Below are 115,343 nucleotides of genomic sequence, written 5' to 3'. Positions count from 1 at the left end.
CCAGTTGATATTTTTTCGCTTTTATGCAGAAAAGAGGTACTTTTTTACTTTAGACAATGGTAATATACGGTTAGAGATCATAGCTAGAAAGGAAAGAGATGCGTGGAAACAGCAAAAATATTGATTGCAGATGACGAAGAAGCAATTGTCAAAATGGTTGAACGCGTATTAAAAAAAGAAGGTTTCAAGCATATATATAAAGCCTACCATGCAGATGAAGCATTAGATGTTGTCAAAAACGAGGACATCCACCTCTTACTTCTAGATGTGATGATGCCCGGTAAGTCTGGTTTTGATGTTCTTCCTGAAATGAGAAAATATACGAAAGCACCCATTTTCTATTTAACTGCAAGAACGTCTGATGTAGATAAACTGACCGGTTTTGCTCAAGGGGCAGATGATTACATCACAAAGCCATTTAATCCGCTAGAGCTTGTGGCTAGAATTAAGGCTCACTTAAACCGAACATATATCTCTTTAAAGGAAGAGCAAGAAGAGGCTCAAAGTCAATATGAATATGCTCATTTCTCTTATCATCCTCATTCAGCTGAATTGAAAGTAAGAGGAAAGGTGACTGCATGCTCTGCTCAGCTTCTTTCTTTGCTGAAGTACTTTTGTGATCATCCGAATGTGGTTCTTTCAAAAGATCAAATCTATGAGAAAGTATGGGGCGTTCCATCATATGGTGATAACAACACCGTCATGGTTCATATTCGAAAGCTGAGAGAAAAGATCGAGTTAGATCCGAGTCAGCCCGAATATATTGTGACGATCCGTGGAATGGGATATAAATTTATACCACACCCAGTAAAGGTTCATCATTAATTCATGAATTTACGAGCAAAACTTTTCTTTCACTTTGTCGGACAAATGTTTATTGTGATTGCCATTTTGTTAATCGGAAATACGTTCTCTGATAATTTATATTTAAAAAAATACTACGAGAACATGGCTGAAACCGGTTTAACAAAAGCTGATGGAGATACACTCATGAGCTGGCTTTATTTTAACGAGGATGGAGAAATGGAAGCCGATGATCAGCTCAAGCAAGCAGTGAGAAAACGAGACGGCTGGCTGCAAGTGATTGATTCAAAAAAACATAACGTCTATAGCTATCACCGCCCTAAGTCCATTCCAACATCCTATCAAAAGGATGAAATGATCAGGATCTTTGAAAAAAGGCAATATAAAGATTATAAGATGTACTTCTGGCCAATTGAGATTGATCAAAAAAGCTTTATCGTGTTGTATGGGTTTAAAACAAACAGCACAAAGGTAGCCAATTATTTGAAGCAGAACGAGAAAAATTTGGCTGCACTCTCTCAATATTCGGTTGAAACGAAAGAATTCTTGAAGAGAATGAATGGGTCGGTGCACCTGTTCAATGATGAAGGGAAATATTTAAAAGGCATTCGAGCCAATACCAATTTGAAACATGATGTAACAGATGTTGAACTGCTCAAGTATCAATCAAAGCCTTGGGAGTTTAGAAGTGATCTGTCTTATATTAGAGTGAATAAAAATCTGTATATCATTATTTCTGTACCAAATAAAGTATACAGCCCAGATGGATTATACGATAAAGAAACAGACGCTTTAAATCAATATACAACCATTTTAATTGCAGGTCTTGTGATTACGGTTATTATCGTCATGACATTATGGTACTCGTATCGCTATGGTCTGCCGATCTATCACATTATCCGCTGGCTGATTTTCTTATCTAGAAATAAATTACAGGAACCAACAAATAGAAAAGGGATTCCAATCAGTAAAAATAAAAAAGGTCGTATTAAGCGGGAATACCGATTATTTGAGGATATCCTAAAAACAATGGATCAGCTCACGCTTACATTAAAAGAGAATGAAGCAAACCGAAGAAAAATTCAAACCACAAGAGAAGAATGGATTGCAGGATTGTCTCATGATTTGAAAACACCTCTTAGTACCATTTACGGCTACGGGCTCATGCTTGAATCTGATCAATATCAATGGTCCAAGGAAGAAGTCATGGAAATGGGACAGGTGATTCGTGAGAAATCAGAATACATGTCGACCTTGATTGAAGATTTAAATCTCACGTATCGATTGAAAAATGGTGCCTTGCCTATTAATCGAAAGCCGGTCGAGCTGGATGAGTTTTTAGGCTCTATAATGGACGAGTTTTCAAGAAGCTCTTTTTCTGAGGATTTTTCAACCTCTTTTGAAAATCAAACAAACGGTGTCATCTTTGAGATCGACAAAGCTTGGTTCAGACGAGTGATTGAGAACCTGCTGGCGAATGCAGTCAAGCATAACCCAAAGGGCACGCATATTACAGCTGTTTTGTCTGAAACAGATGAAGAAGTTCGAATCGAAATGAAAGACAACGGATGCGGAATGGCACAAGAAACGGTCGATCACTTATTTAACCGCTACTATAGAGGGACAAATACAAATGACCCAACGAATGGAACAGGACTTGGTCTGGCAATAGCAAAAGAGCTTGTCTTACTGCATGACGGTGATATTCAAGTGGAAAGTGAACCTGGTGCTGGAACAACTATTGCGATTATCCTAAAAAAATCACCCCCTGTAAAATAGCCAAAAAACGATTTTCCTTTCTGAAGGAGATCGTTTTTTCCTATTTTAGGATTGAAATCAACTTTGTAAACGATTACAATTAAATTGTTAACGTGAACAAATCATTTTCATACGATAAGAGGGATGGGGGAATTTGATGAAAGCCTTTTTAGATGAGCAGTTTTTACTAAACAGTCCAACGGCGGAAAAGTTATACCATGAGTTTGCAAAGGATCTTCCAATCATAGATTACCATTGCCATTTAAGTCCTAAAGACATCTATGAAAATAAAACCTTCCGAAATATCACTGAGGCATGGCTTTATGGAGATCATTACAAATGGCGGGCCATGAGAGCAAATGGCATTCCTGAAACGCACGTCACGGGTGATGCATCTGATGATGATAAATTTTTGGCGTGGGCGAAGACCGTCCCTATGACCATAGGAAATCCGCTCTATCACTGGACCCATCTAGAGCTGAGAAGGTATTTCGAAGTCGAAGACCTATTAAATGAAAAAAATGCAGATATCATTTGGCAGAAAGTCAATGAAAAGCTGCAAGGAGAGGGATTTGGGGCGAGAGACTTCATCATGAAATCAAACGTTGAAACCGTTGTGACAACAGATGATCCGGTCGATTCACTTCAATATCATCAAAAACTGCGGGAAGAGGGATTCTCTGTACAAGTGCTACCAGGGTTTCGACCTGATAAAGCTCTAGATATAGCGAATGATCTGTTTGAAAAATATGTTCATGAGCTGGCAGAGGCTTCAGCTATTCCAATACAATCCTACCAAGACTTCTTACATGCCCTCCGAGCGAGAATTGATTTTTTCCATGAACACGGCTGCTTGATCTCGGATCATGCTATTAATGAAATGACATATGAAGAAACGACACAAGAAGAAGTGGAGACTATCTTTCATAAAAGAATGTCTGGTCATCCATTGACGGAAAAAGAGAAGATCAAATTTAAAACAGAGACATTCATTATGCTAGGTCAGGCTTACTGTGAGCGTGGCTGGGCAATGCAGCTTCATATCAATGCACTTAGAAATAACAATACGAAAATGTTTGAGCGGCTCGGACCAGATACGGGGTACGATGCGATGAATGACGAAGACATTGCAAAGCCGCTTTGCCGCATATTAGATCGTTTAGAACAAAAAGATGCATTGCCAAACACGATTCTGTATTCCTTGAATCCAAGGGACAATGTCGTGATATCAACATTGGCTGGAAGCTTTCAAGACGGGAAGACACCGGGGAAGATGCAGCACGGCACAGCCTGGTGGTTTAATGATACGAAACAAGGAATGACAGAGCAGATGATGGCTCTTTCCAGTATCGGACTGATCAGCCGTTTTATCGGAATGCTGACTGATTCAAGAAGCTTTTTGTCCTATACAAGGCATGAATATTTCCGAAGGCTGCTTTGTGATATTATCGGGGATTGGGTAGAAAAAGGAGAAGTCCCCTATGACCTTGAGCTGCTAGGGGGCATTGTGAAAGGTATCAGCTATGAAAATGCCAAGCAATATTTTCAATTTGACCGGGCAAAGCAGCTCTATCATCAAAGTAAAACCACATGAAGATTAAGGCAAGAAAATGAAAGCGGTTTTATGATAAGATGGAAAAAAATCATAAAAGGCGGAATAGCATGACAGTCACAATTAAAGACATAGCAAAATTGGCAAATGTCTCTCATACCACAGTATCAAGGGCTTTGAATAACAGTCCTTTTATTAAAGAGAAGACAAAACAAAAGATTTTGTCGATTGCAAAACAGCTGAATTATTCACCAAATGTCCATGCCAGAGGCCTTGTATCACAAAAATCGTTTACAATCGGTCTGTTTTTTACGAGTTTAACAGAAGGCACATCCTCAAGCTTCTTTGTGGATGCCTTAAAAGGCGTCAATAGCGTCATGACAGAGCATTACAATTTGTTTGTTAGGGGTATTGACGATTTTCACGATTACACAACCATTCATAAGCAGCGCTACGATGGCATTTTGCTGATGAGCCAAAGTGAGCACGATGAAGCGTTTATCCATCATGTCAAGAAACAGGGCATTCCAATCATTGTGCTGAACCGCCGTGTAGAAAGTAATGAAGTGATGAATATATTAGCAGATGATAGTCAAGGAGCATACCAGGCAGCGCACTATTTCATTCAGCAAGGCCATCAACAAATCGCCATCATTGAAGGAAAAGAAGGCTTTAAATCGACTCAGGAGAGAAAAGCTGGTTTTCTCCAAGCGTTAATTGATCACCATATTCCTATGAAAAAAGAATATATGATCGCGGGTGACTACCATATGAAAAGCGGCTATGAATCAATGGAATTCCTGCTGACCCTTGATCATCCGCCAACAGCGCTTTTTTGCTCTAATGATGACATGGCCATTGGTGCGATGAATGCTTTATATGCAAAGGGAAAGACGTGCCCGGGCGATGTCTCTATTATCGGTTTTGATGATATTGCATTTTCATCCTATACCACGCCTGCACTGACAACGGTGAAAAAGCCAATCGAAAAAATGTGTGCACTTGGAGCAGAGGCCATCCTATCCGTCATTAACGGTGAAAAGCAAGAAGAAGATCATATGGAAAAAGTGTATGTCCACACAGAGCTGATGATTAGAGATTCAGTCAAAAAGATGCAGTAATCAGCATCTTTTATAGAGGAATGTTCACGTGTGCATAAATTACAGAGAGGAGAATTCATTTGAAACGTTTATCAAAAACCATATATCCGGTGCCTGAGTATCCTGAAACGATTTTGCAGATCGGTGAAGGGAATTTTATGCGAGGCTTTATTAATTGGCACATTCAAAAGCTGAACGACTGCACAGATTTTAAAGGAAGAGCTGTAGTTGTTCCTCCGAGAAAAGGATCTGTTGCAGCTTTAAATGAACAAGATGGCTTATACACTTTATGTATACAGGGCTATCATGACCAGGAAGAAATGAATGAGCGCATGATCATTCAATCGATCAGCAGAGGAATCAGTACGTATACGGATTATGATGTTTTTTTACAAGTAGCTGAAAACCCCGATCTTCGCTTTGTCTTCTCAAACACGACAGAGGCAGGACTTATGTTCAGCAAGGCCGATCGCTTGGAGGATCGACCGCAAGCTAGTTTTCCAGGAAAGCTGACGGCGTTCCTATATCACAGGTTTAAAGCATTTGCTGATGATGACCAAAAAGGGCTGATCATCCTTCCATGTGAACTGGTCGAACATAACGGTGATCGCTTGAAGGAATATGTGATAGACATGGCAGCTGAGTGGGGTCTGCCGCTTACATTTATCACATGGATCAAGGAAGCCAATACGTTTTGTAATACGCTTGTGGATCGGATTGTTCCTGGGTTTTCTAAGGAAGCAGCTGAAATTGTCCAAAAGGAAGAGGGATACATCGACGAGTTGCTTGTCACGGCAGAATACTATCACCTCTTTGTTATTGAAGCACCTGCCTTCGTACAAAAAGAGCTTCCCTTTCAAGAAGCAGGTTTAAATGTCCTTTTTGTAGAGGATATTGCGCCTTATCGCATGAGCAAGGTACGGATTTTAAATGGTGCTCATACAGCAATGGTGCCAATCGCTTACTCATGCGGGGTAGAAACTGTAAAAGAAGCTGTGGATGATGAGGATGTCGGCACGTTCATCCGGCGGCTGCTGGAGGAGGAAGTACTGCCAGGGCTTGAGCTCTCTCGAGATGAGCTTCTTCTTTATACACAATCGGTTTGGGATCGCTTTTGCAATCCATTTGTGAAGCATCAATTGCTGGATATTGCGCTTAATGGTGTATCTAAGTTTCGAACCCGTATTCTTCCGTCATTGCTCGATTATGTTGAGCGAAAGAAACAGCTGCCAATGAAACTCGTGTTTTCACTCAGCAGCCTCATTTATTTTTACAGAGCACATGCAGAAAAGATTAAGGATGATGAGACTGTACTGGCATTCATGAAGGAAGCCTTTGAAGAAGAGAACCAATCTAATGAAACGATTGCAGCAAAGATTCTATCATGTGAGAAATTATGGGGGAGAAATTTAACGGATATAAATGATTTGGTTCACGCTGTAGCTGATCAGCTTACCCTCATAAAGGAGCAAGGGATGAGAGCGGCTGTTCAACGAATGCTACAACATCAATATGAAAGTCAGGGGGAGAAGGCATGAAAGATTTTATTGTGATTCACCCTTCAGATAATGTCGGTATTGCTTTAAAAGTACTTGAACAAGGGAAGGAGCTACATCATCAAGATCATTCCGTTATTTTAAAAGAGACCATCGCCAAAGGTCATAAGTTTGCATTGGCTGATATCAAGCAAAGAGAGAATGTCATGAAATACGGTTACCCTATTGGGCATGCAACGACTGCCATTTCTGCTGGAGAGTGGGTGCATACACATAACATCAAAACCAATTTATCAGGCAAGCTCGATTATGAATACGAGCCTTCTTTTACAAATAACCCCTATGAAAAAAAGAACCTTACATTTAAAGGATATAAACGAAAAAATGGGGAAAGCGGGATTCGAAATGAGCTTTGGATTGTCCCAACCGTCGGATGCGTAAATGGCATCGCCGATCAAATCATTCAAATTTTTACCGCTGAAATGGGCGGAAGCATCCATCCGTTTGAAACAGCTCTCGTGTTAAAGCACAATTACGGATGCTCACAGCTTGGGGACGATCATGAGAATACAAAAACCATTTTACAAAATGCCGTGAAGCATCCCAATGCTGGAGGAGTGCTTGTCCTCGGACTTGGTTGTGAAAATAACGATATTGACCATTTTCAGTCTACATTAGGTGATTATGACCGTGAGAGAGTGAAATTTTTAAGAAGCCAAGAAGTAGGAGATGAGATTGAGACGGGAGTTGCTTTACTCAAGGAAATTTATGAGGCAGCGAAAGAAGATCACCGTGAAGAAATCCCGTTATCTGAGCTGAAAATCGGCTTGAAGTGCGGGGGATCAGATGGATTCTCCGGAATTACCGCAAATCCGCTTTTAGGAAGGCTGTCCGATTTTATTGTTGCTCAAGGCGGCACGACAGTGTTAACTGAAGTGCCCGAAATGTTTGGAGCAGAAACGATTTTAATGGAGAGAGCGGAATCAGAAGCGACTTTCGACAATATTGTGCAAATGATCAATGACTTTAAACAATACTTCATGGATCATCAACAGCCAGTATATGAAAATCCTTCCCCGGGAAATAAAGCAGGTGGAATTTCGACATTAGAGGATAAATCTCTCGGTTGTACACAAAAAGCAGGAACTTCTGACATTCAAGATGTATTGAAATATGGGGAATTGCTGAAGCGAAAGGGTTTAAATTTGTTAAGTGCCCCGGGAAATGATTTGGTTGCTTCATCTGCTCTTGCCGCTTCTGGCTGTCAGTTGGTTCTTTTTACAACAGGTAGAGGGACACCATTCGGCACGTTTGTCCCAACAATGAAAGTCTCGACGAATACAGCCTTATATGAAACAAAAAAACATTGGATTGACTTTAATGCGGGAGAATTGCTTGAAGATGTACCAGAAGATATTGTGTTAGAAAAATTCATTTCAACGGTCATTGATGTGGCGAGCGGAAAGCTATTAAATCATGAAAAAAACAATTTTAGAGAGCTGGCTATTTTCAAAACAGGTGTCACACTTTAAGGCGACTGGGGGATCATAATGTGTCTAGAAAACGGGATTTGATGTATATCACAGCAGGAACGGTACTTACGGGGATTGGACTCACTCGTTTAGCAAGGCAAGGGAAGAAAGACAAAGAAGCAAACGGAATCCATCAAGTGTTAAAACAGATAAAAGCACCGCTGTTCCCTGATCGTGAATTTAATGTGGTTCATTATGGTGCAGATGCAAAAGGAATCGAGCTTTCAACAGATGCGATCCAGTCTGCCATTGATGATGCGCACCGTTTGAAAGGGGGACGTGTGCTGATTCCGGAAGGGACGTTTGTGACAGGTGCGCTAGAATTGAAGAGTCATGTAGAATTGCATTTGCATGAGAAAGCGTATGTGACATTCAGCCAAAACCCAAAGGATTATCTGCCGCTTGTCCTGACAAGATATGAAGGGGTTGAGCTTTATAATTATTCACCTCTCATTTATGCACACCATGCAGAAAACATCGCCATTACTGGAGCTGGAACGCTTGATGGCGGAGGGGATGAGCATCATTGGTGGCCTTGGAAATATGGCACGAATGGCCAGCCTTCTCAAGATCGGGATCGTCAGCTTCTATTTGAGATGGCTGAAAAGAGAATACCAGTAGAAGAAAGAGAGTTTGGAGAAGGGCATTATTTAAGATCAAGCTTTATCCAGCCCTACCAATGTCAGCAAGTTCTTATTGAGGGAGTGACAGTGAAGGATTCACCGATGTGGCAAATTCACCCTGTACTGAGTGAACATGTGATTGTCCGTGGAGTCCATATTATTGGGCATGGACCAAACACAGATGGTGTCAATCCGGAATCTTGCCGGAATGTGCTCATTGAAGATTGTTATTTTGATAATGGCGACGATTGTATTGCCATTAAATCTGGAAGGAACGAGGACGGACGGAGAATAGGGGTTCCGTCTGAAAACATTGTCATTCGTAGAAATGAGATGCGTGATGGACACGGCGGAGTGACGATTGGGAGTGAAATCTCTGGCGGGGTAAGGTATGTCTATGCAGAGAATAATGTAATGGATAGTCCGAACCTTGACCGGGCACTGCGTATTAAAACCAACTCTGTCAGAGGCGGGACCATTGAACATATTTACTTTAAAAACAACACAGTCAAAAGCCTAAAGCATGAAGTGATCTGTATCGACATGATGTATGAGGAAGGGGATGCGGGTCCACATCGTCCTGTTGTACGTCATATTGAAGTAGAAGGATTGAAAAGCAGCGGCGGAAGATATGGTGTGAAAATAGCCGCCTATCCACATTCTCCTGTGACCCATTTCAACATGAAAAATTGTGTCATAGATCATGTGACGTATCCGCTTTCTTTGGAGCATGCAGTAGCGCCTTCTTTTCAGAAAGTCGTCATCAATGGGGAACAAATTAATAAATAGATGGGTGAAAAACAGTCTTTTTAAAGGCTGTTTTTCTTATATCAGAACGAAAAAGACGCTTTTAGAAATCACATATACAACCTATCTGCACTGTAGTATAATATTCCCGAAATTAGAAAAGAATTGACGGAAGAGATTTCGTCAAGCAGTACATAAATCAGGGGGTTCATTCATGAAAAAGTTAACGGCCATTTGGCTATCGCTCCTGCTTGTGATGGGTGTTTTAGCAGGATGTGCAGGTGCTGAAACAGACCATAAAGCAAAGAGTTCACAAAATAACGAAACAGCGGCTGCGGCATTTCCTGTCTCGATTAAAGATGCAGCTGGTAAAACAGTCGACATCAAAGAACAGCCTAAACGAATTGTTTCATTAATTCCAAGTAATACAGAAGTTGCCTATGCGCTTGGTCTTGGAGATAAAATGGTTGGACGATCTGATTTTGACAATTATCCAAAGGAAGTTGAAAAGGTAGAGAAAATTGGCGGACTTGAATTCAATGTCGAGAAGGTGATTTCCTTAAAACCTGATCTGGTACTAGCTCATGCCTCGCAGATGGGATCAAAAGATGGATTTAAACAGCTAGAGGATGCAGGGATTCAAGTACTGACTGTAAATGATGCCACTTCCTTTAAGGATGTGTACAAATCGATCAATATGATCGGTGAAGCAACAGGTGCAAAAGAAGCATCAACAAAGCTTGTAGACGAAATGAAAGCAAAATTGAATAACATCAAGAAACAAGCAGAGGCGATCTCTAAAGACAAACAAAAAACAGTCTTTGTTGAGGTATCAGGTACTCCTGAAATTTATACAACAGGAACTCATACATTTATGGACGAAATGCTTTCTGTGATCCATGCGAAAAATGCTGCTGGTGATCAAACTGGCTGGGTGCAAATGACAGAAGAATCGATTATCAAACGAAACCCCGACGTAATCGTCACAATTGATGGTACCAGTTTAGCTGATCTGAAAAAGAGAGACGGCTGGAATGCGATCAAAGCAGTGAAGGAAAAACAAGTCTTTCAATTGAATACGGATCTCGCATCAAGACCGGGACCGCGATTGGTTGAAGGAGTCGAGGCTCTTGCGAAAAGCATCTATCCTGACACATTCAAATAAATTCATCATCGCATACACACTAAGTGCTTTACTTCTTGTGGTGAGCATTGGAATGGGAATCTCCTTTGGAAGCTTAGGGATTCCCATTCCTTCTATTCTCCGTATATTTGTTCACGAACTATTCGGTGTGCAGATAGGCACAATAGATTCAATTGATCGCAATATTATGATGAATATCCGGCTGCCAAGAGTGATATTAGCGGCGCTAGTCGGAGCAGCGCTGGCGTTATCTGGAGCAGCTTTTCAAGGCTTATTAAAAAATCCTCTTGCTGACCCATATACACTGGGGGTATCTCAAGGTGCATCAGTTGGAGCTGTCGCGACCCTATTTTTCAGTTTGCAGCTCCCTTTGCTCGGCAGTTTCACACTGCCTTTTTTCAGTATGACAACAGCACTTGTGACCTTATGTCTCGTCCTCTTTTTTGCACGTCTTGTTCATCGGGGGATGAGCATCTCCTCGTTAATTTTAACAGGGGTGATTTTCAGTTCTTTTTTGGGCGCGCTTATTTCATTGATGATTGCTTTAACGGGTGATGATCTAAAAGAGATTATTCATTGGCTTCTTGGCAGTGTGTCCATGAGGGGCTGGCGCTATATTGTGCTTTTCCTTCCTTTCTTTCTGATTGGGACCTTTGCATTAATGCTGATGGGGAGAGATTTGAATGTTATGACGTATGGCGAGGAGAAGGCAAAGCTATTAGGTGTACATGTGAAAAGGAGCAAATATATCGTGCTGCTTGCTGGATCAATTCTGACTGGAAGTGCGGTAGCGGTATCAGGAACGATCGGATTTGTGGGACTTGTGATTCCGCATTTTATTCGCCTCTTAGCTATCACAGACCACCGGCACCTCCTGCCTTTGTCTATGCTGAATGGCGCTTCCTTTCTTGTTTTAGCAGATGTGTTATCGCGTACGATCATTGAGCCGACTGAATTACCGATCGGCATCATCACAGCGTTAATTGGTGCCCCTGTATTCGGCATCATCCTCATTCGTAAATATAGAGGAGGGACTCATCTATGATTCAAGTGAAGGAAATTAAAGGTGGATATGGAGAGAAAGAGGTCATACGCGGCATCAGTCTTGAGGTAAAGCAAGGCGAATTTCTCGGTATACTTGGTCCAAATGGAAGCGGGAAGTCGACTTTGCTTAAAATGATCTCTGGGCTGCTGGAACCTGACAGTGGTGAGGTACGCCTGAGCGGTCAACTGATTCAATCTTACCGTCCAAAGGCACTTGCACAAAAAATGGCTGTTCTACCGCAGAAAACGGACCAAGCCTTCTCATTTACAGTGGAAGAAACGGTTCAATTCGGTCGTTATCCATATCAAAAAGGATGGCTGCAATCTGTTACACGAGAAGATATGCAGATCATCAACAAAGTAATGGAACAAACGGATGTTGCACAATTTAAGGATCAATCCATTCATGAGCTAAGCGGGGGAGAACAGCAGCGTGTGTACTTGGCACAGGCATTAGCCCAGCAGCCTGACTATTTATTGCTGGATGAACCAACCAGTTTTCTTGATTTGGCTTATCAAAAAGGCTTGCTTGATTTAATTAAAGAAGAGACCACTTCCTCTAGGCTGACGGTAATCGGTGTGCTTCATGATGTGAACATCGCCAGTTTGTATTGTGATCGGCTGCTCCTGCTTGATGAAGGAAAGGCAGAGATGGCAGGGCTGCCGCATCACGTCTTGACGCCTGAGCGAATCAACCGTGTATATGAAACAAATGTAACACCGCTCCAACATCCGCGAAGGGCAAACCCTCAGGTGATCATTGAGCCTGCGGGGGCTTCTGTAGCATCAAATGCAAAGTTAGCAGATGGCTGGAAAACGCATGGCGGAGAAGGAATGACGTTTTCCCTCAAACAGCCGCTTCGCATCCTTTCCTCACATCAGAAAAAGGGCGGCTTCTTTTGGAAAAGGTCTCTTGGAACGGGAAGTGAGATGCTTCGAGATGAGCTGGAAGATCGGGAAGGACTATTGTTTTACGACCAAGCAAGTGGACCAAAACAATTTGCTGCTGAAGACACAGACGACGACATGGTGCTTTACGGCATGCGTCATCAAGGAGAGCTGACCATTTGGCTTGTACTGAAAGAGTCTATATCAGACGGAGCGTCTGTTCAGCTTGTGGGGCAGCTTGTCCATATGATGAAACAGGAGACGAGCATGTCCATTCATCATCTTTGTATCGCTGCTGCGGGTATGCAAGAAACAGAAGATGATGAGCATTTACACGAAAGATTAAAGCAGAAAGTGCACCGTCTTCTTTATTCATTAAATGCCATTTGAAAGTGAACCAAAGGGTTCGCTTTTTTTGTTTATGATGCGATGAACATCACAGTGCTTTAGTTAAACAAATACATCCTTTTCACTTCAGGTTATACTAAAAGGACAAAGCAATAGAGAAGGAGGAACACCAATGAAACTTTATACAAAAACAGGGGATCAAGGTCAAACAGGCTTGATCGGCGGGAGAGCCGATAAGGATGATGTGAGAGTAGAGGCTTACGGCACGTTAGATGAGGCGAATAGCTTTATTGGACTCGCACATGCAAAATTACGTCAGCATGGCGAATTGTTTCAAGACATTTTGTCAGAGCTGATTGTGATACAGCACGAGCTGTTTGACTGCGGCGGTGATTTAGCAGCAGTGAAACCACCGAAAGAAGGTAAATTAACGGAAGCGTCTGTAGCAGTCCTTGAGCAAAGAATGGATGTCTATGTAGAAGAAGCCGCGCCGCTCACGAAGTTTATTTTACCGGGCGGCCAGGAAGGCGCAGCTCTCTTACATGTGGCGCGGACAGTCGTCAGAAGAGCAGAGCGGCATATGGTGACGCTTGCGAAGCAGGAGAAGATTCCATCAGTTGCGCTCACATATGTAAACCGGCTATCTGACTATTTATTTGCAGCCGCCCGAATCGTGAATCATCGACTCGGTGAAGCGGATGTTGAATATGAACGAAGTGCAAACGTATTTCGGTCTAAATAAAGAAAAGCACTCTTCTCATTGAAGAGTGCTTTTTTATTGGATTCTACCGCTCAGTCTGAGCGAAGTTACGACTCTGGTCGCAATGAAAGATCAATCTGCGACACGTTTTGCCAGCTTTCTTTTTTGACTATAGTAAAAGCAAGGAGCAAGAAAGGAGGCATGAAGATGAAAATAACAAGTAAAACCATCATCGGTTCGATTTTAATGTTTGTCGGTCTATCCATCTTCTTCGGTGGTTCACTAGGAGGGCTGATCCCGATTCTGATTGGGGCGTGGCTCATCTATGTAGGTGTAAAGAAATATGAGCAAGGCAGTAAAACCTTCGGCGTCATTCTAGCAGTCATTGGTGTCATGATCGTTGTGCAAGCTCTGCCATTTATCCTTGGAATCGCACTAGCTGGGGGGCTTCTCTACTTCGGCTGGACGATGATCAATGGTGAAGTGGCAAAAGGATCATCAAGCAGATCATATATGGAGCCAAACACGTCCCCGAAAATGGAAGAACCTATGCATACGTCATTTGATCAAGAATGGGAAGACTTTTTAAAGAAAAAATAAGAGGAGGAAATTCAAATGGTATTTAGAAGAATGAGAGATATGTTTGTTGCAACGGTCAATGAGGGCTTAGATAAAATGGAGAACCCGCGTGTCATGCTAAATCAGTACGTTCGTGATATGGAGGACGATATTGCCAAAGCGAAACATGCGATCATCAAACAGCAAACGATTCAACAAGGTTTCCTGCGCAAAGCAGAAGAGACGGAAGCATTTGCTGAAAAAAGAAAGAAGCAGGCTGAGCTGGCATTTCACGCAGGAGAAGAAGAGTTAGCTCGAAAAGCGCTCACAGAAATGAAGTATTTTGAAGAAAAGCATTTGGAATATCAGGAAGCTTATCAGCAATCTGTGAAACAACTAAAGGAGCTAAAAGAGCAATTGCAGCAGTTAGAAACGAAGCTGCGTGATATTAAAGACAAGAAGCAGGCGCTCATAGCAAGAGCAAATGCCGCACAGGCAAAGCAGCATATGAACGAATCTATGAATAAAGTAGATAGTGAAAGTGCATATAAAGAATTTCTTCGAATGGAGAACCGTATCGAAGAAATGGAGACAAAAGCAGGCAGCTATGCACAATTTGCAGATCAAGGGGCATATGCTCACCTAGACTATGCAGATGAGGTTGAAAAAGAATGGCAAAAGCTCAAGCTGGAGAAGAAGCCTGAGCAGCAGCAAGCAAACTAAGAAATCAGAGACAGGTCGGAAGAAAAGCAGGATTTTTCTTCCGATATTTGATTTCTTTCTGTTTCGCTTTTCCTTATAATGAAAAGGTCAGAAGATAAAGGGATGGTATGAATGAAGCGATTAATTGGTCTAATTTGTATACTCGTAGGTGTCTTTTTAATGATTGGGATGCTTTTCAAAAACGAAAATCTCTTTCATTTGAGTTTCTCCCGTGAAAAACCAGTCACAACAGCTTCAGCGAAAAAAGATGAAATTGATCAATTAGATATTTCTCTTTCTGGATTTCGCGTGAAGGTACAGCCTGAAAATCGTTCCGATATTTCCGTGATGGTCGTAGGTGGAAAAGGGAAAATGTATGCGGAACAAACAGGTAGTACATTTAACATCCGTGCTGAAAATAAAGGATTCTTGTTTTTCACTTCATTTGAAAAAGGAGAACTCTTAGTCAAAATGCCAACAGATTATCATAAAAATGTGAAGATTACGGGTGGAAGCGGGGTCAGTGAGATTGACGGCGAAGGGAAGCTGGCACTTGAAGATGTGATCCTCAAATCAACAAGCGGAAACCTCAATGCCGAGAATTTCTCAGCAAACAATGTCGAAATCAAAGCGACATCTGGCAGACTCTCTGTGTCTCACATCGATGCGAAAAATAGCGATATTGGAGCAACCTCAGGGCGTGCCGATATTAAAGATGTCAAAGGGGAAATGCAGCTAGAAATGACGAGTGGTAGATTGACGGCAAGCTTTGATACCATTGAATCACCTGTCTCCTTTCACATGACATCAGGCAGCGCAAAATTTAACCTGCCGGATGAAGGAGATTTTAACGTCCAAGTGAAAAAAACAAGTGGAAGTGTCGATCACACCTATCACTTTGATCAAGCAGACAGTGAAGGTCGAGGCTTTACAGGCACGCGGGGAAAAGGGACACACTTAGTCGATATTGAAATGACAAGTGGAAACTTAAAGCTGCGGTAATGAACGAAACAAAGGAAGGAGGCGAGTCAACTGCGTTTTTCAAGGAATCAAATTTTAGGTATCATTGTCGTGATTTTTGGTATTAATCTATTTCTCAAAATTATTGGGATCGGAGCCGATTTGTTTTGGCCTGTGTTTTTTGCGCTTGCGGGCTATTGGCTGCACTCAAGATCCAAACGTTGGCTCGGTTCAGTTTCCTATATTTTTGCCGGCTTTCTCTTTTTAAAATTCCTGCTCAATATTACGTTTAGTCTCACAGGATATTTATTTGCGGCCTTTTTGATATATGCCGGCTATCGCTTATTGAAAAACAAACCCGTTTTTGATGTCGATAAAAAGGAAGCACCGGAGAGCGATAAGCCTTCTCTGAAAGTCAATCTTGAAAAAGAGGGCGAGCAAAAGAAAACAAAAAGCCAGACAAAGCCGCGCAAGGAGCATGACTTCTTTATCGGTGAAGTCAGACTGATGAAAAAGCCGTTTCAATTAAGTGATCTGACGATTTCAGGGTTTATCGGCGATGTCAAAATCGACTTATCAAAGGCCATCATCGCAGAAGAAGAGAGCACGATCGTAATAAGCGGGCTCATCGGGGATGTGGATATTTTCGTGCCGCAGGATATTGAAGTATGTGTGAGTGCTTCGGCTGCCATTGGTGATATGAAGATTATTGATGAAAAAAGAAGCGGATTCGGAAGTAAAGTGTATGTGATGACCGACAATTACGATGAGAGCAAACGAAAAGTGAAAATCTCCATCTCTTTACTGATCGGAGATGTGGATGTGAGATACTTATGAGGAAACTCCATCTAGGTATCCAGTGGCAATCTATTCGTCTTGGAGTAGGGATCTCGCTTGGTGTTGTCATCATGACGATGCTGCCCATGTTTTTTTATTATCAGCTTGATCCGATGATTCTCCTCTCTACCCGCTGGTTCGGCATCCCGTTTTTTTGTATTTTACTGATCATTAGTCTTGCCATTGGGGTTTCTGCCTCACATGTATTTGGCTATCAGCATAAAAAGCGTCTTGATCAGCTTGTAGAGTCGATTTTAAAGTTTGAAAATGGGAACTTTGCATACAGACTGCCGTCTCTTGGCGACGATGAAATTGGCTTAGCGGCAGACCAATTAAATGAAATGGCGAAACGAGTAGAAGGTCAAGTAGCCTCTTTGCAAAAGCTCTCGAATGAGCGGGCAGAATGGCAGGTGCAAATGAAAAAATCGGTCGTCTCCGAAGAACGTCAGCGTCTAGCACGAGAACTGCATGATGCGGTCAGCCAGCAGTTGTTTGCAATTTCAATGATGACCTCTGCGATTCTTGAAGGCATGAAGGAAAAGGATGAAAAGATTTTAAAGCAGATGCGCTTAGTCGAACGAATGGCTGGCGATGCACAGAATGAAATGCGTGCGCTTTTGCTACATCTCAGACCGATCACCCTTGAAGGAAAAGACTTGAAAAAAGGCTTGATTGAACTCCTAAATGAATTTCAAGCAAAGCAGCCGATTGATATTGATTGGGAAATAGAAGATGATGTACCGCTCTCAAAAGGAGTAGAGGATCACCTCTTCCGAATTGTACAGGAAGCCCTGTCAAATGTGTTCAGGCATGCAAAGGCGACAAAGGTGACGGTGCGTCTGCTCATTCGAAATCGGCAGGTGCAGCTGAAGATTATCGACAATGGGATCGGCTTTCAAACCGATCATGTGAAGACGGCCTCCTACGGACTGGAATCAATTCGTGAAAGAACAAGTGAAGTAGGCGGTGTCGCAGAGATTATGTCATTTGAAGGAAAAGGAACACAAATTGATGTGAAGGTTCCCATTTTTGATGAAGGAAAAGGAGAGAACGTTCGATGATTCGAGTGCTTTTAATTGACGATCACGAAATGGTGAGAATGGGGCTTGCTGCTTTTTTAGAGGCACAGGCTGATATTGAAGTCATTGGTGAAGCGTCAGATGGACAAAAAGGTGTAGAGCTAGCAGTTGAATTACGGCCAGATGTCATTTTAATGGATCTTGTCATGGAAGGCATGGATGGCATCGAAGCAACGAAAAGAATTTGTCAGGAAATTGAAGATGCTCGAATTATCGTTCTGACGAGCTTTATTGACGATGATAAAGTTTATCCAGTGATTGAGGCAGGTGCGTTAAGTTATTTATTAAAAACATCCAAGGCAGGAGAAATTGCAGATGCCATTCGGTCTGCAAGTATCGGCGAACCAAGACTAGAATCAAAAGTAGCTGGAAAGGTGATGAATAAACTTCGTCATTCCTCAAATGGATCGATCCTTCATGATGCATTAACAGCAAGGGAAATGGAAATCTTGAAGCTGATTGCCGATGGGAAATCGAATAAGGTCATCGCTGAGGAACTATTTATTACAATTAAAACAGTGAAGACACATATTACGAACATTCTTTCCAAACTCGATGTAGAAGACCGGACGCAAGCGGCTGTGTATGCGCATCGTCATAAGCTGATCCAATAAAATAAAAAAACAGCTTTCAAAAGAAAGCTGCTAGAACATGCGTAAGTTTAGTCCTTCTGTCCTGTGATCGGACGTTCGGATAGTTGATGGAGCTCAGGAACTGGAAAAGCCTCCTGCTCCTCGGCCGATTTGTCTTCTAGGGCTTTCTTCATCTCGGATAATAGCTTTACGCTCTCCTTTGCCAAAGCTGCCTTTTTCTCTTGCAAACCAATGATCTGTGAAAGTCCGACGAATATACCGCCTCCAATAAGAAGGAGCGCAGGGGTTTGTCCATAATAGATCACGATCAAAAATGTGCTCGAAAAGCTGTCGGCTTCAATGAAGAAATCTTCTTTTGATTGCATGAATACAACGACTAACAGGAGTATTCCTAGAATCAAAAATAGAATGCCGGCCGAAAGTAAAGCTCGTTTCATGATTGACACCCTTTTTTTCTTACCATTTTAACATACTCTATAAGGATTGTGTTGCGCCCTTAGTCCCGAAGTCACGGATTTTCACATTTGCTTTGTACTGAATATCTGATTCACTAAAAATCTCATCCCAATGTTTTGCATCTTTTCGAAAATCCTTCGGGTAAGCAATACTCGCCTTCTGATAGAACCCGCAAATATCAGCTTTGATCTCATGCTGTAATTCACCGATGAAATCTTTAACGCTTGTCTCTATTCGCCGCTTGACAACGCCTTCAATTTCTCTGAGATACTTTTCATTAAAAGCGTTCTCACGTTCATTCCAATCCTCAGACAATCGTCCATCAAGTTCCACTGACACATCAAATTGATATTTTCCGCTGGCTGATTTATTGGTTTTAATATGGTGCTTGAGTTTGAAAATCTCAAAAGAGTAGATGCTGTGTTCATATTCAAATTCAATGACTCCACCCAGTCCGTCTCCAGTTAACAGATTGTATGACTGTACTGCTAACGGAGAGATATTGGTGAGAAATCGCTTATTCTTAATAATAGAGGCTCCATCGATCATTAATTTTCCTTGATCGACGCTGACTTTCGGAATAGCGAAAGATACATTGTTTTGCATGGCAGAAGAAATATCTCCTAATGAGCTAGTCTTAAACATGCGAATGGTCGATTTTCTATTCTCAGAAAGATCGTATAAGGTCGTAGAGGCTGGCTGTCCGTCGTCATTGATTTTCAGCATGTCTCCAGGATTCTTAGAGGTCATAAAGACGAGGCCTCCTCTCCTCGTTTCATTGTCTCGAATGAATTGATTAATGACGAGGTCGAAATTATTCTCATTGATGAGTTCCTCAGAAAACAAAAACACCCGTAGCTGCTGTGCGAAAATGCGATGGCTTTTCAGCGCCGTTGTGCGGAATATTTGATGCACAGAATCCCCGTTTGTTTCAATGATTTTCGTAGGGTCTTTGATGTTTGATTCCTGAGAGATCTTTTGAGGAACGAGGACTTGCATAGATACCTTTAATTTATTCCCTTGGTCCCCTTTGTCTACTGCAAATCCAATCGCCATGTTAAGCTCCTCAATATTTGTGCTATCCCAGCAACCACTTAATAGAACCAGCGTCAAAAGAGCAACAGCTGCTTTCTTTTTCATGTTGTGTTCCGCCTCCTTTTGAAAAACACGATGATAAATAAGAGAAACGGGAGAATGCCGAACAGCAGGAAAAAGAGGTTGTTCACATAGGTTAAATAATTTCGCACTGTATCGACATCCTTTGGAAAAATCGCTGCAAAGTAAATGACAATTCCCATTAAAACAAGGACCACTTGTTTAGGAAACTTGGTCAGTTTAGACACCCCGATTGCAGCAAAAAATGTATATCCGACAAAGCTTGTATAAAGCTGAACCAACCAAACGATAAGCAAAAAGGAGTCAATTCGCTCAATAAAAATTCCTTGAATATCAAAAGATTGAAATAAGGCAATGGTCGGCCAAGTCAAAGTCGCTGTTTCTTTGACAGTCAGCGCACCAATCACAAGAATATAAGTGAAAATATAAATAATCGCTGGAATTAAAAAGCCGACTGTCCCATAAGCAAAGGTATGTTTTTGTGTGTTCAAATAGGCAGGCATAAACAGCATCATTTCAATGCCTACAAACGAAATGGCTGATGCGTTCAAAGATTTGAAGACAGGGGTGAATCCCTCTCCTAAAACGGGACGGAGGTTATCTAACTTAAATTCTTGAAGGCTAAGTCCGTAAGCGACAAATAAGATGATGAGCGTCACAATCAGTATAAAAGGGAAAAGCCGCGCTAAATCACCAATTCCGCCAATCACCAGATAAAACCCAACCACAATAAAGCTGATCATTGTCACAGCTACTGGCGTGTTTTGAAGCAGAAAGAATTTGACCATTTCCGACATAGCCCGTACTTCATAGCTGGCAACGCCAAGAAAATAAATAATAATCAAGAGGTTGGCAAGTGCGCCAATCCATTTTCCAAGTCCCTCATTCGTATAATCATAATATGAGGAGAAAGGTACTTTTTTCATCATCAGGACATTTGCAAAAATAAACACAATGTAAATGACACTCATGAGTAAGAGTGCAATCCAGCCGTCAGGTGTAGCCGCAGCCTGAGCCATTGAACGTGGCAGAATCATCATACTTGCGCCTAGTGTTGTATTTGCAATAATGGCACTTGCCTGATAGCTTGATATCGACTCTTTATGATTGACCATCTCGTTCTCCTTTCTGTTGATTTTTTAAGGGCAATCGAATAATGGAATTGTCCTCGTTTTTATAGCTGAACACAAAATCTGGTGAGAAATACGGTGTGCCAAAACTTTTTTGACGTGTGAGATGGGTAAGGAGTACGAGCATAAACAGCACAATCCCGTATAAACCAAAGGTAGCCGCAGCAAACATGGACACAAAACGGAGCACGCGAAAGGACATGCCCATTCCATATTGAGGAACAGTAAAGGATGCAAGTGCAATGACACTCACGATAATCACCATAATCGAGCTGACAATATGTGCCTGAACGGCAGCCTGTCCAATAACAACTCCGCCAACAAGTCCAATCGTTTGACCGAGCGGATTTGGCAGCCTTAAACCGGCTTCCCGCAGCAGTTCAATTGTGATCTCCATGATAAGCGCCTCCACAATAGGCGGAAAGGGGACATTTTCTCTCGTACTTGAGATTGAAATAGCAAGAGTTGTTGGTAAAAGCCCTTGATGGAAGGACACAAGCGCAATATAAATGGCTGATAAAAATAATGTCAGAAAGATCGAGGTGAACCGCAGCATCCGAATGAGAGAGGCAGCGATCCACCTTTCATAATAATCATCAGGTGATTGCATAATTGTGGCGAGTGAAGCAGGTACAATTAACACAAAAGGTGAGTGATCGACAAAAATGGCGACCCGGCCATTGTTTAAAGCAGACGCGACTTTATCCGGCCGTTCTGTGTTTTGAATTTGTGGAAAAGGAGAGTACACATTGTCTTCAATGAGCTCCTCAAGAACACCAGAGTCCTGTATATCATCAATGGTGACTTGCTTGAGCCGCTTTTTGACTTCCTTTAAAACAGGTACTTGTACGATACCGTCGATGTACATGATGGTCACCTGTGTGTATTTCTGTAAACCAATCTTCATATCGACGGTTTTGACATCAGGATTCTTTAAGCGCTGTCTTACAAGCGCTAAATTCGTATTTAAATCTTCAATAAAGCCAATTTTGGGTCCTCTTACGACTGTTTCAGAGGTAGAATCCCCTAAATTGCGTTTCTTCGTTCCGTTTGTTTCTAATATATAAGCATGCTGAAATCCGTTAATCAGCACCACGCAGTGACCTTCAAAAATCGCATCAATCAATTCTTCAGAGGTCTTAACCGAACGAGTGGTCATCATGAATAAATTAGATTCCAACTTTTCTTTTGTAAGAGACGCATGATCTTGGAGAAGCAGCTTTAAAAAGGTTTGAATCTCCATCTTTTTGTTCATTTCTTTTATGTATAAATAGTAAACAACTTGCCCGTGAGGCAGCGTTTTTTTCTCATGAATCAAATCGTCCATATCCTTTAACTGCGGGAGGATGACAGAGAGATTATCGTATAAGTGCTCTTTCAGTGGAGTTTGATTCAAATGGATCACCCGCCTCAAATAACTTTTTCTTAGCATTACCTGCTTGAAAAAACAATATTCTGTGTTACATTATTTTGTGGTAAAAGAAAGAATGAGGGTTTTGGAGGACACAAGATGGCACAAATTCGTTTAGCAGGAACAAAAGAGGAGATTGACCGTATTCTACAGTCGTTTGACAAGCATTATGAAGTGACATATACATCAAAAGATTACGGAAAAACGAACCCAAAATACAAATATTCGAAAGATGTCCGCGTTTATATTGAACTAAAATTAAAATAAAGATAAAATTTTAATTGAAAACGCTTAAAGGATTTTGGTTTTTTGTATAGAATAGAGTTGAGTGTATAGAAGCTATGGAGGGATACATAATGACAGAATTTAGAATCGAAAAAGATACAATGGGCGAAATCAAGGTGCCAAAGGACAAGTTCTGGGGTGCACAAACACAACGAAGCAAAGAAAATTTCAAAATCGGTTCTGAGAAAATGCCAAAGGAAGTTGTGAATGCGTTTGCAATTTTGAAACGTAGCACAGCGATTGCCAACGAACGTCTTGGCAACCTTGAGAGCGAAAAAGCAGAAGCAATTGCTGCTGTATGTGATGACATCATCAGCGGAAAGTATGACGAGCATTTCCCGCTTGTTGTATGGCAGACAGGTAGCGGGACACAAAGTAACATGAATATGAACGAAGTCGTTGCAAATAGAGCAACTGCTTACTTGAAAGATAAAAATAGTGAGTTCAGCATTCACCCGAATGATGACGTCAACCGCAGTCAAAGCTCAAATGACACATTCCCAACTGCTATGCACGTGGCAGCTGTTTTAGCTGTGTACAAAAAGTTATTGCCTGCGATTGATCAATTGAGAGCGACTCTTGATGAGAAAGCAAAAGCATATCTAGAAATTGTGAAAATTGGTCGTACGCATTTGCAAGACGCAACACCACTGACAGTAGGTCAAGAAATTAGCGGCTGGGTGTACATGCTGGACCGTTCAAAAGAAATGATTCTAGAATCAACTGAAAAAATGAGAGAGCTTGCGATTGGTGGCACAGCTGTTGGTACAGGAATTAACGCACATCCTGAGTTTGGTCAATATGTCGCTGAAGAAATCAGCAAGCTGACAGGTCAAAATTTCAATTCTTCACCAAACAAATTCCATGCGCTGACAAGCCATGATGAAATTACGTATGCACACGGTGCCCTAAAAGCACTTGCAGCTGATTTAATGAAAATTGCCAACGATGTGAGATGGCTGGCAAGTGGTCCACGCTGCGGAATTGGTGAATTGATCATTCCTGAAAATGAGCCAGGAAGCTCCATTATGCCAGGTAAAGTGAACCCAACTCAAAGTGAAGCTTTAACAATGATTGCAGCACAAATTATGGGGAATGATGCAACGATCGGTTTTGCTGCCAGCCAAGGAAATTTTGAGCTGAACGTATTTAAGCCGGTCATCATCTATAACTTCTTGCAATCAGTTGAATTACTTGCTGATGGCATGAACTCATTCCATGACAAATGTGCCATTGGAATCGAACCAAACCTAGAAACAATCGAGAAAAACTTGAACAATTCATTGATGCTTGTGACGGCACTTAACCCGCACATCGGATATGAAAATGCAGCGAAAATTGCAAAGCTTGCTCACAAAGAAGGTTTAACGTTAAAAGAAGCAGCACTTCAATTAGAGCTGTTAACAGAAGAGCAGTTTGAAGAGTTTGTGAAACCAGAAGAAATGGTGACACCGAAAGCAAAATAAGAAACCAGGGGCGGCTGCCCCTGGTTTTTTTCATTGAATGTGATGTGAACAAAAATGAAACCCAAGGAATGCCTTGGGTTCTACAAATGGTCCTCTTTCAAAATACGCAAAAGTGATTCGGAGTGGGTTCGGAGCGGTGTGTATAATTTCAATTGATGCAGCATGCCTTTCACGATGACTTGTCTAGGTTTCTGTTTGTTTAATTCATTTTCTAAAATGCCAAGTGCTTCAAATAAATCAGGCTCGTCTTTCACTTCATAGTGTGCCTCAGCCTGCTCTCTTAGTTCTTTTAAAAGAGATTCTGTCAGCGGGTCGAATGACCGTTCATAAATAGGACCAAACCAATCGCTCGCTTGATCTACAGAGATGAGCGGAAGATCATGTCGCTCCATCATACCGCCCATCAAATCATCAATACGGTGAATCATCGTTGCGGCTAGCTCCTCAGCCTCCAGCTGAAAATCATATAAAATCGCAAGCTCGAAATATACATGGCTCATGCCCTCAATCGTCAAACAAAGATCAGCCATATAAGGAATCGCTGCATCTCCATATACTTGCTTAATGTTATCAATGTGAAGCTGAATGGTGGCAAGTCTGATTTGTTTTGCGAGCTGCTGCGTATCTTCATTCATTGGCAATGCTCGATCACTTAGCTGCATTTTAATAAAATCCTTTTGCTGCAAAATATTATCGTAGTAGACAGTGAGCTGTTTACGGTAGGCTTCCTTTGGTGTGCCGCCCTCTGTTTGAACCTCATGAATCCGGGTAAATACCTTATCATAATAGTAATGTAAGATTGAAATGAGCAGTGCTTCCTTTGATTTAAAATAAAGATAAAAAGCACCCTTTGACATGTGGCATTCATCCGCAATTTCCTGAACAGACGTTGTATTGTAGCCTTTGCTGGCAAACAATTTCATACCAGCCTCAATGATCATTTTCTCTTTCTTTTTCAATATGAATGTCATCCTTTCTTACCGAGAGACAAATGTCTTAGGAAACGTGAGCAAAGAGATGTGACTTATCGGTCATAAACGACGAAAGTTTTCAAAAATTAATCAGATTGTAACTTGTTTTTTACAGTGTAATTCTTTATATTATAAAGTAAGGTGACCAACTGGTCAAAATATGTGAAAGGATGATGTTCCATGAGAGAAATCGATGATATGATAAGACGCTTGCGAACAAAAGGAATTCAAGTAGAAAAAGTCAAAATGCCGAAAGAGACAACCATTGAAAAGAAATGGATGTATCAAGCTGGCAAGAAAATTAAAGCCACATACCGTGATTTTAATGGGTATTCATTCATCTAAAAAAGACTGCGGTCAAAAACCTACAGTCTCTTCTTTGGAACCGTGATCGTATAACGTACACCTAGTTCATCATTTTCAATAGATATAGACGCTTGATGCATGGAGAGAATTTTTTTGACAATGCTTAATCCAATACCGAATTCGCCCTTTTTTCCCTTACTAAAAGGTTCGTATAGGTTGGATAGCATATGTTCTTCAATTGGAGGACCGTCATTACGAATGACAATGCGTATTTGATCCTCTTCCTGTTTCATATGAATATCAATTTTACTTTTTGCGTAGCGAAGTTGATTTTCTAGTACATTCTCAAATAATTTGCTCCATTGTTCTGGATCGCCTTCAAGAGCAGCCTCATCATCTAAGTCCACGTTCCACTGCAATTCATTTTTCGACCAGCGTATCCGGTCGACCACTTCCAGCATCGTATTACTGAGTAGGAAGGAAGCATGTGCAGGGTGTTGATTTGATAAATAATCAAGCTTTGTTAAGTACAGCAAATCCTTGATTTTCTTCTCAAGCTTTTCCGCTTCACCTTCAATGACTTCCACCGTTTGTTCAAGATCTCCCTTAGGAAAAATACCATCTTTAATTGACTGCGTATAGCCGCGGATGACCATGACAGGTGTCTTTAAGTCATGTGATATATTTTGCAAAAGAGTCCGTTCTGTTTCATCCTTTTGAATGAGTTTTTGTCTCATTTCTTCAATGGTGTGACCAAGCTTTCCGATCTCATCTTGCCGGTCAACGATGACAGGATCGTCCCAGTCCTCTTGTGCAATCCGCTTCACGTGCTTTTCAAATGCAACGATTGGACGGGATAAGTAGCGGGCAAGCCAAATCGATGGAATCCAGCTTAATAAAATAACGGTGCCCAAGATAAAGATCAGCTGTTTAAACAGCGTAAAGGACAGGTCATCTCGATAAGAGTCTGGCGCATAAGACAAAAGAATATATTGGGTATTGCCTGTTGATACTTTTTTGATGACAAAAAAGATGTGCTGGCCATTCACCTCTTCAGAATAGCGTTTCGTTGCGCTTTTTTGTTTTTTCACAAAGGCTTGGATTTTCTCAATAAAAGCGTGCGGGAAAAACTGCGTCATTTGGTTTAATTCATCTGACGGAATCAGAATGTGCTGCACCGAGCGGTTTTCCGGTGTCGACTTTGGCGAGCCGTCTCGGTTCAACGGATATTCTGTGAGCACCTGTTGTTCATTTTCGATATTTTTATAAATTTCATTCGTGAAAAAGTTACGTAATGTATTGGAAAATAGAATGATCAGGACAATCGAGATGGTGAGTAAAATACCAGAGATGACGATCCAAATTTGAAAAGCGAGTGGTTTGTTCTTCATCCTTTTAGCATCCTATAGCCAAATCCATAGATGGTCTCGACCTTTAAGTCGGGCATTTTTTTGCGCAATCGTCTGACAAGGTCATCCACCACACGATCTGTCCCAAAGTAATCGTGTCCCCAAATTTTGACGAGAATATCTTCACGAGAAAAAGCATGTCCTTGATGATGTGTAAATAAAAGCAGCAAGTCAAATTCCTTAGAAGTTAAGTTAATAAGCTGATCTTCTTCATACACCTCTCTTACATCCTCATGAATGACATAAGAGGAAACGGGTGTAACACTTTGCTGCTGCGGAGTATCGCTGTTTTTATACACAAGCTCAAGCAGCTTTTGCACCCGAATGATCAGCTCGCGCGGAAGAAATGGTTTCGCAATATAATCACTGCTTCCCAGCTCTAAACCGAGGACACGATCAATATCAGCGTCGCGTGCTGAAATGAAAATGACCGGTACGTCAGGTGATGCGGCTTTGATTTCTTTAATCAGTGTGTAGCCATCTGTATCAGGCAGCATGATATCTAAAATCCATAGATGCGGCGGCTTATTCATTGCTTCGCGTGCCGCTTCTCCGGTTAAAAAAGAGGAGACATTCCAATTTTCACTTTCTAAATATTTGGTTAAAAGTTCGTTTAAGTTTTGTTCATCTTCCACTAAATAAATGGTGTACGACAAAGTCTTCCACATCCTCTCAACGTCATTATAACGGGATATAAAGGCGGCATGTCAACAATCTCATGCATTTTTCACAATTTCACATATTCTTCTCATTATTATCCCATAATGTTTGTTTATGATAAGCTCAAGGGAAAAAAGGGCATAGACAAAAGGCAGATCAATAGGTGCTTTTCACGAATGTGCGCACCTTGCTTTTTTTCTATGAATAAGTATTATATAATTTGACTTATTGTCATGTAGTATCTTCAATGATGTTGCCATTAAGAGGACATGAGTCCTATCTACACATATGAATCAAGCAAGTCATGAACATGATGTAAAGGAGTGTAAGCGATGGATTTTCGAAGAGAAGATGAAGAGAAGAATTTGAATCAAGAAGAAGATGTACATCAAGAGAATGAGAAACAAATAGACGAACCTGAAAAAGAAAAGGAAGTCGTTTTTCAACCTCATGAAAACGAAGCTTCTGCCACTCAGGAGAGTGTGACAAACCATTCTCCTCAAATGGGGGATGACCGTGCGTCGAAAAAGGAGAAAAAGCGGAAAGCAGCATGGCTCAGTCCGATCCTTGGCGGAATTATTGGCGGCGGCCTTGTGCTTGGCATTACACCGCTTTTGCCGCAGTCACAGGACACAGCAGCAAACAATCAAACGCAAACAGCGTCAAGTGAACCAGCGGCCTCTGAAAATTTCTCAACAAAACAAATCACCAATGCCACAAATGTTTCTGATATGGTAGAAGATTTAGAGCCAACCATTGTGGGAGTCTCAAACTATCAATCTACCCAAAATTCGTTTGGCCTTAGCGGTGATTCAACAGAAGCTGAAGCTGGAACGGGTTCTGGTGTCATCTTTAAAAAGGATGGGAAAAAAGCGTACATTATTACAAATAACCACGTAGTCGAGGGTGCCAATAAATTGAAGGTCACACTTTATGACGGAAAAACAAAAGACGCGAAGCTCGTCGGCAGTGACGTGATGACAGATTTAGCGGTTGTAGAAATCAATGCAGACGGCATTGATAAAGTGGCGAGCTTTGGTGATTCTTCTAAGCTTCGTGCTGGAGACAAAGTGATCGCAATTGGAAACCCGCTTGGTGCCCAGTTCTCTGGTACTGTAACAGAAGGGATTATTAGTGGTCTTGATCGTACAGTTGAAGCGAACACGTCATCTGGTACGGTGGAAATGAATGTACTGCAAACAGATGCAGCGATCAATCCAGGAAACAGCGGTGGACCGCTTATCAATACAGATGGTCAAGTCATCGGTATCAACAGCTTAAAAATTAGCGAAAGCGGTGTCGAATCACTCGGCTTTGCGATTCCAAGTAACGATGTCAAACCGATAGTAGATGAGCTGTTGAAAAACGGAAAGGTTGAACGTCCTTACCTTGGCGTACAAATGATTGATCTTGAGCAAGTGCCTGAAACATATCAAGAAAATACGCTCGGCCTATTTGATAAACAAATCGGCAAAGGGATTTACGTAAAGGATGTATCAAAAGGATCACCTGCACAAAAAGCAGGCTTGAAGTCTGGAGATGTCATCATTAAGTTTAAAGGGAAAAACGTGGCGAACAGCTCTCAGCTGAAAGAAATTTTGTACAAAGAAACAAAAGTCGGCGATAAAACAACAATGACTGTCATTCGTGAAGGGAAAAACAAAAATCTAGACATTACCCTTGGACAGTCTGAAACTGAATAAATGAAAAAACAGGTGGACGTTAAAGGTCTACCTGTTTTTTATGCTTATTTTTTTGAAGAGAGTGTACGTAATATGATCTTTTCCCACATGCTCCAAGGCAGAAGCTGCTTTGCGGTAAATGAAAGTCGCACTCCTTTCCCAATCGGATATCTCAGCTTTTTCAGCCGCTTCTTCTCAGCTAATCGAATCACAAGGTCTGCGACTTCACGCGGGTCCCCGTAGTTTGATTTCTGGGCATTGATATGAGCCATCATCTTTTGATAAATGTGTATGTATTTCGAGCCTTCCTCTGGCTGCAACATGTGCTCGTTCATAGACGTGTTCCAAATATTCGTTTGGAAAGAGCCTGGCTCGATCAAGGCTGCCTGTATACCGAACGAGGCTAGTTCAATGCGCAAGCTCTCTGTGTAGCCCTCTAAAGCAAACTTGGAAGATACATAAGGAGAAAGTGCGGGCATTCCCATTAATCCGCTGATGCTGCTCATATTGAATATCTTTGCACCATTTGTCATAAACGGAAGGACGGCTTGTGTCACTTCCATGACTCCGAAAACATTGACATCAAATTGCTGGCGGTACGTGTCAACAGGAACCTCTTCAGCAAAACCCGCATAGGCTGTTCCTGCATTGTTGACAAGCAGGGTAATAGGGGCGTAAGCATGTAGTTTTTTCTGAAATGCTTGAATCGACTGCGTGTCTGTCACATCTAATGCTTCAATATGTATCGCTTCGGATAACGAGACTTGCTCGATTTCTTCAGCAAGCTTTTTCGCATTGGCTTCCTGCCTGACGCCTGCAATCACTGTATAGCCTTGCTTGGCGAGACCTATCGTGATGAGCTTGCCAAAGCCGCTATTGGCACCAGTTACAATGGCTGTCCTTTTCATCATCTCGTACCTCCTTTTTGTTTCAATTTACCATAGCCCGCTCTTTTATTGAATAACGAAAAGAAGGATGGAGAAGAATAAAAAGCGATGATAAGAAATAGGAGGAAGCACATGATGTGTTGGAAGAAGGCGGGACAAATAGGAGTGCTGCTTTTTATGCTGTCTGGCTGCCAATCAATCGAGCCGCTCCAGCAAACAAAGGAAGCAGAAGCAGAGAGTCTTTCAGCGGTTCAAATGAAGGAACTTCCATTTGAGCATCTCCACCTGCATGTTCAATACGGGCAGAAAAGCGAATTATACGAAGCCACCTATCGTCAGGCGAAAGGCAAAGAAGAAGCACTTATTCGTGATCATATGAACGGTGTCCGCTATGAAGGTGAAGAAGCATTACGGGAGATGAAGATGAAGCTAAATGATATGTCTATTCCTAGTGCGAAGATCAATGAAACGTATGTAAATGAGCTATTAGCTGCTTTTAATTTAGACGATGATTATCAGCGAATTCAGGTCGATATTAAGCTTGAAGATGGGACCAAACGTACATTCCAAAAGAAGAAGTAAAACGGAACTTTCTCATTTTTTAATTGAAAATGATTTTCAAGATCACTTAAATCTGATACACTAAATTGAGATAAGTGATCTTTTGCGTCTATATATAGACGATATTTCATATAAAAAATTTGCATGAGAAAAGGAGCGTTTGAGCGGAATGAGTGCCATTTCTACTGAAGGTTTAAGCTTAGGCTACGGAGAAACAATGATCATAGATGAACTAAATGTATCAATCCCTAAGGGTGAAATCACAGTATTTATTGGCAGCAATGGATGCGGTAAATCCACGCTACTTCGCTCTTTGGCCCGTCTCATGAAGCCAATGGGTGGTTCTGTCCTGCTTGAAGGTCATTCCATTGCCAAATTACCAACAAAGGAAGTAGCGAAACAGCTCGCCATTCTTCCGCAAGGACCAGAAGCGCCAGAAGGATTAACTGTGCATCAATTAGTGAAGCAAGGCAGATATCCTTATCAAAATTGGCTGAAGCAGTGGTCAAAGCAGGACGAGGAAGCAGTGAATCGTGCACTGAAGTCAACGAAGATGGAAGACCTTGCTGATCGAACGGTCGATTCATTATCAGGTGGACAAAGGCAGCGTGCATGGATTGCGATGACGTTAGCGCAGGAAACGGATATCATTTTGTTAGATGAGCCGACGACATATTTAGACATGACGCATCAAATTGAAATTCTCGACCTTCTGTTTGACTTAAATGAAAAAGAGCAGCGCACGATCGTCATGGTTCTTCATGACCTGAATCTCGCATGCCGATATGCTCATCACCTTGTAGCGATTAAAGACAAGACGATTTATGCAGAAGGAAGACCAGAAACGGTCATTAATTGTGATCTTGTGAAAAATGTCTTTGATATGAACTGCCAAGTGACAACAGATCCTTTATTCGGAACGCCATTATGTATTCCGCATGGCAGAGGACGCTGTATTGTGCAGCAAGCGCAAGCGGAGACATTTCTCGCTGCAAGATAATCGTATGTCAAAAGCCTGACATCTGTTACGTACAGAGTCAGGCTTTTTTCTGAAAAAAGGAGCGGAAGATCAAAATGGGAAATGAACTAGACGAAAAGCTTGAAGGCTTGCTTGAGAAATATACAGAGCTGCTGCTCGGTGAATCAACAGACGAGCTGAAAGAAGATGTGAAACAGTGGGTCATCTATTCTCATATTGCAAAAAGTATGCCGCCTCTAGCAAAGCACTTTAATGAAACGTATCCAGAGGCTAAGGAAGAAATCAAAGAAACCATTCAGCGGATCAAACAAATGAACGAAGCTCATCGATCCAATCAAGACCGCTAAAAAAACTGCCAGCTCCATACTGGCAGTTTTTCTTTATGACATCTGTGATGGTCCGTATGGAGATTGTTCTGTCAGTGTTTGCTGAAATTTCTGGTGTGCCTGCTGAAGCTTTTGCTGCTCAGCGGCTTCAACTGAATACCACCCATATCGGAACATGACATCATATAAATGTCTTTGTGTTTTCTGAGTTTCTAGCGCGATTCGCTGAATATCCTGATAAAGAGATTCATGACTGAATTCATTGAGCGCTGTGTTGTATCCGCTTGTCATATATTTTTCAGTCGACAAGAGATCTGTGACAAAATCACGATCATTCATGTTTGTTGATGTGGGAACCGGGGTTTGAGGATTCCCGATTTTTTGTTGGTTTTGCTGTTCCATGTTTTTTCCTCCTATTGCATAAAGCCAGTAGACTGGCCTTGCCCTGAGCTGCCTAAATGCTGAAGAATTTGTGTGTAATGCTGATGGTGCATTTGGCCCACTTGATTTAATTCTTGTTTCAATGTTTGGTCCTGGCAATGCTCGGCCATAAAGTGAGCCTTTTTCATAGCGATCAAGTTCCAATTCAGCATATCCTCTAAGTACAAGGAATCCTTCACTGAAATGACTTGCGGGGGCATATTCATTTGCTGATTGTTCAAGGTGTGTTCCTCCTTACGATTTTGTTTCCTTACTGATTCTTTTTATATTGCTGATTTTGACTAGTCTTTTTGCCGCCTAGGTCTGCTTCCTGTGATGGACCTGCGTTTCCTTTTACACTTGCAGCACTTACGCCTGCTTTCGATGGGTTTTTCTTCAAACGAGACATGTGGACATCACCTCCATTCTTACAATGCCCTCTCGTCTTTAATTCATACGCCGCAAAGTAAGGCACATGAGAATGTGTAAATTTTTGAAATCCGTACTTGAACTGTTTCGGAAAATCTTTTAAGATAAAGAAAGAGGCATTGCTTTTTTTTGGACAAAAAATGAATGACTGTTCATTCAAAATGTTTAGGGGGATATTTATGGGCAAACATATTCGCAAGGCGGCTGTCATTGGTTCAGGTGTCATGGGCTCAGGCATTGCTGCGCATCTAGCCAATATCGGGATACCAGTAACATTGCTAGATATTGTGCCAAACGAACTGACAAAGGAAGAAACGGCAAAAAAGCGAACGCTTGATCACCCTAGTGTTCGGAATAGATTAAGTCAAGAAGCGATGAAAAAATTGTTAAAGCAAAAGCCAGCACCTCTTACTTCAGCAAAAAACCTTTCATACATCACACCAGGAAATCTCACAGATCACCTTTCCTTATTACAAGATGCTGACTGGATCATTGAAGTCGTCACTGAAAAGCTCAGCATCAAAAAGCACGTATTCTCGCTCATCGACGAACACCGCAAAGAAGGCAGCATCGTATCAAGTAACACATCGGGAATTTCGGTTGAAAAAATGGCAGAAGGCCGATCAGAGGATTTTAAACGCCACTTTTTAGGCACACATTTTTTTAACCCCGCTCGTTATTTAAAGCTTTTAGAAATCATTCCTATTCAAGAAACAGATCCAGAAGTACTCCAATTTATGAAAACGTTTGGCGAGGATGTACTTGGTAAAGGCGTCGTGGAAGCGAAAGATACGCCGAACTTTATTGCCAATCGTATTGGTACTTATGGACTCCTTGTGACAGTGCGTGAAATGCTTGAAAACAAATACACCATTGGAGAGGTGGATTCAGTCACAGGACCCCTCATTGGAAGACCGAAAAGTGCGACCTTCCGTACACTTGATGTCGTAGGACTCGACACGTTTTTCCATGTAGCCCGCAACGTATATGACCAAGTAGAAGGTAAAGAAAAAGATATTTTCCAGCTTCCTGAGTTTATTGAAAGAATGCTTGAAAAGGGATGGATTGGCAGCAAGGCAGGGCAAGGGTTTTATCAAAAGAATGGAAAGGCCATTTTAGAACTTGATCCTGTGACGCTCACATATGGAGAACGAACGAAGCTGAAAGATCTAGGCATTGAGATGGCGAAGCAGCAAAAGGGAACGAAAGCGAAATTGAAAGCGCTTATTTATCAAGATGGGCGTGCAGGACAATTGCTCTGGAACATGACGGCACCTGTGCTCCTTTATTCGGCTCAGTTAACAGGCGAAATTGCGGATGACATTCAGTCCATCGATAACGCAATGAAATGGGGGTTTGGCTGGCAGCACGGTCCATTTGAGCTATGGGATGCAATCGGTGTGAAAAAAGCAGTCGAGCGCATGGAAGCAGAAGGTCACAGCATCCCGCAGTGGGTGCAAGACATGCTTTCAGAAGGACACGATACATTCTATCAAGAGAATGCTGATGGAGAGCGTGCGTTTTATCATAATGGGACTTATGAACAGGAAAAAGGAAACGAAAAGAATATTTCCTTAGCGAGATTGAAAAAGAAGCACGGCGTTATTTTTAAAAATGCTGGTGCGAGCTTGATCGATATCGGTGATGATGTCGCCTTGCTCGAATTTCACTCCAAAAGCAATGCCATTGGACTAGATGTCATTGACATGATCAATCGCGCTGTCGATGAGGTGGAACAAAATTATAGAGGGCTTGTCATCGGAAACCAAGGCAAGAACTTCTGTGTTGGTGCCAACCTTGCTTTGATTTTAATGGAAGCTCAGGACGATAATTTCTTTGAAATTGACTTTGTGATCCGCCGCTTCCAGCAGGCAATGATGAAGGTGAAATATAGCGACCGTCCAATCGTTGCTGCACCGTTTGGTATGACACTCGGAGGCGGAACAGAGGTTTGTCTGCCGGCAGCAGCTATTCAGGCGTCGAGTGAAGCATACATGGGTCTTGTCGAAGCGGGAGTTGGACTGATTCCAGGCGGCGGTGGAAACAAAGAATTATACCTTCGCCATCTACAAGGATCAGCGAAGCCATCGCAGACCGCTATACAAGACGCCACGATGAAAACATTTGAAACAATTGCAATGGCGAAAGTATCCACTTCGGCAGAGGAAGCGCGGGATATGAACATGCTTCGCGCGAGTGACCGAATCAGTATGAACGGAGATCACTTGATCTATGATGCGAAACAACTTGTGCTCTCTCTTGATGAAGCGGGTTATCGTGCGCCGCTCAAGCAAAAGGTGCCCGTCATGGGCGAAACAGGCTATGCAGCAATGATATTGGCGGCTGAAAATATGAGATTGTCTGGATACATTTCAGAGCATGACATGACCATTGTTAAAAAATTAGCTCATGTTATTTCCGGCGGAAAACTGCCATTTGGAACAGAAGTAGAGGAGCAATACTTATTAGAGCTTGAAAGGGAAGCCTTTTTAAGTCTTGTAGGAGAAGTGAAATCACAAGCACGCATGCAGCACATGCTCGTCAAAGGAAAACCTTTACGTAACTAAGGGGGAGTCAAAATGAGAGAAGCAGTCATTGTCGCTGGCGCGAGAACACCAGTAGGGAAGGCGAAAAAAGGATCGTTAAAACATGTTCGACCTGATGATATGGGCGCATTGTGTGTAAAAGAAACATTAAAGCGTGCCGGTGATTACGACGGACAGATAGATGATTTGATTATCGGATGTGCAACACCAGAAGCAGAGCAGGGGTTAAATGTGGCTCGGAATATTGGAGCATTAGCAGGGCTTCCGTATACAGTCCCTGCCATCACCATTAACCGCTACTGCTCATCTGGTCTTCAATCCATCGCTTATGCGGGTGAACGAATCATGCTCGGTCAGGCAGAAACAATCTTAGCTGGTGGCGTCGAATCGATGTCACAGGTGCCGATGATGGGTCACTCCATTCGTCCGAATGCTCATTTGGCAGAACAAGCGCCTGAATACTACATGAGCATGGGACACACGGCAGAGCAGGTGGCGCAAAAGTATCAGGTCACACGTCAAGATCAGGACGCCTTTGCGGTAAGAAGTCATCAAAAGGCAGCCAAAGCATTACAGGAAGGAAAGTTTTCAGATGAAATTGTCTCCGTTGATGTAACAGAGCGGCGGGTAGGAGAGCAATATCAATTAGAAGAACATCAATTCACGTTCTCACAGGATGAAGGCGTAAGAGCAGGGACAACGGAGGAGATTCTTTCGACTTTGCGTCCGGCTTTTTCAACAAAGGGGACGGTAACCGCAGGAAACTCTTCACAAACAAGTGACGGCGCTGCGTGTGTGATGATGATGGATCGTGAGAAAGCATCCTCACTTTCCCTTCAGCCACTCGCCAAGTTCCGGGCGTTTGCTGTTGGCGGTGTACCGCCTGAGGTGATGGGAATCGGTCCAATTGAAGCCATTCCGCGTGCGCTGAAAATCGCTGGACTTGAGCTGAAAGATATCGGGCTGTTTGAATTAAACGAAGCGTTTGCCTCTCAGGCCATTCAAGTCATTCGTCATTTAGGGATTGATGAAGAGAAAGTGAATGTGAATGGCGGGGCAATCGCGCTAGGACATCCGCTCGGCTGTACAGGAACGAAACTGACACTGTCACTTATTCATGAAATGAAACGTCGAAACGAGCAATTTGGTATCGTCACAATGTGTATCGGCGGGGGCATGGGAGCAGCAGGAATTTTTGAATTGATCTAAAGGGGGAAATCAGGATGAAAGCAATGGAAGAGGTAAAAAAGGGTGGAAGCTTCTTAATTGATGAGACGAATTATGAGCATATCTTTACACCAGAGGATTTCACTGATGAGCATCAAATGATTGGAAAGACAACAGAGGATTATATTTTACAAGACGTTGTTCCATATATAGATCAAATTGAAAAGCATGAATTTGAGCATTCTGTCAGGCTTCTCAAAAAGGCTGGAGAGCTTGGGCTGCTAGGAGCTGACGTGCCTGAAGAATTCGGTGGGCTCGGATTAGATAAAATCAGTTCAGCCATTATTACCGAGAAATTCTCCAGAGCAGGGAGCTTCTCACTTTCCTATGGCGCCCATGTCGGCATTGGATCTCTGCCCATCGTACTGTTCGGAAATCAAGCGCAAAAGGAAACATACCTGCCTGGACTCGCTTCTGGAGAAACAATTGCGGCGTACGCCCTAACTGAGCCAGGATCAGGCTCTGACGCTCTTGGAGCAAAGACAACTGCGGTCTTAAATGAAGCCGGAACTCATTATGTGTTGAATGGGGAAAAACAATGGATCACAAACTCCGCATTTGCCGACGTCTTTGTCGTATATGCGAAAATTGATGGTGAACACTTCTCTGCTTTTATCGTAGAAAAGGATTTTCCTGGTGTCAAAACGGGACCTGAAGAGAAAAAGATGGGCATTAAAGGGTCCTCGACGAGAACGTTAATCCTTGAAGATGCTCAAGTGCCAAAAGAGAATTTATTAGGTGAGGCTGGCAGAGGTCATGTCATTGCCTTTAATATTTTAAATATCGGACGCTACAAGCTGGCTGTCGGGACAGTTGGTGCGTCAAAACGTGTCATTCAATTATCAGCAGAATATGCAAACCAGCGTAAGCAATTCCAAACGCCAATTTCTCGATTTAGCTTAATTGGTGAAAAAGTAGCCAACATGTCGGCAAAGCTCTATGCGATGGAAAGTGCTGTTTACCGCACAGTTGGATTATTTGAACAGCGCATGGGTCTATTAAGTGAAGAAGAGCAAAAGGACGGCAAACAAATTGCCCAGTCCATTGCAGAATATGCAATTGAATGCTCTCTTTGTAAAGTGCTTGGCTCTGAAACTTTAGACTATATTGCGGATGAGGGCGTGCAGATTCACGGCGGATATGGATTCATGCAAGAATACGAGGTCGAAAGAGCCTATCGTGACTCGCGGATTAACCGTATTTTTGAAGGGACAAACGAAATCAACCGTCTGCTTGTACCAGGCACATTCTTGAAGAAAGCGATGAAGGGAGAGCTTCCGCTTCTTCAAAAGGCGCAAACCTTACAGGAAGAGCTCATGATGATGATGCCGGAAGAGCCGGGTGATCAGCCGCTCGATCAAGAAAAATACTTGCTCACCCATGCGAAAAAGATCGCCTTAATGGTATCTGGAATGGCGGCGATGAAGTATGGAAAAGCATTAGACAAAGAGCAAGAGATTCTTGTGAACATAGCGGATATCGTCAATGAAATTTTTGCTGCTGAATCGGCGATTCTGCGTACTGAAAAGGCAATCGCTGCATCAGGGCTTGATAAGAATGCTCAAAAGCTTGCTTACACACAAATTTTCACGCAGGAAGCCTTCTTAAAAATTGAAGCCCATGCAAAAGAATCCTTGATCGCGATGGAAGAAGGAGATGCACTCCGCATGAGTCTGTCAGCTCTTCGCAAACTGACAAGATTCACCCCGATTAATGTCATCGCCAAAAAGCGCGAAGTGGCGAAACGAATCTTTGAAGCAGAGAAATATATCGTATAAGACGGCTTAAAAGGTGCGGATATCACTCCGTACCTCAGATTGTTGACAAAGGGCTAAAATGATCTTTATTTTAGCCCTTTGTCTTCTTTTCAGCGTGATAGAAAACCTTTGAAGTCTAGGAAGGACGAGCACCGGAGCGGAGCGAATTTGACATTCGTGAGCACCGAAGCGCAGACCTGACACCGAATGCGAGGGTTTGTCTACACGCTGAGGTGCGGATATCATTCCGCACCTTTTTGTAAGCATACATTTAGGTTTTTAAAATATTTTGTGATAAAATGTTGTCACTATTTGCAGGAGGTGAAAATGGTGGCTTTAGATTTTTATGAATACCCATCTTGCAGTACATGCCGAAAAGCAAAAAAATGGCTGGAAGAACACAATAAAGACATCAACAGCATACATATCGTCGAAGAGACGCCTGATAAAGAAACATTAAAAGCCCTTTATGAAAAAAGCGGCTTAGAGCTGAAGAAATTCTTTAATACAAGCGGACAGAAATACCGAGAGCTGCAGCTGAAAGATCAACTTCCTGCAATGTCAGAGGACGAGCAGCTAGAATTACTCGCATCTAACGGAATGCTGATCAAGCGTCCGATTACAACAGACGGTAAACGAGTCACAGTTGGATTTAATGAAGATACATTTAAAAGCGTCTGGAAATGATGTAACTTTCATTCAGATTGTGGTATCTTCAATATAGATTGAAAGAAAAGACTGGAGGGGTATTGAATGAGCACACCAAAAGATTTACGTTATTCAGAAGAACATGAATGGGTCAAAGTAGAAGGAGATAAGGTGCGTATCGGTATTACGCATTTTGCTCAATCTGAGCTAGGCGATATCGTGTTCGTTGAGCTTCCTGAAGTAGGAGACAAAATTACAGCGGACGAGCCTTTCGGAAGTGTAGAATCAGTGAAAACAGTTTCTGAGCTTTACGCACCGATCAACGGCACAATCGTTGAAGTGAACGATGAGCTGGATGACAGCCCTGAATTCGTCAATGACTCTCCATACGAAAAAGCATGGATGATCGTGGTAGAGCCAGCTGATACATCTGAAATTGAGAACTTGATGACTGCTGAGCAATATGAAGAAATGACAAAAGAAGACTAATTCACGTGAAATTGGACACTCTACCTTTATGGGGGGTGTCCAATTTGTCTTTTCAAAAAGAACAGGTGGATATAACAGATCATGTCACTGGACGATTCAAAGAAAGCGGCATGGTGCTGTATCATCAAAATGAAGAGATTGGCACGATGATTAGTGAAAACCAATATGAGTTAAAATCAGGTTATTCCTATGATCAAAATCGTTTTTATCGTCTGACGGATACATTGACCCACGGGACAGAAAAATATGTAGACTGTGATGATGAAAATGGCTGGTGCTAATCACAGATAAGGCTGCAGTGAGCATAAGCTGCAGTCTTTTTAGTGCAAGCCCCAATCTTTACAACCTCGATGAAAGATTGTAATCTAAGGGAGAAGTGAACAACGTCAAAAGGGCCGGGTGATCGTGATGAATGTAGAGGTAGAAAAGGTCATCATTGTAGAAGGTAAAACAGACAAACAAAAGCTAAAAGAAGTCATAAGTGAACCTGTTACCATCATTTGCACCAATGGCACGATCAGTACATCGAAGCTGGATCAGCTCGTAGACGAATTATTGGGGAAAGACGTTTACATATTAGCAGACAGTGACGATGCAGGCGACAAACTGCGGAAGCAATTTCGAAAAGAATTCCCTGAAGCACTTCATCTTTTTGTCGACAGAACGTACCGCGAAGTGGCCGCTTCACCGTCAGCCCACATTGCATCTATCCTATTAGCTGCAAACATTGATGTTCATTCGAAATATGTATGAGGGTGGACGTATATGAAAGAGATTGAAGAACACGAATTCAAGGAGATAAAGGACGATTTATTTCTTTTATACTTATATACACCGTTTTGCGGGACATGTCAGCTGGCAAAGAAAATGCTTGCTGTCGTTGACACCATGCAGCCGGATGTACCATTTTACGAAAATAACTTAAACTACTCACCAGGCTTTGCGAAAGCTTTTGAGATCGAAAGCGTTCCTTGCTTTCTACTGTTTAAAAAAGGTGAGCTAGTGCAAAAAGGCTATGCCTTTCACTCTGTTCCATATCTTCACGAAATGATTGAAACCGCTAAATAAAGCGGTTTTTTGTCATATTTCAAGCAATTCATCTGAAAATTTGTCGAGTTATTTATAAAGGACAAGCCAATGTTTGTAGAGAAATGTTATGTATAACCAAATGACAGGGAGGTTATACATGTGGAAAAAGTGAAAACCCATGGTAACACAACAGGGCAGCGATTATTGCTAAAGCCGCTGCTCTCATCATCATCCTTGAAGATTACATTTGAGGCGGAAACTGACTCTTGTACATTGATTGTGGATGAGCGTGGTGAAGTGAAGAAACTACCTGCAATTGAGTTATCGGATCTCATCTTTTATGGTGAGAGAAAAGAAATACTTCAATTATTAGATGGAGATATGTCCTTACAGCAGTTAATTAGCAGGGGACAAGTGAAAGTAAAAGGGTCATTCCGTGCGCTCCTAAGACTAGAGGCGGTGCTTTGGCTGACGAACGGTTTTTTTCGAAAAATGATAACGTAGTCGTTTACTAGGAAATTAGCGATTTACAGCGTTGACATATCTCGGGTAGCATGATATTCTACGTTAGTAAAAACATGAACATCACATAAAACAACATATTTTCTCTTATTAAGAGAGGTGGAGGGACGTGCCCTATGAAACCCGGCAACCGTCAGCATAGCTGAAATTGGTGCCAATTCACTCAAAGCCGCAATGCTTTGAAAGATGAGAGAAAGGCGTATTGAACATAAAAGGCCTTTCTGCTTGCATTGCAGTTAGGTCTTTTTTACTGACCTCAAGCCAGGCGCGAAGCATGGCAGCAGGAAGAATAAATAATGTATGTGATGGCAACCTATAGATTCAGCAAGAAAGCAGGTGAACAGACTGTGATCCATTTACAGAATGTATCAAAAACGTATCATTCAAAAAGCGGAAATGTTGATGCCGTGAAAGACGTCAACTTGGATATTGGTAAAGGTGAAATATTCGGAATTATCGGGTATAGCGGTGCCGGGAAAAGCTCGCTTATTCGCCTATTAAACGGTCTGGAGCTGCCAACAACAGGAATTGTTGAAGTGGCAGGCAACCGGATCAATGAAGTATCGAATGCGAAACTTCGGATAGCAAGACAAGAAATCAGCATGATTTTCCAGCACTTTAACCTACTTTGGTCAAGAACGGTGAGACAAAATATTATGTTCCCGCTTGAGATCGCAGGTGTAAAGGCATCAAAACGAAGAGAACGTGCGAATGAACTGATTAAATTAGTCGGTTTAGAAGGAAAAGAAAATGCGTATCCGTCTCAGCTTAGTGGCGGACAAAAACAGCGTGTGGGGATTGCGAGAGCATTAGCAAATGATCCAAAGGTTCTTCTTTGTGACGAAGCAACATCAGCGCTTGATCCGCAAACAACGGATTCTATCCTTGATCTTTTAGCAGATATCAATAAACGACTTGGGCTGACGATTGTGCTGATTACACACGAAATGCATGTCATTCGCAAAATTTGTCATCGCGTGGCAGTGATGGAGAATGGACGCATAGTCGAAGAAGGCGAAGTATTACGCGTCTTCAGACAGCCGAAGGAAGAAATGACGAAGCGATTTGTCCAGCAGCTTGCTGAACCAGAGGAAGCGAAAGAAACAATCGAGCACGTCTTAGAGCGTGTAAAAGAAGGTCAGGTCGTACGGTTGTCCTTTATTGGTGATTCTGCCGAGCAGCCGCTCATCACTGAAATCATTCGATCCTTCAATGTCGATGTAAACATCCTTCAAGGAAAGATTTCTCAAACGCAGGAAGGCGCGTTTGGAACACTCTTTATCCATATTAATGGAGAAGAGACCGAGGTAGAAAAAGCCATCGCCTATATCCAAAGTAAACAGGTTGAAATTGAGGTGATGACACATGTTTGAGAAATGGTTTCCGAACGTTGATTTAGAAGTCATTTGGAATGCAACGGGTGAAACGGTCTATATGACACTCATTTCATTGGCATTTGCCTTTGTGATCGGAATTATTCTTGGACTCCTGCTCTTTCTCACAAGTAAAGGTGGTCTTTGGGAAAATAAACCGATCAACACAGTCATCGGTGCAGTCGTCAACATTTTCAGATCGATTCCTTTTATCATTTTAATTATTCTTTTATTAGGGTTCACGAAATTCTTAATGCATACAATTCTAGGTCCAAATGCAGCACTCCCTGCCCTTGTCATTGGGTCAGCTCCATTCTATGCACGTCTTGTCGAAATTGCACTGCGTGAGGTAGACAAAGGAGTCATTGAAGCAGCACGCTCAATGGGAGCGAAAACATCGACCATCATTTTCAAAGTATTGCTGCCAGAATCATTGCCAGCCCTCATTTCAGGTATTACCGTAACAGCGATTGCTTTAATTGGCTCAACTGCGATTGCAGGTGCAATTGGAGCAGGCGGACTTGGTGACCTTGCCTATGTGGAAGGATACCAATCTGGTAATACAGATGTCACACTTGTTGCCACTGTGTTTATTCTCATCATCGTCTTTATTATTCAAATAATCGGTGATTTGATTACAAATAAAATTGATAAACGATAAGGGAGGATTTATTCATGAAGAAATTGATTTTAAGTGCACTATTCCTAGCATTTGCAGGCATTTTAGCTGCATGCGGTTCATCTAATAACGCAAGTGATAGCAAAACCATTACGGTTGCTGCTTCAAAAACACCACATGCCGAGATTCTTGAAGAAGCAAAACCACTTCTAAAAGAAAAAGGCTACGACCTCAAAGTGAAGGTACTTAGCGATTACAAAATGTACAACAAAGCGTTATCTGAAAAAGAAGTGGATGCGAACTTTTTCCAACATATCCCTTACTTAAACGAAGAAAATAAATCAAACAAAGATTACAACCTTGTGAGTGCTGGTGCGGTTCACCTTGAGCCATTCGGTATCTACTCTAAGAAATACAAATCAGTAAAAGATATTCCAAACGGCGGCACGATCATCATGACAAACAACGTAGCTGAGCAAGGACGTATGCTTGCCCTATTACAAAATGCTGGTGTCATCAAACTTGATCCAAAGGTCGATACAATCAACGCTACTGTAAAGAACATCAAAGAAAATCCAAAGAACCTAAAGTTCAAAAAAATCGCTCCTGAACTAACAGCGAAAGCTTATGAAAACAGTGAAGGCGATGCTGTGTTTATCAACGTCAACTATGCGATCCAAAATAAATTGAATCCGAAAAACGATTCAATCGAACTTGAGCAAACAAAGAACAACCCATACGCAAACATCGTGGCGGTTCGCAAAGGTGAGGAAAAATCAGATAAGATCAAGACTTTAATGGAAGTTCTTCACTCTGATAAAATCAAAGAATTCATCGACAAAAAATATGACGGTGCTGTACTACCGGTATCTGAATAACCATGTGTTAACCTCGCTTTCATCAAAGCGAGGTTTTTTGTGTATTTTTTCAAATCTCGCTCATAATAAAAATGTACAAATGACCTGAAGGGATGGAATGAAGATGAATGAACAGCATATGAGCGGATCCATGCAGCAATCACTGACTGATTATAAAACCGCAATGGGTGAATTTCAGAAGAAAATGCCGGTGTTTGGGAAGAAATTCAATGAATTCACGGAGCAGTGCTTTCAGAGCGATTCATTAACGCAAAAGGAAAAACAAATGATTGCCCTTGGCATCAGTATTCATGCACAGGATGAATACTGCATGATTTATCATACAAAGGGGGCGCTCGATCAAGGCGCGACAGAGGAGAATTTGCTAGAGGTTGTCAGCGTGGCGGCAGCATTTGGCGGCGGGGCAGCACTGAGCCAAGGGATTACTGTCGTTCAGCAATGTATTGACGAATTTGGAGGACAGACGCATTAAGGGAAGGATAAGATGGTATTTATCCATCTCAGGGAGTTGAGTCGTTCTCAGCCTTTTGTGTGAGAAAATATGCCAGCATAGCGCGCTATATCCCTTTTGAGTGAAGCCGCATGTCTTTGATACAATAAAGCTACACTCAAAGAAGGGAATGGTTTATTATTTGTTCGGACCATAGTACACTGGGATTGGATTATACCGCCGAGATGGAAAAGGCCATGCATAAGGCTCATGGCATGAGCTATGCAGAGTACGAAAGAGACCATGACTTACGGATGAAAGTGGAATATAAACGAGAGCAGTCCTATCGAGATGAGAAAAGACAGCTCGCAAAAATGAATATACGAGGCTATTAAATAGCTTAGGGACGGGAGAACAGTTTCCCGTCCTTTCTTTATGAAAACAGTCTTTTCGACATAAATCCTTTTATCTACCGGCTTTTTTTGTTAGAATTTTGAGAGCATCCTCTCACGCTTATCGTGAATGTGTTGTATTCACTTTTAATTTGTTATAAAATTAGAATGAGAATAAATTGAGAATAATGATTATTTTGGAGGTATCGATATATGACTGCTTCGACATTAACAATTAAGGACTTGCACGTTGAGATTGAAGGGAAAGAAATCTTAAAGGGTGTAAACCTCGAGATAAAAGGTGGAGAATTCCACGCAGTAATGGGACCAAACGGTACAGGTAAATCAACTTTATCTGCTGCAATTATGGGTCACCCTAAATATGAAGTAACAAAAGGCAGCATTTTGCTTGATGGCGAAGATGTACTTGAAATGGAAGTAGATGAGCGCGCTCAAGCAGGTCTTTTCCTTGCAATGCAATACCCATCTGAAATTAGTGGTGTGACAAATGCGGACTTCCTTCGTTCTGCTATTAACGCTCGCAGAGAAGAAGGCGATGAAATCTCTCTCATGAAATTTATCCGCAAAATGGACGAAAACATGGAGTTCCTTGAAATGGACCCAGACATGGCGCAGCGCTACCTAAACGAAGGTTTCTCAGGCGGGGAGAAAAAACGCAACGAAATTCTTCAATTAATGATGATTGAACCAAAAATCGCCATTCTTGACGAAATCGATTCTGGTCTTGATATCGATGCGTTGAAAGTGGTTTCTAAAGGAATTAACAGAATGCGCGGCGAAAGCTTCGGCTGCTTAATGATCACTCACTATCAGCGTCTACTGAACTACATCACACCAGATCATGTTCATGTCATGATGCAAGGACGTATCGTGAAATCTGGCGGACCAGAACTCGCGCAGCGTCTAGAAGCAGAAGGCTATGACTGGATTAAAAAAGAGTTAGGAATTGAAGACGAAACTGTTGGTCAAGAAGCGTAAGCGTTAGGAGGATTATTGATGACATTAGAAACGAAATTATCAGTAGATCAAGATTATGTCAAAAGCTTCTCCGAGAAGCATCAGGAACCGGCATGGATGAGTTCCCTTCGCTTACAGGCTCTTGAAAAAGCAGAAGACCTACCAATGCCAAAGCCTGACAAAACGAATATTTCTAAATGGAATTTAACCAATTTCAAACAGCATACAGTCGAAAGTGCGCCATTTGGATCATTAGAAGAGCTTCCTGAAGAAGTGAAATCTCTCATTGATTTAGAGGACACGGATAAGACAGTCTATATTCAGCGTGATCAAACGCCAGCCTACTTGTCTCTTTCAACAGAAGCGAAAGACAAAGGCGTGATCTTCACTGATCTTCATACAGCGCTTCGCGAACATGGTGATTTAGTGAAGAAATACTTCATGACGGATGCAGTGAAAGTAGATGAGCATAAATTAACAGCTTTACATGCTGCTTTAGTGAATGGTGGAGCTTTCCTCTATGTACCGAAAAATGTAGAACTTGAAGCACCAATTCAAGCCGTCTACCTGCATGAAAATGACGACACGACTTTGTTCAACCATGTCATCGTCGTAGCAGACGATCATAGTGCAGTGACATATGTAGAAAACTACATCAGTACAGCAAAACCTGAAGAAGCAATCTTCAATATCGTGTCCGAAGTGTTCACGGGTGCTAATGCTCGCGTCACTTACGGTGCAGTAGATAACCTTTCTGAAGGTGTCACAGTCTATGTGAATAGACGCGGTATGGCAAGTGGCCGTGACAGTAAAATCGAATGGGCGCTTGGCTTGATGAATGATGGAGACGTCGTGTCTGAAAACATCACAAAGCTTATGGGCGACGGTACATTTGGTGATACAAAATCAGTTGTTGTCGGCCGCGGGAATCAAACGGAAAACTTTACAACAAGCATCATTCACTTCGGTAAAAACTCTGAAGGGTATATCTTGAAGCATGGTGTGATGAAGGATCAAGCATCCTCTATCTTTAACGGAATTGGTAAAATCGAGCATGGCGCAACGAAGTCAAATGCCGAGCAGGAATCACGTGTTCTCATGCTGAGTGAGAAAGCACGCGGTGATGCAAACCCAATTCTATTAATTGATGAGGATGATGTAACAGCAGGGCATGCTGCTTCTGTTGGACGTGTCGATCCAATTCAACTGTATTACCTCATGAGCCGCGGGATTTCCAAAGAAGATGCAGAAAGACTTGTGATTTATGGCTTCTTAAATCCAGTTGTGAAAGAACTGCCGATTGAAGGAGTTAAAAAGCAGCTCGTTTCTGTGATTGAAAGGAAAGTAAAATAATGAATATCAAAGACGTTCGTGAGCAATTTCCAATCCTTCATCAGCAAGTGAACGGACATGATTTGGTGTATTTGGACAGTGCAGCGACTTCTCAAAAACCAAGAGTGGTCATTGATGCAATGAATGAGTATTACCGGTCTTACAACTCGAACGTCCATCGGGGTGTTCATACCCTTGGTACAAGAGCAACGGACGCATACGAGGGTGCGAGAGAGAAAGTTCGTGCATTCATCCGTGCTTCATCTGTCCAGGAGATTATTTTCACTAGAGGTACAACAACTGCACTAAACACAGTGGCGATCAGCTATGCTAGAGCAAACCTTAAAGAAGGCGATGAGATTGTCATTACGCATATGGAGCATCATGCGAATATCATCCCTTGGCAGCAAGCAGCAAAAGCAACTGGCGCCACATTGAAATACATTCCGTTACAGGAAGACGGCACGCTATCGCTTGAAGATGTGAAGCAAACGATCACACATCAAACGAAAATCGTCGCTGTCACACATGTTTCAAACGTACTAGGAACCATCAACCCGATTAAAGAAATCGCAAAGATTGCCCACGATCACGGTGCTATTATCGTTGTCGATGGTGCGCAGAGCACACCGCATATGCAAATTGATGTTCAGGATCTAGATTGTGACTTTTTCGCATTCTCTGGACATAAAATGTGTGGACCGACTGGCATTGGTGTACTTTACGGGAAGAAGGACCTTTTGAATAATATGGAGCCTGCTGAGTTTGGCGGTGAAATGATCGACTTTGTGGATCTGTATGATTCTACTTGGAAAGAGCTTCCGTGGAAATTTGAAGCGGGAACACCGATTATTGCCGGAGCAATTGGACTCGGAAAAGCCATTGATTTCTTAAATGACATTGGTATGCAGGAAGTCAGCCGTTACGAGCATCAGCTTGCCACTTATGCACTTGAGCGCTTCAAAGAGCTTGACGGTGCGACTGTTTATGGACCGCAGCACCGAGCTGGGCTTGTGACGTTTAACTTAGATGACGTCCATCCGCATGATGCGTCTACTGTTCTAGATACGGAAGGTGTCGCCATTCGTGCTGGACACCACTGTGCACAGCCGCTCATGAAATGGCTTGGTGTATCAGCGACTGCAAGAGCAAGCTTTTATCTGTATAATACAGAAGAAGAGATTGACCAACTTATTGCAGCGCTCCGTAAGACAAAGGAGTATTTTACGAATGTCTTTTAATGTAAACTTAGACACACTGTACAGACAAGTGATTATGGATCATTATAAAAATCCGAGAAACAAAGGTGTGTTAAACGACAGCATTGTCGTCGATATGAACAACCCAACGTGTGGTGACCGCATTCGTCTCACGATGAAAATCGAAGACGAAAAAGTCATGGATGCGAAATTTGAAGGAGAAGGATGCTCGATTTCGATGGCATCTGCCTCTATGATGACGCAGGCGATTAAAGGGAAAGATATTGAAACAGCTTTGAAAATGTCTCAGATTTTCTCCGATATGATGCTAGGAAAAGAATACGACGATTCCATTGATCTTGGTGACATTGAGGCGCTGCAGGGAGTGGCAAAATTCCCTGCCCGCATCAAATGTGCAACATTATCTTGGAAGGCGCTTGAAAAAGGCGCATCTGCCGAAGATAACGGCAAATCATAAGATTGGAGTGAAAATGGATGGCTAAAAAAATGCCAGATGTTGGTGAATATAAATACGGCTTTTCTGATAAAGACGTTTCCATTTTCCGTTCAGAGCGCGGACTGACAAAAGAGATCGTTGAAGAAATTTCTCGTATGAAAGAAGAGCCTCAGTGGATGCTCGACTTCCGTTTGAAATCTCTTGAGCACTTTTACAACATGCCGATGCCACAATGGGGCGGAGATTTAAATGCATTAAACTTTGATGAAATTACGTACTACGTAAAGCCATCAGAGCGCTCTGAGCGTTCTTGGGATGAAGTACCAGAAGAAATCAAACAAACCTTTGATAAGCTTGGGATCCCTGAAGCAGAGCAAAAGTACTTAGCAGGTGTATCTGCTCAGTATGAATCTGAAGTTGTGTATCACAACATGAAGCAAGACCTTGAAGATCTAGGCATTGTGTTTAAAGATACAGACAGCGCATTAAAAGAAAACGAAGACATCTTCCGTGAGCACTGGGCAAAAGTCATTCCTCCGACTGACAACAAATTTGCTGCGCTTAACTCGGCTGTATGGTCTGGTGGTTCATTTATCTACGTACCAAAAGGGATAAAAGTAGATACTCCACTTCAAGCATACTTCCGTATCAACTCTGAAAACATGGGTCAGTTCGAGCGTACACTGATTATCGTTGATGAAGGCGCACATGTGCATTACGTAGAAGGCTGTACAGCTCCAGTTTACACAACAAACTCACTTCACAGTGCGGTTGTTGAAATCATCGTGAAAAAAGGCGGCTACTGTCGTTATACAACGATTCAAAACTGGGCAAACAACGTCTTCAACCTTGTGACGAAACGTACAGTATGTGAAGAAAATGCAACGATGGAATGGATTGATGGAAACATCGGTTCTAAGCTGACAATGAAATACCCAGCGGTCATCCTAAAAGGTGAAGGCGCTCGTGGGATGACATTAAGTATTGCCCTAGCAGGTAAAGGTCAGCATCAAGATGCAGGTGCGAAAATGATTCACCTTGCACCAAACACTTCTTCAACGATCGTATCGAAATCAATTTCGAAACAAGGCGGTAAAGTCACATACCGTGGAATCGTTCATTTCGGACGTAAAGCAGAGGGTGCACGCTCAAACATCGAGTGTGACACACTCATCATGGATAACAAATCAACATCTGATACGATTCCTTACAATGAAATCCTAAACGACAACATTTCATTAGAGCACGAAGCGAAGGTATCAAAAGTATCAGAAGAGCAGCTATTCTACTTGATGAGCCGCGGAATTTCTGAAGAAGAAGCAACAGAAATGATCGTCATGGGCTTCATCGAGCCATTCACAAAAGAACTACCAATGGAATACGCCGTTGAAATGAACCGTTTGATTAAGTTTGAAATGGAAGGTTCTATTGGGTAATACACCTGAAAGGCCTGCTAAGTGTATTAGAGGTTTTGAAAGAATAATGAAAATCGGCCGGTGCCGATTCAGATTCTATCTTTTGTATAGGAGGCGAACTTTTTTTAGTTCGTCTTCTTCTATTTTCAGTAATTTCTATCGGTTAGAAACAAATTTTAAGCTGGCTCCTGATTCTAAAAGTAAAACTGAGTGGGTTTGTCTAAACAGTGCGTTTCTTTATAATCTACCCCAGCCTTTTTTTACAATAGTTTAACGTACTGTAGAAGGTGTTAAATAATTGCCAAGGTAATTTTGAGAGAAAATATTATCATTAATTTTATTTAATGATTTTATGTAAGTCTGTTTCGCTCAAAAAGTATATAACATATAATACAATTGATAATCTTTGCATCGTCGGTGCTTATAGGTTTTCATGTAATCGAGTATTTGTTTTAATTCATCCAAACTATAAAATTTTACTTCATCTTTATTTCAACATTATCTTTCGCTGAAACGTCTATCTGTTGGATGGGCAGTACGTCATTATATTCAACAAGAATTCGATAAAAAGGTGATTGATAAATCTTAGTTGGAGAAAATTCGATAATAGCACTATGATAAGTGGTGATTTTGAGGAATTTAAATTTATCATTGCACAACGAAGTAAATATAAGTGAAGGTTTGATTACAATAGATGTTAAAAAGACTATAATTTCTAATTCGAAACTTAAAGTATATACAATTTGAAGAATGTTAAATGACCGTTTAGTAGGTTTGTATATTACATCAACAAAGACGTAATAAGTAAAGCAAGACCAAGCTAGCTTAATTGCTGTCTTGGTCTTATATTTACAAATTTAACTAAATAATTAAAAGTATTTTTCTAAATATGTACTTACAAATTAAAGCCAATTTATTTCTAAATTAAAGTAAGATGCTCCAATACGAGGTCTTGTATCTACTATTTCAATATAATTCCAACCATAAGTTAGATCTGGAGCGAGTGCTATGTTTGTTAATCCAACTTGAATGAATTTTCCATTCAATATGCTGATTTTATGAGAATATTTACTATCAACTAGTACAGTGACGCCGTCAGAGCCAGTAAAATAAAATTTGAAATATTTAATAGGGTTAGACTTGTAGGTAAAAAATTGACCTCTACTGTTATTTTTTAGTTCAAAAGCTTTTTCATGAATACTGTTAGATGTGTTCATGATAGTAGAATGAGTTTGATTTTGATTGTTATTTTCAGCAGCAGATACATTACTAGTTAATCCACTAAACAGCCCTAGAGAAATAACAAGAACGAGTAATAATTTTTTCATAAACAAAAACCTCCTATAATTGTAAAACATTACAATTTTATGATAACATGAATATTTTTGGTTATCAAACTAATAATTGGGTTTATTTAATTGATAGATATGCTAATCAGGATCTTAAGGCATAGATAGAGAAATTATTGATTAGTCGGCAAAATAATAAATAGGCGCTAATTTGAAAATTGAGTACCTGGTCTTTTATTGTTTATTCGTCACACTGTCTATCCTTTTGCGTAGCGTTTCGAGTAAATTGGGTAATTTTTTCATAATGAAGAAAAAATTTGTTAACTGGAAATACGGTTAATCGTTGTCAGACTATATTTGTTCAAACTGAATTGAAAAAAGTCGGTGAAGATGGATTGTAAACGACGTGCAAGTGCAATGCTGTGCCTTCTATTTTCGTGATAAAAAGAAGGGGTTGCAACCCTTCATATTACTCAGTTTCTTGCCCCATTAGGTATTTCTTTCGTGTCGAAATGGAAGGTTCAATCGGTTAATAATAAAAAAGACCAAAAACGTGATATCAAACGTTTTTGGTCTTTTTGTTTTTGAAAATACAACTTACATCCCGCTAGGTGAGTAAAACGCATCAAAGGCTTTAGACAAATCGTCAGCTGCAGCTGTCAAGATCGTTTCCTCTTCTAAAATCGCTGTTCCTTGTGCTCGGACAATATGAAATTGTTGAAAGCCCATTAAGTTTTGGAATATTTCTTTTAGGTAGTAATGTGAATATTCCAGAGGTGTGTATCGATCGTTATTTGTGAAAATTGAGCCGCTTGCTTGAAGCAAAAGTACACGATAATCGTTAGTCATCAGACCAACTGAACCATTTTCTGTGTATTTAAACGTTTCTCTAGCAATCAAAATATTATCTATATAATCTTTCATACGTGACGTCACATTGAAATTATGAACAGGTGATACAATCACGATTCGATGATGTGCTTTGAATTGAGCCAATAAAGCAGATGAAGCAGCAGCGATTTTTTCTTCGGCAGCTGTTAATGTTTGTTCAGATGCTTGCTTATCCCAAATACGTAGCAGCTGGTCTTTTTCGATACGAGGAATTTCAGTTTCATGTAAATGTAAAATGGTTGGTTCTTCATGAGGGAATCTTTCTTTAAACTGTTCTAAAAATAGTGTTTGCAGTTTGTGTGAATAACTTTCTCGATGAGTGAAATCAGGGTGCGCGTTAATGATTAATGTTTGCATATACATGCTCCTTTTCTTTTGATAAACTGAGTATAAAATATAAAGGTGACAAAACATGTCACCTTTTTCAAAAGGAAAATCCAATGAAAAAATCAGAACGATTAAATCAGGAACTTATTTTTTTAAGTGATAAGTACTCTTTTCAATTAAAGGATTTAGAAACCGAATTTGGCATATCGAAACGTACGGCGTTGAGAGATATGGAAGAACTAGAGTCCATGGGTTTAGCTTTTTATGTTGAAAATGGCAGACATGGAGGATATCGACTGGTGAAACAATCTCCAATGGTCCCTATTTATTTCAATATCGATGAAGTTCAAGCTATTTTTTTCGCACTTAAAGCGCTAGATCTGGTGTCAGCCACACCATTTAAAAAGTCCTACTCACAAATTCGGCAAAAGCTGTTTGCCACAATGTCTGATGAGAGAAAACAAATGATTACAGAGACTTTGGAAGTGATTCATTACTATAATGTCGAACCAGTTAGTGAACAAAATCATTTGGAATTGATTTTACAGGCGATGATGGAAGATCAAATCGTGAAGATGACGTACACTCAATATGAAAATAAAAGGATCAGGCTGCAATTTCTTGAGTTATTTTATCGAAATGGGATTTGGTTCACCAAAGCATATGATGTTCAAAGTAAAAAGTGGGGCATCTATAGATGTGATTTTATGAAGGACTTGATCATTGAAGAAGAAGGCGGAGGCACCTTTACGAAGGAAGAATTAAAAGCAATGCAGGCCGAGTACGAAAAAACTTATCATGATATCTCATTTAAATGTCGATTAACGGAACAAGGGAAAGAAAAGTTTCTGAAGAATCATTATCCGAATATGAGATTGGAGATCATTGATGATACTCCTTATATTATGGGTGGGTACAATCAAGAAGAATTATCGTATATGACTCACTATTTGATCTCATTTGGGAAACATGTGAAAATTGAATACCCAGATGAATTAAAAAAGAGTTATTTGACTCAATTGCAAGAAATGATGGATCAGTATTGAAAGTGAACGAATTGTCTCTGAATAAAACTTCACATATTAAAAAAGGCGAACTATAGCCATTCGCCTTTTTTCTTTTACTTCGCCTCATGAAATGTATTGGTTTTCGATCTGTCATTGACCTTCCCATACGTCAGCTGACGCCAAATAAATTCCATCGGTCCATACTTAAAGCGCTTTAACCAAATCGTACTGAAAAGCGCAAGGAAGACATACACGCCAATAGCTATAAAGAACGTACCAGCCGGCTGGAGATGATCGACAAGCCCTGCTCCATACTTTAGAAATAGCATCGTTCCAATGATCGAGTGAAGCAAATAACAGGTCAGGGACATCCGTCCGACTTTTGTAAAGACCATCAAAGCACCTCGCAGCTGAGGAACGTGCAGAAACAGCATCGCAAGTGTACTCATATAAAACATACTGCCAGTTAATCCTCCGTTTTGTTCCAGAGTAGTGGCAATGCTCACCCAGGGTGTATTTTCAAAAGGATTGATTGCTACAATGATCGTACTGCTTTGAGTGATGAGAAAAGCGATTGTACAAATGATCCAAATGCGATTCCAAATCGCTTTTTTCGCCTCCATGTTTTTGAAAAACGCCATTTTCACAAAATACACACCTAGTAAAAACATGAAGAACATGGAATAGACAGTAGAAAAAGAACTGGAAGCCATCGTGACCATATCTGTCCACCGATCACCGATAGATGCTAAATAAGTCAGGCTGTTGTGGCTGATTAATTCAAAATCAGCCAAGTCCGGCTTGCCTGATGATCCTGAATTGATGGTATTGAGCAGCATCGTGAAAAAGGGCGTGAGCAATTGAATCACAAAGAGTGCGATCAACCAGTATCCGATGGTTTTGGCTGTGCGTTTGTAAAAGAAGAGCAATAAAAAGCCAGCGACTGCATAATACGCTAAAATATCACCAATCCAAACAAAGGTTAAATGCAGAAGGCCAAATCCTAAAAGAATGGTTAATCTGCGGGCAAACAGCTTGTTCGGATTGTTCACCCTCTGAGCCGCTCGATCCATAAAAATCATAAAACCAACCCCGAATAGGAAGGAGAACAACGTAATGAATTTCCCTGAGGCGAACCAATTCACCAAGTTATGAAAGACATCATTTGCTCCCATATCGAACCCCTTCGCCGAATCCACAATCAAAAAGTAATTCACCAGAATAATTCCCATTAGGGCAAATCCCCGTACGATGTCTAAGAAATGGATCCGATCTTTCAAACTCATCGCGTGTGCTACTTTGTTTGCATTCATATCCATGCTCCTTTTCTTGTTATGATAAATGTCATTCGGATCAGTTCAACGATCCTTACAATGAATCAATATACGTCCCAATTCTTAACAATTTATGAAGATCCAATTATTTGAAAATAAATGTGACAAATTGATGGAAGGTGGTCAAATTCATAAACTGTTAAGATTTATGCTGTATCTTTTCACATAGCTAGATGATATATAGTAAAGGCATAATAGAAAGTACATCACGTATCATGAGGTGAGAGAAACATGACACATCGAATATTAGTCGTAGAAGATGATCAGGATATTGGAGACCTTTTACAGGAATCCCTTACACGTGCTGGATATGAGGTGCAAAGAGCGATGAATGGCGAGCAAGCATTGAAGTTTGTGGACGATTCGCTCGATTTGGTGATTTTGGATGTGATGATGCCAGGCATATCAGGCATTGAAACGTGCCAGCAGATGAGAGCCTCTTCTAATGTCCCGATTCTGTTTCTAACAGCCAAATCAGGTACATTCGATAAAACCGAAGGCTTACTTGCCGGCGGGGATGATTATATGACAAAACCTTTTTCACAAGAGGAGCTTCATGCTAGAGTGATTGCACAATTACGCAGGTACACCGTCTATCAGGAAAAGAAGGAACAGGAAGAAACTTTTCTTGTTGGGGGCAAGCTGAGGGTGAGCGAAGAATTTAATGAAGTGTGGAAAGAAAATCAACAAATCAAGCTGTCTGATTTAGAATATCGTGTGCTCAAGCTGCTCATGAGCAGGCGAAACAAAATCTTTTCAGCCCAAAATATTTATGAGAGCGTGTGGGGACAGCCTTATTTCTATTGTTCCAACAATACGGTGATGGTGCATATTCGAAAGCTGCGTGCCAAAATTGAAGATGATCCGGCACGTCCTTTATATATCAAAACCGAATGGGGAAGAGGATACCGATTTGGCACATCGTAAATATACACTAGCCAAAAAGCTGGCACTGCTGATTTTGACAGCTACGGTTGTGAGTGGACTTGTCTTTTTGACGCTGCAAAAAATCACCAATGACCTCATTGACGGATATTTGAGTTCAGACGAGTATTACGAGGCGGAGTCAGCTAGATATATTCAAAAATTCAGCCGCTATGTGTCTGAGAATGAGCTGTCTTCTACAAATCGACAAGCGTTTGGTGAGTGGGTGAAAAAAGAGAATTACATTAATTTGACCATCTTCAAGGATGAAGTGCTGCAATATGACTCCATCTATTCGGCTGCTGATGAATCGGCTTACGGAAAAGAAAAGGTGACCCAGTATGCTGAGCATCATTCGTATCCGGTTCAGTTTAGTGACGGTGAAGGTCGGGTCATGGTGGATGGTTTCTATTCATCTCGTTACCACGATCTTGCCTTTACACTTGAGCTGCTCGGAGCGACGCTTATTTTCCTCCTCATTGTTCTGCTTGGCATTCGCAAAAGTTTACGCTACCTGCAAACGATTCACCAAGACATTCATATTCTTGAAGGCGGCGAGCTGGATTACGAGATGACGGTGAAAGGGCATGATGAATTAGCGATGATTGCTAAAAGTATTGAGGATCTTCGTAAAGCTTTTCTGGACAAGCTTCAAGCCATCGATGAGCTGCAAGAAGAGAGCCGCAGCTTAGTTACTGAAATGTCGCACGATATGAGAACACCGCTGACATCGCTAATGATGAATTTAGAGTTTGCGAAAAAAGAGGCGGCTGGGGCGGATACACGTAAAGATCAATATATAGCAAGTGCTTATGACAAAGCACTGCAATTGAAAAATCTTTCCGATAATCTGTTTGCCTATTTTCTGCTTGATAAAGAACATGAACCTGAGCTTGAGACCGTTGCAGTCAAAGAGGTCATTTACGATCTCCTATCAGATCAGGTGGCGATCTTGCAGCAAGAGACATTCAAGGTTCATCTTTTAGGAGAGCTGCCAGACAGCTATATCAACGTGAATGTCGAGGAGCTGGGCAGAGTGTTTGATAATCTGATGTCGAACATACTGAAATACGCCGATCCGAAAAAAGACATCAATCTCACGTTTCTATCCGATCAAGAAATCTTTGAGATCCATGTCAGCAATGCGATAAAAGAGACAAATGACACGCAGGAAAGCACTGGGCTTGGTGAACGAAGCATTAAACGAATGATGTCCCGCATGCACGGGCAGTTTGAAAAGATGGAAAAGAACGGCGTTTACTACACCGTGCTGCGATTCTGGCACATCAAAATATAGATGACAAATGAATAATATGGAATGGAGAGACAATCTCATGAAACGATTCAACAATTTCCAAAAGGTACCCGATCTCTTGCAAGGTCTGCTGAATATCTGTCTATTCTTTCTAGCCCTTGCTTTAAGCGTTCTCTTAATTAGTGAAACATGGTATATTGTCCAATTTGTCTACAAGAATGTGGTCAACAAAGGAGAAAGCTATTATGAAATGCTTGGTGAGCTGCTGATCTTCTTTATGTACTTTGAGTTCATTGCCTTAATTATTAAGTACTTTAAATCAAACTTTCATTTTCCGCTTCGCTATTTTATTTATATTGGCATCACAGCCGTTATCCGTTTGATTATCATCGATCATAAAGAGGCTGTATCGACCTTCTGGTGGGCGCTGACTATTTTAGCTATGACTGTTGCACTTTTTATCGCTAGTAAACGACATGCGGTTCAGGAGAATGAAGAAGTGAAGTGAGGGAAGAAGACGAACGATGACCGTTCGTCTTTTTTCATGTCTGGACATTGACGAAATGAACATTCAGTCGTCATCTGTCTATTAATGAACGGTTAGGATCAGATTGACAATTGATTGTCATGCGTCTAAAAAGTAGAATATGAGTAACAATAAATAAACAGTTGTTCATTAATGAATATCTGTTTGTGATGATGAGTGATCATCAGGATAAAAAGGTTTTTTCAAAAGTGGTTTACCTGATGTGCGTATTCTTATGGTATGCTTTAGAAGCCTTTTCTTTCCAGAGACATCGAACATCATGATTCTATGAACAGGGGGCGATCATATGCGAAGTATTCAAAGCTTTTTAGTAGAACAGCTGCTTGTTTTGACGAAAAAGAAACTCAATGTAAATGATTATCTAGAAGAACGAAGAAGGGCAAATGAATTACCTTATGAATTGCCTGAAAAAATTAAGAATAAGTACAAAATCACTAAAAATCACTCGTTTCTAGTCGATACGTATATGTTGAAATCAAATGTCCAGCCGGATGACCATCAAGTGTTGTTTATACACGGTGGCGGCTATATTGAACAGCCTTTGACTTGGCATTGGCGTTTTTTAGACCGATTGACGAAGCAATTAAATAGTACGGTGTATGTGCCGGTTTATCCAAAAGCACCAAACCATCAGTATATGGATGCGATCGAGAGTGTCCTTCCTGTGTACCAAGCTCTTTTAGAGAAAGGAATACCTGAAAATATCGTCATCATGGGTGATTCTGCTGGCGGAGGTTTATCGTTAGCTTTTGCTCAATACTTGGCAAAAAAGAGCTTGCCGCAGCCTGGGAATATCATTCTTTTATCACCATGGCTAGATGTTACATTAAGCAACCCAGATATCGCTGCGATGGTTCCAAAAGAACCAATGCTCAATCTAGCCTTATTAATTGAAGCAGGAAAAAGATATGCGGGTGACATGGATGAAACACACCACTTAGTCAGTCCAATTTATGGAGAGATCAAAGCATTGGGACGAATTTCTGTTTTTATAGGCACTCACGAATTCTTCCTCCCAGATGCCCGTAAATTCAAAGAGATAGCAGAGAAGCAGGGGGTTCCAATAAACTATATAGAATATCCTAAAATGAATCATGTGTTTCCTGTTTTCCCTATACCAGAAGCAAAAAAAGCGTTAAACCAAATTGTCGAGATTATTGAAAGTAATACCTTCCCTTTGAAAGAATGCAATGACTAAGATATAGGAATGAGGATGACTAGCGCAGCTGGCCATTCTCGTTTCTGTTTGAAGGAGCGAATCATTGACAGACACCAAGAACGAACCATTCTCATTTGCAAGTATGCAGCAGGTAGCCCCTGTTCATATTCCAGAAAGACAATTCATGCCATCACACGACGGCACAAGCCTTGCGTATTATTCATTTTTAGCAGAAAAGCAGAACGAGGCAAATGTCATCTTGATCCATGGCGGAGGCGCTCACAGCCTAGCTGGTTACGAGCATATCGCCTATACGCTGAAACATGATTTTCATGTGAATACGTTTTTAATTGATTTAAGAGGTCACGGCCATTCGGAAGGAAAAAAGGGTGATACACCTAGTGTCACAGATGTGTGGCAAGATATTTCGCAGTTTGTGGATACGGTCAAACAGCAGCATAAAGGAGCTGTTTATCTTTGCGGGCATTCTTCTGGAGCGGGATTACTGCTAAATTACCTATCTTGGCCGAAAAAAAGAGAAGTAGACGGTTACTTTTTTATTGCACCTGAATTTGGCTATCAATCAGACACTGCAAGACCTGATCAAATTCCTTTTGCGACCGTTCAAGTATGGAAATTCGTTTTGTCTGCTATGACAAAAGGGATGCTGATGGGTCATTCTGAAGCCGTGCGTTTTCATTATCCAGCATGGGTAGTTGAGCAGGATCCGCTTCTATTAACAGCCATCACCGTCAATCTATCACTTGCTTTAACCCCTTCTGCACCTAAAAAACAATTTGCTAGGATTGATCGGCCCTATGCGATGATAGTAGGCAGCGAGGATGAGCTATATGATATAGAAAAATTTTCTGCCTATCATGAACTGCCAAATGAAGAGATCAAGCAACAATCAGTCTATGAAGTGCTGGATGGACATACCCATTTGTCGGTGTTACTAGAAGCGGGAGAACAAATCGGTAAGACTATCCAAATGTGGAATCGTTCTATTTAGTATGAACAACTAGTCAACACTCTCCCTTTTTCTTAAAAATTTACATTGACACCATCCTTTTCTATGATAAAATCATAGTGTGATAATGAGAATCGTTATCAAACGATATGACTACATATAGAATGGATAGGTGAGGTACATGTTCAAAAAATCTTTTTGGTCGCTATTAGTTGTGCTCTCCATCGTTTTACTTGCAGCTTGCGGCAGCAATAGCAGTGAAGGCAAGTCAAATAGTAAAGAAAAAGCAAGAACCGTTGAAAGCGCTATCGGTTCAACTGAAATTAAAGGATCGCCTAAACGTGTGGTGACGCTGTACCAAGGAGCAACCGATGCAGCAGTCGCAATGGGCATTAAACCAGTGGGTGTTGTAGAATCTTGGCTTGAAGCACCTACGTATAAATATTTAAGAGATGACTTAAAGGATGTCAAAATTGTTGGGCAGGAAATACAGCCAAACCTAGAGGAAATTGAAAAGCTTAACCCAGATTTGATCATTGCATCAAAAGTCCGCCACGAGCAAATTTTTGATCAGCTGAAAGAAATCGCTCCAACTGTTGCAACTGAAACAGTGTTCACATTTAAAGATACAGTGAAATTAATGGGTGAAGCGTTAAATCAGCAAGACAAATCAAAAGAATTGCTGACGAAGTGGGATGACCGCGTCGCTGACTTCAAAGAAAAAGCGAAAAAAGACATCAAAAACTGGCCAATGAGTGTGTCTGTAGTGAACTTCCGTGCAGATCATGCTAGAATCTATCAAACTGGTTTCGCAGGGTCCATTTTAACAGAGCTAGGCTTTGAAGGACCTAAGAATGTCAAAGATAAAAAGCAAGACATCATTACACTTACAGACAAAGAGAGCATTCCGCAAATGGATGCAGATGTGATCTATTACTTCATGGATGATCAGGATAAAGCGGTTGAAAAAGCATATAAAGAGTGGACGAGTCATCCTTTATGGAAGCAGCTTGACGCAGTGAAAGCGAAACAAGTGCATAAAGTCGATGAAATCACTTGGAACATGGGCGGCGGTATTATTGCTGCAAACATGATGCTTGATGATATTTATGATCGTCTCGGCATTGATAAATAAGGATAACAGAGGAGAAAATGTGAAAAACCATTTTCTCCTTTTTCCATAACAGATTGAAAGCGGGAATCAGATGAGAAGTTTATTAAAAAAGGATTCGAGCAAGGCGCTGCTGTTTGTTGGATTCGTCGTATTGATGTTGGTCTTTTTTATGCTCAGCATTTCTCTAGGGCAAACCTCCATTTCCCTCAAAGCCACCATCCATGCGTTTCTTCAATTTGATGAATCGGATCCAAACAGTGTCATTGTCATGACATCCAGATTATCAAGAGCTTTAATTGCAACTGTTGTTGGATCAAGTCTAGCCATTTCAGGTGCACTGATGCAGGCATTAACGAGAAACCCGCTTGCAGCACCAGATTTGTTAGGAATTAATGCAGGTGGACTATTTTTTATCGTCATTTCGATTGTTTTCTTTTCAACAGAGTCATTAACAGGCTATATGTGGACAGCCTTTCTAGGTGCGGCAATTGCAGGGATGCTTGTTTTTCTTTTGGGTTCCATTGGAAGAGATGGATTGACACCGGTCAAAATTGTCCTTGCGGGAGCGGCAATATCTGCACTGTTTGCGTCCTTTACACAAGGACTTTTAATCGTGAATGAACAGTCGATTCAAAGCATCCTGTTCTGGATGGCGGGTTCAGTGTCTGGAAGAAACATTGATATGCTGCTGCCTGTTTTGCCTTATATTTTAGGTGCGACAGTTGTGGCGCTGCTTCTTGGACGTTCCATCAACGTCCTTTTGTCAGGAGATGATATTGCGAAGGGACTTGGCCAGCGTACGCTGATGCTGAAAATCACGATGGGGGTTCTCGTCGTCTTTTTAGCGGGTGGTTCCGTCGCTGTTGCTGGTTCAATTGGCTTTGTTGGTTTTCTAGTGCCGCATATTGTGAAAAAGCTTGTCGGACCTGACCACCGCTGGGTACTGCCTTATTGTGCCGTAGTGGGGGCGTCTCTATTACTTGTCGCAGACCTTGCGGCTCGTTTTCTGATCATGCCGCAGGAAGTACCGATTGGTGTCATGACGGCGGTAGCAGGAGCGCCTCTGTTTGTTTATCTCGTGCGCAAGGGGTTGAAGACAGGTGGCTAAAACATATACAGTGCGTTCAAAGGGCGGACGCATTTCATTTCAATTTTCAAAGCGGACGTTTTTAATTTTACTTTTATTGACGGCCATTGCTTTTGGGTTATTTATTCTCAGTCTCTGTATGGGCAGCCGATTTATTTCGCCTGTGGATGTGCTTCTTCATTTAATCGGTCAGGGAGAGGGAAATACCTTTGTGCTTAATACACTGAGGATCCCAAGAACATTGCTGGCTGTCTTAGTGGGAGCCGCACTTGCGGTATCAGGGCTTATTTTGCAAGGGTTAATCCGCAATCCACTTGCATCACCTGACATCATTGGGATTACGAGTGGTGCTTCGTTCGGTGCGATTATGTTTATTGTTTTTTGGATGGGCACTGTGCCTATTGCGTATCAATCCTTGTGGGCGATTGCCGGGGCGTTTGCCGTCTCGTGTCTGATTTATTTGCTTTCATGGAAAAAAGGAGTCAAGCCGATCACACTTGTTCTAATGGGCATCGGGATTTCTGCCATCATGAAGGCGTGTGTGACGTTTACTCTTGTTCTTAGTGATACGATGACGACGACAAAATCATATATTTGGCTGACAGGCAGTTTATATGGTTCTACGATGAAGGACGTCACGGCGATGTTTCCTTGGATCATGGTCATTTTACCGATTGTCATGGTGTTAGCAAGAACGATGAATGTGAAGGAGCTTGGAGATGATCTTGCAACAGGTCTCGGGGTAAAAGTGCAGGCAAAAAGGTTATTCTTTCTACTGATGAGTGTGACATTGGCGGGGATTGCGGTTGCCTTTGCAGGCGGTATTGAATTTGTTGGACTGATGGCGCCGCATGTCGCACGGATGATCATCGGTCGTTCCTTCATTGCGCTTGTCCCGGCATCTGCACTTGTTGGCAGTATTCTCGTGATGCTCGCAGATTTAGTCGCTAGAACGGCTTTTCTACCGTTAGATGTACCAGCAGGTGTATTCACAGCTGCAATTGGGGCACCGTTCTTTATTTATTTGTTATACCAGCAGAGAAATCGATAAACGAAAGATGGAGGTTTTGATATGAGGCCAGAGTGGGTTGAGAGAGAATTACTTGATTTCGGCGTACACATCACAAATGGACCAATGACATCTGATCGCACACTTGCCGCGCTTTTTTCAGAAGCATCTGTCCTGCGTTTATTAGAGGCTGAAAAAGAAGCGATGCATGCACCGAATTTAGCTGTAGCGTCGTCGATGTTTTCAAAGCGTTATGCCTACTTAGCGGTCAGTTCCTCTTTGTACATGATGACGCTGTATGACGGTGTCTATCAGTTTCCACCAGAGGCATGTGTCTTTAGAGAGGATCGGAAAATCGAGATTGATGAGTCATTGTGTTCGTTTGTTTCATTAGAAGGAGATCGGAATGAATGGAGAGAGCAGGTTGTGCATGCGCTGTTTACGGAGTGTGTTACACCTCTTTTAGATGTATTAAAGCGCACGTCAAGACTTCCATATTCTATTTTATGGGAGAATGTAGCAGTTCGTATCAATTCTCTTTATCGAAGCATGATGCGGGAGGCTGAAGACCCTGCTGTGAAGCAGCGCGTACGGGAGGACTATCTGTATCTGAAGCAAGCAGCGGGGAATGTATTCGGAGCAAAACAAAATCCATTTCATCACAGCTTAAACTTAGATGACAGTTTACTAGAAACATCCAATCGAAAGACTTGCTGTATGTATTATAAGCTCGAGAAAAAATCGGAGAGTCTCGATTATTGTCTTGTCTGTCCGATAAAATAAAAAAACACCTTACACTGAAGGTGTTTTTTTATTAGTTTAAATTTTTCTTAAATATTAATATGTAAAATAACACATGGAATTTTTGTGATATTATTGCATTATATAATAATTTATGGAAGGGACTAATATGAAAAAAATTATAATATTTATAATCTTCATTATTACGATAATCATTGGATTGTTCTTTATTCAACCAATTAAAAACCAGCTTTCTTTTCTTACAGTAAAAAATACAAATCTTACTGAATTAAAGGTAGGACAGTTGAAGCTGGGATTAATAAAGAAAAACTATAGTGAAAATGAGTGGATTAAAACTTCTAATTCTAATTATTTTAAAGTTAATACTAGAAGTGAAATCGTGGCAATCTCCTTAGAGAATAATAAAATTAGTATAAATAATACAATAAATATTAATTCAACTAAAAAAGAAATCAATGATTATTTCGGTGAAAATACTTATATTAGAGAGGATGATCAGGGATATAAAATTATAGGTTATAAAGATTCAAAGCATAATATCAAATTGGAATTTTTCTACTTGGATAACAATTTAGAGAGAATAATTATTAGTGAATTGGGGGAATAAAAATGAACCAAATGATCAGAATCTTTATAAGTAGCGTCGTGTTTTTTATGTTGTTTTTTTCAAATTTTATTGAATTAAAAGCCCAAACTGTAGGAGGATCTGAATTAGAGACAATAACGGTATTAAAATTCTATGTTGATCCATCAGACATTGATGATGAAATAATTAGATTATATGAAAGTAATGATTGGGAATATCATGGAGAGTACTTCAAAAAAGAAGTAAAACATGACAATGATAAAATTAAGATAGATGGAAAAAAGGCCGAAACAAATGATACAGGTAATTATGACGTTCAAAGTAACAAAAAACTTAAAGTTTTGACCGAAGCTGCTGAAGTAACAGGGCAAAATCCTGTATCTGTAAATATTAAAGCAGGAGAAACAAAAACAATCAAAACAGAAATTGATGTAAATACTATGTTAGATAATATGAGCATGGTTCAAGAAGAATCTCAAACAAATAAGAATGGTGTAACATCTATTGGACAAAAAAATGGAGAGAAACCCAAGAAAGGTGATGCAGTATCATGTAATAGATTTAATGGATATGGTGGGAACGGAAGATACTATGCAGATCGTAAGTCAAAACAGGCTATTAAAAACTTTGCTAATAGTGATTGTGATCAAGCTTTAGCCTTCTATACATTAGCATGTTTAAGAGATTATTTGCCTAGTACTAAACTCAGATATTGTGGATTAATGAATAAAACTACACAAGGTCATTGTTCAACAGATGTGGGACACTCAAAAAAATATCATAAACACACTAACAAATGGAAATGATGAATTAAGGAGATACTTATGAAGAAAATTTCAATAATTCTATCTCTGATTCTAATGGTGATTCTCGTTATAATAAGTCTTAAATATTTTGGGGAAACTTACAAACGAGTTGCTGAAATAGATGGGGAAGTTATAGTGAAAAAAGATATAAATAAAGTGCTGGATGAAAAATATTTTGATAGAGCAGTTAACGATGTTGTTGAAAAAAAAATTAGAAATGAAGAGATTAAAACTATTAAAACACCTTCAAAAAAAACCCTTGAAAAAACATTCATTTTTTATCAAATGATAAATAAAGGTGCGAAGAATCTAGAAGAGCATTTAGAAGAAACTAAAGAGTATTATTACAATACTGTACTTATTAAAAAATACAATCAAAAAAAGGAAAAAAAATATTTAGTTTTGACTGCTAAAGGTAGTCACAATGAGTTATCAAATTTATTGCACACTTCTGAAGCCGATGAGTTTATAGATGTTGCAAAAAAGAGTAATATAAAAATCAAATCAGAGACATTAGATGTACAAGATAATGAATATCAGATTGATTTTTCAAATTACAAGAAAAATGCTTTAGTTCATATTATGAATAAAGATAAAATGATTTTAATAATAATTAAAGATATTCATAATAATAAAGCTAATCTTTCTAATCAAGATATAGCAGATACTTATTATAGACAATTAACTCTTTTAAATAACAAATTACGTGATAAGTATAATGTTAAGAATTTTTAAACTGCTATTAATCTTAATAATTCTTAATGGTTGTGCTGAAAATAATATGGCGGATGATAATCAAGTAGAAAAACCCTCAGACTTATTAGGGCTTGATCATAACTATTGCACAGGAAAAAATGTGAGAATAGCAATTATTGATGATAATTTACCGATGAAATCTAGGGGAAGTGTATTAAATTATTATGATATATCGAAAATAAATGATGATACTGCTTCTCATGGATACGTAATGTTAAAGGTGTTAAAAAAAATAGCTCCTAATGTAAAAATCGACTTCTACTCCGTAGGTAATAATGAATCTGAGATAGAAAAAAAGTTTTTTATAAAGGCCTTAGAGAAAGTTATTAAGTCTGACGTGAAAGTTTTGAATTTGAGTTTAAACTTTGATTATTCAATAAATTCAGCAAAAAAATTAATTAAAATGGCAAATGAAAATGGAATTATAATTATTAATTCCTCTGGTAACAATGGTTTAAAAAAGAAGAAGTTTCCTAGTGGTCTTTCTGAAGTGATAAGTGTTTCCGCAGTTGATAATGATGGTTTTTTTGATGAAAACTCTAATTATGGAGAGCAAATTATGTTTTCCCTTCCAAATAGAACAAAATGGTCGGGCAATCTTGAAGGTACCTCAATCTCTGCAATTCAATTAACTGGGATAGTAGCCAGATTAATTGAGCAATATGAAATTAATGAAAAAAACGAAATAGTAAATATGTTGATTCAGTTGACTGGTAATAAAATTAAAAGCCAATTATATGGTTATGGGATACCTAGATTAAATAAATCCTCAAGGGATTGTTAATTGAAAAAGAGATGTTTTTGACTGTAAATAGTCAATTTATTTTAAAAGGCACTGCTACGAACAAGCAGTGCCTTTCTTTTTTATTCCCAAATCGCACTTGCCCATTCTGGGTGATCGATAAAGGGATTGCGGTTGTTCTGGTATGTTTGATAAATGATCTCGTTGCGGTTTCGTTCGATTTGATCGACAGGATCTTGTTTGTGCCACTTGAGGAGTACGGACATTTTGCCATGGAGAGGGGCGCTGCCATTATTCACTTTTTCGTTTAATTCTAAATCTGGAAAGCGGTCATCCCCTTCGTATCGCACTGCCATATAAAAGAGCATTCTTGCCACATCCCCTTTCACCCGGCTATGAGGTTCGAATGAGTCGCTATCGTAGAAATTGCCCGGTGCTCCCTTGTATTCATTTCCGCCCATATCAAAATCTAAATTTCCACGTGTGCTATTCGTTTGTACGTCTGTTGCCCGCAGGTGATGGAGATCTGTACCTGGGCCCTGGCTTGTCCCAAAATTGCCGTGTGACTTAGCCCACACATGCTCCCGGTTCCACTGACCAACATTTCCGCCATTCGCTTGCTTTGAGCGAGAGACACCGCTATAGAGCAAGAGCACATTGCTTGGATTCTTTGGATCTTCATCTGTTTTCTTTAAGGCATCCCAAACCTGGCTGTAGGATAGCTGCTTATGATCATCAATAATGTCGTGTAAAGCTTTCTTTAGAGCGGGTCCTGATTTGCCATTAGCAGTTTGATAATAGGAATCGATTTGACTTGTAGCTGTTGTTTTCGTTTGTTGTGCAGATGTTTCGTTTTGAAGCTGTAACGGGGAAAATGTGATGGTTTGGCTCGGTTCATTCAGAGTAAAGCTTTGAGCATTCGCAGCTTGCGGCAGCGGGGCGGCTAACGTACCGAATATCATGATTCCGGCAGCCACAATTCCAAATAAGGTTCTCTTCATTCGATTTCCTCCTTGATAGGGAATGTATTCTCTTTATTTCTATCATAATGTCAGAAAGAAATAAATGGATTTATCGTAAATTTTATGTAATAAATTCGCAGGAAAAGAGATTGCTATTTTATCAGCATTACGGTATAAGTGGGCATATAGGATGACAGCAAGGGAAAGGATGGATAACGTGAAAGAACTACAAATACCTTCAAGAACGATTATGACACCAGGACCTGTTGAAGTAGATCCCAGGGTACTCCGTGTGATGAGTACGCCAATTCTCGGTCAATTTGATCCAGCATTTACACATATCATGAATGAGACGATGACCTTATTGCGTTCCCTTTTTCAAACAGAAAATGAATGGGCTTTTCCAATTGATGGCACGTCTCGTTCAGGGCTTGAAGCTGTGCTTGCCAGTGTCATTGAGCCGGGAGATTCGATGCTTGTGCCTGTCTTTGGCCGGTTCGGTCATCTTCTCATTGAAATAGGACAGCGCTATGGGGCTGATGTACATACAATGGAATGTGAATGGGGAACGGTTTTTGACCCTAGTGATATCATTCAGAAAATGAAGCAGGTTAAGCCTAAAATCGTTGCGATGGTCCATGGTGAAACATCCACCGGTCGATTGCAGCCGCTTGAGCAAATCGGTGAAGCGTGCCGAGCACTGGATGCGTTGTTCATTGTAGACGCTGTAGCAACCATTGGCGGGGTCCAGGTGAAAGTGGACGAATGGAAGATTGATGCGGCGATTGGCGGTACGCAGAAGTGCTTGTCAGTTCCATCAGGTATGTCCCCTATCACGTATAATGAACGGGTGGCAGCTGTCGTTGAGTCGAGAAAGAAAGTGGAAAAGGGTATTGCGACACAGGATGAATTGCAGGAGCAAATGGATATTTCGCCAATTAAAAGCAATTACTTTGATCTCAGCCAGCTCCAGGATTATTGGAGCCCTAGGCGATTAAATCATCATACAGAAGCGACAACGATGCTCTATGCACTTCGTGAAGGGGTTCGTGTTGTGCTGGAAGAAGGTCTGTCTGAGCGTTTTCAAAGGCACGCATATCACGAGAAAGCCTTGATGAAAGGTCTTGAAGCGATGGGACTTCAATTGTTCGGTGATCCACATTGTAAAATGCCAGTTGTGACATGTATTGAGATTCCAAGTGGTATGGATGGAGAAGCGGTACGTGCCGATCTGCTTAAGCATTTTGGTATTGAAATTGCCAGCTCCTTTGGACCGCTAGCCGGACGTATATGGAGAATTGGTACAATGGGCTATAGCTGCCGAAAAGAAAATGTGCTCTTTGTGTTAGCAGGGCTAGAAGCAATTCTAATCAAGCATGGTGCATCTATCCATTGCGGTGCAGGGCTTCAGGCGGCTCTTTCTATCTATGAACAAGGTGAATAAAGTCATAAGAATACTCGCTATTTGCGGGTATTTTTTATTTGGAAAAGAAAACTAAATTTTGAAAAACTAGACTTATAGACAGTGATATCGCTATACTGAAGAAGTTCTGATCATTTTTGTCATCATTTTCATTTATTTAGCAGAAAGAGGTTTTTTGATATGAAAAAAATGGGCAGATTATACATTTTGATGCTCAATATTTTTATTGCCATGCTTGGCTTTGGCCTCATTGTCCCTGTCATGCCAAGTTACATTGAGGCCTTTGGCGCAACAGGAAAAACACTCGGTTTTCTTGTCGCTGCAACAGGTCTCACACAGTTTGCTTTATCGCCGGTCGCAGGCGCACTGACCGATCGATTTGGACGTAGAAAATTGATCATTGCCGGGATCGCCGGCTTTACGATTGCCCAGTTTATTTTTGCATTTGCTGATCAGCTTTGGATGCTGTTTGTGTCTCGGTTTTTAGGTGGTGCTGCCGGAGCTTTACTCATGCCAGCCATGTTTGCATACATCGCTGATATCACAAGTGAGAAGGATCGAGGGAAAGGAATGGGGCTATTTAGTGCAGCAATGACGTTAGGCTTTGTCATTGGACCAGGCGTAGGCGGCTATTTGGTCGAGTACGGAATCGCTTTTCCTTTTCTCATCGCAGGTTCCTTTGCAGCTCTTTCTACCCTATTGTCCATCCTGTTTTTACCTGAAACATTAACAAAGGAAAAGCAGGAAGAAGCGCGGTTAAACAAAGACATTCATTTCAACCCATTTGTACAAATGATGCAAGCTTTAAAGACATCCTACGGTTTTTTGTTTATATTGGCGTTTGTCCTCAATTTTGGCATCATTCACTTTGAATCGATTTTCGGCTTATATGTAGATCAAAAACATGGATTTACACCGAAGGATATTGCGTTTGTGATTACAGTTGCGGGTCTTGCAGGCGTGCTTGTCCAAGGTGCGTTGGTGAATGCCTCTGTGAAACGATTTGGTGAAATGCGCGTCGTGCGTTATGCCCTGCTGGGAGCGGCTTTGATGCTCATCGTCTGCCGTGTTGCGCCGTCATTTTGGCTGATCTTTGCAGGCTCTATTTTATTTTTGTCGGCTACATCATTTGTTCGTCCAGCCCTCAATACATTGCTGTCCAAAATGGCAGGTAATCAGCAAGGAGTAGCGGGAGGCCTCAATACATCCTTTATGAGCCTTGCCAATATTGTTGGACCGAGCCTTGCGGGCATTTTATTTGATGTGAATATTGAGTTCCCTTTTATGCTCGGAACACTGGTGCTTTGCATAAGCTTCATTGCATCCATCGTGTGGGGGAAAAAAGTGCAGCAGCGTTCTGCAATTTCTTAAAATTCAATTATAAAAAACCGATCAGCACAAATGGATCGGTTTTTTTATGGTCATCACCTTTTATATGTCACGACAGGTGATTTTTCTTTATGAAGCGCACGAATCATGGCATCACCTACATGCAAATGCTCTTTCACTAATTGAGGAGGGGTTAAGGCCATCCACTGATTCAACGAAATATCTGCAAAGCGGTCACTTTTAAACATTTCTAAAAACCAAAGGCTCGTTTGACCGATATTTTGGATGTAATGTCCCATACCAAAAGGAACATATCCGACATCACCTGCTCTGTAATTAAAGGTGCGGGCAGTGCCACCGGCTCCAAAGACCGTCATTTTGGCTGTACCTGTTAAATAGTATTGCCACTCATCATTATTAGGATGCCAGTGCATTTCTCTCATGCCGCCAGGCTTTACTTCAACAAGCGCAGCTGCAATGGTTTTTGAAACAGGGAAATTCCGTGAATCGACAATGCGGACAGTTCCTCCAGAGGTCGTCAGCGGTTTTTGGCGAAGCAGCTGGTACGTAAATGGTGGCTCGATGCTTCCGTATGGATCAGATACCGTTTGGCTTTCTAATGATGCTGGTGGAGAGCCTTGAAACATGTAGCGCTGCTTATTCGGAATATCATCAAACAGCTTCTCAGGAACGCCAAAATTTTCGGAGAGAATGTTTTTCGGTGTATGGGCAAACCAGTCTGTGATGGTGAACGTATCAAATTCAGAAAAAGCGCCATCATCAAAGACTAAAAGAAATTCACACCCGTCCTCAAGTCCTTGAATGGAGTGCGGAATACCTGGCGGGAAATACCATAAATCTCCTTCTGCTACATCAGCGATCATATTTCGCCCTTCTGCATCTACAGAGGTGATACGGGCTTTTCCTAAAATCATATACGCCCATTCAGCCTGCTTATGCCAATGGAGTTCTCGCACTCCGCCTCGAGTCAGCCGCATGTTGACACCCGCAATCGTTGTGGAAACAGGCAGCTCTCGCTTCGTAATTTCTCTTGACCAGCCGCCAGGATTCAAATGCATATGTGTATCGGAATATGAAAATTTCAAGTTTGGAATGGTTCCGGCATCGGTTTTAGGTGGAACAAGCATATCGGGGTTCTCGATGTCTCGAAGGACGTCCCGCGGGCCTAGATCGGTGGCACCAGCACCATCCTCTCGAATTGGCTGCGGGATGTGACCCAGCTCACCATCCATTGATCATCCCTCCTCTTGTATCACTTTTCTCCTCCAAACTATATGAAGCTTCGGAAGAAAACATTCAATCAGGATGGGGTGAAAGAAGCATCTGAATACGTAATGCTAAGCGCAGCCTTAATGTGGCTTCAGGGTCTTTTAAGCTGATTCGAAGCAGCTCTTCACACTTTTCCAATCGATAAATGACCGTGTTGCGATGAATTGACAAACGTTTTGCTGTTTCTGAAATGTGGCAATGTGTTTCTAAATAGACAGATATGGTGTGGAGGAGGTTTTGACCAGCTTCATATAACGGATGAAGGTGCATTTGGTGAAACGTGATTAAATCCTTTCTTGGAATAAGCTTCAATAAATCTGGCACATCCTTTGCTTGATAGAAGTGTATATATTCCGGCTGTGCCGAGAGATGTCCGGCTTGAAGTGCGTCTAATGCCTCACTGTAGCCCTCAAACAGATGGGTGATGCGACAACTAGTCAAGCTCACACCGAAGGAAATGGTGTGATTCACTTGTATGCTAACGAGCATCTGCAGCTGTTTTAAAAAAGAGAGGAGTCTGTCACTCATCTCTGACCAACTGCCCGTCTCTTCCATTACTACAATGCCCAAATCACCTTTGACAAATAAAAAGGAAGGGAAAGGAGAGCTTGGCAGTGCGCTGTCGAGCAGATCAACGACTTGATCTAATATAGTTGCTGCTTCAAAAAATGAGTGGTCTCATGACACTGATCAAGCTGATAGATCATGCATAGATAGCTGCTATCTACATTTAATCCAAACGCCTTCGCAACGTATGCAGCGTCTTGCTGAGAAGACGATAAACCCTCTATCCATCTGCGAAACGCTTCATTTCTGGCACGCTTGGCTGTTTGCTGGGCAGTATATTGTCTCATTCGCGCAATCGAGATTTCGTGTACGGCTTGTTCAATGATGACTTGCAGTGTTTCATTCAGCGGAAGAATGAAGGAAGGGATGACCACATACTCACATGTTTGTTCGGCTAGATCAATCGGAAAGACAGAAAAGGTTTGCTTCGTATCGATTATCGAAAAATAATGGGGTGCCCTGCTTTGGAAAAAGGGAAGAATGCGAATCCAATCTGGGCGCGTGATGGGCGAGTTGCCGAGAAGACGCCCATGCTGGTTACACAAATAGACAGGTTTGTGAATCTTTTCGGCGATTTTTTGCAATGTTTCAAATTGGTTATCGTCTATGTTCATATCCACTAAGTCTCCTTTATTGAGAACTAAAGTTCTTGGTGAAGATGAATAAATAAATGGACAATCACTGTTCATTTCTCTGATATATAGTATGTTATCAGCTCACATCATTTTAGATAGAATATTGTCAACTAACATGACAAACAAACAGAAATCATGATAAAATCACGCACCATCAGTCATCTTCATTCAGAATTACCGGCAAATATGATATGTTGTAGACAGAAGAATTTCTTTCAGAAAGATGGGTATGACAAGAGAAAAAGGCTTTCATGTGAGGAAGCCGTCTATACATGAAGTGGCAAGAGGTGAGAAACATGATTTATATCGGATTAACTGGCTGGGGAGACCATGACAGTCTTTATCCGCCGAAAATCGGCAGCGCGCAAAAGCTGTTTCACTATTCGTCTACGTTCCCCATTGTGGAGCTGGATGCCAGCTTTTATGCAGTTCAGCCTGAACGTAATCATGAAAAGTGGATCAAGGATACGCCAGACACCTTTCAATTTGTCGTAAAAGCATATCAAGGAATGACCGGTCATCAGAGGGGCGAAATTCCGTTTGCTTCAAAGGAAGAGATGTTTGACGCATTTATTCTTTCATTGACTCCGCTCATTCGTGCAGGGAAATTAGCCATGGTTCTATTTCAATTTCCACCATGGTTTGATTGCAAAAAAGAGCACGTCCTTTATTTAAGATGGTGTAAAGAGAAGATGGGCGACATTCCATGTGCCCTCGAATTCCGTAACCGCACATGGTTCTCAGATGAATTTTATGAGCAGACCTTGTCCTTTATGGAAAAAGAAGGCTGGATTCATTCTGTTTGTGATGAGCCGCAAGTGGGAGAAGGCTCCATTCCGCCAGTCATACAAGCTACGCACCGTGATAAAACATTGGTTCGTTTTCACGGGAGAAATAAACAGGGCTGGCTTCACCCAGCGGATCATGAAAATTGGCGTGAAGTGCGATACTTATATTTATATAATGAAGCTGAATTAAAAGAGTGGAAAAAGAATCTCGACATTCTGCATCAGCAATCAAAAGATGTCTATGTCGTATTTAATAATAACTCCGGCGGAGATGCAGCGGCGAATGGCCAGCAGATGATTGATTTGCTGGATATTACGTATTCAAGCCTTTCTCCGAAGCAGTTAGATTTATTTAGTTAAATGAGAGCTGCGGCTTTCAACCTGAATGAGATGGTTCAGTGACAACTTGAGGGAGAGATCAACATGCTGCAGAAGCTATGGTTATATCATACAAACGACTTGCACAGCCACTTTGAGAACTGGCCAAAAATCGCAGCTTATATTGAGGAAAAGCGTCAAGTTCACGATCAGATGCTCTTGTTTGATATTGGCGACCATATGGACCGAGTGAACCTTGTGTCAGAAGCTGATTATGGAAAAGTAAATGTCAAGCTTCTCAATCAACTTGGCTATGATGGGGTCACGATTGGGAATAATGAAGGCATTACGCTGCCTCATGATCAGCTCGATCAATTGTACGAGCATGCACAATTTCCAGTGATCCTGTCTAATTTATTTGAGAAAGGCAAAAGGCCATCGTGGGCAAAGCCTTATCATATAATCCAAATGGAAAATGGACTGAAAATATGTCTCTTAGGCGTGACCATTGCGTATACACCTGTCTATGAAAAGCTGGGCTGGGAGATTACAGATCCGTTTGACAGCATACGGGACATGCTGCAGGAAGTGAATGGAAAAGCGGATGTCATTGTGCTCTTATCCCATCTAGGTATCATCCATGATCGGGAAGTCGCCCGTGATTTTCCTGACATCGATATTATCCTAGGTTCACACACGCATCATTTGTTAGAACAGGGTGAAATGGACAATGGAGTGCTGCTTGCATGCGCTGAAAAGTATGGGCATTATATTGGCTGTGTCGAGCTGACCATTGATACAGCGAGCAAAGAGCTCATCGAGAAAAAAGCAACGGTGCAGTCAGTGGATCAGCTGATAAGTGAATCAGATGAAGCCATCACTACTTTACAGCAAGCAGAGAGAAGAGCGAAAGCCCTCATGCAGGAAAAAGTAACCGCGATTGAGTCAAGGTTAGAAACGAAGTGGTTTGATGAATCCCCGCTTCCGCAGCTCTTAACAGATGCCATTAAAGATTGGTGCGGGGCAGATATCGGCATGATGAATGCTGGGATGGTGCTTGATTCATTAGAGGCAGGAATTGTGACAAGAGAAGAAGTCCATCGAATCTGCCCGCATCCCATTAACCCTATTCGTGTGACGCTTTCGGGTCAACAGCTCATCGAAACCGTTCGGCGTGCATGTGAAGAAAAAATGGAACAGCTGCGCATCAAGGGCTTCGGCTTTAGAGGTGAACTGATGGGCAAAATGCTGTATAGTGGTCTCACCTATACATTAGAAGAAGGCGAAACCAAACGGGTGAAGGATGTTTTTGTGCATGATCAATTGATCAATAAAGACGCTTCCTATACGGTTGGAACAGTCGATATGTATACATTAGGCTCTCTATTTCCTCATATTCGTGACCATGAACACATTGAATATTTCATCCCCGAATTTTTACGTGATGTGCTTACTTGGCGCCTGAAGGAAGCCACATGAAATCCGCTTTTGCCTAACAACACTCGCCCTCTTGTCACATAGATTGTGATGAGAGGAGTGAAGGGATTTGGTGAATTTAACACCTATTAATATTGATGGACATTCCTTTACAGCCGTCACCGTCAAACTGCCGAAGACGAATTTTATGGCAGTGACAAATGAACATGGGTATATTATGTGCGGTGCACTGGATGTCGGGCTCTTAAATGAAAAGCTTGCAGATAGAGGCATTATCGCAGGGAGAGCAGTTGGAGTGAGAACGATAGAGCAATTGCTTGATGCCCCATTAGAATCTGTGACATACGCTGCAGAAGCGTTAGGCATTACAGTTGGAACCATTGGAAGAGACGCCTTATTAAAAATGATGAAATAAAATGGAGAGATGATTCCTATCCCCCCGCCTGTCTGCATACACTTGTAATGGAGAAGGGGGGATTTTTTATTGAGAATGAACCGTCGCTATCGCCCCTATAAAAAGGGCCCTTTGCCATTCCGATACGTCATGCTGCTTGCGATCTTATTCTTTGTACTCTCAACTGTCATCAGTCTATTTTTTATTAACCGTTCCATTAAACCAACCCTTATTCACATTGCTGAACTAGAAACAGAGCGTATCGCCAATCATCTGATTCAATATTCCGTTCAAGACTTTGCAGAAGATCAGGAGAATATGAAGGATATGGTGGTCATGAATACAAGTGAGAACGGAAAAGTAACGACCATCGATTTTAATGCGCAAGCAACATCGAAAGCAATGGCTGATCTGTCACGTCATCTTCAAAAAAATTTAGAGGACATTGAAAAGGGGAATTTTCAAAAAGAGGCAAAAGAAGCATTAAAGGATCAAACAGATGGACATGACGGCATTATATATAACATTCCGCTTGGGCAAGCGTCCGGAAATGCACTCATCGCCAACCTAGGACCAAAAGTACCTGTACGCTTCAGTGTCATTGGTGATCCGCATACGGACGTTGAAAAAAACATTAAGCCCTATGGCATCAACAATGCCTTGATTGATATTAGTGTTCTGATCGAGGTCAAGGTAAGAGTCATCATCCCGTTTGCATCTGAAACAATCGTGGTCAAAAATTCAGTTCCCGTCTCCATCCAAGCCGTTCAAGGGGACGTACCAGATTATTACAATGGCAGCGGAACGAACTCTGGCGCTCCATCGATTGTTCTTCCTGAGAAAAAGGAGAAGAAAGAATAACAGCCCAAGGAATGATTGGGCTGTTTTCTATTTGCGTTTCCGTTCAGCCCTTTCCCATGCCCTTAAATGAGGGTATGGATCAAAAGACCATTCAGTTCTGCCGTTGTCTTTATACATGCCATAGTGAAGATGCGGCGGAAATTTTCCTGCTGTGCCTGGAGGGCCATAACCGGAGCTTCCGACAGATCCAATGACTTGTCCGGGTTCAACAATTTGACCTGTTTTGAGTCCTTTTGCAAAGCCATTCAAATGAGCGAAGTAATGATAATGGTTATGAATATCTCGAATACCAATCCGCCAGCCGCCAAAGCGGTTCCAGCCCTTCATTTCAATCACACCATACGATGTCGCACGAACGGGAAGTCCATAATGGGCAAATAAATCCGTACCCTCATGAATTCTTCTGCCTCCAAATCCTCTTGCATCTCCCCATGTGCTCCGGTAGCTGTAGTCAGCTCCAACCGGAAGAGGGAAAGCGTGCTTTCCGAGGTCAAGATGACCATAGTGCTGATATAGCTTCATAAAAGATGAAATGATTCCAACGGTTTGATCTCGTCCATAATAGTCCCATAAAGCAATTTTTAATTGATCAATGCTGTTGCCGTAATGAAGCAAGTATTGAGCAAACGTGAATAATACGTCCTCATCGTCATCGCTGTTCGCTTTTCCATCCCCGTTTCCATCAAGTCCAATTCCATCAAACACTTTAATGCTTAAAGGAGAGGTATCCTGCTTATTCGGGTTTTCAGGGCCGATCCACATTTCCCGGGGAATGTAGATGCCAATGATGCCTTTTTGTTTTGGTAAATCTCTTCTGCTTTTTCGAATATTGTGCTCATACTGATCAACCGCAGCAAGTACATACCATGGAACTTGTGTCGTGATGGCGACTTTTTCGTATAGTGCCATTCGCTGCTTCAGTACATCTGGCTGTTTGCCTTCCCCTTGTGCATGAACAGGTAAAGGGAGCATTGAAAGAGCGATCATGATGGCTAAAACCACTTTCACAAACGTCCATCTCCTTTCATCAAGCATCGTCTTCTACCGTTTAGTGTGGTTAGATCACCCTATTTCATAAGAAGAAAATGTTAGTAATTTTCTTGTGATTTTTTTAGGAGGCTTTTGGGTATTTTTGCAGCTCATTCCCTTGTTGTTCAATCTGTACTATGTTAAAGTGTCTAAAGAAAAGGCTTTAGGCCGAAGATTCAATTTTTTTGCAGCTTATTAGCTGCATCCATCGTATATAGCAGGAAGATTTTTGTAGATGCACCTTTAACGAATTCATATGGAGATGATGGAATTGGCAAAGAAGGAAGAGCACGTAAGAAAACCGGACTGGCTTAAAATTAAGCTGAATACGAATGAAAACTATACCGGTTTGAAAAAAATGATGCGGGAAAACAACCTGAATACCGTTTGTGAGGAAGCAAAATGTCCGAATATTCATGAATGCTGGGCAGTGAGAAGAACCGCTACATTTATGATCCTTGGATCTGTTTGTACGCGCGCATGCCGTTTCTGTGCGGTGAAAACTGGACTTCCAACTGAGCTTGACCTGCAAGAACCAGAACGCGTGGCAGATTCAGTAGCGTTAATGAACTTAAAACATGCTGTGATAACAGCGGTTGCAAGGGATGACCAAAAGGATGGCGGAGCAGGTGTGTTTGCTGAAACCGTTCGTGCCATTAGAAGAAAAAGCCCATTTACGACAATTGAAGTTCTCCCTTCAGATATGGGCGGCAATTACGATAATTTGAAGACGTTAATGGACACACGTCCTGATATTTTAAATCACAATATTGAAACAGTTCGCAGATTAACGCCAAGGGTTCGTGCGCGTGCTACATATGATCGTTCATTAGAATTCTTGCGCCGTGCAAAAGAAATGCAGCCCGACATTCCAACGAAATCAAGCATTATGATTGGACTCGGTGAAACGAAGGAAGAAATCATTGAAGTCATGGATGATCTTCTTGCTAACAACGTCGATATTATGGCGATTGGTCAGTATTTACAGCCTTCGAAAAAACATCTAAAAGTTCAAAAATATTATCATCCGGATGAGTTTGCAGAGCTGAAAGAAATTGCGATGTCAAAAGGCTTTAGTCATTGTGAAGCTGGACCGCTTGTGCGCTCTTCCTACCATGCAGATGAACAAGTAAACGAAGCGTCTAAAAAGCGTCAGGCGCAAGCATAACAAAGAAAACGCCAGATCTCTCTGGCGTTTTTTCTCTTGTTAATTTTGTCCGTAAGGGGCGTTTCTTCTCATGGTACGGTCGGAATTCGTCATACCATTTGCATCTTCTTTCGTAGAAATATCTCCGCCTTGAGGGGAATATTTCATTTGTTGAATTGTTTTGGTTAAGATTTGATCAAAATCACGTGAATTGGTTTGAAGACGTGAAAAATTGGCAATGGATTGAAAGTGCTCTGGATTATCAGAGACGTATACATGATAATAACGAGGGAGAACAGAAACCGCCGTCTTCTTTACTTGATCGGCAGATTCATCCCGGTTTTTGTTTCCTGTACGATACACAATGAGTGCATCCTCATCTGTCACAAGTGTTGCTGCATCTTTGATGTTTGGCAGTTGCACAGTTAAACTTGTAATAACGTGGGCAAGATGCTCGCGATTTAAAGCAGGTGTTCTTTCTTTCTGATCCGTTACTTGCTGGCGCTGATAACGAACATACCCTGCTCTGTTTGTGTCTGCTTCTGGCATGTTGGAATTATTTCCTTCATGACGATCCGACAGACGGATGGTTTTACTTGAAGAATCTTCATCCACTTGCCGGTTCATACCTGATTGAAAGCCGCACCCGCCTAAAAGCATGCTGAGGAGAATCGCGGCTGTCAGTTGTTTCTTCATAAATGTGACCTCCTTTTTTCTTTAGCTTCGGCTAAATCGGAAAAAACATGCTTTAGCAATTGATGGAGTTCTTCCAATGAATTATCATTAAAGATGGATCGTTTAAAAAGAGGTGAGAAGATGATCGTCATTCAGAATGCTACTTTTGATCTTGTAAGAGAGATTAAAGACGGTTTTGATGAAGAAGCGTTTAAAGCAAGGTACTCAGATATTTTAAATAAGTACGATTATATTGTGGGGGACTGGGGCTACAATCAGCTTAGATTGAAGGGGTTCTTTGATGACCAAAACCAAAAGGCCACATTTGATACAAAAATCAGCACACTCGATGAATACATTTATGAATACTGTAATTTTGGCTGTGCCTATTTTGTCTTAAAACGAATCAGAAAATAACGCAAAGGGGAGCGTCATGATGTATTTCGTAGACAGAAAAAAGATTGAAGAGACATTACGTTTTTTCGAGGAGCAATATGAGCTGATGCAGAGTCATCAGACATGGACAAGTCCACTAGAGAAAAAAGCGCTGGAACGAATTGTTCATGTGCTTGTCGAATGTATTCTTGATACGGGAAATGACATGATTGATGGCTTTATTATGCGTGATCCAGGAAGCTATGATGACATCATGGATATTCTTGTTGATGAAAAGGTTGTACCAGAAGAGGAAGGCAGTCAGCTGAAAAAGCTTGTCTCGTGCCGCAAAACACTTGTACAGCAATACCAAGAAGTGGATCATCACGACTTGCTGCAGGTGATCAGCGAGGTTGAGCATGCGCTACAGGTTTTCCCAAACCGCATCCGTACCTACTTGGAGCAAGAGCTTGGCCCAGTATCAGCGTTTAAATAATCCATTGGAGTTGTGAGCATCATGAAATACAAAGGCTATTTAATTGATTTAGACGGAACAATGTATAAAGGAACAGAAAAGATCGAAGAAGCAGGTCAATTTGTTCAAAAGTTAAATGAGCTGAACATTCCCTACTTGTTTGTCACGAATAACTCGTCACGCACGCCAAAGCAGGTAGCGGAAAAACTCGTTTCATTCGATATCCCAGCAACAGAAGAACAAGTCTTTACAACAAGTATGGCAACAGCCAACTATATTGCCGAACAAAAGAAAGACGCGTCTGTTTACGTCATCGGTGAAGAAGGAATCAAGCAGGCCATTGAAGAAAAAGGGCTGACGTTTGGTCAGGAGGACGCTGATTTCGTAGTTGTTGGAATTGATCGCAGCATTACATATGAAAAATTCGCAGTAGGTGCGATTGCCATCCGTCAAGGCGCACAATTTGTCTCAACAAATGGAGACATTGCCATTCCAACTGAAAGAGGGCTTCTGCCAGGGAACGGCTCGTTAACATCTGTATTGACCGTGACCACTACCGTCAAGCCAACATTTATCGGGAAGCCAGAATCGATCATCATGGAACAAGCCATGCGGGTGCTCGGGACTGATGTGTCCGAGACGCTCATGGTGGGTGATAACTATGATACAGATATTATGGCAGGGATGAATGCAGGAATGGACACATTGCTCGTTCATACAGGCGTGACAACAAAAGAGCTGCTTCAGAAATATGATAAACAGCCAACCTATGTCATTGATTCATTATCAGAGTGGATTGAGCGATTATCATAAAAAAAGAGGACAAGCGCGTTATGCGCGTGTCCTCTTTTTTGCTTCATTCCACATTTCTCGCACTATGTGCCAGCCTGCTTGATGCTGCAGCAGCAATGGCGCCGACAATGTCATCTAAAAAGGTATGGCACTGCCCTGTGGATTTATCGTTCAGTGTCTCGAGAATTCCTGGTTTTTCTTTATCGATATATCCGTAATTCGTAAAGCCGATCGAACCATAAATGTTGACGATAGCAAACGATAAAATTTCATCAACCCCATACAGGCTTTCGTCTGTTTCCAGAATAGACTGAAGCGGCTCGGTCAGTTTTTTTTGCTCGGCTAGTACGTCTAGTTCGACACCAGTTAATATCGCATTTTGGACTTCTCGTTTTGCGATGACACGCTCCACATTGTGGATGCATTCTGTCATGTCTAAGCCAGGATGATATTTTTCCTGTAAAAAGTAGACAAGGTCTGCTATATCTTGAATGGATACGCCTCGTTCTTGTAAACGGCGTCTTGCTGTTTTTTCTACTTCGTTCATCTCATGATGATGCGGCATATATTCCTCACCCAATCCTCGTAATTTGTCCACAACGTGTAAAAAGCTTCGGATAGTAAATAGTATTCATAAATCCCTCAACCTGCGACTACGATATGATAAGAGATCGATCATATGAACGCAGGTGAAAACATGAAAGAAACCATTTATCACACATTTGGTATTGATGTGCGTCAACTTATGCCATATGGCAGTTATCAGAGCTTTCAAACGTCGGAGGCTCTCTTTATCATTGTTCCTGTGTCTCATTTGCGAGAAGAAGAACTCACAGAGCTGTTTCATATCAGTCAGTATTTACTGAATGCCGGAGACCCATACGTCGCTGTGTTTGAATTAACAAATGAAGAGAAGCCCACCTTTACTCATGGAAAGGAGCTGTATGCCTTATTGAAGGCAGCACCGCCGATCTCAAGCCGCTCGTTTCAACAGGCGTCAGAGCTGGCGGCCTTTCATGTCAGAGGAAGAGGATTTCCATATGAGGTGTCTGAAACAAAACGTGTGGGAGCCTGGAAGGAATTATGGGCAAAACGGTTAGATCAGCTTGAAGGCTTTTGGATGCAGCAAATGCATCAAAAACCACTAGAACGGTTTGAAAAAAAATTTATCGAATCCTTTCCGTATTATCTTGGATTAACGGAAAACGCCATTCAATATTTAGTGGATACTGAGCTAGATGATGAACCGAAAGAATGTGACTCAGGCACTGTCTGCCACCAGCGTTTTTCGCGGAGGACATGGCCGGATGAGCAGCCGCTTCGTTTACCTGTAGATTGGGTCTTTGATCATCCAACCCGGGATATTGCCGAATATTTAAGAGAAACCTTTGTCCAGCATAAGGAAGATTTAATTGAAGAGGGCTTCTCCTTTCTTCAGCAATATGAGCAGGTAACACCACTTTCTTCTTTTTCTAAGCGTTTGCTATACAGCCGCTTGTTGTTTCCGCTTCATTATTTTGAAATTGTGGAAGGCTACTACATGTCGGGAGAAAATGAAAAATCATATTATGAAGAACGGCTAGATTACGTCTTAAATGATGCCAATCGCTATGAATACTTTCTCAAGGTCTTTCAAGAAATGAGTGCCATGCGAAGCGGCGGGAGCCTCATTCCACCTGTTGGCTGGATCACAGGTCCACTGATTTGAAGTTTCAGTGAACAGATGAAACGTCTCTTTTCTCTTGAGGCGTTTTTCGTTATGCTTAAAGAAATCAATCAAAGGAGTGTTCTTCTTGACGAAACCTTATGTCTATATCACAAGAAAGCTGGATGAAGCATCACTTACACCACTAAAAGAAGTCGCTCATATCGAGATGTGGCCGAGCGAAGAGGAGCCATGTCCACGAGAAGAATTAGAAAAACAAGCAGCGAAAGCGGATGCGCTTCTCACCATGCTGTCAGATCAAGTAGATGAAGCCCTTTTATCAAAGGCTCCACATGTTAAGGTCATCGCAAACCTTGCTGTGGGTTATGACAATATTGATCTTGAAGCCGCTAAAAAGCGCAACATCACCATTTGTCATACGCCTGATGTATTAACAGAATCCACGGCTGATTTAGCCTTTGCCCTTCTAATGGCGTCAGCTAGACGGATTGTCGAGGCGAGTGATTGGGTGAAGGACGGAAACTGGACAGGCTGGGGACCGCTTCTTCTTGCAGGAGCTGATATCCATCATAAAACCCTTGGAATTGTCGGCATGGGCAGCATCGGAACAGCGCTTGCCAAGCGGGCAGCAGGCTTTGACATGAAGGTGCTGTATCATAACCGGTCAAGAAAGCCAGAGGCAGAAGCGCAGCTCGGCGTGACCTATGCGGCTTTTGAGGATTTGCTCAGGCAGTCTGATTTCATCGTCTGCCTGACACCGTTAACCCCAGAAACGAAAGATATGTTTAATGAAAAGGCATTCGATCTGATGAAGAACTCTGCTTATTTTATTAACGTATCAAGAGGACAAACTGTGGACGAGGATGCTTTATATGAGGCAGTCACGACAGGAAAAATTGCCGGCGCTGGCCTGGATGTATTTAGACAGGAACCTGTCAGCCCATCTCATCCGTTAACAACATTACCTAACGTCACGGTTCTCCCTCATATTGGAAGTGCAAGTGTTGAAACGAGAAAAACGATGATGCGTTTATGTGCTGAAAATATTGCGCTTGTCTTACAAGGTCAGCAAGCTAAAACGCCGGTTCGCTCATCATATTAGGCTCCCTGAGTTTCGGGAGTTTTTCTGACAAAAATATTTTGAAAATATAGAATCTTGATATAAATAGCTGTTAAGCGGTTTCATTCTAACAATCTCTTATTTTATTACCTTGTCAAAACGAGGATACCCCTTTATAATGTGTGTACATTGAATGTCTGTGTTAGGTTAACAAATGTCTTTTTAGAGAGGACATTGACGGAGAAAGGTGGAATTTCAGGTGAAGGCAATTCGAGTTGGACTATTAGGATTAGGAACAGTGGGGAGCGGTGTCGTCAAGATTATCCAAGATCATCAGGATAAATTAATGCACCAGATCGGCTGTCCGGTATTAATACAAAAAGTGCTTGTGAGCAATCCCGATAAAAAGAGAGATGTGGATGTGGCAAGAGAGGTCTTCACAACTGAAGTATACGATGTGATTAGAGATCCAGAGGTCGACGTCATTATTGAAGTGATGGGCGGCATTGAAGAGACAAAACAATATTTAATAGATGCTTTAAATGAAAAGAAGCATGTCATTACCGCCAATAAAGATTTAATGGCACTTTACGGAACAGAGCTTTTACATGTGGCGAAAGAAAATGGCTGTGATCTTTATTATGAAGCAAGTGTCGCCGGAGGAATTCCGATTCTGCGTACGCTGGAGGAAGGATTAGCCTCTGACCGAATTACGAAGATGATGGGGATTGTGAACGGCACAACGAATTTTATTTTAACGAAAATGAACGTCGATAAAAGTGCATATGAAGATGTCTTAAAAGAAGCGCAGGATCTAGGCTTTGCAGAAGCAGATCCAACAGCTGATGTAGAAGGACTAGATGCGGCAAGGAAAATGGCGATTCTTGCAAGACTTGGATTTTCCATGAATGTGGAATTAGAGGATGTAAAGGTCAGTGGCATCTCTGACGTTTCTGATGAAGACATTAATTTCAGTAAACGATTCGGCTACACAATGAAGCTAATCGGAATTGCCCAGCGGGACGGAGAAAAAGTAGAAGTCAGTGTCCAGCCAACGTTACTTCCTGATCACCATCCGCTTTCATCGGTCAACAATGAATTCAATGCGGTGTATGTCTATGGAAGTGCTGTGGGAGAAACGATGTTTTATGGACCAGGAGCTGGAAGTTTGCCAACGGCAACCGCTGTGGTATCAGACTTAGTCGCAGTCATGAAAAACATGCGCCTTGGCGTGAACGGAAGCGGATTTATTGCACCGCAGTTTGAGAAAAAGATCAAATCACCATCGGAAGTATTTGCTCAGCAATTTTTAAGAATTCATGTGAGAGATCAAGTCGGGGCATTTTCCCGCATTACATCTATTTTTTCTGAAAGAGGTATCAGCTTTGAAAAGATCCTTCAGCTTCCTGTGAAAGGGCATGATGAGCTGGCTGAAATTGTGATTATTACACACCGGACCTCAGAAGAAGATTTCTCAAATATCCTGCAAAAATTAAACGATCTCGACGTGGTGGTTCAAGTGAAGAGCACGTACCGAGTAGAAGGGAACGGTTTAAGCTGATGAAGTGGAATGGACTTATTGAAGAATTCCAAGAATTCTTACCAGTAAACGAATCAACACCAAAACTAACATTAAATGAAGGGAATACTCCGCTGATCCACCTCTCCAAGCTTTCGGAAAAGCTAGGGATTGAGCTTCATGTAAAAACAGAAGGCGTCAACCCAACAGGTTCTTTCAAGGACCGCGGGATGGTCATGGCTGTTGCAAAGGCAAAAGAAGAAGGCAATGATACGGTCATGTGTGCTTCGACAGGGAATACTTCTGCAGCGGCAGCCGCTTATGCAGCCCGTGCTGATATGAAATGTATCGTCATCATTCCAGACGGAAAAATTGCCTTTGGCAAGCTTGCACAGGCGGTGATGTACGGAGCAGAGATTATTGCGATTGACGGTAACTTTGATGATGCACTGAAAATCGTCCGCAGCATCTGTGAAAAATCGCCGATTGCCCTTGTGAACTCTGTCAATCCGTATCGAATTGAAGGACAGAAAACGGCGGCATTTGAAATCTGTGAGCAGCTAGGGTCGGCCCCGGACGTACTGGCGATTCCTGTTGGAAATGCGGGGAATATTACCGCCTACTGGAAAGGCTTCAAGGAATACCATGAGAAAAAAGGAACTGGACTGCCTGTCATGCGCGGCTTTGAAGCAGAGGGCGCAGCTGCGATCGTGAGAAATGAAGTGATTGAGCAGCCAGAAACAGTGGCAACGGCTATCCGTATCGGAAATCCAGCAAGCTGGAAACAAGCTGTGGCAGCGGCAGATGAATCAAACGGAAAGATTGATGAAGTGACAGACGAAGAAATTCTCCATGCATATCAATTGATTGCTCGTGAAGAAGGCGTGTTTGCAGAGCCAGGCTCATGTGCGTCTATCGCAGGTGTGCTCAAGCAGGTGAAATCCGGAGAAATCAAGCCAGGCAGTAAAGTTGTTGCAGTATTAACAGGCAACGGATTGAAAGATCCGAATACGGCCATTGATATTTCACAAATCAAGCCGGTCACACTCGATGCAGATGAAGATCAAATTCTTGAACACTTGGAAAAGGCCGCGCGCGTATGAGTAAAGCCTCCATGCTTTTTTCAATCACAGTACCGGGAAGCACTGCCAATTTAGGACCAGGCTTTGATTCAGTTGGAATGGCGCTTAGCCGTTATTTAAAGCTATCGGTCTATGACCATGATAGCTGGCTGTTTGAAGCAGAATCAGAAGTCGTGTCTGGGATTCCATCAGGCACCGACAACCTCATTTATCAAACAGCCAAAAAGGTCGCAGATCACTTTGGAAAAACACTCCCGCCTGTTTATGTCAAAGTGTGGAGTGATATTCCATTGGCACGGGGGCTGGGAAGCAGTGCTGCTGCAATTGTGGCAGCCATTGAGCTAGCCAATCAGCTTCTTGAATTAAATATGCCGGATGATCAAAAGCTCTTTTTTGCAAGTGAGGTAGAAGGTCATCCAGATAATGCGGGTGCCTCTTTATTCGGAGGTTTATTGATAGGTCTTCATGAAGAAGACAAGACACATGCTGTCAAAGTGCAACATGTGGATATAGATGTTGTCGTCGTGATTCCTTTTTATGAAGTACTGACAAAGGATGCCCGTGATGTCCTGCCAGAGGATTTTTCCTATAAACATGCCGTCAGTGCGAGTGCTGTGAGCAACGTGCTTGTTGCGGCATTAATGACGCAAAACTGGCCGCTTGTTGGAGAAATGATGAATAAGGATTTATTTCATCAGCCTTACCGCACAATGCTCGTCCCAGAGCTGTCGAAGGTAGAGCATGTCGCTTCGCTAAAAGGGGCGTATGGAACGGCATTAAGCGGTGCTGGTCCGACAATCTTAACCTTAGTTGAAAAAGGGAAGGGAGAAGCGCTGAAAAAGCAGCTTGCCCAAAATTTCCCGCATTGCGAAGTAGATTTGCTGACGGTACCAGTAGAAGGTGTTGTCGTGGAGCATGATCCAGTCAATCAAGTAAAGAACGTGCTGTAAAAAATGCACGTTCTTTTTTTATTCTTGTTTTTATAAAATGAAGCAGGGATTATTATTTAGAGGATCGAACTATTTTTTATGCATAAAAGGAGGAGATACATTCATGAAGAAATTGATGACAGCAGAAGATTTAACGAAAATTGTTTCTGTTTCTCATCCGGTTTATTCACCAGATGGAAAAAAGGCGGTTTTTACAAAGGTCACGGTGAATGACAACAAAGACGATTATAATTTCCATTTATGGGTTCGAGATGAAGAGACAGAGGAGCTGTCACAATGGACATTTGAGGATGGAAAGCATCATCAGCCAGTGTGGTCAAAAGACAGCAGGCAGCTTGCGTTTATTTTGCAAAAGCCAAAGGAAGCTCCTCAGCTTGCACTCATTCAGAGCAAGGGAGGCGGTGTGCGCACCTTAACGGCGATTCCTTACGGGGTATCTCATCCTGTCTTTTCACTAGATGGAGCTTTCATTTATGCGGCTGTGTCACTGAAACCATCAGAAACTGTTCATGATGAAAAGAAGGAAGAGCGAGATGAGTTCGCTCCTGCGGTATATGATGATTTGACCTATAAAGCAGATGGCAGAGGCTTTTTAGATGGGCGTTTTACGCAGATCATTCAAGTGGATGTTCATTCAGGAGAGGCCAGGGCAGTTACGAGCGGAGAGCATCATCATGTGAATCACACGCTCTCTCCGTGCGGGAAATGGCTTGCCTATATTCAATCAAATCCTCAGAAACCTTACATAAGTGATGTGTGCCTCCAATCATTAGAGGACGGTACGACAAAGAAAATGACACAATCTGCTGGCGCTTATTCCGCCGTGTCTTTTGCTCCTAATGGAGAGAGCCTCGTGTATATTGGACATGAGCGTGAATTTCAAAATGCGACCTTCCCAGCATTATGGCTGTATGATCTGAAGGAGCAAAAAGTCATTCAGCTGTCAGAAATGCTCGATATGTATGTGGGCAACTGTATGGCAGGGGATAGCGTTATGGGCGAAGCCAATCAGCTTCCGCAGTGGACAAAGGATAGCCAGGGATTTTATTCGCTTGTTTCTGCTCAAGGCAGTACAGGGATATATTATTTCTCCGTTGAAGGCTTAGCCTATCCTGTTCGATTAGAGGCAGAACATATCACAAACTTCAGCCTTCATCCGAATGAATCCAAAATGCTGCTGAGCCGGCTGTCACCCGTTTCACCAAGTGAGCTGTATGAGCTGACATTAGGGGAGGCAGATCTAAAGAAAATCACGTTTGAGCATGATGAATTCCTCAAGGAGCATGTCCTAACGGTACCAGAGCCATTTTCGTTTCAGTCAAAAGAAGGCGGCGAGGTGCATGGCTGGTTGATGAAGCCTTCCCAGATGGAAGAGGGGAAGACTTATCCGCTTATTTTAGAAATTCATGGCGGACCGCATGCCATGTATGGTTATACGTATTTTCATGAATTTCAAATGCTCGCTTCTGAAGGCTATGCCATCGCATATATCAATCCTCATGGCAGTCATGGATACGGACAAATGTTTACCGACCGTGTGAGAGGAAGCTATGGTGACGTTGATTATGAGGATGTCATGCAAGCTGTTGATCATGTGCTGAAAGCCTATGATTTCCTTGATGAAACAAGACTTGGAGTGACAGGCGGCAGCTATGGCGGTTTTATGACCAACTGGATTGTCGGACAGACCGGCCGTTTTCGCGCAGCCGTCACACAGCGGTCCATTTCAAACTGGATTAGCTTTTATGGCATCAGTGATATCGGTTATTACTTCACAAGGTGGCAGATGGATGGGGATATTTATGATTCAGCCGATAAGCTATGGGATCGTTCGCCGCTAAAGTATGTGAAGCAGGTAAATACGCCGCTTCTCATCCTGCATAGCGATGAAGACTATCGCTGCCCAGTCGATCAAGCAGAACAGCTTTTTGTAGCACTGAAGGAGCTTGGGAAAGACACAAGGCTCGTCAAATTCCCGAAAGCATCTCATGATTTATCCAGAAGCGGCCATCCGGGGCAGCGTATTCAAAGACTGACCTTTATAAAGGATTGGTTTAGAGAGAAGTTAAACTAAAAAAAAACGACCCAAATTCGGGTCGTTTTCATGTCATATATGAATTAGAAAACCTGTTCAACTTCTACAACGCCAGGCACTTCTTCTAATAATGCGCGCTCAATACCGGCTTTTAATGTAATGGTTGAACTTGGGCAGCTGCCGCATGCACCAAGAAGACGTAATTTCACAATGCCATCTTCAATGTCTACAAGCTCACAGTCTCCACCATCACGTAATAGAAATGGACGAAGTTTGTCCAGTACTTCCTGTACTTGGTCTTTCATTTCGACTTCAGTCATTGGATATAATCGCTCCTTTCACAACATATCACCATTATATTCATCTGGACGATAAAAATCTATTGATTGGTTTCAAAGTTTCCTTCTCATTATAGCACAATCTCATCTTGAAACAAAAAGTGATTTTGACTTTTTTCATACAGAAAATTCAGCTAAAATAAAGAAAGAATAGGGGGCTTGTTAAATGAATCAAACCGTCGATCTTTATGTATATGGAAGAGATGTACTCTGCGCTAGCTGCGTCAATCTGCCTTCTTCAAAAGACACATTTGAGTGGTTAGATGCAGCGTTAAAACGAAAATATCCGAATCAGCCGTTTCGCATCACATATATTGATATTGAGCACCCGCCAGAAAACGAACACCAAAAGGAATTGTCTGAACGAATTCTTGAGGATGAATTCTTTTATCCGCTAGTCTTAGTGGAGGATCAAATTGTTGGAGAGGGTAATCCAAAATTAAAAGACATTTATCAAGAAATGGAGAAATACGGTTACACGGAGAGCAGTGAATAAACTGTTCTCTTTTTGAGAAAATAAACAGAACAAACGTTCCTTTTGAGGTTGAAAAAGAACGTTTGTTCGATTATAATGAAATGAAAGGAGCGTGAGCATCATGAATTATTTACTGAAACAATCTCTTCATCAGCAAATACCAATTGAGATGATTTATATGAAGAAGAACGGAGAGTGCACGAAGCGTAAAATTATTGTTCACCGTCAAACAGACCAGCTCATCCAAGCGTATTGTTTATCGAAAAAGACGATGAGAACGTTTCGTAAAGACTGCATCCTTGCCCTTGCTCCAATCAAATTGACCCGTTCATCGGCACATGCCGTTTCATAGAAAAAAGCTCCCTCGACGAGAAGGAGCTTTGAGATAAAATTCACATGATGTTAGCCATTGTGATGCTTATACATCCAAAGGAGTCCAGATTTTAGAAGTCTTGGTACACGGCCAACAAGTGGACGATCTGCTACTAAGCCAAAGCCAGCTTTTTTTCCTAAAGATCCTAAGACACCTTTTAACTTAAACTGAGGATAAGCCTCAGGAAGCGGCTCGTTTTTCCAGCGTTTTTGCAGAGATTGGACAATTTGTTCTGCCTGCGCCTCGGCAAGCTGTGCACTTGGAGCATGCGGAAGACTTGCGCAATCACCCACGACATAGACGTGCTCATCTCCAGGGAGATTGTGATGAGGTGTTAATACGACGCGGCCTTGTACGTCCTTTTCAACATCCATCTCTCGTATCACTTTGCTTGGCTGAATGCCTGCTGTCCATACGATGACCTCTGCTTCAATGGCATCATCATGGTTATAAACAATACCTTCTTCAACCTTTGTAATATTCGCACAGTTAATGATCTTTACGTCATTTTCTTCAAACCACTTTTGCACATATAAACTTAATCTTTTTGGGAAGCTTGATAGAATCAGCTCTCCGCGGTCGAAAAGAATAATGTTTAAATCAGCACGGCTTTCTCTTAATTCACTGGCTAGCTCTACCCCGCTAAGTCCAGCACCGACGATGCCAACCGTTGCACCTGCACTCAAATTGTTTAATTTGTTATACGTATGTCTTGACTGATCAATGGTTTGAATGCTGTATGTATGTTCTTTCGCACCAGGGACATTATGATACTTGTCCTCACAGCCGAGCCCAATCACCGTGTCGTCATAAGGAATGGGTTCACGGTCGCTGAATAAGATCTGTTTGTTTTCAATATCAATTTTTTCTACTTCCCCATATTGAATATCCAGCTTCGGATGCTCTGGAAATGATACTCGAATGTGATGATCAGAGATCGTTCCAGCAGCGAGTGCATAATATTCTGTTTTTAAACAGTGGTAAGGATTTCGATCAATTAATGTGATGGTAACATCATCAGGTAATTGATTTGGCAATAAGCGGTGGAGAACCCGCATATTCCCGTAACCTCCGCCGATCAAGACTAAATTTTTCATGACGATTCTCCTTTTCCCCGTAGACATTGAAAAACACTTATACTAAAAAACTTTAAGTTAAAATACCAAATAAAATTATATCGAATTTACTGTGAAACCACAATAATTGTTTCAAAATAACCTACATATTCATTAGTTAGTCCTAAATAGTAAAACATTTTACGAGGAATAGGCGTAACGATACAGGTGAAGCTCATGTTTTGACTAATAGAAGGAATTTCGGTAGGATGGTAAAGCAATGTGAGGTGAAGCAAAGTGTTCCCACTGATCGAATTTTGTGTAAGTAATCTTGCGCAAGGGTCTCAAGAAGCAAAAGAGAAGCTTGATAAAGACCCAAACCTAGACGTTATGGAATACGGCTGTTTAAGCTATTGCGGCAAATGTATGGACTCCCCATTTGCACTCGTGAATGGAGAATTTGTTTCCGGAGAAAATGCAGAGCAGCTAGTCGAGCGTATTTATGCTTTTATAGAGGAAAATGAGATGTTTTAAATGCACCACATGGTCATGAGGTGCATTTTTTTCATATTTTTAGTTTCCATTTTTAAGGAGAATCAATAGAAAGCGCATCCAATATGTTATGCTAATAAAATATCATCAAAATGAAGCATCACACGAGAGAAAATGAGGCATATGCATAATAAAAGCCCCTTGCCATGGCAGCAAAGAGCTTTTATGTATGAAAAACGGGGGATGATAAGATTGTCTCCTGAACCGACTCCTTTTATACTATAAAGAAACAACATTTTTGGAGGAAGCTCATGACATCATTTCAATTCACGAAAATGCACGGGTTAGGAAATAATTATATATACGTCAATCAGATGAAGGAACAGCTTCCAGAAGAGCAGCTATCAGAGATCGCGATCCGGGTTTCTTCTGTTTACACAGGAATCGGTTCAGACGGAATGATTCTTATTTGTCCTTCAGATGCTGCACCTGTGAAAATGCGCATTTTTAACAATGATGGTTCAGAGGGTAAAAACTGCGGTAACGGTCTGCGCTGCGTGGCTAAATATGTGTATGAGCATCAAATCGTAACAGACACAACGTTCCAGATTGAGACATTGTCAGGACTCGTTGAAGCGACCGTTCATGTGCAGAATGGTCACGTGCATTTAGTGACAGTAGATATGGGAAAGCCTCGTTTTGAAAAAGAAGCGATGCCGATGCTTGGCGAACCAGCAAGCACAACGATTAATGAACCACTTGATTTTGGCACGACGACCTTAAATGGAACGGCTGTTTCAATGGGAAATCCGCACATCGTTTTTTATCTGGAGGACATTGAAAAGGCACCGCTTGATACAATTGGGCCAATCATCGAAAAACACGACATGTTCCCAGAAGGCGTCAATGTAGAATTTGTAGAAGTGGTGAGTGAAACAGAGCTGCATTTTCGCGTGTGGGAAAGAGGATCTGGCATTACTCAAGCCTGCGGAACAGGAGCTTGTGCGGCTGCCGTATCCACGATTGTGAATGGACAGGCGAAAAGAGAAACGGACATGACGGTTCACTTAGCAGGCGGAGATCTCATCATTCGCTGGAAAGACAATGAGCATGTGCTTATGACAGGACCTGCTGAAACGATTTGTGACGGCACATTTTATCTGTAAACCATTTATTTGAGAAAAGGCACCATCACGTTTATAATTGAAAAGAAACATCCAGTCAAAAGGAGGGATGATCATGAGTACACCAGTAACCATTACAGAAGCTGCTGCACTGCAGATTAAAGATATGATGAAAGAACATGAAGAAGAAAATGCGTTCCTACGAGTGGGCGTAAAAGGCGGCGGCTGCAGCGGTCTTTCATACGGCATGGGCTTTGACCATGAAGTTTCTGAGAAAGACACGCAGTTCGAACAGCAAGGCATTCAGGTCCTTGTCGATTCCGAAAGCCTTGATATCATGAACGGCACCATCATTGACTTCAAACAATCACTAATGGGCGGCGGTTTCACCATCGATAATCCGAACGCGATTGCTTCATGCGGATGCGGTTCTTCTTTCAGAACAGCGACGAATACCGGTACGCCGGAAGAGTGTTAACAACTGATCGTGAATTAAGATAAGCCTTCTTGTTCGTTTGTTTTTGTAAACAACACGATCGAGGAGGCTTTTTTGATGAAGAAAACCAACCATAAAAAAAGAGACACTCATTCAGTGTCTCTTTCTATATTGCTTCTTCTATTTTCAACAGCTCTTTATCCAAGACATCCACCAGCTCTTGGGTGCTAAACATATAGATGACCACTTCTTTATTGTCATCTTCCACATGGACTTCAATCACCATTTTAATCTTTGCTGGTTTTTCGTGGTACACCACTTCAAATGTACCCATTTTTTCCGTTTCATTGTTTTGATTCATTTTTTGAACTTTGGAGAGTATCTGTTTGATTTCTTGATCACTCAATCCAGAATCTAAAATTGAAGTGGACACACGATTTAAAAATGGTTCTAGTTGATCAACATCAATATTCAATCCTGCTGCGAACTGAGCATAATGTTTATTATAGTCTTTTGCAAACAGTTCAACTGAGCTACCAATCATCAGTAATAAGCCCAAACTGATTATGAAACGTTTTAACATCTTTCCACCTATCCTTCATTAAGATCTTCTTCTTTTCCTATATCGGTTGATCAGATGAAACCTTCATTCTCACTTCAACCATTTATAAATCGCTCAATTTTGTTACAGCTTGCTCTCACAACTGGCTATTTCCCCTCGAAAAGAGTATCATGAGAACCAAACATAAACTGTAGGTAGAAAAGAGGTTGCTGAGGTTTGAGTGAACAAATCAATTGCAGGAACTGTCATGAACTGATTCCGTATCGGTCCAAAACGTGTCCAGCTTGCGGGATTGAGAAGCCGCTTCCGAAAAAGGAACGTGTGAAGGATCGGGTGATTTTGGTTGTGGCAGGGATTGTTGTGGTGCTGCTTGCTGCAATGGTACTTGGAATGGCGAATGCCTATATTGGGGTTTTTAAATAAACGAAAAAGGAGTTCCGCTAGTGGGAACTCCTTTTTTTGATCTCGCTTATTTGTTTTCAAATAAGCTTGTGGAATGAAGAGGCTGTACACGGGCTTTCGGGTCCATGTAGGCTTTCGCATTGTTGACAGCCGTTGGTGCTTCACCAAAACCGCTGGCAATCAATTTGACCTTTCCTTCATACGTACAGATGTCTCCTGCCGCATAGAAGCCTTCAATGTTTGTTTCCATTGTGGATTTCACAACGATCGAGTTCTTTTCGATTTCAAGACCCCATTGCTTAATTGGTCCGAGGGAGGAAACAAAACCGAAGTTGACGATCACATCGTCCACATCAAGCACTTGTTTTTTGTCGCCTTTGACTTCTTCTAGCACAATCTGTTCAATGCGGTCTTCACCAACGAGCTCCGTTGGGACAAATGGCGTCACGACATTGACTTTCGAGTTGTGCAGGTTTTCTACACTGTGCTCATGTGCGCGGAATTTATCGCGGCGGTGAATAATGGATACCTCTTTTGCGATAGGTTCAAGCATCAGTGCCCAGTCCACCGCAGAGTCTCCGCCGCCAAGAACAGCGACACGTCTGCCGGCAAATTGGTTCAAGTCATTAATGAAGTAATGCAGGTTGCTTCCTTCAAATGATTCTGCTGCACTTAGCTCAAGCTTTCTCGGTTGGAATGCCCCGTTACCAGCTGTGATGATGATCGTTTTAGAATAATGAATTTCTTGATTTGTCACAAGTTTAAAGATACCATCTGCCTGTTTTTCAACCGTTTCAACTGCTTGCTCTAAGCAAATGGTTTGATCAAATTTATCCATTTGTTCCTTTAAGTTATCAATTAATTCTTGTGCGCGGATTTTTGGAAAACCAGCCACATCATAAATGTATTTTTCAGGGTAAAGAGCGGATAATTGACCGCCGAGCTGAGGAAGGCTCTCAATAATTTTCACACTTGCCTGTCTCATGCCGCCGTAAAACGCAGTAAACAATCCTACTGGGCCGCCCCCGATAACGGTAATGTCATATACCTTAGAATCTTCTTGCATTCCTTTAATCCTCCCAAATGAAAATTGTTATCACTATATCATATCATACCACACATCGTCGTTTGACTTGTTTTGAAAAACTTGTCGTTTTTTGATGCCGAAGCTTTGAAAAAGAGGAAAAAGTGAGAAAGACCGTTTATCATAAGGATTTTCAGTTTAAAGCCTTGAAAATTGGATCAGAACTCGCTATTATTGTTAAGGGAACTAAATATTAATTTTTTATGAATTTTTGTCGGATACGGTCAAATGCTTTCGTTTTATGTAGGTGAAAGTTCAGATTTTCACATACTTATTTTTTGTTTAAATTTCATAAAATGCCGGAAAGCGGTTGAGAATAACGATATGTAATTCTTTTATCCGTTTTACAGCAAATTTAAAAAAGGTGGATGTGATTCCAGTGAATAAACCGAAAATCGTTGTATTAGGTGCAGGTTATGGCGGATTAATGACTGTAACAAGATTAACAAAACAGCTTGGCACAAATGATGCGGACATTACTCTTGTGAACAAGCATAATTATCATTACGAAACAACATGGTTACATGAAGCAAGTGCAGGTACACTTCATCATGACCGCTGTCGTTATCAAATCAAAGATGTGATTAACAGTTCCCGTGTCAACTTTGTACAAGCAACAGTTGAAAGCATTAATAAGGAAGAGAAGAAAGTTGTGACATCAGATGGCGAACTTTCTTACGACTACCTTGTTGTTGCGCTTGGTGCTGTTCCTGAAACATTTGGTATTGCAGGACTGAAAGAATATGCATTCTCAATCTCTAACATCAACTCTGCTCGTCAGCTTCGTGAGCACATTGAGCTTCAATTTGCGACATATAATACGGAAGCTGAAAAACGTCCAGAGCGCTTGACAATCGTTGTCGGCGGTGCGGGCTTCACAGGTATTGAGTTCCTTGGTGAGCTTGGAAACCGTGTACCTGAGCTTTGCAAAGAGTATGATATTGATCAAAAAGACGTGCGCATCATCTGTGTAGAAGCTGCACCAACAGCTCTTCCAGGATTCGATCCTGAATTGATCGACTATGCAATGAACTACCTTCAAGGAAAAGGCGTTGAGTTCAAAATTGGTACAGCGATCAAAGAATGTACGCCTGAAGGCATCATTGTTGGAAAAGACGATGATACTGAAGAAATCAAAGCTGAAACTGTTGTTTGGGCTGCTGGTGTACGCGGTAACCCAATCGTAGAAGAAGCTGGATTTGAAAACATGCGCGGCCGCGTAAAAGTATCTCCAGATCTTCGTGTACCAGAAAATGATGATGTATTCATCATCGGTGACTGTTCATTGATCATCAATGAAGAAATCAACCGTCCATACCCACCAACGGCACAAATCGCGATGCAGCAAGGTGAAACAGTAGCGAAAAACCTTGCAGCACTAGTGAAAGGTGGTTCTCTTGAAAGCTTTAAGCCAGACATCAAAGGAACAGTTGCTTCTCTTGGTGAACACGACGCTGTAGGTGTTGCGTTTGGTAAAAAACTTCAAGGAACAAAAGCTTCAGCAATGAAGAAAATCATCGACAACCGTTCTTTATTCATGGTTGGCGGACCAGGACTTGTTCTGAAAAAAGGAAAATTCAAGTTCTTCTAAACCGATATAGACAAAAACGTGTATCCTCGTGATACACGTTTTTTTTTGGCATATTTTCTTACTTGGTCATTGGCAGTAAAGTATGGTATGATAAATTATCAGAAAATTTAGATTAAGGGAGTGAACAATATGAATGCACATACAAAAGAAAAAAAGTCTACTTGTCAATATTGTTCGGGGAAAGGATATTTTCAGTTATTGCTCGGCGGATCTGAAACATGTGAGGAATGTAAAGGGACAGGAAAGAAGCTTTAATCCATCTGCTTTTTCCATTGATTGACTTCATCTCTATTTCCAAGTTAAACTAATGATGGGATATTTGGGGGTGGAGATGAAGTGATCAGTTTACCAGTCGTTATTATTTCCGTTATTTTATTTTTCGTGTTATTCTTCGGCATTGGCTTTTTGCTCAATATGCTGCTGAGAATGTCATGGATTATGGCTATTTTATATCCAATTGTATGCCTTTTCATTATCAATAATCAAAAGATGATCGCTTATGTCAGAGAACCGGGCATCGCTTTTTCAGGAATAGGGGACCGCATAGTCTCTCTCGCTGCGGCTGATATCATGATCTTGTTAAGTGGTCTGATTGGTGCAATTGCATCAGGTTTTGTCATTAATGCACTTCGAAAAAGAGGATATCAAATGTTTTAACTCACTTGTGGATAGGCAAGTGAGTATTTTTGTTTCTCCTTTGCATAGTTTCCATTTCGTTTGGAAACAAATAGATGGGTAGAGGAGTGACAAATAAAGATGAAAACATGGATGAAACGATTGTTCATGACAGCCCTTTTTATGCTTGCTCTTTTGACGAGCTTTACGGGCATATCTGGCGTTGAACCAAGTGATGTAGCTGCCTGGGTGAAAGAGACTGAACCTGGCAAGCAAGTATCTTCTTTTTTCCAACAGCAAAAAAGAGAAACGATGGCACTCAAAAGCGATGACTTGCGGGCTATTTCTCTCGAAGAAGCGTTTAATTGGAACGATTACCCGAAGCAAAAGGTTGTTGCCACAGGCTATACAGCAGGTGTTGAATCAACAGGTAAAACGAAGGAACACCATGCATATGGCATTACATATTCAGGCGTCAAAGTGAAACGTGATTTATATTCAACTGTGGCTGCTGACCCATCAGTCTTTCCAATTGGAACGGTGCTCTTTATCCCAAACTACGGCTACGGAGTGGTCGCAGATACGGGAAAAGCCATTAAAGGTCATAAGCTGGATTTATACTATGAAACCGTAGATGATGTGTATAGAGAATGGGGTAAAAAAGTACTCGATGTGTATATCATCAAAAAGGGAGAAGGAACGTTAACGGAAAATGACTTAAACCAGCTGAATGAAGCAAAATCCATGCAAGTATTCCGTCAGCAGTTTCAAGCCAATAAAGAATAAAAAAAGCTTTGGACAAGTTTTAGGTCCAAAGCTTTTTTCGCTTCTACATGAAGTAATAATCTAAGATGAGTGTCAGTAAGATCCCTGTTAAGCCGCCAAAGAAGACTTCAATCGGCTTATGACCAAGAAGCTCTTTCAATTTCTTTTGCTTTTCTTTTTCTTCCGCACTCGGGAAATTCTTTGCTTCAGAAACAAATCGGTTAAAATCTGTTACCAGCTTGTTCAGTACAGTCGCCTGTTCTCCTGCCTGTCTGCGCACACCTGTCGCATCGAACATGGTAATAATCGCAAAGATGGCGGAAATCGCAAAGATCGATGTATTTAGCCCGTGCTCTAAAGCCACTGCTGTTGAGAGTGCTGTTACGGCTGCGGAGTGTGAACTTGGCATTCCGCCTGTGCTTGTAATGAGCGACCAATCTAGTCGTCTAGAAATGATAAATTGAATCGGTACTTTTACAAATTGAGCAAAAAAGATGGCTGCAAGGCTGGCAAGCAGCGGAAAATTCGTCAGTACGCTCATGAACAAGAAACATCCTCTCTGTAAGAAAAAATATCGTGCAAAATGATGGACTGTGTACCCTAGTATGATGAAAAAATGATAGCAGATTCAAAAAGCTGCCAAGTCCATGTTCAATTATAACATTAAAGAAAGTAGATGTGGAACGAGGAGAGTGCAGGGGGGCTGTACAAGTTTTCATCGCTTTTTCATGATGCCCTTCCGCGTGTGAAAATATAAATGTTCATCAAGAAAAGACAGATTGGCAATGATCGTATAGACCCGCAAATTTTGATATAATAGAAGTTCCAATGTGAAAAATGGAGTTCATTGAAGGAGCGTGTGATAAATATGTTTTTCTCGACAAATGAATGGCAACATAAAGATACACTGGCGATTGGACTTTTTCAAAAGAGCCAATTATCAGGAAAAGCAAAAGAAATGGATGAATTACTTGAAGGACGAATCACTGAATTATTAAAAGAAGGCGATATCTCATCTAAACGAAATCAGCTTTCGAAGTTTTTCCCGTCCCCTGAAACAGGCATCAAACGCATTTATTTTGTCGGGCTTGGGAAGGAATCAGATTACACGTTTGAAGAGGCAAAAGAAGCGTTTGCCCATTTATTTAAAAAGCTTCATCAAGATAAAAAGCAAGCGGTTTCTGTCTTACTGGATACGTTTATTGGAAAGGATCTGCCTGCCCAAGATGCAGCTCATGCCCTTTCTGAAAGCTGCCTTTTAGCTACATATGAATTACAAGATTTTAAACATAAAACAAATGAACCGGATCGCTTCATCGAGTTTGTTTATGCAACGACGGATCATGATACAGCAGAAATTCAGGCAAGTCTGAAAGTGGGCGAAGTCTACGGACAGTCCGTCAATTCAGCCCGTACCCTTGTGAATATGCCGCCGAACATGCTCACATCCTCTGATCTGGCTTCGTACGCGGCAGAGCTTGCGTATAAATACGAATTTGAGATTGAAATTTTAGATAAAGAACAGATGGAAGAGCTCGGGATGGGCGGGATTCTAGCTGTCAATAGAGGCTCAACAGAACCACCAAAGCTCATCGTTCTGAAATATCAAGGCAAGGAAGACTGGACGGACGTGATTGGGCTTGTCGGTAAAGGCATCACGTATGATACTGGTGGCTATTCATTAAAGCCAAGAGCCGGTATGGTTGGAATGAAAACTGATATGGGCGGCTCAGCCTCTGTTTTAGGTGCCATGGAAATCATCGGTGAACTGCGCCCAGAAAAAAATGTCATTGCTGTCATTGCCTCAACCGATAATATGATCTCGGCTGATGCTATGAAACCGGATGACGTCATTGTGTCGCTTAGCGGTAAAACAATCGAAGTGCTGAATACGGATGCAGAGGGTCGTCTTGTTTTAGCAGATGGGGTGACATATGCGAAGCAGCACGGTGCCTCTGTTCTTATAGACGTGGCGACATTAACAGGCGGAGTCATTGTGGCACTTGGAAATGAGACAACAGGCGTCATGACAAATAACGATGAACTGTATGCCCAGTTTAAAGAGGCATCAGAAGAATGCGGTGAAATGATTTGGCAGCTGCCAATCACCGAAAAAGATAAAAAGCGCGTACGAAACAGCAAAATGGCGGATCTCAATAACTCACCAGGACGTGATGGACATGCGATCATGGCAGGTGCATTCATTGGTGAATTCGCTGAGGATACGCCTTGGGTTCACTTGGATATTGCAGGAACAGCTACAACAGAAAAGCCTTCATGCTTTGGGCCAACAGGAGCGACAGGTGTGATGGTGCGGTCATTGGCCACATTTGTGGAACGATTTGAAGGAAAGAAATAAAGGATGAGGCTCTGCCAACTGGCAGGGCCTTTTTTATGTAGGCCATACGCCATTTGACGAAGAAAATTTTCTATGGTAACATACGTTGGTACTTTAATTATCTACTACATTAGTAAACTAAAGGATTTCGGAGGTTTCATCATGAATGCAGTTGTGATAGCGGTTCTTTTAATGTTGATATTAAGCTTGCTGCGGGTCAATGTGGTCATTGCCCTCGCACTTGGTGCTTTAGCTGGCGGACTTGCAGGTGGATTAGGCCTTGGAGGAACAGTTGAAGCCTTTACTGATGGACTCGGAGGAAATGCGACAGTGGCGATTAGTTATGCACTTTTAGGAGCATTTGCTGCGGCGCTGACGAAAACAGGCCTTCCAGATGCCATGGTTGAAGGAGCAGTGAAGCTTTTAGGAAAAGAAGGCGACTCAAGAAGAAAAACATTATCAAAAGTACTGATCATTCTTGTGATTTTGATCGTATCGTGTTTTTCACAAAACGTCGTTCCGGTTCACATTGCCTTTATACCGGTCTTAATTCCGCCATTATTAAAAGTGTTTAACGAGCTTCAAATTGACCGCAGACTGCTAGCATGTGTCATGACCTTCGGACTCACTGCACCATATATTTTACTTCCAGTCGGTTTTGGACAGATTTTCCACGGAATGCTTCGTGATAACATGAAAGAGGCAGGATTAACTGTACAATTATCAGATGTTCCACTAGCCATGCTAATTCCTGTAGGGGGCATGGTGCTCGGGCTGCTTGTTTCACTTTTCGTGTATCGGAAACCAAGGGTATATGAGGATCGAGATATCACGGACGTAGAAAAATCAGCTTATACGAAAAAGAGCTTATTGCTTGCAGTGCTGGCTATCCTTGTCTCACTTATTGTCCAGCTTTATTTATCTCAAAGCCTTGGTGTGGAAGGAATGATCTTCGGTGCACTGGCAGGTCTTCTAGTTCTGTTTGCCACAGGCATGATGAAACGAGATGAAGCGGATGCGCTGATTACTTCCGGTATGAATATGATGGCATTTATCGGCTTTGTCATGCTTGTAGCGGCTGGATTTGCCAACGTATTAACGAAAACAGGAGATATTGAACAACTAGTGAAAGCATCTTCTCAGTTCATTGGAAACAATCAAAGCGTTGCGGCCATTTTAATGCTATTAGTTGGTTTACTTGTGACAATGGGGATCGGTTCATCCTTTGCGACGATTCCAATCATTACAACCATTTTTGTTCCGTTATGTATGCACTTAGGATTTAGCCCACTAGCCACCATTGCTATTATTGGTTCAGCTGCGGCTGTTGGCGATGCAGGTTCACCTGCAAGTGACAGTACGCTTGGACCAACATCTGGATTGAATATGGATGGACAGCATCACCACATTTGGGGTACTTGTGTTCCAACCTTTGTATTTTATAATGTTCCACTTGTCCTCTTCGGCTGGCTTGCGGCAATTATTCTTTAACATGAAAGCTTGTAGAGAAAACGTTGTTTTTTCTATAAGCTTTTTTTGTGATGTTTTATCCATTTGTTCACTTTCTGAAGGTGAAAAATAATTAGGTCTAAAGTATGAATTAAATGAATCTTTCTTTCTCTTTCTTACGTATATATGCTGATAAAAATGAAAAGGGGAAGATGAGAGATGTCATTTTTTAAAAAGCTAGCGGCAAGTGCTGGGATTGGTGCAGCGAAAGTAGATACCATTTTGGAGAAAAACGCCTATTATCCAGGACAAGAGGTAAGGGGAACCGTCCATGTAAAGGGCGGGAAAATCTCTCAGGACATCCGCTATATCAATGTCAAGATTCAAACACAATATGTGATTGTGAAAGATGATGAAGAGCATAGAAAATATGTGAATATCTTTACTTTACGGGTGACGGATTCTTTTATCATCCAGCCTGGAGAAAAGCATGAATTTCCGTTTTCATTTATTCTTCCTATCGATACCCCGATGACGATCGGAAAAGTAGAAATTGCAGTAATGACAGCCCTTGATATCCAAGGAGGGATCGATAAATCTGACTATGACCGCATTTTCGTTGAAGCACATCCTTGGGTGAGAAATGTACTGGAGGCCACTAGAAACCTTGGCTTCCACCTGAACGAAGCGGACTGTGAACAAGCACCTTACTTTCAGCGTCGTCTGCCATTTGTTCAAGAATTTGAGTTTATTCCGACATCAGATGACTATCGTTATATGCTTGATGAGTTAGAGCTGATTTTTCTGATAGATGAAGGCGGGTTAGACATTGTTTTCGAAGTCGACCGCAGAGCAAGAGGACTCAGAGGGTGGCTTGAGGAGATGTATCATGATGGAGAACAGCTTGTGCGCTACCGCTTCAGTCCATCAGATCTTGAAGATGTAGAAGTGCTTGAAGGGATGCTAGAAGGAATCATCGACCAATACGCGGAATAATGATGAAAAACGAGCCTGAATGAAGACAGGCTCTTTTCTATGCGACTTGTAGATGATGTCTGCAATTATGATGCGGCTTGTTGTTTTCGAAAGGACGTGGCTTTTGAAACAGAGCGATAAATTTTAGGTGCCAGCATTGCAAGCAATATCGTCAATGCGTAGTCTTTCACCATAAACCAGATCATAAAGAACCACGTGGTTTGATAGGAAATAGGTGCATTTAGCCACACATTTAATGCGAGGTACGTATAAGTCGTTCCGATCATATACATGACGGTCGTACCTGCAATAGCTGCAAGCAAAAAGCGGCCAAAGCCAGGATTTTTTCTTTTTTCTAAAATGAATCCAGCTAGCCAGGCAGCAGGAATATACGATAAGACAAAACCACCGCTTTTGCCTAAAATCACTCCAAAGCCTGCTGAGAACTGTGCGAATACAGGTGCGCCAGCAATTCCAACCAAGGCATATACAATCATCGCTAATGCACCAAGCCGTCTACCGAGCAAAAGACCAGCAAGTACACAAAAAAACGGCTGCATCGTAAGTGGAATTCCGCCGACCTGCAAAAACGGCACAATGGATGTGATATTGGCTCCAATCGCCATGAGTGCAGCAAACATTCCGACTAGCACAAAATCAGCGGTTCTTGTTTTCTGTTGCATGATGTTTCCCCCTGTCTTATCTGTACAAATAGATTAAGGGGATGAAGGTTATTTGTCAACCTGTTTTTAATATTAGTTAACAATAAAACCCGCCCATCAAAAGGGCGGGTCTGTATTAAGCTTCTGTCATAGAAGACGCATCGATCGCTTGATGAACTGGTACATAATCATAGCCGAGATCACGAGCGACAGCTTCATATGTGATATGTCCGTTCATGACATTGATACCTTCTGCGATGGCTTTGTTTTCTTGAATGGCTTTTGCAGCGCCTTTATTAGCAATTTGTAGTGCGTAGGGAACGGTGACATTTGTTAAAGCAACAGTCGATGTCCGTGGAACGGCTCCAGGCATATTGGCGACAGCATAATGTAAAATACCGTGTTTTTCATAAGTAGGTTGATCATGTGTTGTGATATGATCGATTGTTTCGACAATGCCGCCTTGGTCAATGGCTACGTCTACGATGACGGAACCGGGCTTCATTTGCTTCACCATTTCTTCCGTCACAAGCGTCGGTGCTTTGGCACCTGGGATCAATACCGCACAAATGAGAAGGTCGGCCTCACTGACTGAATCGGCGATGTTGACAGGGTTAGACATTAACGTTTTCATTTGATGACCAAATTGATCGTCCAGCTGACGTAAGCGTTCTGCGTTTACGTCAATCAGAGTGACATCTGCGCCAAGTCCAATCGCCATTTTCGCTGCGTTTGTTCCAACAACACCGCCGCCTATAATTGTGACCTTCCCTCTTGATACCCCTGGTACGCCTGCGAGTAAGATGCCTTTACCGCCTTTTGGTTTTTCTAAAAATTGTGCACCGATTTGAGCGGCCATTCTGCCTGCCACTTCAGACATAGGTGTTAAGAGAGGGAGTGATTTTCCGTCCGTTACTGTTTCATAAGCAATAGCTGTGACGCCTTTTTGTTTTAAAGCTTCAGCCAAGGAGGGCTCTGCCGCAAGATGCAGGTACGTAAATAAGATGAGTCCTTCTCTGAAAAATGAATATTCCTCAGGTAATGGTTCTTTTACCTTCATGATCATATCAGAAGATGCCCACACATCTTTCGCTTGATCAAGAATTTCTGCACCAACAGATACATAATCGTCATCAGTGAATCCGCTTCCAAAACCAGCGTTTGTTTCAATCAAAATCTGATGTCCAGCTGAAAGTAATTGAGAAGCTGCTCCTGGTGTTAATGCCACTCGGTTTTCATTGTTCTTAATCTCTTTCGGAATGCCGATGATCATGTTTATTCCTCCCATGCTTATCTATTCATATTGTATGTCTAGTGTATCCTGAATGTTTAAAAAATGCTTCGGTTGAAATGAAAAATAAAAAAACGCCTCTTTGTGAAATTTCACAAATGGACGTTTTTTAGCTTCATATCAAGGTATATGGTCATTTTCTCATTCATGTTTTTTAAATCGATTTCTGCAATGTCAGTAATGCGTTTTAATCTGTAATTCAATGTATTGATGTGGATGTTTAATTGCTTTGCCGCAATATTGGCATTGCTGTCACAGTCAATAAACCGTTCAAGGGTTTCAACTAGGTTGGAATGATGCCTCAGGTCGTAATCTTCCAGCTTTGATAAAGAGTAACTGGAGTAAGATGAGCCCCTTCGTTTTTCAGCGAGAACATCTAAATATTGATAAATACCGAGTTCAGAAAAACTGTGTAAACGTTCGGTTTCAACAGGGAAGCGTTCTTTTGTTTTTAATACAGCGAGTGCTTCTTTATAGGATGGCTGAATATGAGAGATGTTATCGTAAATTCCACCAATCGCCGCTTGAACGTGATGGATATGATAACGGTCAGACAGCTGCTGCAGCATGCCGCTTGTGAATTGTTTAATATCCTGCAGCGGGTGCTCTGTTTTTGGTGAGACAAGAATAATGAATTCGTGAAAATCAACAGTCGTTAACAACACTTGGACTTGCTGCGTTGTTTCAAGCAGATAAGATAGCTTTTTTTCTGTGTCCTCTGTGAGTTCATCACGAAGTCGGAAGATGATGATGGCATACGTGTCTGGACATCTGATGCCGAGTCTTAAAAATAGGTCGAGCATCTCATCCTTTTCATGAATATGACCTGTGAGCATCTTCCAAAAAAGCTCCTGATTGCGTACTTCTGTTTTCGTTTTGCGAATTTGTAAGTTAAGTAATTTGTTTTTAACAGCATGTGCTGCCATCTTCAGAAGGTCCATGTCTTCTTCTGAAAAAGGCTGTGTGGATTCAATCGCCCAGATAAATCCGAGTACTTCTTTGTCCTTCCAGATTGAAATGGCCACCCTGCTAGATAAACCCACCTCTGCAATTTGAGGGACACGAAGCGGTTCGTCTGTTTTAAGGAGTGTAGGAATGATGCCGTCTTTCCAAAGCCGATTAATGACTTTTTCCGGTACACGGCGGGAGATAATGGTTGAAGTTCTGGCGGGATCAGTAAAATCATTATGTGTGCTATAAGCCAGCAATCGATGATGCGTATCTTCTATAGTAATAGGGCAATTGAGCACATCACTAATTTGGTCTGCCACATCCTCTAAACGATCAAGACTATACTTAAATGGATCTGTCTTTTTTGTCATAAAAACCCCTGCTTTTTCGAATATTTCACGTACTTACATTATGAAGAGAAAACGGTACGTAAATCAATAACAAAATGCCATAAATTTAAAAAAGAGATCGCTGTGAGAAGCGAGCGTATCATGCTGAAAGAAGGCGAAAAAGAAATAGTACAATAATAACGTAGTAATAAATCAATAGGCGGAAAGATTCAGTGAAGTGTGTCTACACTTATTGAGAATATATGACCAAAAAAATGTTAAATACTAGATAAAAAGCGAAAATACAGTAATTCTATAGACTCATTTTGTAAAATAAAAACAGATTTGTTTGACTGTGTATCATTTCTGTTTTTATAATAATAACGTCAAAAAATAAGTGGATTAGCCCATTATATGGCGGCTATGCACGGGAGGTAATGAGGAATATGTCAGGAATTATTCGCGTAACCCCAGAAGAACTAAGAGCGACCGCTAAGCAATATGGTGTTGAAAGTCAAGAAGTGTTAAACCAAGTTGATCGTCTAAATAGAATGATCTCAGATTTAAAAGGAATGTGGGAAGGTGCTTCTAGTGAAGCATTTGCTGATCAATACGAGCAGTTAAAGCCTTCATTCATCAAAATGTCTGATCTATTAACAGATGTCAGCAATCAGCTTGATCAAACGGCAAATACACTTGAAAGCACTGACCAAGACATCGCCAGCCAAATCCGCGGCTAATCAAAGGGATTTCCTTTCTAAGTGTGAAAAGCAGAAAAAGCGCCGAGTCTGTCAATGGATGCCGGCGCTCTTTCTATTTTGTGAGGTGGAAATTTGTGTATATCGATATTACCATCGACTTAAAAAATTATGATGGCAGTGTGTTTGATTTGAGACTATCAAATTATTTACATATTAAACAAGTCATCCATATCGCCTGGCAGGCAAAACAAATCTCACTTCCTAAGCGAGAAGGCGGCTGGGTGCGAGTTGTCAATAAGAAAGCTGTGTTTTCAGGCGAATATAAGCTGTCAGACTGTGGAATCACCACAGGAGACAGGCTGGAAATACTATGAAAGGACTTTTGTAAATGGCAGATAAAAAGAGTTCCTATTTAGAAGAACAATTAGAAGTAGTGATGAAAAAAGAGGGCGGCACCTACAGTTTCATTTTTCAAAGAGAGACCATTAAACTCTTAGACGGTTTAGAAGCGGCACCGATCAAAGACATCAACCCTTCATTCAAAAAAGAGATTCAACTTACTGAAGATGAAGTCATCATTTCTATTCAACCGCCTCCTGCCTATCAGGAATTTCGTTTCATCCATGCGAAGGATGAAAAAAGCAAATGGATTTTTTCATACCAGCTTGTCGATGCAGTTTGCAAACACGACGTGAAGCGGCTGCATCCTATTGTTTCTCCTGAAAACATTGTTTTTCATCAAGGCTTAGCTCCTGCATTTTTGCATTACGGCGTCAAAGAAAGCATCCCGCCATATGAAACAGAGGAACATCGTTTATTAAAAGAAGTCAAAGCCGTCATTCTTCGAGTGGTGGACCATGAATATCAGTTTCAAGAATATGTGGCTTACAGCGAAACGCTGAAACTATCTGAACTGGCAAAAGAAATCAGCGAAACGCAGTCTTTGGAAGAATTGTCTGCCCTGATTCAGCAAAAGATCGAAGCGATTGAAACGAAAGAGAAAACGCTATTGACCATTCCGAAAAAGAAATGGAAGGTCGAACGATATGTCGGACTAGGTCTGCTTGTCCTATTAATCCCTGCTTTGGTGTACACCATTTACACCTTCTTTTTTGCGATGCCGAAACAAGAAGCGTATGTCGAGGCAAACAAATATTATCTCAACAAACAGTACAGCCAAGTGGTGGATACGTTAGAAAAATATTCAGCCAATCAAATGCCGGTCTCTCTTCAATATGAACTGGCCATTTCGTATGTACAAACAAATCAAGGCAATCTGTTACTCGATCAGCATAAAAAAGAAATCACAGATACATACACATTACAGACTGATCCGCAATATTTCCTTTTCTGGATTCATATTGGACAAGGCAATAGCAAGGAAGCACTTGATATTGCACGTGTACTTGGAGACGACCGGTACATATTTACAGCACTCGTCGCCTACCGCAATGACATTCAAAACGATGACAGTCTTTCTGCAGAAGAAAAACAAAAACAGCTAGATCCAATTATTAAGGAAATGGCGAAATATGAAGAAAAAGAAACAACGGAGACAAGCACCAATGACTCCTCGGGCGCAAGCCAAACAGATGAAACAGCTGAACAAAAAGAGCAGTCAAAAGCCGATCAAGAGAAAAAAGAGAAAGAATCTGAAGCGAAAAAGAAAACCTCTCAGACGAAAAAAGATGAGAAAAAATAATTCTTTCGATACAACTGACAGTTGGTGCTGTCCCATGAGGAGGTGGAGCGTTTGAGTCTTCTTTGGGTATTTTATGAGGAGGATTATCAAACCGTCCGTTTAGACGAGCAGTTCAATCGAGAAGCTGTGATTGGACCTGAAATAGAGCATACGGTGACAATCCCTTCACTTTCGTTTGATGAAGGGGTCATCCGTTTATCTCCCGATGAACCGAATGATGGCTTTTCCATTTATCAGGGTGAAGAGAAGAAAGGCACATTACTTCTACATGAACCGTATAAGCTTGGTACACTGACACTTATTTTAATGGAAGCACATCATGATCAACACATTTATTACCTAGGAAATAGAGTCGAGCTGTCTTTTTCACGTGAGAACAAAGATGATATCGATGTGTGGAAAGAACAAGCGCATTCCATGTTTCAAGATGCGAGCCAGTTTACTTTGGAGAAAATCGAAGGAACTTGGTATGTCATGCCTCAGGACGAAACGATTTATGTGAACGGGAAAAAAATTCACGGTCCAGAGACAATTGATGCTGGAGATGAGCTGTTCTGGAATTTTCTAACGGTGACATTGAAAGATGATGATTTATTGCAGGTGACTGCATATGAACCATTTCAAACACGTTTGGAAAAAACAAGAGCACCTAGCACAGAAACAAAACAAAAATATCCTTTATATAGACGAACACCGCGTTTAATTTATGATCTGCCAGATGACCGTGTTTCCTTTAGTTTTCCTTCGCAGGAAAGTGAAAATAACAGCAGAGGGCTTTGGCTTGTTGTCCTCCCGCCGCTTGTGATGCTTCTCGTAATGGGAATTGTCGCTCTGATCCAGCCCCGCGGGATCTTTATTGTCGTGTCGATGGCGATGTTTATCATGACGTTAATCACATCGTCTGTTCAATACTTTAAAGAGAAATCACAACGCAAAAGACGGGAAGAGAAACGGCAGCGAGTCTATTCTCTTTACTTAGAAAATAAACGAAAAGAGCTGCAAGAGCTCTACGACCGCCAGCAATATATTTTGACGTATCATTATCCGTCATTTGAACAAATGAAGTATTTAACATCAGAAATTAGCGGCCGAATTTGGGAAAAAACACTTGTGAGTGATGATTTCTTGCAGCTGCGTCTTGGGACGGGCGCAGTCCCATCAAGCTATGAACTATCGATGAGCGGCGGCGATATGGCCAATCGTGACATTGATGATTTAATGGAACAAACGCAGCATATGCAACAGGTTTATCGTGAAGTGAAGGATGTACCCATCACATTCGGTCTTGCCGATGGCCCAACTGGATTGATTGGAAAGCCAGCCATTGTGAAAAAGGAGCTTCATCAGCTTGTCGGACAGCTTGCCTTCTCGCACAGCTATCATGATTTAAGATTTGTGTTTATTTTTCATGAGCAGGAGTATGAGAATTGGGAATGGATGAAATGGCTTCCGCATTTCCAGCTGCCTCATACATACGGCAAAGGGTTTATTTATAACGAACAAACACGCGACCAGCTGTTGTCCTCGATTTATGAGATTTTACGTGAGCGTGATCTAGAAGAAGAAAAAGAGAAGAAGATCTTTACGCCTCACTTTGTGTTTATCGTGACAAATCATGAGCTCATTGCTGAACATGTGATTTTAGAATATTTAGAAGGCAGCCGAACGGACCTTGGCATCTCCATTATTTTTGCTGCTGAAACAAAGGAAAGCTTAGCTGAAAATATCTCGACGCTTGTCCGTTATATTAACGAAGAAGAAGGAGATATTCTCATTCAGCACAAGAAAGCCGTCCGAATTCCATTTCAGCTTGATACACATGAGCGCGTGGACAATGAGCTGTTTGCCAGAACGCTGAGAACATTAGATCATCAAGTTGGCATGACCAATTCGATTCCTGAAACGGTTTCCTTCCTTGATCTTTTTCATGCCAAACAGGTAGACGAGATTGGTATTCGTGAAAAATGGCTCACATCAGAAACGGCTAAATCACTCTCTGTGCCAATCGGTTATAAAGGGAAAAATGACATTGTGGATCTGAACTTGCACGAAAAAGCACACGGTCCACACGGCCTGTTGGCGGGAACAACAGGGTCAGGGAAAAGTGAATTTTTACAGACGTACATTTTATCGCTCGCTGTACACTTTCATCCGCATGAAGTCGCTTTCCTATTGATTGACTATAAAGGAGGCGGAATGGCGCAGCCGTTCCGGAATATTCCTCATTTACTTGGCACGATCACCAATATTGAAGGCAGTAAGAATTTTAGTGAAAGAGCGCTTGCCTCAATTAAAAGTGAATTGAAGAAAAGACAACGCTTGTTTGATCAATATCATGTGAATCACATCAATGATTATACGAAGCTCTATAAGGAGAAAAAGGCTGAACAGGCAATGCCTCATTTATTCTTAATCTCTGATGAGTTTGCAGAATTAAAAAGTGAAGAGCCGGACTTTATTAGAGAGCTTGTCAGTGCTGCGCGTATCGGCCGAAGCCTCGGGGTTCATCTCATTTTGGCTACCCAAAAGCCAGGCGGAGTCATCGATGATCAGATTTGGAGTAACTCCCGCTTTAAGGTCGCACTAAAAGTACAAGATGCGTCAGACAGTAAGGAAATATTGAAAAATAGTGATGCGGCGTCCATTACCGTTACAGGCCGCGGCTACCTACAAGTGGGGAACAATGAAATCTATGAATTGTTCCAATCAGCTTGGAGCGGTGCGCCGTATATGGAAGATGGCTACGGATCAGAAGATGATATTGCCATTGTGACTGATACTGGACTTATTCCGTTATCAGGGGTGAGCACAGAGCCGGCTGTGAAAAAAGAGACAGTGTCGGAGATTTCTGCTGTTGTGGATGAAATAGAACGTATGCAGCAGGAGCTTGGGATTGAGAAGCTCCCAAGTCCATGGCTTCCACCGCTCGAAGAACGGATTCCAAAATCACGTTACGCGTCAAGTGAAGAGCATGTCTTCCATTTTGCGCTTGTCGATGAGCCAGATCAACAAAGCCAGCATCCACTTTCTTATCAAATGATGGAGGATGGAAACATTGGGATCTTTGGTTCCTCCGGCTACGGAAAATCGCTTGCTGCAACAACACTGCTCATGAGCTTTGCGGAGAGATATTCACCGGAAGAATGGCATGCGTATATTTATGACTTTGGAAACGGAACATTGCTTCCGTTAGCCAAACTGCCGCACACAGCGGATTATTTCTTAATGGATCAAATGAGAAAGATTCAAAAGTCGATGACGCGTCTGCGGGAAGAGGTTGAATACCGCAAGCGATTATTCAGACAGCAAGAAATGAGTCATATCAAAATGTACAACGCCTTAAATGAGAAAAAGCTTCCATTCATTTTCATCGTGATCGACAACTTTGACATTGTCAAAGACGAAATGCATGAACTTGAATCTGAATTTATCCAGCTGAGCCGTGATGGGCAATCATTAGGAATTTACTTCTTGATTACAGCGACTCGGGTAAACGCAGTCCGTCAATCTCTTATGAACAACTTGAAAACAAAGGTCGTCCATTACTTAATGGATCAAGGAGAGGCGTACTCGATTATTGGCAGACCGAAATTTAGCTTAGAGCCGATTCCAGGACGAGTCATTATCAACAAAGAAGAGCTTTACTTTGCACAAATGTTCCTGCCAGTTGAAGGAGAGAACGATCTTGAGCTGTTTGAGCATTTGAAACAAGAGATCCAGCTTCTTCATGATCGCTTTGAATCAGCTGAAAAACCAAAACCTGTACCAATGCTTCCTGATAAACTAACCATTTGGGAGCTAGAGAGTCGCTTAGAAGAACAAAAACAGCCGTATGACATTCCAGTCGGACTAGATGAGGAATCTGTTGCTCCTGTTTACTTTGACTTGAAGAAGAATAAACACTGCCTCATCATCGGTCAAACGCAGCGAGGGAAAACAAATGTGACAAAACTGATGCTTGATCAGCTATTAGCAGCAAAACCTGAGAAGCTGGCCGTCTTTGATTCGATTGATCGGGGGCTCTCTCATTATGCAAAAGAAGAGAACATTGATTACCTTGAAACAAAGGATGATATCACCGAATGGGCCGAGGAAATAGATCGTTTATTCAAGGTGCGTGAAGAGATGTACGTCGAAGCTGTGCGCCGGGGAGAGACTGATCAGTTGTTGTTCTCTCAAATTGTGCTTGTGATTGATGGCATTACGCGTTTTCAGCAGACAATCGACCCGCGTCTTCAAGATCAGTTGGCTGATTTCATGAAGTCATATGCACACCTAGGCTTTAGCCTGATCGCGTCAGGAAATCATACCGAATTCAGTAAAGGCTATGATGCACTCACAAATGAAATCAAACAAGTTCGTCATGCTATGTTACTCATGAAAAAATCAGAGCAAAACATCATACCGCTTCCGTATGCAAGACAAGAACCAGATATTCAGCCAGGCTTCGGGTATTTGGTTGAAAACGGGAAAGAGAAGAAAATCCAGGTTCCTTTATGTGCGGTAGAAAGGAAGAGTGTTCAATGACAGAGCAGCAAAAAAGCTCCATCAAAATCGTATCGACGATGATATTGATTCTGGTTCTGCCGGTTTTATTTTTCCACCTCATTGGAGATGACCCGGCAAAACAGAAAAAGAATGCCACACGTAATATTGCTGTGGTCAATGAGGATATGGGAGCGAGCGAAAGTGAAAACACCGCTCGCTTCGGGCAGGATGTTGTCGCCGCATTATCAGAGCGTCCAGATTATACATGGACCGTAGTGAATCGGAGTGCGGCAGAAAATGGACTGAAAAGCAGAAAGTATGACGCTGTCCTCTATATTCCGTCTGATTTCTCTAAAAATGTGCTGAGCTATGATAAAGACCATCCTGAAAAGGCATCCATTCAATTTTCCATTCAAGATCAGCTCAATTCAGTCAATAAAGAGAAAGTGCAAAGAGAGCTGGAAAATGCGCAAAAGAAAATGAATGAACAGATGTCGACGTTATACTGGAGTTTTGTATCACAGGAAATCGGCAATGTCAGAGAAGAGTTTGAACATATTGTCGGGAAAGAAGTCGAATTCCAAAACACAATGTATAACTTCTATAAGCCGAATTCAAACAAACTATCAGACGCCGTTCAGCAGCAGAAGAAACAAATAGAAGAATTAAAAAATGCGATGACTGACTCGCAGAAACAGTATAAAGACGGTCTGACTACAACAGAAGAAGCAAAGAACCAGTTAAAGGACTTTGTAAAAGTAGTCGATCAATACCAGCAGTATCAAGACAAACAAAAGGACCTCTTGATCAAAGCGCAATCGACAAACCAAAAACAAATCCAGCAGGGGCTCAAACAGCTCGCTGATATCCAAAACCAAAATGCCCGCAGCTTTAGTGATCAAATGGGTGGACTCAAAACAGATATCAACGGGGTGCAAAGTCAGCTGAAAACAACTGACAGTGCCATCCAATCTGTTCAAAAGTCGAGAGAAGACGCTATTCCTGATCAATCAAAGGGATTAAAGGAACTTGTGAAGACGTCTCAGGAAGAATTGATTAGTAATTATGAAGCTCAATATCTTGCATACATAGGGGATAAAATTACTCCATTGCAAGAGCAATTGAAAGTTTCGAGAAAGGCATTGATTGAAGCAGAGAAACCGAAAGAGGATCCGAATGAGGATTCGAATAATCAAGGTGAAGACCAAAAAGACTCGACAGACGATTTGAAAATAAATCTTGAAGAAGAGACGAAGAAATTAACTGAAATCTCAACAGAAATAAATCAAGTGGCAGATGAGTTGTCTGGAAATGAAGAAACGCCACCTACTCCAGAAAATGGTGAAGAAAATCCAGAACAAACTGGGGAAACCAAATCAACGTCAATTCAATCAAAAGAGCAACTAAAAGCACTATCCCTAAAATTAGAAGAAGTGAAAAAGAATATCGAGGAGAAAACCACAGCTCATAATGATCAATTACAAGGAAAAGTCGATCTTTTGAGTAAAGTATTAAAATCTT

The 115,343-nt window shown here is 41.5% G+C and carries 119 protein-coding genes, 1 pseudogene and 1 riboswitch (1 of these 121 running past the window's edge); of the genes and pseudogenes, 91 read left to right on the top strand and 29 right to left on the bottom strand.

Translation table 11 applies throughout. From position 1 onward, the window contains the following. Window positions 1–102: 102 nt before the first annotated feature. The 17 genes from MHI16_RS15435 (at window position 103) to MHI16_RS15355 (ending at window position 18,486) form a co-directional block, all read left to right on the top strand. On the top strand, window positions 103–825 hold the full coding sequence (locus tag MHI16_RS15435; protein WP_058013699.1) for a response regulator transcription factor: 723 nt from the start codon (window positions 103–105) through the stop codon (window positions 823–825). A gap of 3 nt (window positions 826–828) precedes the next feature. Beyond that, window positions 829–2,583, top strand: a complete 1,755-nt coding sequence (locus tag MHI16_RS15430) for a HAMP domain-containing sensor histidine kinase (RefSeq protein ID WP_058013700.1) — start codon at window positions 829–831, stop codon at window positions 2,581–2,583. 136 nt (window positions 2,584–2,719) lie between these two features. Continuing rightward, entirely contained in the window at window positions 2,720–4,156 is a 1,437-nt protein-coding gene (uxaC, locus tag MHI16_RS15425) for a glucuronate isomerase (RefSeq protein ID WP_058013701.1), read from the top strand. Window positions 4,157–4,224: 68 nt separating this feature from the next. After that, window positions 4,225–5,235, top strand: coding sequence for a LacI family DNA-binding transcriptional regulator (locus tag MHI16_RS15420; RefSeq protein ID WP_342498003.1), 1,011 nt, complete (start codon window positions 4,225–4,227; stop codon window positions 5,233–5,235). A 59-nt stretch (window positions 5,236–5,294) separates the two neighbouring features. Beyond that, window positions 5,295–6,752 carry a tagaturonate reductase gene (locus tag MHI16_RS15415; RefSeq protein ID WP_342498002.1) on the top strand — a complete coding sequence of 486 codons (1,458 nt, stop codon included), beginning with the start codon at window positions 5,295–5,297 and terminating at the stop codon, window positions 6,750–6,752. Next, complete coding sequence (locus MHI16_RS15410) at window positions 6,749–8,242, top strand: altronate dehydratase family protein (RefSeq protein ID WP_342498001.1); 1,494 nt, start codon at window positions 6,749–6,751, stop codon at window positions 8,240–8,242. The genes MHI16_RS15415 and MHI16_RS15410 overlap by 4 nt, the downstream gene beginning before the upstream one ends. A 20-nt stretch (window positions 8,243–8,262) precedes the next feature. Beyond that, window positions 8,263–9,654, top strand: coding sequence for a glycoside hydrolase family 28 protein (locus tag MHI16_RS15405; protein ID WP_342498000.1), 1,392 nt, complete (start codon window positions 8,263–8,265; stop codon window positions 9,652–9,654). Window positions 9,655–9,826: 172 nt separating this feature from the next. After that, a complete protein-coding gene (locus tag MHI16_RS15400; RefSeq protein WP_061409580.1) occupies window positions 9,827–10,777 on the top strand; it encodes an ABC transporter substrate-binding protein in 951 nt (316 codons plus the stop codon). Next, window positions 10,743–11,801, top strand: a complete 1,059-nt coding sequence (locus MHI16_RS15395; RefSeq protein ID WP_268466680.1) for an iron ABC transporter permease — start codon at window positions 10,743–10,745, stop codon at window positions 11,799–11,801. Before MHI16_RS15400 ends, MHI16_RS15395 begins: the two co-directional genes overlap by 35 nt. Then, window positions 11,798–13,078, top strand: a complete 1,281-nt coding sequence (locus MHI16_RS15390) for a heme ABC transporter ATP-binding protein (protein ID WP_342497999.1) — start codon at window positions 11,798–11,800, stop codon at window positions 13,076–13,078. Before MHI16_RS15395 ends, MHI16_RS15390 begins: the two co-directional genes overlap by 4 nt. A 130-nt stretch (window positions 13,079–13,208) precedes the next feature. Then, entirely contained in the window at window positions 13,209–13,778 is a 570-nt protein-coding gene (locus MHI16_RS15385; protein WP_144461819.1) for a cob(I)yrinic acid a,c-diamide adenosyltransferase, read from the top strand. A gap of 165 nt (window positions 13,779–13,943) precedes the next feature. Beyond that, window positions 13,944–14,336 (top strand): hypothetical protein, encoded by a 393-nt coding sequence (locus MHI16_RS15380; protein WP_058013710.1) that lies wholly within the window; start codon window positions 13,944–13,946, stop codon window positions 14,334–14,336. Between the two features lie 15 nt (window positions 14,337–14,351). After that, window positions 14,352–15,017 carry a PspA/IM30 family protein gene (locus MHI16_RS15375; protein ID WP_061409571.1) on the top strand — a complete coding sequence of 222 codons (666 nt, stop codon included), beginning with the start codon at window positions 14,352–14,354 and terminating at the stop codon, window positions 15,015–15,017. 111 nt (window positions 15,018–15,128) lie between these two features. Next, on the top strand, window positions 15,129–15,998 hold the full coding sequence (locus MHI16_RS15370; protein WP_144461822.1) for a DUF4097 domain-containing protein: 870 nt from the start codon (window positions 15,129–15,131) through the stop codon (window positions 15,996–15,998). A gap of 30 nt (window positions 15,999–16,028) precedes the next feature. Continuing rightward, complete coding sequence (gene liaF / locus MHI16_RS15365; RefSeq protein WP_034620120.1) at window positions 16,029–16,793, top strand: cell wall-active antibiotics response protein LiaF; 765 nt, start codon at window positions 16,029–16,031, stop codon at window positions 16,791–16,793. Further along, on the top strand, window positions 16,790–17,854 hold the full coding sequence (gene liaS / locus MHI16_RS15360) for a two-component system sensor histidine kinase LiaS (protein ID WP_058013713.1): 1,065 nt from the start codon (window positions 16,790–16,792) through the stop codon (window positions 17,852–17,854). Before liaF ends, liaS begins: the two co-directional genes overlap by 4 nt. Further along, window positions 17,851–18,486 (top strand): response regulator transcription factor, encoded by a 636-nt coding sequence (locus MHI16_RS15355; RefSeq protein WP_003213157.1) that lies wholly within the window; start codon window positions 17,851–17,853, stop codon window positions 18,484–18,486. Before liaS ends, MHI16_RS15355 begins: the two co-directional genes overlap by 4 nt. A gap of 47 nt (window positions 18,487–18,533) precedes the next feature. On the opposite strand, the gene MHI16_RS15350 is transcribed toward MHI16_RS15355, so the two are convergent. Genes MHI16_RS15350 through MHI16_RS15335 form a run of 4 tightly spaced genes read right to left on the bottom strand, consistent with a single transcriptional unit; the run spans window position 18,534 to window position 22,563 of the window. Further along, window positions 18,534–18,902, bottom strand: a complete 369-nt coding sequence (locus MHI16_RS15350) for a hypothetical protein (RefSeq protein WP_012011213.1) — start codon at window positions 18,900–18,902, stop codon at window positions 18,534–18,536. Between the two features lie 37 nt (window positions 18,903–18,939). Then, complete coding sequence (locus MHI16_RS15345) at window positions 18,940–20,061, bottom strand: Ger(x)C family spore germination protein (RefSeq protein WP_058013714.1); 1,122 nt, start codon at window positions 20,059–20,061, stop codon at window positions 18,940–18,942. Beyond that, a complete protein-coding gene (locus tag MHI16_RS15340; RefSeq protein ID WP_061409565.1) occupies window positions 20,058–21,152 on the bottom strand; it encodes an endospore germination permease in 1,095 nt (364 codons plus the stop codon). The genes MHI16_RS15345 and MHI16_RS15340 overlap by 4 nt, the downstream gene beginning before the upstream one ends. Next, the gene (locus MHI16_RS15335) at window positions 21,139–22,563 is read right to left on the bottom strand and encodes a spore germination protein (protein WP_061409563.1); all 1,425 of its coding nucleotides are present in this window, start codon (window positions 22,561–22,563) and stop codon (window positions 21,139–21,141) included. The genes MHI16_RS15340 and MHI16_RS15335 overlap by 14 nt, the downstream gene beginning before the upstream one ends. 114 nt (window positions 22,564–22,677) lie before the next feature. Between MHI16_RS15335 and MHI16_RS15330 the strand changes: the two genes are divergently transcribed. Together MHI16_RS15330 and fumC are read left to right on the top strand one after the other, a co-directional pair. Then, entirely contained in the window at window positions 22,678–22,845 is a 168-nt protein-coding gene (locus MHI16_RS15330) for a YvzF family protein (RefSeq protein WP_003213147.1), read from the top strand. An 89-nt stretch (window positions 22,846–22,934) separates the two neighbouring features. Then, window positions 22,935–24,329, top strand: coding sequence for a class II fumarate hydratase (gene fumC, locus MHI16_RS15325; RefSeq protein WP_061409561.1), 1,395 nt, complete (start codon window positions 22,935–22,937; stop codon window positions 24,327–24,329). An 80-nt stretch (window positions 24,330–24,409) separates the two neighbouring features. Here fumC and MHI16_RS15320 read toward each other — a convergent pair whose 3' ends face one another. Continuing rightward, entirely contained in the window at window positions 24,410–25,288 is an 879-nt protein-coding gene (locus MHI16_RS15320; RefSeq protein WP_058013718.1) for a TetR/AcrR family transcriptional regulator, read from the bottom strand. Between the two features lie 192 nt (window positions 25,289–25,480). Between MHI16_RS15320 and spxO the strand changes: the two genes are divergently transcribed. Beyond that, window positions 25,481–25,645, top strand: a complete 165-nt coding sequence (gene spxO / locus MHI16_RS15315) for an anti-adapter protein SpxO (RefSeq protein WP_003212782.1) — start codon at window positions 25,481–25,483, stop codon at window positions 25,643–25,645. 20 nt (window positions 25,646–25,665) lie between these two features. Here spxO and MHI16_RS15310 read toward each other — a convergent pair whose 3' ends face one another. After that, a complete protein-coding gene (locus MHI16_RS15310) occupies window positions 25,666–26,997 on the bottom strand; it encodes a HAMP domain-containing sensor histidine kinase (protein WP_058013719.1) in 1,332 nt (443 codons plus the stop codon). Then, window positions 26,994–27,671, bottom strand: coding sequence for a response regulator transcription factor (locus MHI16_RS15305; RefSeq protein ID WP_058013720.1), 678 nt, complete (start codon window positions 27,669–27,671; stop codon window positions 26,994–26,996). Before MHI16_RS15305 ends, MHI16_RS15310 begins: the two co-directional genes overlap by 4 nt. Window positions 27,672–28,007: 336 nt before the next feature. Between MHI16_RS15305 and MHI16_RS15300 the strand changes: the two genes are divergently transcribed. After that, window positions 28,008–29,378 (top strand): trypsin-like peptidase domain-containing protein, encoded by a 1,371-nt coding sequence (locus tag MHI16_RS15300; RefSeq protein ID WP_061409559.1) that lies wholly within the window; start codon window positions 28,008–28,010, stop codon window positions 29,376–29,378. Window positions 29,379–29,422: 44 nt separating this feature from the next. Here the strand turns inward: MHI16_RS15300 and MHI16_RS15295 are convergent, their stop codons facing one another. Then, a complete protein-coding gene (locus tag MHI16_RS15295; protein WP_061409557.1) occupies window positions 29,423–30,268 on the bottom strand; it encodes an oxidoreductase in 846 nt (281 codons plus the stop codon). Between the two features lie 111 nt (window positions 30,269–30,379). Between MHI16_RS15295 and MHI16_RS15290 the strand changes: the two genes are divergently transcribed. The 3 genes from MHI16_RS15290 (at window position 30,380) to MHI16_RS15280 (ending at window position 32,131) form a co-directional block, all read left to right on the top strand. Continuing rightward, window positions 30,380–30,826, top strand: coding sequence for a YusW family protein (locus MHI16_RS15290; RefSeq protein ID WP_186306811.1), 447 nt, complete (start codon window positions 30,380–30,382; stop codon window positions 30,824–30,826). Window positions 30,827–30,974: 148 nt separating this feature from the next. After that, window positions 30,975–31,805: an ABC transporter ATP-binding protein gene (locus MHI16_RS15285; RefSeq protein WP_003213584.1), complete on the top strand. Its 831-nt coding sequence runs from the start codon at window positions 30,975–30,977 to the stop codon at window positions 31,803–31,805. 74 nt (window positions 31,806–31,879) lie between these two features. After that, on the top strand, window positions 31,880–32,131 hold the full coding sequence (locus MHI16_RS15280; RefSeq protein ID WP_061409554.1) for a YusU family protein: 252 nt from the start codon (window positions 31,880–31,882) through the stop codon (window positions 32,129–32,131). Between the two features lie 33 nt (window positions 32,132–32,164). Here the strand turns inward: MHI16_RS15280 and MHI16_RS15275 are convergent, their stop codons facing one another. Genes MHI16_RS15275 through MHI16_RS15265 form a run of 3 tightly spaced genes read right to left on the bottom strand, consistent with a single transcriptional unit; the run spans window position 32,165 to window position 32,939 of the window. Continuing rightward, on the bottom strand, window positions 32,165–32,512 hold the full coding sequence (locus tag MHI16_RS15275; protein WP_268466662.1) for a spore coat protein: 348 nt from the start codon (window positions 32,510–32,512) through the stop codon (window positions 32,165–32,167). Between the two features lie 11 nt (window positions 32,513–32,523). Continuing rightward, window positions 32,524–32,757 carry a hypothetical protein gene (locus MHI16_RS15270; RefSeq protein WP_223250686.1) on the bottom strand — a complete coding sequence of 78 codons (234 nt, stop codon included), beginning with the start codon at window positions 32,755–32,757 and terminating at the stop codon, window positions 32,524–32,526. Between the two features lie 44 nt (window positions 32,758–32,801). Next, window positions 32,802–32,939, bottom strand: a complete 138-nt coding sequence (locus MHI16_RS15265; protein WP_003212904.1) for a YuzL family protein — start codon at window positions 32,937–32,939, stop codon at window positions 32,802–32,804. Window positions 32,940–33,138: 199 nt separating this feature from the next. On the opposite strand from MHI16_RS15265, the gene MHI16_RS15260 reads away from it, so the two are divergent. From MHI16_RS15260 to sufB, 19 genes are all read left to right on the top strand, one after another. Further along, on the top strand, window positions 33,139–35,526 hold the full coding sequence (locus tag MHI16_RS15260) for a 3-hydroxyacyl-CoA dehydrogenase/enoyl-CoA hydratase family protein (RefSeq protein WP_061409552.1): 2,388 nt from the start codon (window positions 33,139–33,141) through the stop codon (window positions 35,524–35,526). A gap of 12 nt (window positions 35,527–35,538) precedes the next feature. Further along, window positions 35,539–36,714, top strand: a complete 1,176-nt coding sequence (locus MHI16_RS15255; RefSeq protein ID WP_058013726.1) for an acetyl-CoA C-acetyltransferase — start codon at window positions 35,539–35,541, stop codon at window positions 36,712–36,714. A 14-nt stretch (window positions 36,715–36,728) separates the two neighbouring features. Beyond that, window positions 36,729–38,510, top strand: coding sequence for an acyl-CoA dehydrogenase family protein (locus MHI16_RS15250; RefSeq protein WP_061409550.1), 1,782 nt, complete (start codon window positions 36,729–36,731; stop codon window positions 38,508–38,510). A gap of 309 nt (window positions 38,511–38,819) precedes the next feature. Continuing rightward, window positions 38,820–39,176 (top strand): arsenate reductase family protein, encoded by a 357-nt coding sequence (locus tag MHI16_RS15245; protein ID WP_061410268.1) that lies wholly within the window; start codon window positions 38,820–38,822, stop codon window positions 39,174–39,176. A gap of 66 nt (window positions 39,177–39,242) precedes the next feature. Beyond that, a complete protein-coding gene (gene gcvH / locus MHI16_RS15240; RefSeq protein ID WP_003213614.1) occupies window positions 39,243–39,626 on the top strand; it encodes a glycine cleavage system protein GcvH in 384 nt (127 codons plus the stop codon). A 44-nt stretch (window positions 39,627–39,670) separates the two neighbouring features. Continuing rightward, window positions 39,671–39,907: a YusG family protein gene (locus tag MHI16_RS15235; protein WP_034659913.1), complete on the top strand. Its 237-nt coding sequence runs from the start codon at window positions 39,671–39,673 to the stop codon at window positions 39,905–39,907. 127 nt (window positions 39,908–40,034) lie between these two features. Further along, on the top strand, window positions 40,035–40,379 hold the full coding sequence (locus tag MHI16_RS15230; RefSeq protein WP_058013901.1) for a toprim domain-containing protein: 345 nt from the start codon (window positions 40,035–40,037) through the stop codon (window positions 40,377–40,379). Window positions 40,380–40,391: 12 nt separating this feature from the next. After that, the gene (locus tag MHI16_RS15225) at window positions 40,392–40,694 is read left to right on the top strand and encodes a thioredoxin family protein (RefSeq protein ID WP_003213095.1); all 303 of its coding nucleotides are present in this window, start codon (window positions 40,392–40,394) and stop codon (window positions 40,692–40,694) included. A 120-nt stretch (window positions 40,695–40,814) separates the two neighbouring features. Continuing rightward, window positions 40,815–41,159, top strand: a complete 345-nt coding sequence (locus MHI16_RS15220) for an SCP2 sterol-binding domain-containing protein (protein ID WP_058013728.1) — start codon at window positions 40,815–40,817, stop codon at window positions 41,157–41,159. 102 nt (window positions 41,160–41,261) lie between these two features. Continuing rightward, a riboswitch (SAM riboswitch) is annotated at window positions 41,262–41,370 on the top strand. Between the two features lie 154 nt (window positions 41,371–41,524). Continuing rightward, entirely contained in the window at window positions 41,525–42,550 is a 1,026-nt protein-coding gene (locus MHI16_RS15215; protein ID WP_058013902.1) for a methionine ABC transporter ATP-binding protein, read from the top strand. Further along, entirely contained in the window at window positions 42,543–43,211 is a 669-nt protein-coding gene (locus MHI16_RS15210; protein ID WP_058013729.1) for a methionine ABC transporter permease, read from the top strand. The genes MHI16_RS15215 and MHI16_RS15210 overlap by 8 nt, the downstream gene beginning before the upstream one ends. 14 nt (window positions 43,212–43,225) lie before the next feature. After that, window positions 43,226–44,047: a methionine ABC transporter substrate-binding lipoprotein MetQ gene (gene metQ / locus MHI16_RS15205; protein ID WP_058013730.1), complete on the top strand. Its 822-nt coding sequence runs from the start codon at window positions 43,226–43,228 to the stop codon at window positions 44,045–44,047. A 103-nt stretch (window positions 44,048–44,150) separates the two neighbouring features. Then, window positions 44,151–44,519 (top strand): carboxymuconolactone decarboxylase family protein, encoded by a 369-nt coding sequence (locus MHI16_RS15200; protein ID WP_003212803.1) that lies wholly within the window; start codon window positions 44,151–44,153, stop codon window positions 44,517–44,519. 215 nt (window positions 44,520–44,734) lie between these two features. Continuing rightward, a complete protein-coding gene (locus MHI16_RS15195; protein ID WP_162839378.1) occupies window positions 44,735–44,872 on the top strand; it encodes a hypothetical protein in 138 nt (45 codons plus the stop codon). A 210-nt stretch (window positions 44,873–45,082) separates the two neighbouring features. Beyond that, complete coding sequence (gene sufC, locus MHI16_RS15190) at window positions 45,083–45,868, top strand: Fe-S cluster assembly ATPase SufC (protein WP_003213654.1); 786 nt, start codon at window positions 45,083–45,085, stop codon at window positions 45,866–45,868. Between the two features lie 18 nt (window positions 45,869–45,886). Then, the gene (sufD, locus tag MHI16_RS15185) at window positions 45,887–47,200 is read left to right on the top strand and encodes a Fe-S cluster assembly protein SufD (protein WP_058013731.1); all 1,314 of its coding nucleotides are present in this window, start codon (window positions 45,887–45,889) and stop codon (window positions 47,198–47,200) included. Continuing rightward, window positions 47,200–48,420 carry a cysteine desulfurase gene (locus tag MHI16_RS15180; protein WP_058013732.1) on the top strand — a complete coding sequence of 407 codons (1,221 nt, stop codon included), beginning with the start codon at window positions 47,200–47,202 and terminating at the stop codon, window positions 48,418–48,420. Before sufD ends, MHI16_RS15180 begins: the two co-directional genes overlap by 1 nt. Beyond that, a complete protein-coding gene (sufU, locus tag MHI16_RS15175) occupies window positions 48,410–48,856 on the top strand; it encodes a Fe-S cluster assembly sulfur transfer protein SufU (RefSeq protein ID WP_003212941.1) in 447 nt (148 codons plus the stop codon). The genes MHI16_RS15180 and sufU overlap by 11 nt, the downstream gene beginning before the upstream one ends. A 17-nt stretch (window positions 48,857–48,873) precedes the next feature. Continuing rightward, on the top strand, window positions 48,874–50,271 hold the full coding sequence (gene sufB, locus MHI16_RS15170) for a Fe-S cluster assembly protein SufB (RefSeq protein ID WP_058013733.1): 1,398 nt from the start codon (window positions 48,874–48,876) through the stop codon (window positions 50,269–50,271). An 881-nt stretch (window positions 50,272–51,152) separates the two neighbouring features. On the opposite strand, the gene MHI16_RS15165 is transcribed toward sufB, so the two are convergent. Together MHI16_RS15165 and MHI16_RS15160 are read right to left on the bottom strand one after the other, a co-directional pair. Beyond that, window positions 51,153–51,578, bottom strand: a complete 426-nt coding sequence (locus MHI16_RS15165; RefSeq protein ID WP_058013734.1) for a hypothetical protein — start codon at window positions 51,576–51,578, stop codon at window positions 51,153–51,155. Window positions 51,579–52,136: 558 nt separating this feature from the next. After that, complete coding sequence (locus MHI16_RS15160; protein ID WP_058013735.1) at window positions 52,137–52,787, bottom strand: NAD(P)H-dependent oxidoreductase; 651 nt, start codon at window positions 52,785–52,787, stop codon at window positions 52,137–52,139. 83 nt (window positions 52,788–52,870) lie between these two features. Here MHI16_RS15160 and MHI16_RS15155 point away from each other — a divergent pair, with 83 nt between their 5' ends. Next, on the top strand, window positions 52,871–53,803 hold the full coding sequence (locus MHI16_RS15155) for a WYL domain-containing protein (RefSeq protein WP_061409533.1): 933 nt from the start codon (window positions 52,871–52,873) through the stop codon (window positions 53,801–53,803). 74 nt (window positions 53,804–53,877) lie between these two features. On the opposite strand, the gene MHI16_RS15150 is transcribed toward MHI16_RS15155, so the two are convergent. Then, a complete protein-coding gene (locus MHI16_RS15150) occupies window positions 53,878–55,077 on the bottom strand; it encodes a DUF418 domain-containing protein (protein ID WP_058013736.1) in 1,200 nt (399 codons plus the stop codon). Between the two features lie 252 nt (window positions 55,078–55,329). Between MHI16_RS15150 and MHI16_RS15145 the strand changes: the two genes are divergently transcribed. The 13 genes from MHI16_RS15145 (at window position 55,330) to MHI16_RS15085 (ending at window position 66,857) form a co-directional block, all read left to right on the top strand. Then, complete coding sequence (locus MHI16_RS15145; RefSeq protein WP_058013737.1) at window positions 55,330–56,025, top strand: response regulator transcription factor; 696 nt, start codon at window positions 55,330–55,332, stop codon at window positions 56,023–56,025. After that, the gene (locus MHI16_RS15140) at window positions 56,012–57,319 is read left to right on the top strand and encodes a HAMP domain-containing sensor histidine kinase (protein ID WP_058013738.1); all 1,308 of its coding nucleotides are present in this window, start codon (window positions 56,012–56,014) and stop codon (window positions 57,317–57,319) included. The genes MHI16_RS15145 and MHI16_RS15140 overlap by 14 nt, the downstream gene beginning before the upstream one ends. Before the next feature lie 37 nt (window positions 57,320–57,356). Continuing rightward, on the top strand, window positions 57,357–57,785 hold the full coding sequence (psiE, locus tag MHI16_RS15135) for a phosphate-starvation-inducible protein PsiE (protein ID WP_058013739.1): 429 nt from the start codon (window positions 57,357–57,359) through the stop codon (window positions 57,783–57,785). A gap of 325 nt (window positions 57,786–58,110) precedes the next feature. Next, window positions 58,111–59,022 (top strand): alpha/beta hydrolase, encoded by a 912-nt coding sequence (locus tag MHI16_RS15130; protein ID WP_061409531.1) that lies wholly within the window; start codon window positions 58,111–58,113, stop codon window positions 59,020–59,022. Between the two features lie 64 nt (window positions 59,023–59,086). Further along, window positions 59,087–59,995: an alpha/beta fold hydrolase gene (locus MHI16_RS15125; RefSeq protein WP_235567009.1), complete on the top strand. Its 909-nt coding sequence runs from the start codon at window positions 59,087–59,089 to the stop codon at window positions 59,993–59,995. Between the two features lie 139 nt (window positions 59,996–60,134). Continuing rightward, complete coding sequence (locus MHI16_RS15120; protein WP_058013741.1) at window positions 60,135–61,088, top strand: iron-siderophore ABC transporter substrate-binding protein; 954 nt, start codon at window positions 60,135–60,137, stop codon at window positions 61,086–61,088. Window positions 61,089–61,158: 70 nt separating this feature from the next. After that, window positions 61,159–62,175 carry an iron ABC transporter permease gene (locus MHI16_RS15115; protein ID WP_061409529.1) on the top strand — a complete coding sequence of 339 codons (1,017 nt, stop codon included), beginning with the start codon at window positions 61,159–61,161 and terminating at the stop codon, window positions 62,173–62,175. Beyond that, the gene (locus MHI16_RS15110; RefSeq protein ID WP_058013743.1) at window positions 62,168–63,205 is read left to right on the top strand and encodes an iron ABC transporter permease; all 1,038 of its coding nucleotides are present in this window, start codon (window positions 62,168–62,170) and stop codon (window positions 63,203–63,205) included. The genes MHI16_RS15115 and MHI16_RS15110 overlap by 8 nt, the downstream gene beginning before the upstream one ends. Window positions 63,206–63,226: 21 nt before the next feature. After that, window positions 63,227–63,946: an IucA/IucC family C-terminal-domain containing protein gene (locus MHI16_RS15105; protein ID WP_058013744.1), complete on the top strand. Its 720-nt coding sequence runs from the start codon at window positions 63,227–63,229 to the stop codon at window positions 63,944–63,946. Between the two features lie 127 nt (window positions 63,947–64,073). Further along, entirely contained in the window at window positions 64,074–64,532 is a 459-nt protein-coding gene (locus MHI16_RS15100) for a hypothetical protein (protein ID WP_058013745.1), read from the top strand. 2 nt (window positions 64,533–64,534) lie between these two features. Next, window positions 64,535–65,317, top strand: a complete 783-nt coding sequence (locus tag MHI16_RS15095) for a hypothetical protein (protein ID WP_058013746.1) — start codon at window positions 64,535–64,537, stop codon at window positions 65,315–65,317. Between the two features lie 18 nt (window positions 65,318–65,335). Continuing rightward, the gene (locus MHI16_RS15090) at window positions 65,336–66,052 is read left to right on the top strand and encodes a hypothetical protein (RefSeq protein WP_058013747.1); all 717 of its coding nucleotides are present in this window, start codon (window positions 65,336–65,338) and stop codon (window positions 66,050–66,052) included. Then, window positions 66,036–66,857 carry a S8/S53 family peptidase gene (locus tag MHI16_RS15085; RefSeq protein ID WP_058013748.1) on the top strand — a complete coding sequence of 274 codons (822 nt, stop codon included), beginning with the start codon at window positions 66,036–66,038 and terminating at the stop codon, window positions 66,855–66,857. The genes MHI16_RS15090 and MHI16_RS15085 overlap by 17 nt, the downstream gene beginning before the upstream one ends. Window positions 66,858–66,937: 80 nt before the next feature. Here the strand turns inward: MHI16_RS15085 and MHI16_RS15080 are convergent, their stop codons facing one another. Beyond that, on the bottom strand, window positions 66,938–67,816 hold the full coding sequence (locus tag MHI16_RS15080) for an endonuclease (RefSeq protein WP_058013749.1): 879 nt from the start codon (window positions 67,814–67,816) through the stop codon (window positions 66,938–66,940). A 169-nt stretch (window positions 67,817–67,985) separates the two neighbouring features. On the opposite strand from MHI16_RS15080, the gene MHI16_RS15075 reads away from it, so the two are divergent. Both MHI16_RS15075 and MHI16_RS15070 read left to right on the top strand, forming a co-directional pair. Next, window positions 67,986–69,221 carry an alanine--glyoxylate aminotransferase family protein gene (locus MHI16_RS15075; RefSeq protein ID WP_058013905.1) on the top strand — a complete coding sequence of 412 codons (1,236 nt, stop codon included), beginning with the start codon at window positions 67,986–67,988 and terminating at the stop codon, window positions 69,219–69,221. A gap of 159 nt (window positions 69,222–69,380) precedes the next feature. Beyond that, a complete protein-coding gene (locus tag MHI16_RS15070) occupies window positions 69,381–70,571 on the top strand; it encodes an MFS transporter (RefSeq protein WP_061409525.1) in 1,191 nt (396 codons plus the stop codon). A gap of 53 nt (window positions 70,572–70,624) precedes the next feature. On the opposite strand, the gene MHI16_RS15065 is transcribed toward MHI16_RS15070, so the two are convergent. The 3 genes from MHI16_RS15065 to MHI16_RS15055 all read right to left on the bottom strand — a co-directional run bounded on the left by MHI16_RS15065 (window position 70,625) and on the right by MHI16_RS15055 (window position 73,000). Beyond that, window positions 70,625–71,782, bottom strand: a complete 1,158-nt coding sequence (locus tag MHI16_RS15065; protein ID WP_058013751.1) for an oxalate decarboxylase family bicupin — start codon at window positions 71,780–71,782, stop codon at window positions 70,625–70,627. A gap of 64 nt (window positions 71,783–71,846) precedes the next feature. Beyond that, window positions 71,847–72,389: a helix-turn-helix domain-containing protein gene (locus MHI16_RS15060; protein ID WP_326848464.1), complete on the bottom strand. Its 543-nt coding sequence runs from the start codon at window positions 72,387–72,389 to the stop codon at window positions 71,847–71,849. Window positions 72,390–72,463: 74 nt separating this feature from the next. Further along, window positions 72,464–73,000 carry a hypothetical protein gene (locus MHI16_RS15055; RefSeq protein ID WP_326848463.1) on the bottom strand — a complete coding sequence of 179 codons (537 nt, stop codon included), beginning with the start codon at window positions 72,998–73,000 and terminating at the stop codon, window positions 72,464–72,466. Window positions 73,001–73,317: 317 nt separating this feature from the next. On the opposite strand from MHI16_RS15055, the gene MHI16_RS15050 reads away from it, so the two are divergent. The 4 genes from MHI16_RS15050 to yunB all read left to right on the top strand — a co-directional run bounded on the left by MHI16_RS15050 (window position 73,318) and on the right by yunB (window position 76,819). Next, window positions 73,318–74,169 (top strand): DUF72 domain-containing protein, encoded by an 852-nt coding sequence (locus tag MHI16_RS15050; RefSeq protein ID WP_061410264.1) that lies wholly within the window; start codon window positions 73,318–73,320, stop codon window positions 74,167–74,169. Window positions 74,170–74,232: 63 nt separating this feature from the next. Continuing rightward, window positions 74,233–75,606: a bifunctional UDP-sugar hydrolase/5'-nucleotidase gene (locus MHI16_RS15045; RefSeq protein WP_342497998.1), complete on the top strand. Its 1,374-nt coding sequence runs from the start codon at window positions 74,233–74,235 to the stop codon at window positions 75,604–75,606. Between the two features lie 67 nt (window positions 75,607–75,673). Beyond that, window positions 75,674–75,979 carry a YunC family protein gene (locus MHI16_RS15040; RefSeq protein ID WP_061409521.1) on the top strand — a complete coding sequence of 102 codons (306 nt, stop codon included), beginning with the start codon at window positions 75,674–75,676 and terminating at the stop codon, window positions 75,977–75,979. Between the two features lie 69 nt (window positions 75,980–76,048). Further along, on the top strand, window positions 76,049–76,819 hold the full coding sequence (gene yunB, locus MHI16_RS15035) for a sporulation protein YunB (protein ID WP_080772989.1): 771 nt from the start codon (window positions 76,049–76,051) through the stop codon (window positions 76,817–76,819). A gap of 27 nt (window positions 76,820–76,846) precedes the next feature. Here the strand turns inward: yunB and MHI16_RS15030 are convergent, their stop codons facing one another. Then, entirely contained in the window at window positions 76,847–77,791 is a 945-nt protein-coding gene (locus MHI16_RS15030; RefSeq protein WP_235567015.1) for a M23 family metallopeptidase, read from the bottom strand. Between the two features lie 328 nt (window positions 77,792–78,119). Between MHI16_RS15030 and lipA the strand changes: the two genes are divergently transcribed. After that, window positions 78,120–79,016, top strand: coding sequence for a lipoyl synthase (gene lipA / locus MHI16_RS15025; protein ID WP_034317455.1), 897 nt, complete (start codon window positions 78,120–78,122; stop codon window positions 79,014–79,016). Between the two features lie 39 nt (window positions 79,017–79,055). Here the strand turns inward: lipA and MHI16_RS15020 are convergent, their stop codons facing one another. Beyond that, window positions 79,056–79,691: a YhcN/YlaJ family sporulation lipoprotein gene (locus tag MHI16_RS15020; protein ID WP_034659879.1), complete on the bottom strand. Its 636-nt coding sequence runs from the start codon at window positions 79,689–79,691 to the stop codon at window positions 79,056–79,058. A gap of 120 nt (window positions 79,692–79,811) precedes the next feature. Here MHI16_RS15020 and MHI16_RS15015 point away from each other — a divergent pair, with 120 nt between their 5' ends. Genes MHI16_RS15015 through MHI16_RS15005 form a run of 3 tightly spaced genes read left to right on the top strand, consistent with a single transcriptional unit; the run spans window position 79,812 to window position 81,333 of the window. Next, window positions 79,812–80,087, top strand: coding sequence for a YutD-like domain-containing protein (locus tag MHI16_RS15015; protein WP_008346837.1), 276 nt, complete (start codon window positions 79,812–79,814; stop codon window positions 80,085–80,087). 19 nt (window positions 80,088–80,106) lie between these two features. Continuing rightward, window positions 80,107–80,541, top strand: a complete 435-nt coding sequence (locus MHI16_RS15010; protein WP_061409515.1) for a DUF86 domain-containing protein — start codon at window positions 80,107–80,109, stop codon at window positions 80,539–80,541. An 18-nt stretch (window positions 80,542–80,559) separates the two neighbouring features. After that, the gene (locus MHI16_RS15005; protein ID WP_144461935.1) at window positions 80,560–81,333 is read left to right on the top strand and encodes a TIGR01457 family HAD-type hydrolase; all 774 of its coding nucleotides are present in this window, start codon (window positions 80,560–80,562) and stop codon (window positions 81,331–81,333) included. A 43-nt stretch (window positions 81,334–81,376) separates the two neighbouring features. Here the strand turns inward: MHI16_RS15005 and MHI16_RS15000 are convergent, their stop codons facing one another. Beyond that, complete coding sequence (locus tag MHI16_RS15000) at window positions 81,377–81,877, bottom strand: phosphatidylglycerophosphatase A (RefSeq protein ID WP_058013760.1); 501 nt, start codon at window positions 81,875–81,877, stop codon at window positions 81,377–81,379. A gap of 132 nt (window positions 81,878–82,009) precedes the next feature. Here MHI16_RS15000 and yutH point away from each other — a divergent pair, with 132 nt between their 5' ends. The 6 genes from yutH to MHI16_RS14970 all read left to right on the top strand — a co-directional run bounded on the left by yutH (window position 82,010) and on the right by MHI16_RS14970 (window position 89,663). After that, on the top strand, window positions 82,010–83,020 hold the full coding sequence (yutH, locus tag MHI16_RS14995) for a spore coat putative kinase YutH (RefSeq protein ID WP_058013907.1): 1,011 nt from the start codon (window positions 82,010–82,012) through the stop codon (window positions 83,018–83,020). A gap of 85 nt (window positions 83,021–83,105) precedes the next feature. Beyond that, a complete protein-coding gene (locus MHI16_RS14990) occupies window positions 83,106–84,080 on the top strand; it encodes a D-glycerate dehydrogenase (protein ID WP_268466615.1) in 975 nt (324 codons plus the stop codon). A 217-nt stretch (window positions 84,081–84,297) separates the two neighbouring features. After that, window positions 84,298–85,599: a homoserine dehydrogenase gene (locus MHI16_RS14985; RefSeq protein WP_058013762.1), complete on the top strand. Its 1,302-nt coding sequence runs from the start codon at window positions 84,298–84,300 to the stop codon at window positions 85,597–85,599. Beyond that, window positions 85,599–86,660: a threonine synthase gene (gene thrC / locus MHI16_RS14980; protein WP_058013763.1), complete on the top strand. Its 1,062-nt coding sequence runs from the start codon at window positions 85,599–85,601 to the stop codon at window positions 86,658–86,660. The genes MHI16_RS14985 and thrC overlap by 1 nt, the downstream gene beginning before the upstream one ends. Next, window positions 86,657–87,589, top strand: a complete 933-nt coding sequence (gene thrB, locus MHI16_RS14975; RefSeq protein ID WP_058013764.1) for a homoserine kinase — start codon at window positions 86,657–86,659, stop codon at window positions 87,587–87,589. The genes thrC and thrB overlap by 4 nt, the downstream gene beginning before the upstream one ends. Before the next feature lie 103 nt (window positions 87,590–87,692). Next, window positions 87,693–89,663 (top strand): S9 family peptidase, encoded by a 1,971-nt coding sequence (locus tag MHI16_RS14970; protein WP_058013765.1) that lies wholly within the window; start codon window positions 87,693–87,695, stop codon window positions 89,661–89,663. A 44-nt stretch (window positions 89,664–89,707) separates the two neighbouring features. Here MHI16_RS14970 and MHI16_RS14965 read toward each other — a convergent pair. Continuing rightward, window positions 89,708–90,007 (bottom strand): annotated as a pseudogene (locus MHI16_RS14965) (NifU family protein). Between the two features lie 121 nt (window positions 90,008–90,128). Between MHI16_RS14965 and MHI16_RS14960 the strand changes: the two are divergent. Both MHI16_RS14960 and MHI16_RS14955 read left to right on the top strand, forming a co-directional pair. Next, window positions 90,129–90,458 carry a YuzD family protein gene (locus tag MHI16_RS14960; protein WP_058013766.1) on the top strand — a complete coding sequence of 110 codons (330 nt, stop codon included), beginning with the start codon at window positions 90,129–90,131 and terminating at the stop codon, window positions 90,456–90,458. Window positions 90,459–90,558: 100 nt separating this feature from the next. Then, on the top strand, window positions 90,559–90,789 hold the full coding sequence (locus MHI16_RS14955; RefSeq protein WP_058013767.1) for a hypothetical protein: 231 nt from the start codon (window positions 90,559–90,561) through the stop codon (window positions 90,787–90,789). A 50-nt stretch (window positions 90,790–90,839) separates the two neighbouring features. Here MHI16_RS14955 and MHI16_RS14950 read toward each other — a convergent pair whose 3' ends face one another. After that, the gene (locus MHI16_RS14950; RefSeq protein ID WP_058013768.1) at window positions 90,840–91,907 is read right to left on the bottom strand and encodes an NAD(P)/FAD-dependent oxidoreductase; all 1,068 of its coding nucleotides are present in this window, start codon (window positions 91,905–91,907) and stop codon (window positions 90,840–90,842) included. Between the two features lie 255 nt (window positions 91,908–92,162). Between MHI16_RS14950 and MHI16_RS14945 the strand changes: the two genes are divergently transcribed. From MHI16_RS14945 to erpA, 3 genes are all read left to right on the top strand, one after another. Next, window positions 92,163–92,399: a YuzB family protein gene (locus MHI16_RS14945; protein ID WP_003213414.1), complete on the top strand. Its 237-nt coding sequence runs from the start codon at window positions 92,163–92,165 to the stop codon at window positions 92,397–92,399. Between the two features lie 269 nt (window positions 92,400–92,668). Then, on the top strand, window positions 92,669–93,523 hold the full coding sequence (gene dapF / locus MHI16_RS14940) for a diaminopimelate epimerase (protein ID WP_058013769.1): 855 nt from the start codon (window positions 92,669–92,671) through the stop codon (window positions 93,521–93,523). A 73-nt stretch (window positions 93,524–93,596) separates the two neighbouring features. Continuing rightward, complete coding sequence (gene erpA, locus MHI16_RS14935; protein ID WP_012011138.1) at window positions 93,597–93,959, top strand: iron-sulfur cluster insertion protein ErpA; 363 nt, start codon at window positions 93,597–93,599, stop codon at window positions 93,957–93,959. Window positions 93,960–94,083: 124 nt separating this feature from the next. Here erpA and MHI16_RS14930 read toward each other — a convergent pair whose 3' ends face one another. Beyond that, complete coding sequence (locus MHI16_RS14930) at window positions 94,084–94,500, bottom strand: hypothetical protein (RefSeq protein WP_058013770.1); 417 nt, start codon at window positions 94,498–94,500, stop codon at window positions 94,084–94,086. Between the two features lie 195 nt (window positions 94,501–94,695). Between MHI16_RS14930 and MHI16_RS14925 the strand changes: the two genes are divergently transcribed. Further along, window positions 94,696–94,902, top strand: coding sequence for a hypothetical protein (locus tag MHI16_RS14925; protein ID WP_012011136.1), 207 nt, complete (start codon window positions 94,696–94,698; stop codon window positions 94,900–94,902). A gap of 46 nt (window positions 94,903–94,948) precedes the next feature. Here MHI16_RS14925 and yumC read toward each other — a convergent pair whose 3' ends face one another. Then, window positions 94,949–95,947 (bottom strand): ferredoxin--NADP reductase 2, encoded by a 999-nt coding sequence (gene yumC, locus MHI16_RS14920; RefSeq protein ID WP_058013771.1) that lies wholly within the window; start codon window positions 95,945–95,947, stop codon window positions 94,949–94,951. A gap of 391 nt (window positions 95,948–96,338) precedes the next feature. Between yumC and MHI16_RS14915 the strand changes: the two genes are divergently transcribed. The 4 genes from MHI16_RS14915 to MHI16_RS14900 all read left to right on the top strand — a co-directional run bounded on the left by MHI16_RS14915 (window position 96,339) and on the right by MHI16_RS14900 (window position 98,957). Further along, window positions 96,339–97,556, top strand: a complete 1,218-nt coding sequence (locus MHI16_RS14915) for an NAD(P)/FAD-dependent oxidoreductase (protein WP_161808666.1) — start codon at window positions 96,339–96,341, stop codon at window positions 97,554–97,556. Window positions 97,557–97,685: 129 nt separating this feature from the next. Further along, on the top strand, window positions 97,686–97,811 hold the full coding sequence (locus tag MHI16_RS14910) for a YuiA family protein (RefSeq protein WP_157957789.1): 126 nt from the start codon (window positions 97,686–97,688) through the stop codon (window positions 97,809–97,811). 81 nt (window positions 97,812–97,892) lie between these two features. After that, window positions 97,893–98,213, top strand: coding sequence for a YuiB family protein (locus MHI16_RS14905; protein ID WP_061409503.1), 321 nt, complete (start codon window positions 97,893–97,895; stop codon window positions 98,211–98,213). A 99-nt stretch (window positions 98,214–98,312) separates the two neighbouring features. Then, window positions 98,313–98,957: a 3D domain-containing protein gene (locus MHI16_RS14900; protein ID WP_058013773.1), complete on the top strand. Its 645-nt coding sequence runs from the start codon at window positions 98,313–98,315 to the stop codon at window positions 98,955–98,957. A gap of 43 nt (window positions 98,958–99,000) precedes the next feature. On the opposite strand, the gene MHI16_RS14895 is transcribed toward MHI16_RS14900, so the two are convergent. Continuing rightward, window positions 99,001–99,477, bottom strand: a complete 477-nt coding sequence (locus tag MHI16_RS14895; RefSeq protein ID WP_003212726.1) for a divergent PAP2 family protein — start codon at window positions 99,475–99,477, stop codon at window positions 99,001–99,003. A 327-nt stretch (window positions 99,478–99,804) separates the two neighbouring features. On the opposite strand from MHI16_RS14895, the gene MHI16_RS14890 reads away from it, so the two are divergent. The 3 genes from MHI16_RS14890 (at window position 99,805) to MHI16_RS14880 (ending at window position 103,719) form a co-directional block, all read left to right on the top strand. Beyond that, window positions 99,805–101,295: a leucyl aminopeptidase gene (locus MHI16_RS14890; protein WP_058013774.1), complete on the top strand. Its 1,491-nt coding sequence runs from the start codon at window positions 99,805–99,807 to the stop codon at window positions 101,293–101,295. A 141-nt stretch (window positions 101,296–101,436) separates the two neighbouring features. Then, on the top strand, window positions 101,437–102,765 hold the full coding sequence (locus tag MHI16_RS14885) for a Na+/H+ antiporter family protein (RefSeq protein ID WP_058013775.1): 1,329 nt from the start codon (window positions 101,437–101,439) through the stop codon (window positions 102,763–102,765). A 177-nt stretch (window positions 102,766–102,942) separates the two neighbouring features. Beyond that, on the top strand, window positions 102,943–103,719 hold the full coding sequence (locus MHI16_RS14880; RefSeq protein ID WP_058013776.1) for a sporulation protein: 777 nt from the start codon (window positions 102,943–102,945) through the stop codon (window positions 103,717–103,719). Window positions 103,720–103,784: 65 nt separating this feature from the next. Here the strand turns inward: MHI16_RS14880 and MHI16_RS14875 are convergent, their stop codons facing one another. The 3 genes from MHI16_RS14875 to MHI16_RS14865 all read right to left on the bottom strand — a co-directional run bounded on the left by MHI16_RS14875 (window position 103,785) and on the right by MHI16_RS14865 (window position 106,973). Then, window positions 103,785–104,381, bottom strand: a complete 597-nt coding sequence (locus MHI16_RS14875; protein ID WP_058013777.1) for a biotin transporter BioY — start codon at window positions 104,379–104,381, stop codon at window positions 103,785–103,787. A gap of 115 nt (window positions 104,382–104,496) precedes the next feature. Further along, window positions 104,497–105,633, bottom strand: coding sequence for an alanine dehydrogenase (gene ald / locus MHI16_RS14870; protein WP_058013778.1), 1,137 nt, complete (start codon window positions 105,631–105,633; stop codon window positions 104,497–104,499). Window positions 105,634–105,743: 110 nt separating this feature from the next. Then, on the bottom strand, window positions 105,744–106,973 hold the full coding sequence (locus MHI16_RS14865; protein WP_044140830.1) for a PucR family transcriptional regulator: 1,230 nt from the start codon (window positions 106,971–106,973) through the stop codon (window positions 105,744–105,746). A 404-nt stretch (window positions 106,974–107,377) separates the two neighbouring features. Here MHI16_RS14865 and MHI16_RS14860 point away from each other — a divergent pair, with 404 nt between their 5' ends. The 5 genes from MHI16_RS14860 to esaA all read left to right on the top strand — a co-directional run. Further along, on the top strand, window positions 107,378–107,671 hold the full coding sequence (locus MHI16_RS14860; protein ID WP_003213769.1) for a WXG100 family type VII secretion target: 294 nt from the start codon (window positions 107,378–107,380) through the stop codon (window positions 107,669–107,671). Window positions 107,672–107,766: 95 nt separating this feature from the next. Continuing rightward, window positions 107,767–108,006, top strand: a complete 240-nt coding sequence (locus MHI16_RS14855; RefSeq protein ID WP_003213579.1) for an EsaB/YukD family protein — start codon at window positions 107,767–107,769, stop codon at window positions 108,004–108,006. Between the two features lie 14 nt (window positions 108,007–108,020). Then, window positions 108,021–109,334 (top strand): type VII secretion protein EssB, encoded by a 1,314-nt coding sequence (essB, locus tag MHI16_RS14850; RefSeq protein ID WP_058013779.1) that lies wholly within the window; start codon window positions 108,021–108,023, stop codon window positions 109,332–109,334. Between the two features lie 51 nt (window positions 109,335–109,385). Then, window positions 109,386–113,861 carry a type VII secretion protein EssC gene (essC, locus tag MHI16_RS14845; protein WP_058013780.1) on the top strand — a complete coding sequence of 1,492 codons (4,476 nt, stop codon included), beginning with the start codon at window positions 109,386–109,388 and terminating at the stop codon, window positions 113,859–113,861. Beyond that, window positions 113,858–115,343, top strand: partial view of a type VII secretion protein EsaA gene (gene esaA, locus MHI16_RS14840; protein ID WP_058013781.1) — the 5' portion only. 1,424 nt of this gene lie beyond the right edge of the window; only the first 1,486 of its 2,910 coding nucleotides appear in the window; it begins with the start codon at window positions 113,858–113,860; its stop codon lies beyond the right edge, outside the window. The genes essC and esaA overlap by 4 nt, the downstream gene beginning before the upstream one ends.

The organism is Bacillus sp. FSL K6-0923 (genome assembly GCF_038630825.1).
Classification (GTDB): domain Bacteria; phylum Bacillota; class Bacilli; order Bacillales; family Bacillaceae; genus Bacillus; species Bacillus pumilus.
The sequence above is the reverse complement of the archived record's forward strand: the minus strand, read 5'-3'. Positions and strand labels throughout refer to the sequence as shown.

Coding starts and splice junctions, on each gene's coding strand:
- MHI16_RS15430 (WP_058013700.1), top strand. CDS start 829: ATGAATTTACGAGCAAAACTTTTCTTTCACTTTGTCGGACAAATGTTT.
- uxaC (WP_058013701.1), top strand. CDS start 2,720: ATGAAAGCCTTTTTAGATGAGCAGTTTTTACTAAACAGTCCAACGGCG.
- MHI16_RS15420 (WP_342498003.1), top strand. CDS start 4,225: ATGACAGTCACAATTAAAGACATAGCAAAATTGGCAAATGTCTCTCAT.
- MHI16_RS15410 (WP_342498001.1), top strand. CDS start 6,749: ATGAAAGATTTTATTGTGATTCACCCTTCAGATAATGTCGGTATTGCT.
- MHI16_RS15400 (WP_061409580.1), top strand. CDS start 9,827: ATGAAAAAGTTAACGGCCATTTGGCTATCGCTCCTGCTTGTGATGGGT.
- MHI16_RS15390 (WP_342497999.1), top strand. CDS start 11,798: ATGATTCAAGTGAAGGAAATTAAAGGTGGATATGGAGAGAAAGAGGTC.
- MHI16_RS15385 (WP_144461819.1), top strand. CDS start 13,209: ATGAAACTTTATACAAAAACAGGGGATCAAGGTCAAACAGGCTTGATC.
- MHI16_RS15380 (WP_058013710.1), top strand. CDS start 13,944: ATGAAAATAACAAGTAAAACCATCATCGGTTCGATTTTAATGTTTGTC.
- MHI16_RS15375 (WP_061409571.1), top strand. CDS start 14,352: ATGGTATTTAGAAGAATGAGAGATATGTTTGTTGCAACGGTCAATGAG.
- MHI16_RS15370 (WP_144461822.1), top strand. CDS start 15,129: ATGAAGCGATTAATTGGTCTAATTTGTATACTCGTAGGTGTCTTTTTA.
- liaS (WP_058013713.1), top strand. CDS start 16,790: ATGAGGAAACTCCATCTAGGTATCCAGTGGCAATCTATTCGTCTTGGA.
- MHI16_RS15355 (WP_003213157.1), top strand. CDS start 17,851: ATGATTCGAGTGCTTTTAATTGACGATCACGAAATGGTGAGAATGGGG.
- MHI16_RS15350 (WP_012011213.1), bottom strand. CDS start 18,902: ATGAAACGAGCTTTACTTTCGGCCGGCATTCTATTTTTGATTCTAGGA.
- MHI16_RS15345 (WP_058013714.1), bottom strand. CDS start 20,061: ATGAAAAAGAAAGCAGCTGTTGCTCTTTTGACGCTGGTTCTATTAAGT.
- MHI16_RS15340 (WP_061409565.1), bottom strand. CDS start 21,152: ATGGTCAATCATAAAGAGTCGATATCAAGCTATCAGGCAAGTGCCATT.
- MHI16_RS15330 (WP_003213147.1), top strand. CDS start 22,678: ATGGCACAAATTCGTTTAGCAGGAACAAAAGAGGAGATTGACCGTATT.
- fumC (WP_061409561.1), top strand. CDS start 22,935: ATGACAGAATTTAGAATCGAAAAAGATACAATGGGCGAAATCAAGGTG.
- spxO (WP_003212782.1), top strand. CDS start 25,481: ATGAGAGAAATCGATGATATGATAAGACGCTTGCGAACAAAAGGAATT.
- MHI16_RS15310 (WP_058013719.1), bottom strand. CDS start 26,997: ATGAAGAACAAACCACTCGCTTTTCAAATTTGGATCGTCATCTCTGGT.
- MHI16_RS15300 (WP_061409559.1), top strand. CDS start 28,008: ATGGATTTTCGAAGAGAAGATGAAGAGAAGAATTTGAATCAAGAAGAA.
- MHI16_RS15295 (WP_061409557.1), bottom strand. CDS start 30,268: ATGATGAAAAGGACAGCCATTGTAACTGGTGCCAATAGCGGCTTTGGC.
- MHI16_RS15290 (WP_186306811.1), top strand. CDS start 30,380: ATGTGTTGGAAGAAGGCGGGACAAATAGGAGTGCTGCTTTTTATGCTG.
- MHI16_RS15285 (WP_003213584.1), top strand. CDS start 30,975: ATGAGTGCCATTTCTACTGAAGGTTTAAGCTTAGGCTACGGAGAAACA.
- MHI16_RS15280 (WP_061409554.1), top strand. CDS start 31,880: ATGGGAAATGAACTAGACGAAAAGCTTGAAGGCTTGCTTGAGAAATAT.
- MHI16_RS15275 (WP_268466662.1), bottom strand. CDS start 32,512: ATGGAACAGCAAAACCAACAAAAAATCGGGAATCCTCAAACCCCGGTT.
- MHI16_RS15270 (WP_223250686.1), bottom strand. CDS start 32,757: ATGAATATGCCCCCGCAAGTCATTTCAGTGAAGGATTCCTTGTACTTA.
- MHI16_RS15265 (WP_003212904.1), bottom strand. CDS start 32,939: ATGTCTCGTTTGAAGAAAAACCCATCGAAAGCAGGCGTAAGTGCTGCA.
- MHI16_RS15260 (WP_061409552.1), top strand. CDS start 33,139: ATGGGCAAACATATTCGCAAGGCGGCTGTCATTGGTTCAGGTGTCATG.
- MHI16_RS15255 (WP_058013726.1), top strand. CDS start 35,539: ATGAGAGAAGCAGTCATTGTCGCTGGCGCGAGAACACCAGTAGGGAAG.
- MHI16_RS15250 (WP_061409550.1), top strand. CDS start 36,729: ATGAAAGCAATGGAAGAGGTAAAAAAGGGTGGAAGCTTCTTAATTGAT.
- gcvH (WP_003213614.1), top strand. CDS start 39,243: ATGAGCACACCAAAAGATTTACGTTATTCAGAAGAACATGAATGGGTC.
- MHI16_RS15230 (WP_058013901.1), top strand. CDS start 40,035: ATGAATGTAGAGGTAGAAAAGGTCATCATTGTAGAAGGTAAAACAGAC.
- MHI16_RS15225 (WP_003213095.1), top strand. CDS start 40,392: ATGAAAGAGATTGAAGAACACGAATTCAAGGAGATAAAGGACGATTTA.
- MHI16_RS15210 (WP_058013729.1), top strand. CDS start 42,543: ATGTTTGAGAAATGGTTTCCGAACGTTGATTTAGAAGTCATTTGGAAT.
- metQ (WP_058013730.1), top strand. CDS start 43,226: ATGAAGAAATTGATTTTAAGTGCACTATTCCTAGCATTTGCAGGCATT.
- MHI16_RS15200 (WP_003212803.1), top strand. CDS start 44,151: ATGAATGAACAGCATATGAGCGGATCCATGCAGCAATCACTGACTGAT.
- MHI16_RS15195 (WP_162839378.1), top strand. CDS start 44,735: ATGCATAAGGCTCATGGCATGAGCTATGCAGAGTACGAAAGAGACCAT.
- sufC (WP_003213654.1), top strand. CDS start 45,083: ATGACTGCTTCGACATTAACAATTAAGGACTTGCACGTTGAGATTGAA.
- sufD (WP_058013731.1), top strand. CDS start 45,887: ATGACATTAGAAACGAAATTATCAGTAGATCAAGATTATGTCAAAAGC.
- MHI16_RS15180 (WP_058013732.1), top strand. CDS start 47,200: ATGAATATCAAAGACGTTCGTGAGCAATTTCCAATCCTTCATCAGCAA.
- sufU (WP_003212941.1), top strand. CDS start 48,410: ATGTCTTTTAATGTAAACTTAGACACACTGTACAGACAAGTGATTATG.
- sufB (WP_058013733.1), top strand. CDS start 48,874: ATGGCTAAAAAAATGCCAGATGTTGGTGAATATAAATACGGCTTTTCT.
- MHI16_RS15165 (WP_058013734.1), bottom strand. CDS start 51,578: ATGAAAAAATTATTACTCGTTCTTGTTATTTCTCTAGGGCTGTTTAGT.
- MHI16_RS15160 (WP_058013735.1), bottom strand. CDS start 52,787: ATGCAAACATTAATCATTAACGCGCACCCTGATTTCACTCATCGAGAA.
- MHI16_RS15155 (WP_061409533.1), top strand. CDS start 52,871: ATGAAAAAATCAGAACGATTAAATCAGGAACTTATTTTTTTAAGTGAT.
- MHI16_RS15150 (WP_058013736.1), bottom strand. CDS start 55,077: ATGAATGCAAACAAAGTAGCACACGCGATGAGTTTGAAAGATCGGATC.
- MHI16_RS15145 (WP_058013737.1), top strand. CDS start 55,330: ATGACACATCGAATATTAGTCGTAGAAGATGATCAGGATATTGGAGAC.
- psiE (WP_058013739.1), top strand. CDS start 57,357: ATGAAACGATTCAACAATTTCCAAAAGGTACCCGATCTCTTGCAAGGT.
- MHI16_RS15130 (WP_061409531.1), top strand. CDS start 58,111: ATGCGAAGTATTCAAAGCTTTTTAGTAGAACAGCTGCTTGTTTTGACG.
- MHI16_RS15120 (WP_058013741.1), top strand. CDS start 60,135: ATGTTCAAAAAATCTTTTTGGTCGCTATTAGTTGTGCTCTCCATCGTT.
- MHI16_RS15115 (WP_061409529.1), top strand. CDS start 61,159: ATGAGAAGTTTATTAAAAAAGGATTCGAGCAAGGCGCTGCTGTTTGTT.
- MHI16_RS15105 (WP_058013744.1), top strand. CDS start 63,227: ATGAGGCCAGAGTGGGTTGAGAGAGAATTACTTGATTTCGGCGTACAC.
- MHI16_RS15100 (WP_058013745.1), top strand. CDS start 64,074: ATGAAAAAAATTATAATATTTATAATCTTCATTATTACGATAATCATT.
- MHI16_RS15095 (WP_058013746.1), top strand. CDS start 64,535: ATGAACCAAATGATCAGAATCTTTATAAGTAGCGTCGTGTTTTTTATG.
- MHI16_RS15090 (WP_058013747.1), top strand. CDS start 65,336: ATGAAGAAAATTTCAATAATTCTATCTCTGATTCTAATGGTGATTCTC.
- MHI16_RS15085 (WP_058013748.1), top strand. CDS start 66,036: ATGTTAAGAATTTTTAAACTGCTATTAATCTTAATAATTCTTAATGGT.
- MHI16_RS15080 (WP_058013749.1), bottom strand. CDS start 67,816: ATGAAGAGAACCTTATTTGGAATTGTGGCTGCCGGAATCATGATATTC.
- MHI16_RS15075 (WP_058013905.1), top strand. CDS start 67,986: ATGGATAACGTGAAAGAACTACAAATACCTTCAAGAACGATTATGACA.
- MHI16_RS15070 (WP_061409525.1), top strand. CDS start 69,381: ATGAAAAAAATGGGCAGATTATACATTTTGATGCTCAATATTTTTATT.
- MHI16_RS15065 (WP_058013751.1), bottom strand. CDS start 71,782: ATGGATGGTGAGCTGGGTCACATCCCGCAGCCAATTCGAGAGGATGGT.
- MHI16_RS15055 (WP_326848463.1), bottom strand. CDS start 73,000: ATGAACATAGACGATAACCAATTTGAAACATTGCAAAAAATCGCCGAA.
- MHI16_RS15050 (WP_061410264.1), top strand. CDS start 73,318: ATGATTTATATCGGATTAACTGGCTGGGGAGACCATGACAGTCTTTAT.
- MHI16_RS15045 (WP_342497998.1), top strand. CDS start 74,233: ATGCTGCAGAAGCTATGGTTATATCATACAAACGACTTGCACAGCCAC.
- MHI16_RS15030 (WP_235567015.1), bottom strand. CDS start 77,791: ATGCTCCCTTTACCTGTTCATGCACAAGGGGAAGGCAAACAGCCAGAT.
- MHI16_RS15020 (WP_034659879.1), bottom strand. CDS start 79,691: ATGAAGAAACAACTGACAGCCGCGATTCTCCTCAGCATGCTTTTAGGC.
- MHI16_RS15015 (WP_008346837.1), top strand. CDS start 79,812: ATGATCGTCATTCAGAATGCTACTTTTGATCTTGTAAGAGAGATTAAA.
- MHI16_RS15010 (WP_061409515.1), top strand. CDS start 80,107: ATGTATTTCGTAGACAGAAAAAAGATTGAAGAGACATTACGTTTTTTC.
- MHI16_RS15000 (WP_058013760.1), bottom strand. CDS start 81,877: ATGCCGCATCATCATGAGATGAACGAAGTAGAAAAAACAGCAAGACGC.
- yutH (WP_058013907.1), top strand. CDS start 82,010: ATGAAAGAAACCATTTATCACACATTTGGTATTGATGTGCGTCAACTT.
- thrC (WP_058013763.1), top strand. CDS start 85,599: ATGAAGTGGAATGGACTTATTGAAGAATTCCAAGAATTCTTACCAGTA.
- thrB (WP_058013764.1), top strand. CDS start 86,657: ATGAGTAAAGCCTCCATGCTTTTTTCAATCACAGTACCGGGAAGCACT.
- MHI16_RS14970 (WP_058013765.1), top strand. CDS start 87,693: ATGAAGAAATTGATGACAGCAGAAGATTTAACGAAAATTGTTTCTGTT.
- MHI16_RS14960 (WP_058013766.1), top strand. CDS start 90,129: ATGAATCAAACCGTCGATCTTTATGTATATGGAAGAGATGTACTCTGC.
- MHI16_RS14955 (WP_058013767.1), top strand. CDS start 90,559: ATGAATTATTTACTGAAACAATCTCTTCATCAGCAAATACCAATTGAG.
- MHI16_RS14950 (WP_058013768.1), bottom strand. CDS start 91,907: ATGAAAAATTTAGTCTTGATCGGCGGAGGTTACGGGAATATGCGGGTT.
- dapF (WP_058013769.1), top strand. CDS start 92,669: ATGACATCATTTCAATTCACGAAAATGCACGGGTTAGGAAATAATTAT.
- erpA (WP_012011138.1), top strand. CDS start 93,597: ATGAGTACACCAGTAACCATTACAGAAGCTGCTGCACTGCAGATTAAA.
- MHI16_RS14930 (WP_058013770.1), bottom strand. CDS start 94,500: ATGTTAAAACGTTTCATAATCAGTTTGGGCTTATTACTGATGATTGGT.
- yumC (WP_058013771.1), bottom strand. CDS start 95,947: ATGCAAGAAGATTCTAAGGTATATGACATTACCGTTATCGGGGGCGGC.
- MHI16_RS14910 (WP_157957789.1), top strand. CDS start 97,686: ATGAATGCACATACAAAAGAAAAAAAGTCTACTTGTCAATATTGTTCG.
- MHI16_RS14900 (WP_058013773.1), top strand. CDS start 98,313: ATGAAAACATGGATGAAACGATTGTTCATGACAGCCCTTTTTATGCTT.
- MHI16_RS14895 (WP_003212726.1), bottom strand. CDS start 99,477: ATGAGCGTACTGACGAATTTTCCGCTGCTTGCCAGCCTTGCAGCCATC.
- MHI16_RS14890 (WP_058013774.1), top strand. CDS start 99,805: ATGTTTTTCTCGACAAATGAATGGCAACATAAAGATACACTGGCGATT.
- MHI16_RS14885 (WP_058013775.1), top strand. CDS start 101,437: ATGAATGCAGTTGTGATAGCGGTTCTTTTAATGTTGATATTAAGCTTG.
- MHI16_RS14880 (WP_058013776.1), top strand. CDS start 102,943: ATGTCATTTTTTAAAAAGCTAGCGGCAAGTGCTGGGATTGGTGCAGCG.
- MHI16_RS14875 (WP_058013777.1), bottom strand. CDS start 104,381: ATGCAACAGAAAACAAGAACCGCTGATTTTGTGCTAGTCGGAATGTTT.
- ald (WP_058013778.1), bottom strand. CDS start 105,633: ATGATCATCGGCATTCCGAAAGAGATTAAGAACAATGAAAACCGAGTG.
- MHI16_RS14865 (WP_044140830.1), bottom strand. CDS start 106,973: ATGACAAAAAAGACAGATCCATTTAAGTATAGTCTTGATCGTTTAGAG.
- MHI16_RS14860 (WP_003213769.1), top strand. CDS start 107,378: ATGTCAGGAATTATTCGCGTAACCCCAGAAGAACTAAGAGCGACCGCT.
- essB (WP_058013779.1), top strand. CDS start 108,021: ATGGCAGATAAAAAGAGTTCCTATTTAGAAGAACAATTAGAAGTAGTG.